Consider the following 113,852-nt stretch of genomic DNA (forward strand, 5'->3'; position numbering starts at 1 on the left):
TTTCAACATTCCTCCTTGAAAAAAAGTACAGAAGGGGCTATTCTACTTATAGAAACAATTTATTTTTATACGCAGGTTCTAAGACCTAATGATTGGTACAAATAAGTAGAATGATCTAGTTTGTCCCTCAAGGTTACTTGGAGAAGAACCTCAATAAGCGATCGACCTACAAGCCACTCCTGTCATCTCTAAGTATGACAGGAAAAAGCCTGCAGGTCGATCACTTTCGTTTTCATTCTGTTTGGTGAGGGTGATAGCCCTCATGGGTGTTTGTCTCAGCCTCCTCGTTTACATACTGAAAGGCAGCTGTTCTGCTGTATAATTTTTAGGTCTAGGAACAACTCCTAATGAAAAATGAATTTCTGCTCCGTCTAGTAAATCCTGATGTTTGAAGAAGAGTGATTCGTACGGTGAATCGTTAAAGTGAATATGATCAACAAATTGATGTTGTTCTTTATTTGGGTCAGCAGTGATCGTTACCGTTTTGCCATTTGATAAATGCATAGTCACTTTGTCAAATAAAGGCATTCCAACAACGTACTCGCCTGATCCAGGACAAACTGGGTAAAATCCTAAGGAGCTAAAGATATACCAACCAGCCATACTTCCGTTATCTTCGTCACCAGGATAGCCGGTAATGCTGTCATTAAAAGTTTGAGTCATTAACTGTTTCAGTAATGGTTGGGCGAACTCTGGCTTACCTAAATAGTTGAACAAGTAAGGTAGATGAAAACTTGGCTGATTTGAGATCGCCAGTTGACCAAAATCAATCGCTGCCATTTCACTCATTTCATGGATTTCAAATCCATAGCCTTTTACATCAAAAGAAGGCTTTTGATTGCACAGGTCGATTAGTTTCTGTAGGAATTTCTCTTGACCGCCGGAGGCTTCGATCAAGCCTTTAAAGTCATGATAGACAGCGAAGCTACTTTGCCAAGCACTGCCTTCTGCGTAATCTTCCCCCCATTGATGACAATTGAAAGGTTCCTTGAACTGTCCATCTAGCTGTTTTGCTCGCATAAATCCTGTTTCTGCATCGAAAATATTCAAATAATTCTTGGCTTGTTTTTGATAATACTCAGCAGTTTGTGTTTCATTTAGTTGTTTTGCTACTTGATGGATACAAAAATCGCTGTAGCAATAATCTAAGGTGTGGTTGACTGATTCATGATATTTCGCCGGAACGTAGCCGTAGGTTAAATAATCGTTTGTTCCCTGTCGGCCGTAGTTTTGATTTTCACTTTGGACAGTAGCCCCTGTGATCATTGCTTCTAAAAATTCAGGCATTAAATCTGGTCGGATATTTTTCACTGCGGCATCGGCGACCACTGCATCGATCAAGGTTCCTGGCATCAAGCCACGTTCATCTGGCGATAACCATTTAGGCAGATAGCCGCTTTCTCGATAGCTGGTCAAAAAACCTTCCAGCATTTCCTCATATTTGTCCTGTGCGATCAAGGAATAAAGAGGATAAACCGTTTTGTACGTATCCCAAAATCCGTTGTTCGTGTATAGAATACCAGGCTTGACTTTCTTAGCTAAGGTATCGTAATGAATGGCTTTTCCTTGTGCATCTTTTTCATAAAAGGTTTGTGGGAATAAAAATGTTCGGTACAGATTATGGTAAAACGTCGAGCACCGCTCTTGATTTCGATCTTGGATGTCGATTTTGTTGAGATACTCCTGCCATTGATTTTCTGAGTGTTTAAGGTAATCTTGTGGTTGCCAGTGCGCTTCACGAGACAGGTTTAAGGCTGCCTGTTCATTACTGATAAAAGAAGTACCAAACTGAACGACTTGCTCTTCAATATCGCCAAAAGAAAAAGTTACACACTCATTTTCACCTGATTTTTCCAAGTTGGCAGCATTTAGTAAAGGCTGTTGAAAATGCAAAGTAAAATAAAATGAAAATTGCGGATCTTCGCAGCCAGCATAATTGATGATCGATCCAGAAACGGTATGATCATCCTCGATAACTAACTGATACTTTCCTGGTAAGGAGAGAAGTAAGCTGGCTGCAGCTTGTGTATAACGCGTTGTCAAAACACCACCATACATGCTTGGAATTAGACGAGTCGTCAGCTGGTAGCGCTGTGCAGTGAGTTCTAAATAACTAGGGTTAAAAACGCTTTCATCCGGTCGGTAAGAAGACTGTGCATGAAAGACTGACTCTTCTTTTAAAGAGCCGTTAAATGGTAAAAGGACTAAGTAACTAAAATCCCCCATCCAAGGGCTTGGCTGATGTGTTAAACGAAATCCTTGAAACACATGGTCTCGCGGATTGAACCACCAGCTGCCGTTATCGCCGTTTGTTTGAGGAGCAAAATAGTTCATCCCAAAAGGTACACCTGTATAAGGCAGGCAATTACCATTGGAAAAAGAGTGTTGATTATCTGTACCATGTCTTGTATCGATTGATCGTGGGTCCATTCATTAAATCTCCTTTGTCGAATGTCGAATGATTTGGTTTACAGGAACTTGTTGGTCAGTTGGAACAATTTGCTGTTCGATCCACTTTATGAGCATTTCGCCAGCTAGTTTCCCCATACCTTTAAAATCTTGTGCGATGGTTGTTAAAGCTGGATCGATCAGTGAAGCCGCTTGAATATTATCAAAGCCTACAACAGAGAGTTGGGAGGGAATAGCGATATTGGCACGTTTTATTTGGTTCATCAATGCAATAGCAACTAAGTCGTTTTCACAAACCACACCAGTAATGGCGTTTTCTAACAAGTAGTTCACGGTTTGCTCACCTAAAATAGCTTGTTTATCTGACAATGCAGTATGGAAAGACAGGTGTTGCTCCTTGGTTGCGTGGATATAGCCTAAGTACCGCTGGCGCACAGATTGAGGCAAGGATGACTCACCAAAAATATAAGCGATCCGCTGATGTCCAAGTGAAGCCAAATAGGTAGTAGCCATTTCACCTCCAGAAAAGTTGTCTGACTGAACGGTTGGATAAGGCAGGTCGTGAATTTTTTTATCTAAAATAATGACTGGGAATTGTTGAATCGATAGTTCAAATAAGGTATCTAAAAAATCCTCGGTATTGTGCGCATAATAAATCATGCCGTCAAAATCTGCCATGATATCCGCAGCTTGCTTATTGATCAAAAATTCTGTTGAAGACATGATGACTTCATAGTGATGCTCACTAGTGATAGGCGCTAAGCCTTCGTTAAAGTTTCCCAAAGAAAGGTCGTTAACAAAGGGAATCAAAAATAGAATCCGTGCGACGTTCTTTTTCTGTGGCTTTCGTGTTTGAACATAGCTGCCTTTCCCTTGAATACGATAAATCAACCCTTGATTTTCTAATTCAGTCAGTGCTCGTTTGGATGTGATTCGGCTGACTTGATACGTTTGAGATAGTTCCTTTTCAGTGGGAAGCTGTGCGTGCTCTTGTAATTGACCAGATTCGATTGCCTGTAATAAATCATCGATGATTTTTTTGTATAAAGGTTTTGTCATAGTCGTTCTCCTAAATGTGAAATGATATATCATTAAAAGTAGTTTAACATAGAGGGAAAAGAACGTCAATTTGCGTTTTTATAAAAAAAACAGTAGACAAAACGCTTTCATTAGCATATACTTTCGTTGTGAAATGATATATCAAATTAACGGAGGGTACTTATGGCTTATACAAAAATTCCTGCTTCAGTTCAACAATTTATGGAAACGATTACTAATTTATGTGGAGAAGAACATGCTGGTTGGGCGGAAAACTTTAATGCGGCATTTGCGAATACCTTGACAACAACGGTTAAAAAACAAAGTGACGGCACGACCTTTTTATTGACTGGAGATATTCCGGCAATGTGGCTACGTGATTCAACAGCACAAGTTCGTCCGTATTTAGTAATTGCAAAAGAAGATCAAGAACTCAAAGAAATGATTGGCGGGCTTGTTCAGCGCCAATTTAGATATATCAACATTGATCCCTATGCAAATGCGTTCAATGAAACAGCAAATAATGCTGGACATCAAACCGATCATACCGAAATGAATCCGTGGATTTGGGAACGGAAATATGAAATTGATTCATTGTGCTATCCTGTTCAGTTAGCCTATTTATTATATAAAAACACTGGCTATACGAAGCAATTTGATCAAAATTTTGTTGAAGGCGTGGAGAAGATTCTGACTGTTTTTGAAACAGAACAAGATCATCAGCAATCACCATACACCTTTGAAAGAGATACTACACGTTTGGAAGATACACTTCCAAATGATGGAAAAGGCGCTGAAGTTGGCGTGACCGGGATGACATGGTCTGGCTTTCGTCCTAGTGATGATGCTTGCCGTTACGGCTATTTAGTGCCTTCCAATATGTTTGCGGTCGTTGTTTTAGGCTATCTAGAAGAAATTTTCTCAACGATTTTAACAGATACGGCTATTGTAGACAGAGCTTCTAAGCTAAAAAAGGAAATCGATGCAGGCATTCAAAAATACGGGCAAACAACAAATCAGCAAGGAGAGCAAGTATTTGCTTATGAAGTCGATGGCTTAGGCAATAGCAGCATCATGGATGATAGTAATATCCCCAATTTACTGGCGGCTCCTTATTTAGGCTATGTAAATGAAACTGATTTGATATATCAAGCGACACGGAAAACAATTTTAAGTAAGGAAAATCCTTATTTTTACGAAGGCAAATATGCCAAAGGGATCGGCAGCTCTCATACGCCGGAAAATTATGTTTGGCCAATTGCGCTGGCGATGGAAGGGATGACTACACAAGACAAAGCAGAAAAAGAACGAATCCTAGATTCCCTAGTTGCAAATGATGGCGGCACTCATTTAATGCACGAGGGTTTTGATGTCGATAATCCGGACAACTATACACGTGAATGGTTTTCTTGGGCGAATATGATGTTTTGTGAGCTAGTGATGGATTACTTTGATATTCGTGTAGCACGTTAAAAAATGATTGAAATAGAGGGAGAAAAAATATGAAGAAAAAAGTTTATATCGTATCACATTCTCATTGGGATCGTGAATGGTACATGCCGTATGAGCAGCACCACATGCGTTTAGTTGAGCTGATGGATGATGTGTTGGAATTGATTGAAACAGATCCGGCATTCGATAGTTTTCATTTAGACGGGCAAACGATTATCTTAGATGATTATTTACAAGTGAGACCTGAGCGTAAAGAAGCTGTTCAACAAGCGATTACAGCTGGAAAATTGAAGATTGGACCGTTTTATATTTTGCAGGATGATTTTTTGATCAGTTCGGAATCAAATGTCCGTAATATGTTGATCGGTAAAAAGGAAAGTGAAAAGTGGGGCGCTTCAGTAGAGCTAGGTTATTTCCCTGATACCTTCGGAAATATGGGACAAACTCCGCAAATGATGAAACAAGCCGGCTTAGAAACAGCGGCTTTTGGCCGAGGTGTGAAACCAGTGGGCTTTAATAACGAAGTCTTAGACGATGAAAATTATACTTCTCAATATTCAGAAATGTGGTGGCAAGGTCCAGACGGAAGCACGATTTTAGGGTTATTATTTGCGAACTGGTACAGCAATGGTAATGAAATTCCAGCAACCAAAGAAGAAGCTGTAGCTTTTTGGACGCAAAAACTGGCAGATGCCGAAAAATTTGCTTCTACGAATCATTTGTTGATGATGAACGGAGTCGATCATCAGCCTGTTCAAAAAGATGTGACCAAAGCAATTGCGTTAGCGAATGAATTATTTCCAGAATACGAGTTTATTCATTCTAATTTTGAAGACTATTTAGAGGCTGTCCGTCAGGAGCTACCTGAACAGGTTGGAACTGTTCAAGGTGAGCTGACCAGTCAAGAAACCGATGGCTGGTTTACTTTGGCAAATACGGCTTCTGCTAGAGTTTATTTGAAACAATGGAATACCAAGGTCCAAAGGCAGCTGGAAAATGTGACAGAACCGCTGGCTGCGATGGCCTATGAGCTGACAGGAAGCTATCCTCATGATCAATTAGATTACGCGTGGAAGTTACTGCTGCAAAATCATCCTCATGATAGTATTTGCGGCTGTTCAGTCGATGAGGTGCATCGTGAAATGATTCCGAGATTTGAAAAAGCTAATGAAGTCGGTCGATATTTAGCATCCGAAGCGTTGGAACAACTGACACGTGAAATCGCAACGGAAGAATTTCCAGAAAATAGCTATCCATTTGTTGTATTCAATACATCCGGCTATGTGAAATCAGAAACGGTCAAAGTCAACGTAACGCTTGAAAGAAAACTTTTCAAAGAAGGTGTGCCTCATGAATTGTGGCAAGTGCTAGATGATAGTCAAACACCTAAATTTGAAGTGATCGATCAACAAGGGAAAGTAATACCAGCAGTTATTTCAGCTCCAGAAGTTCATTTTGGTTATGATTTGCCTAAAGATCGTTTTAGAGTACCGTATATGGCTAAATCTGTCGAAGTAGAGCTTTTGATCAGCGATTTGTCAGCCTTTTCGTGGACAACTTTTGCACTTCAAGAAACAAATGAAGTAAGCCAAGAATCTCAAGCAACAATGATCAAAAGTACAGAACCTTTTGTGCTGGAAAATAGCTGTTTAAACGTTAAAATTAATGGAAATGGCACATTAAAGGTATACGATCAAGCTTCTGAACGTAGTTACGATGAGTTGTTGGTTTTTGAAGATACTGGAGATATCGGGAATGAATACATTTTTAAACAGCCTGAAGCGGCAACGCCGATTTTATCGAAGGAACTTCCTGCAGAAATTAGCGTTGTGAAAGATGAACCGTTTATCGCACAAGTAAAAATCGTTCAGCAGATGATGATTCCTGTGTCCGCAGATGATTTGTTGGAACAAGAGCAACAAGCAGTCGTTGATTTCCGCTATCGCCAAGCCAAACGTTCAGCGACAATGAAGCCATTAACGATCACAACGCTTGTGACAATGGAACAAGACTCTTCTCGTTTAGCCTTTGAAACAACGATCGACAACCAAATGAAAGACCATCGTTTACGTGTGCTGTTCCCGACTGGAATTGAAACGGACACGCATGAAGCGGACAGCATTTATGAAGTGGTGACACGACCAAATCAAGTCAGTAAAAGTTGGGAAAATCCGACGAATCCGCAGCATCAGCATGCGTTTGTCAATCTTCATGATGAAAAAGCTGGGATCACAGTTTCAAACTACGGTTTGAATGAATATGAAATTTTAGCAGAGAAACAAACGATTGCGGTGACCTTATTAAGAGCCGTTGGCGAAATGGGCGATTGGGGCTATTTCCCGACACCAGAAGCACAATGCCAAGGTCAGATTGCGTTCCAATATGGTATCGATTTCCATGGAGCAAGCGCTACTCGTTACGAAACGTATCAAAGAGCTTACAGCGCGCAAATTCCTTTTAGTGTCAAACAAACAGGTCGTCACGAAGGGAAACTGGCAACTAAAGACAGCTACTTAACGGTGGAAGGAAGCACATTTGCTGTTACAGCGATGAAAAATAGTCAAGAGGATCAGCTAGTGGTTCGCGGCTTTAATATGAGTGATCAAACAGAATTAGTGACACTTGAAAAACAATCTGCTAAAGCCCGTCTGTTGAATTTGCTTGAAGAAACACAGGAAGAAGAAATCAGCGAAGCGCTGAAAGCTTATGAAATTCGAACGATCGGTTTTGAACGATAAGAAGAGGAGCAGATGGAATGAGTTATTATGGATCGATTGAAGCTGGCGGAACAAAATTTGTTTGTGCTGTGGCTGACGAGGAGTTAACAATCGTTGAACGAATCAGTTTGCCGACAACATTGCCAGAAGAGACTTTAGCGAACGTATTTGATTTTTTCGATCAGTACGAGTTAAAGGGGTTAGGTGTTGGCTCATTTGGACCGATCGATGTCAACGTACAATCAGCAACCTATGGCTATATCACCTCTACACCAAAAAAAGGCTGGAGAAATGTTGATCTTTTAGGGCTGCTTAAAGAACGATATGCAATTCCTATTGCTTGGACGACGGATGTCAATGCTGCAGCTTATGGAGAAATGCATTTAGGGGCTGGGAAACAGACGCAGAGCTGTTTGTATCTCACTGTTGGAACAGGTGTAGGCGGTGGCGCTGTTGTTCAAGGGGCAGTGCTGCAAGGATTTAGTCATCCAGAAATGGGGCATATATCAGTCGCTCGTTATCCAGGCGATACAATGGAAAGTGTTTGTCCATATCATGAACAATGTTTGGAAGGCTTGGCTGCAGGACCGGCGCTGGAAAAACGGACAGGGATAAAAGGACAGCTATTGCCGGAAGATCATGAGGCGTGGGGAGTCGAGGCATTTTATTTAGCTCAGGCATTGATGAATTATACCTTGATCTTATCGCCAGAAAAAATTATTTTAGGCGGCGGGGTCATGAAACAAGCGCACTTATTAGAAAAAATTCGTCGATCGTTGGAAGTTCAATTAGGCGGTTATGTAAATGTACCGGAAGAGTATATCGTCGGGTGTGGTCTAGGTGATAATAGTGGCACGCTGGGTTGCCTACTTTTAGCCAAAGAAGGTGTTTGAGATGACACAGGAGGTGGAGATTTGTCTCTTTTTGGATAGTCGGTTTTGGCATAAAAAAAGGAGCATTATTTCTTTATATCATCAGCTTTTGCATAAAAAAGTTCGGTTTGTACGTTCTGAAGAGGCAGCGGACATAACGGTTGTCTTTTCTCCTAAATTGAAAACGACTTTTTCTGTGGAAAGAGAGGATCCTTTGCTGATTTTAGCAGGGGATCCCGTTTCTGCTTTTCAAGGGGTGATGTATGCGGCGAGGCACTTTAGAACAGGTAGACGTTTGGCGTTAGGCGAAAAAATTCCACGTCTAGCGGAGCGAATCATTATGTTGGATATTGGCAGAAAATATTTTTCACCGTCATTTTTGCGGCAGTTACTTGATGAAATGGCCTTATTTGGATTTAATTATTTACAGCTTCACTTTTCAGAAAATACAGGATTGAGAATTGAATCCGAAAGCTATCCCGAACTTGTGTCAGAAGAACATTTGACGCGTGAAGAAATTCGGGCGTTGATTCATTATGCTGCTGATCGTTGTATTGAAATCATTCCTGATCTTGATACCCCAGGGCATATGGAGCATTTATTAAAAAATTACCCAGAGTGGCAGTTGGAAGAGCAAACGGATTATGGCCGGCAGTCGGTTCCTGCTGCTTTAGATATAACCAATCAAGACGCAATCGCGTTTGTTTTTTCTTTGTATCGAGAGTATTTTGAGCTGTTTTCTACCAGTCGTTATTTTCATATTGGTGCCGATGAATTTATCGATTTGGATCATTTGGCACGTTATCCAGCTTTAGCAAATAACGGTCAAGAAAAGTTTGAGGCATACGTTAATTCAGTTGCTGCGCTGGTGAGACAAGCAGGTTTTATTCCTAGAATTTGGAACGATGCTTTTTTTAGACGTGGGGAAAACAGCGGGTTAAGTAAAGAGCTGGAGATCACTTATTGGACAAAGTGGCAAAGAGAAATGGCTCCAATTCAAAGATTTTTAGAGGAAGGATATACAGTAATCAACTTCAATGACAACTATCTATACTATGTGTTAGGGGAAAATGCGGGCTATTCTTATCCCACTGCACACAAAATCGAGAAGCAATGGCAACCAGAACTATTTTCATCTGAACAACTGATCGATATAACGAATCACGAGCAATTAAAAGGGGCAGCAGTAGCTGTTTGGTGTGATCAGCCAGAAGCGAAAGAAGAAAAGTCTGTGCTGATAGATCTGATCGAATTGATGGAGGCTTTTTCTGCACATATCTACCTGAATAAAAAATAGAAGCGATTTATCTATAGAAAGAATACCTATACTTTTTGATTAAACTCCTATAATTTATCTATTTATAAATTGGATAGAAAGCGCTAACATTTTGTTGGAGAATGAATAATGCTGAATTAAGGCAACTAACAGAAGGAGGTTCATTCGTTGAAAAGAAAAAAATGGAAAAAGTTGTTTTGTCGCTCGGTCCTGCTACTGGCTATTACTACTGGAATAACCGTTTGGGGAACAAGTATAGCTCGAGCAGAATCACTTGGCACAGGTGGAATTCCGATTGATGAGCAAATTCCGCAAGCCACTGCTTTGTTTCCGGAAGAGCTGTTAAATTGGAATGCAGCAAGCGATCCAGATGCCCCTTTTAACCTTTCAAACGTTCCATTGGCATCACGTGTACAGGGAGCGAAGATGAATGAAGATCAGAGTATAGAAGCGAAGGTTCTCTCGATTGCGATCGTCAATCGTCACACCAAAGGTACGCCTGCGCAAGGTGGAACAGACAAAGCTGTTTATAATTTTACGAACTGGCAATATGTTGATACCTTAGTTGCTTGGGCTGGTTCTTCTGGTGAGGGGATCATCGTTCCACCCAGCGGGGATGTGACAGATTCAGCTCATCGAAATGGTGTACCAGTGATGGGAACGGTTTTCTTTCCACCGGAAGCATATGGCGGGAAAAGTGAATGGGTGGAACAATTTGTGCAAAAGGATCGTAAAGGGCGGTTTCCAATGGCAGATAAACTATTGGAAATGTCTGTAGCTTACGGTTTTGACGGTTGGTTTATCAATCAAGAAACCAACGTCGATGCGCAAACTGCTAGTGCGATGAAAGAATGCTTAAGTTATCTACAAGCTAAAAAGCCGAAAAATCAACAAATTATTTGGTATGATTCGATGATCCCGTCAGGTGCAGTTGCTTGGCAAGGAGCGCTGAACGAAACGAACCAAGGGTATTTTCAAGAAGGAAAAAAACGAGTTTCAGATAATATGTTCATTGACTTTCGCTGGCGTGATTTAGCACCTTCTAAAGCAAAAGCCAAGCAGTTGGGGCGTGATCCCTATGACCTTTTTGCAGGAATCGATGTTCAGGCGAATGGCGTGAATAGCAGTAGAAAGCCAAGCAGCATTTTAGATGAAAAGGGTCAACCAATCGTTTCGCTAGGACTATATTGTCCCGACTGGACATTACGTGACGGCGCTCAATATGACCTGGATCGTTACTGGAAGAATGAGCAGTTGCTTTGGATCAATCCACAAGGTGATCCTCGATCTGTGGACAGTACTAAAAATGAATGGCAGGGTGTTTCTCGCTATTATGTCGAAAAGACGCCAGTCACACAGTTTCCTTTTTTGACAAATTTCAACGTTGGGAATGGCGATGCCTTTTATTTAAACGGAACAAAAGCGAAAGAAGGGACATTTAATAATCGAAGTATTCAAGACGTGCTGCCTACGTATCGTTGGGTCATCGATAATGCTGCAGACAATCAGCTAACGGCAGCTGTTAGTTATGAGGATGCGTATAATGGTGGTTCATCAATCAAATTATCCGGCCAAATGACAGCAGAACAGCCAACCTCCATCAACTTATATGCGGCTAAAGTCAAAGCCTCAGCATCTGAACAAGTGTCCGTTGTGACCAAGGGTGTAGATGAGGTGTCATTAGTTCTGGAAACAAAAGGAAAAAAAGAATCAGTAACCCTTCAAGGGGAACGTAAACAGGTAGAAAATGGCTGGACTCGAACAACCTATTCACTAAAACCAGTTGCAGGTAAGGAAATAACATCTGTTGGGCTGGCTTTAAAAAATGCACAGACTGCTCCGGCAGAAATTTATTTAGGTCAGTTAAAGCTGGGCAAAGAAAAAACAACACCTGTTAGTAAAGTTGAAAAAATGACATTCTCAGGTAAAACGATCGTTGATGATAAAACGGAAAATATCCGTATCACTTGGAAATCGAAAGGGAAAAATACAGCGTCCTATCGCATTTATCGTGAAGATGCTGGACAACTGCAATTTGAAGGAGAAACAGCTAATACGTCATATACTCTGCTAAATCAAGAGCGAGCAGCAGATACGGCTGTCTATCATGTGGTCCCAGTTGATCAGCATGGACGAGAAAATCAAGGGAAAGCCACGAAGGCAGTCTATACTTTTGAAACCTTGAAACGACCAGAAATAACAATCAACGCAAATAAAACATTGGTTTCTGTTGGAGAGCCAGTAACGTTAACTGCAACTGTATCGAAATCAACAGAAAGCATCGATTGGGAAATTATCGGCGGGAATCCGCAAAATATCTCAGGACAAGACGTGACAGTGACCTTTGATGAAGCAGGAAGCTATACTGTGAAAGCGACAGCGAGGAATTCTGCTGGTGAAACAGAGCTCATTCAGGAAGAATATATCTATGTTTACGATCAAACAAGCGGCATTGTTAGTCAAAATCTATCGCTCTTACCGACGACCACAGCAACAGAAGGTTCTGGTTATACAAACGATGGCGAAAGTTACCGTTTTGCTTTGGATGGCGATTTGAGTACAAAATGGTGTGATAACAGTAGCGATAAACCATGGATGATAGTAGATTTAGGTTCGGTAAAAACGATTGCTGGATTTGAACTGTTTCATGCCGGAGCTGGTGGAGAAAGTGCTGAATGGAATACACAAGAGTATGATATTTCGGTCAGTGAGGACGGAAAAAACTGGACAACAGTAGTTCAAAAACGCGGGAATAAGGCCGACACTAGCCAAGATGCTATTCGTCTCGTTGAAGCTCGTTATGTTAAATTAGAACTGAAAAAAGCCGAGCAAAATGGCAAGACAGCGAGAATTTATGATTGGCAGATCATTGGTGTGGATCAAACAGGAATAGTGAAGCGTTAAAACACAAAGGATAACGTGAATTTATGAAATAAAGGATCGATTGATTTTCAAAAAGACACTAAAAAAATAGCGGTCGTTGGGACAAACCCGATGTTTAGTTTGTTCCAACGACCGCTATTTTTAAATAAAAGATGAGACAAAAGCAGGGCCATCAGAGCTAGCAAAAAATTCATGAAAATTGTTCTTCAAATTTCTTGAGCTAAACGAATGACCTCTAGTTTGTCTGTTCAAAATAAGCGGTTGTCAGCCGATCATGAAGCACTTGTTTTTCTTCTTCGGAAATGAATGCACCGGTAACTGCATTGTGGTTCAACAACTCCATATCTTGATACGTGATGCCATACCATTCATGCAGTTTCATAAATTCATCTGTTAAAGTTGTGGTAGAGACCGTTCGATTATCGGTATTGATACAAACTTTGATGCCTGCATCTAAAAATTGTTGAAACGGATAGTCTTCTAAGCGAGTAACGGTTCGTGTTTGAAAATTACTAGTCGGACACATTTCGATCAAGGTTTGCTGATCCCGAAGAAGTGGGAAATAATCGGGGGTATCCTTTAAAGCAATTCCGTGTCCGATTCTTTTAGCACCAAGATAGACAGCATCTGCAACATTTTTACCGCAACCGCATTCGCCAGCATGCAGTGTTAAAGGGATTGCTGACTGTTCCACAAGGGTTAAAATTTCTTCGAATGTATAAGGTGGGAAATCTATCTCATTACCGGCGAGATCAAAACCTGCGACACCGGAATGCTTGTATTCTTTTGCTAAATGGACGATTTTTTCAATGGCAGACAGCTCTTCATGGCGCATACCGCATAATAAGGCATTGCTTTTGACACCAAAGGTTTCTTGTCCTTGATTTAATCCTGTCAGCACAGCAGTTACAATTTTCGGTAAAGAGAGACCTTTTTGTGTATGCAGTGAAGGGGCGAAACGAACTTCAATATATTGAATGTTTTCCTCAGCAGCTTGACTGATTAAATCAAATGCGGCTAATTGTAAGGCTTCTTCCGTTTGTAAGCAAGTCAGTACAAGATCAAATCGCTGTAAATAATCATTTAAGTCATGACAATCTTTAGGCGCCGCCAAACATTCTGTCAGTTCAGCTGTAGAGGCCGGTAACGAGATAGCTTGTTGTTCCGCAATTTTGCGCAATGTTTCAGGTCTGATGGATCCGTCTAAATGGCAGTGTAATTCAATTTTTGGTAGTTTTTTAACAAGTGCACGTTTCACAAGATCATCCTTTCGAGGTACATTTCTGACAAGTATTTTGAAGACTTTAACATGGCGAAGAAGCCGTGTCAACATAATAAAAAAATCTGTTAGACTAAAAAATGGTAGACACTAAACGATAGGCCAATCATCAAAAACAGGCGTTTATAAGGCTTAAGATTGCTGAAAGTCGTTTGGTTGTTCCATTATCTCAAAAATATTTTTGTTGATTAAACTATTCTAACGAGATAATTTCTGATACACTGAACTCATTCAAGAAGTATTTTGAAAACGTTGACATATTTGGTAGGTGTGTCGTTAAAGGGAGAATGAAGGATGAAATTGACCATTAAGGAAATTGCTGATATGGCGGGAGTCTCAGTTACAACCGTATCTCAAATCATCAATAACAAGGGCAGCCGGTTCAGTGAGCAAACAAGGAAAAAGGTTTTAGCAGTGGTAGAAGAATATGACTATAAACCAGATTATTTTGCGTCTAATATTATTACTAGGCATTCAAAAACAATTGGCATGGTAGTGCCAGATGTGACTGATTTTTTCTTTGCCAAAGTGATCGAGGGAGTAGAAACCTATCTTAATTCGCTGGGCTATATGATTTTACTATGTAACTCAAAACACGATGAAGAAAAAGCGGCGCAGTACGTGAGTGAGCTTGTGCATCGATCGGTTGATGGCATCATTTTTGCTACACCGAATATTTTATCTGCGGATCATATTTTAAGAAATAAGAGTAAACGAAAAGTACCGGTGATTCTAGTCGATCGAGGGATCAATCCAAGGGAAAACGGGCGTCTTATCGTAAAGGAATATGAGGGCGCTTACCAAGCAGTTTCTTTACTGATCGAGCAAGGACACAGACATATTGGCATGCTGAAGGAAAATGATGGTTATTACAAATTGACTGAGCGTGTCACTGCGTATAAGCACGCATTGAAAGATCATGGGATACCGATGAGAGAAGAATATATGGCTAATGGCGATCTAAATTTAGGCGGCGGCTACGAAGCGGCGAAAAAAGTGTTGAGCAACGAAAAAATCACAGCGATTTTTTGTGGGAATGATGAAATGGCGATGGGAGCCTATCAAGCGATCGAGGAATGCGGGAAAAAAATTCCAGACGATATTTCTGTCATTGGCTTTGACGGTTTAGAAATTTCTGAATATCTAGTGCCAGGGTTAACGACTGTCTATCAACCAAGCTTTGATATTGGTTTTTACGCAGCACAATTTTTAGTGGAAGCGATCGATCATCCAGAAGGAAAAATACCAAATAAAATTTTTGAAACAACATTTATTTTAAGAAATAGTACGAAATCGATTGACAAGTAAGGATTTTTGATTTAATGTTCGTGTTATAAGCGTTTTCAAAAAATGGAAGCGTTAGTAAACTGTTTTACTAAAAGGTTTTAACCTTAATAATTTTAGTGTATAATACATCCTTGGGGATTAGTTCGGAGGAAAAAGAGCATGAGAATGGTCGATTTGATCGAGAAAAAACGAGATGGACAAGCATTAACAGAAAAGGAAATTCAATTTATTGTTTCTGGATATACCAAAGGGGATATTCCTGATTATCAAATGAGTGCACTTTTGATGGCGATCTTTTATAAAGATATGACTGATGAAGAGATTACCACGCTGACTCTAGCGATGGCTGATTCAGGTGAAATGATTGATTTGTCATCTATTCAAGGAATCAAAGTAGATAAACATTCCACTGGCGGTGTTGGAGATACGACAACATTGATTTTAGCTCCTTTAGTTGCTAGCGTCGGTGTTAGTGTGGCGAAAATGTCTGGTCGCGGTCTCGGCTATACCGGTGGGACAATCGATAAATTAGAAGCAATTCCGGGCTTTCACGTGGAGTTGCCGGATGAAGAATTCATGCGTTTGGTCAATGAAAGCCATGTTGCAGTGATTGGTCAATCGGGCGATTTAGCGCCAGCTGACAAAAAACTGTATGCGCTTCGTGATGTGACTGCAACAGTCGATTCTATTCCGTTGATCGCAAGCTCGATCATGAGTAAAAAAATCGCAGCTGGAGCAGATGCAATCGTTCTTGACGTGACCACTGGCGAAGGTGCCTTTATGAAGAGTATCGATGAAGCTCGTCGTTTAGCTAAAACAATGGTTCGGATCGGACAGTTGGCAAATCGTCAAACAATGGCGGTCATTTCAGACATGTCTCAACCTCTGGGCGAAGCGATCGGCAATAGTCTTGAAGTCGTTGAAGCGATCGAAACCCTTCAAGGGAATGGTCCGGAAGATCTCATGGAAATGTGTTACATCCTAGGCAGCCAAATGGTTGTTCTAGCGAAAAAAGCAGAGACGCTGGATCAAGCAAGAGCTATGCTAGAAGAGGCTTTAGAGTCTGGCAAAGCGTTGGATAAATTCCGTGAAATGATCAAGAATCAAGGCGGCGATGACAGCATTATCGATCAGCCAGAGCGCTTATTGACTGCGAAATATCAAATCGAGTTGCCAGCAAAATCAACTGGAACGATCCAAAAAATCGTCGCAAACGAAATTGGGATCGCGGCTATGTGGTTAGGCGCAGGTCGTGCCACCAAAGAAGATTCGATTGATCACGCAGTAGGCGTTAAGCTGCACAAAAAAGTTGGCATGCCGGTAGAGGAAGGCGAATCGTTACTAACGATTTATGCTAACTCTGATTCGATTGAAAATGTGAAAGAACTTTTATATAAAAATATCGAAATTGGCAGTTTCGGAGCGGAACCTGAGCTGATCCATGATATAATAACAGCATAAAGGATGTGTATAAAAATAATGGAATTAAATCAAATGATTGACCACACTATTTTAAAAGCGGATGCGACAGAAGAGGCAGTATTACGAATTATTGAGGAAGCTAAGAAGTATGAATTTTTCTCGGTTTGTATCAACCCTTGTTGGGTAGCTTATGCAAAAGAACATTTGGCAGAAACGTCAGTTGATGTTTGTACAGTTATCGGTTTTCCACTAGGGGCAAATACGTCAGAAGTAAAAGCCTACGAAGCAACAGATGCAATCAACAACGGTGCTACAGAAGTTGACATGGTTATCAATATCGGTGCACTAAAATCAAAACAATACAAGAAAGTCCTTAAGGATATCCAAGCAGTTGTCGATGCGGCGAAAGGCAAAGCCTTAGTCAAAGTCATTATTGAAACAGCCTTACTAACAGATGAAGAAAAGATCAAAGCTTGTGAGCTTGCGAAAGAAGCTGGCGCTGATTTCGTTAAAACTTCAACAGGCTTCTCCACTGGTGGAGCTACCGTTGCGGATATCAAGTTGATGCGTGAAACGGTTGGACCAGACATGGGCGTGAAAGCTTCAGGCGGTATCCATAATGAAGCCGAAGCAACTGCAATGATCGAGGCTGGAGCTACACGTATCGGTACAAGTGCTGGTGTGGCAATCATGGAAGGCGCAACAGGCGCAGGTTACTAATCTAGAAAAAGAAGGCGGCGGACAAATGACAGCGAAACAAGAATGGTTGGCGATTGCCGATGATGCGTTGACAAAGGCTTATGTACCTTATTCTAACTTTCCAGTTGGAGCATGTCTTGTAACGAAAACAGGACAGACGTATCAAGGTGTCAATATCGAGAATGCTTCTTACGGTTTAACGAATTGTGCCGAGCGAACAGCGATTTTTAAAGCAGTTTCAGAAGGCGCTCGTGATTTTCAACATTTGGTTATTGCTGGACATACACCGGCACCTATTTCGCCATGCGGGGCTTGCCGCCAAGTAATGGCAGAATTTTGTGCGCCTGATATGCCGGTTACGTTAGTTGGCGAACAGGGTGTCATCAAAGAAACGACAGTCGCTGAATTGTTGCCGTATGCATTTACAGAGAAGGATCTATAAGGAAAAAGAAGCCTTCTTTGATTTGACAAGATCCATCGACAAGAATCAACTCACTCGACAAGTGTATAAGCACTTGGTGCACACAAATACAGAGTTGAGGTAATAAAAGTATCTGAGCTGTTGCTCGAGGTCTAAACGGTTTATTCCGTTGTTCAATTGTTTCATTCAGTCGTTCGGCTGTTGAAAATATAAAACTATTATTAGGGGGCTTTACAGAAATGAAAAAAGCGAAATTATTTGGTTTTGGCTTGACTGCGCTAGCATTAACACTTATGTTGGCAGCTTGTGGCGGTGGTAAGAACAGTTCAACAGATTCAACAGGTGGAAAATCTGCTGACGGAGATGCAGCGCACAGCGTAGTTATCGTGACTGATATCGGTGGGGTAGATGACCGCTCATTCAACCAATCAGCTTGGGAAGGGTTACAAGCTTGGGGGAAAGAACATGATCTGAAAAAAGGAGCAGACGGTTTTGATTACATCCAATCAAACGATGCTTCAGAATACGTAACAAACATTGATACAGCTGTTTCTAACGGATTCAAAACAGTATTTGGGATTGGTTATTTATTAGCTGATTCAATCAGTACAGCAGCTGATGCAAATCCAGATACACAATTCGGTATCATTGATAGTGTCATCGAAGGCAAAGACAATGTCGTTTCTGCAACATTCAAAGACCAAGAAGCTTCTTATTTAGCTGGTGTAGCAGCCGCTCATACAACAAAAACAAACACTGTAGGATTCATCGGTGGTGAAGAAGGCGCGGTTATCGACCGTTTTGAAGCTGGCTTCCACCAAGGTGTTATCGATACAGCAAAAGAATTAAACAAAGATATCAAAGTTGAGATCGAATATGCAGCATCATTTGGTGATCCTGCTAAAGGGAAAGCTTTAGCTGCTTCTATGTACCAAAAAGGCGCAGACATCATCTTCCACGCTTCAGGCGGAACAGGACAAGGTGTCTTCCAAGAAGCAAAAGACTTAAACGAAACTGGTTCAAAAGACAAAGTTTGGGTTATCGGTGTTGATAGCGATCAAGACAAAGAAGGTAAATATAAAACAAAAGATGGTAAAGAAGATAACTTCACTTTAACATCAACACTTAAAGGTGTAGGTGCTGCGGTTCAAGATATCTCTAACCGTGCCTTAGAAGACAAATTCCCTGGCGGAGAACATTTAGTTTACGGTTTGAAAGACGGCGGTGTTGATTTAACAGATGGTTACTTATCAGACGATGCAAAAGCGGCTGTTGAAAAAGTAAAAGAAGAAATCATCGATGAAAAAATCACAGTTCCAGAAGTACCAAAAGACGTAAAAGAATAATTATTACTTTGTTGGAAGAGAAGCCTAGGCTTCTCTTCCAACCTCAATTAAGAGTTTGTTAAGCTCTTAAAGAAGGAAAACGAAACAGTTTAATGTTCATTTTCTTTCTTTAAGAGCCTAAAAGCTACTTTATTTTTTAAGCAGTACCGTGTCAAGTAGAGAATGTAAGTGATTAAATCGTTAGGATGTGAAAAATGTGGCTCAAGAAAACTATGTAATTGAGATGCGCAATATTACTAAGCAATTTGGAACATTCAAGGCCAACGACAACATTAATTTGACTGTTCGGCCAGGAGAAATTCATGCTTTGCTTGGTGAAAACGGCGCCGGGAAATCGACCTTGATGAATATTTTATCAGGTTTATTAGAACCTACTTCTGGAGAAATATTCATGAATGGGTCAAAAGTCTCTATCAACGGACCGACTGCAGCCAATCGTTTAGGGATCGGGATGGTCCATCAGCACTTTATGCTGGTAGATGCGTTCACTGTAACTGAAAATATCGTTTTAGGAAGTGAACCGACCAACGCAGGAGTGCTTGATCGTAAAAAAGCTACGGCAGAAATCAAACGTGTATCAGAACAATATGGATTATCTGTTGATCCAGGTGCTTATATTCGTGATATCTCTGTAGGGGCACAGCAACGTGTAGAAATTTTAAAAACGTTATACCGTGGAGCAGATGTACTGATCTTTGATGAACCGACAGCTGTGTTAACACCTCAAGAGATTGATGAGCTGATCGAAATCATGCAAGGGTTAGTTAAAGAAGGAAAATCGATTATTTTGATTACCCATAAACTAGACGAAATCAAAAAAGTAGCAGACCGCTGTACAGTTATCCGTCGTGGTAAAAGTATTGATACGGTCAATGTGAAAGACGTGTCTTCTCAACAACTAGCAGATATGATGGTAGGTCGTGCAGTATCGTTTAAGACAGAGAAAAAAGCGGCTGTTCCTAAAGAAGTAGTCTTATCAGTGAAAGATTTAGTTGTAAAAGAAAGCCGTGGATTAGAGGCTGTCAAAGGACTTAGTTTAGATGTTCGTGCAGGTGAAGTTGTCGGCATCGCAGGGATCGACGGTAATGGTCAAACGGAATTGATCCAAGCATTAACTGGTTTACGCAAAGCAGAGAGCGGTTCAATCGAATTAAAAGGAGAACCAATCACGAATAAGCAGCCACGTTTTATCACTGAAGCGGGTGTGGGACATGTTCCAGAGGATCGTCATAAATATGGTTTAGTTTTGGATATGACCTTAGCTGAAAATATCGCTTTACAAACCTACTATAAAAAGCCATTAAGTCAAAGCGGTGTGTTGAATTACAATCAAATCAATGCATATGCACGTCAGTTGATTGATGAATACGATGTTCGAACAACCAATGAACTTGTTCCAGCTAAAGCATTGTCCGGTGGGAATCAGCAAAAAGCAATCATTGCCCGTGAAGTCGATCGAGATCCAGACTTATTGATCGTTTCACAACCAACGCGTGGACTAGATGTTGGAGCAATCGAATACATCCACAAACGTTTGATCGAACAACGAGACAAAGATAAAGCAGTACTATTAGTTAGTTTTGAACTAGAAGAAATTTTAAATGTTTCTGACCGCATTGCAGTTATTCATGCTGGAGAAATTGTGGGGATCGTTGATCCAAAAGAAACAAGTGAAAACGAATTAGGATTATTGATGGCAGGTTATTCATTAGAAGAAGCCAGAGCAGAATTAAGTCATAAGGCAGGTGAGGCAGTTGAATAATCGGGCAGAACAGTTACGGAATATTTTAGTCCCTATTTTATCAGTTGTAATGGGCTTTATTCTTGGTGCAATTATTATGCTTATGTTTGGATATCAGCCAGTAGCTGGATATCAAGCGATGCTGCAGACGGCTTTTCAAAGCCCTAAAAGTGTCGGTGAAATTTTTGTAACAGCAGGACCGTTGATTTTTACAGCGTTAGGATTTGCAGTAGCAAATTCTGCGGGATTCTTTAATATCGGGCTTTCGGGCCAAGCCTTATGTGGGTGGGTAGCAAGTATTTGGGTGGCTTTATCAATGCCTGATGCCCCACGTTTGGTTGTATTACCAGTAGCGATAATCACTGGAGCTTTGGCTGGTGCTGTTGCGGCAGCGATTCCGGGCTTCCTTCGGGCCTTTTTTGGAACAAGTGAAGTAATCGTAACAATCATGTTGAATTATGTTTTCCTTTATACAAGTACACATATCGTCAACAATGTTATGTCAGAAAAAATTATCAGCAACAAAGGTGTGACTAAAGTCATTGGTGAGAACGCTAGCTTAAGAACCGCATTTTTAAAAGAAATCAGCGGTGGCTCACGTTTGAATATCGGAATCTTTCTTGCGTTGATTTTCTTAGTATTGATTTGGTTTTTAATGAAGAAAACAACTTTGGGCTATGAAATTCGTTCAGTTGGGTTGAACCCATTTGCTTCAGAATATGCTGGGATGAGCAGCAAACGGACGATTGTGATGTCGATGGTCATCTCTGGGGCATTGGCTGGTCTTGGCGGCGTAGTTCAAGGTCTAGGAACATTTGGTAATTTCTTTGTTCAAGGATCATCATTGAGCATCGGATTTGACGGAATGGCGATCTCCTTACTTGGAGCCGGCAGTTCTGTCGGGATTTTGCTCTCTGCGCTATTGTTCAGTGTCTTGAAACTCGGTGGACAAGGGATGCCATTGCGTGCAGGCGTTCCAACAGAATTAGTAGATGTGGTTATTGCTTCGATCATTTTCTTCGTAGGAATCAGCTATCTTATTCGTTTCCTATTAGCGAAAACTTCTGGTAGCAAAAAAGAAGTGGCAATCGTTGAAGAATTAGAAGGCAAAACGGATCCGACTAATCAAGAAGGAGGGAAAATCTAATGGAGATTGCATTAATCGCTGTATTAGCGCCGATTATTACACAAACTTTGGTTTATTCTACTCCTCTGGTCTTTACGGCTTTAGGCGGTACTTTTTCTGAACGTAGCGGGATCGTCAATGTAGGACTTGAAGGAATCATGGTGATGGGGGCATTTAGTTCGGTTGTCTTTAACCTGACTTTTGCTGACACATTAGGAGCGGCAACGCCGTGGATCGCCTGCTTGGTTGGTGGTGCGGTAGGTATGTTGTTTTCAGTTCTGCATGCTGTTGCCACTGTTAATTTACGAGCAGATCATATCATCAGTGGAACGGTAATCAATCTGATGGCACCGGCATTGGGCATTTTTCTGATCAAAGTAATTTATGGAAAAGGCCAGACGGATACGATTACGCGTTCATTCGGTTACTTTTCGTTCCCTATATTAAAAGATATTCCAATCATTGGAGAACTGTTCTTTAAGCAAACGACACTGCCGGCATTTGTGGCAATTTTAGTATCTATTATTGCTTGGTTTGTTTTATTCAAAACTCGTTTTGGGTTACGCCTGCGTTCAGTTGGCGAAAACCCACAAGCGGCAGATACACTGGGCATCAATGTTTATCTGATGCGTTATTCAGGAGTATTGATTTCTGGATTTTTAGGCGGTATTGGTGGTGCGGTCTTTGCCCAATCAATTGCTGGCCGATTTGCGGTAACAACGATTGCCGGACAAGGATTCATTTCAATGGCGGCTATGATCTTTGGTAAATGGAATCCGCTAGGTGCGATGGGAGCAGCATTATTCTTTGGCTTTGCTCAAAATATCAGTATCGCTGGTTCTAATATTCCGGTGATTTCATCGATTCCAGCCGTTTATCTACAAGCTGCACCGTATGTTTTGACCATTATTGTACTGGTTGTATTCTTAGGAAAAGCTTCCGGACCAAAAGCAAATGGGCAGAATTATATCAAATCCAAATAAATAATTTAAGTATAAAAGGGCGGGTTACTGGGGTTGTGAATAAAGCGTTTAGCTTCTAGAAATAAGAAAAATTCACGGAAATTGCTTTTTAAATTTTGTGAAGTTCAGCTTATTTCTGAAGCAACTGCTTTTTTCACACCGTTTTTCCTAGCTCTTTTTATTAATAGTTACTATATCAAAGAAAGAAGGATGGTTATGTTTAAACGTGTGCATTTAATTGTTATGGATTCAGTCGGAATCGGGGAAGCGCCAGATGCTGAAAAATTTGGCGATGTCGGTAGCGATACATTAGGTCATATTGCAAAAGAGGCAGGCTTGACGATTCCTAATTTAGAAAAACTAGGATTAGGCACGATCGCGCCTCTTCACAATGTAGAAGCCGTTGCTGATCATTCAGGCTATGCAACTAAATTAGAAGAAGTTTCAGTGGGGAAAGATACAATGACTGGTCACTGGGAAATTATGGGGCTGAATATTCAAAAACCATTCCGTGTTTTTCCAGACGGCTTTCCAGAAGAATTATTAAAACAGATCGAAGAATTTTCAGGACGTAAAATCGTCTGCAACAAACCATATAGCGGCACAGCAGTTATTGACGATTATGGTAAACATCAAATGGAAACAGGGGACTTGATCGTTTACACGTCTGCTGACCCAGTTCTGCAAATCGCAGCACATGAAGAAATCATTCCATTAGAAGAATTGTACCGCATTTGTGAGTATGTACGTGAAATCACTAAAGATGAACCATATATGATTGGACGAATCATTGCACGTCCTTATCTTGGCGAACCAGGCAACTTCACTAGAACAAGCAATCGCCACGACTACGCTTTAGATCCGTTTGGACATACAGTGTTAGATTCATTAAAAGAAAACGGTAAGGATGTAATCGCAGTTGGGAAAATCAACGATATCTTCAATGGACAAGGGATTACAGAATCAGTTCGTACGAAGAGTAACATGGATGGTGTCGATCAATTATTAAATGTAATGAAAAAAGAGTTTGATGGCTTAAGTTTTACTAACTTAGTTGACTTTGATGCGTTATATGGACATCGTCGGGATGTAGTTGGTTATGCGCATGCAATCGAAGCTTTTGATTTGCGTTTACCTGAAATTATCGATGCGATGACTGATGATGATTTACTAATGATTACAGCCGATCATGGAAATGATCCGACTTTCCCGGGAACAGATCATACAAGAGAATATGTACCGTTATTGGTTTATAGCAAAAAAATGACCGAACAAGGTAGTTTAGCGCAAGGACATTATGCAGATATTTCGGCAACGATCGCTGAAAATTTTGGGGTTGCTCAAACTGAAAATGGCGTAAGCTTTTTGAATAAATTGGTATAGGAGAGAGACGATGACAAAACTAAGTGAAATGTTAAAAGAAACAACTAGTTTTCTAAAAGGCAAAGGAATCGGAGAAGTAGACTTTGGATTGATCCTTGGTTCCGGCTTGGGTGAATTAGCAGATGAAATCGAGGATGCGATTGCTATTCCATTTTCTGAAGTGCCGCATTTTGCAGTTTCTGCCGTTGTGGGTCATGCTGGAAAACTAGTTTATGGTACTCTTTCCGGCAAAAAAGTATTGGCCTTGCAAGGTCGTTTCCACTATTATGAAGGTCATTCAATGCAAACGGTCACTTATCCAGTGCGAATGATGGCGGCAATAGGGGCACATTCAATTATCGTGACCAATGCAGCTGGTGGGGTGAATGAAAGCTTTACACCGGGCAATTTAATGTTGATTACCGATCATATCAATTTCACTGGAGATAATCCGTTGATCGGTGAAAATGAAGAGGATATGGGACCACGCTTCCCTGATATGAGTCGGGCATACACACCAGAGTACGCTGAAATAGCTAGAAAAGTAGCGAAAGAACAAAATGTACTGCTACAAGAAGGTGTCTACATGGGATTCTCTGGACCAACGTATGAAACACCAGCTGAAATTCGGATGTCTCGAGTAATGGGGGCTGATGCAGTGGGAATGTCGACTGTTTCTGAAGTAATCGTTGCGGCTCATAGCGGATTAAAAGTATTGGGTATTTCATGTATCACGAATTTAGCGGCTGGAATGCAAAGCACATTGAATCATGCAGAAGTTGTAGAAACGACAGAACGCGTGAAAGGGCAATTCAAAGAGTTGGTAAAAGCAACATTGGCAGCACTATAAAAATCAATAGAAGGAGCGAAAAAAATGAGTGTGCATATCGAAGCAAAACCAGGTGAAATCGCAGATAAAATTTTACTCCCAGGAGATCCGCTGCGTGCAAAATACATTGCAGAAACTTTTTTAGACAATCCTGTTTGTTACAACCAAGTTCGGGGAATGTTAGGCTATACAGGCACATACAAAGGTGAACGTGTTTCGGTACAGGGAACAGGAATGGGCATGCCTTCGGCAACTATTTATGCCCATGAGCTGATCAATTCATATGATGTAAAAAAACTGATTCGTGTTGGAACATGCGGTTCGATTTCTGAAAAAGTTAAAGTAAGAGATTTAGTGATCGCACAGGCAGCAGCGACACCGTCATCAATGATTCGCAATGATTTTCCTAAATATGATTTTCCGCAGATCGCAAATTTTGATATGCTGTTAAAATCTTATACAGTAGCGAAAGAAAAAGGCTTCACGACTCATGTAGGAAATGTATTATCAGATGATGTATTTTACAAGGAAAGCATGGATGAAGTGTTTAAACTAGGACAATTAGGTGTTTTAGCAATAGAAATGGAAGCTGCCGCATTGTATTATTTGGCTGCTAAATTTGACGTACAGGCTTTGGCGATTATGACTGTTAGTGACAGTCTAGTGACTGGAGAAGAAACAACGGCTGAAGAACGCCAAACAACATTTAATGATATGATCGAAGTAGGGTTGGAGACCGCGCTTCATAGTTAAGATTAAAAGAGATTGAAATGAATTACTTTCAATCTCTTTTTCTTTGATTTATCATAAAGAAAGAGGTTTGAATGGAGGAAAAAAACTATGGATAATTTTCGATTTTATGTACCAACAGATATTCGTTTTGGGCAAGATCGCTTAGCTAGTGAGCTTACAGAGGTTTTAGATACGTATGGAAAAAACGTTCTTTTAGTATATGGCGGCGGCAGTATCAAGAAAAATGGTTTATATGATCAAATCATCAACTTATTAGAAGGCAATCAGCATACGATTGTCGAATTGAGTGGTGTAGAGCCAAATCCACGTATTGAAACGGTTCGCCGCGGTGTGGCATTATGTCGTGAGCATCAAATTGATGTCATTTTAGCAGTAGGCGGAGGTTCAACGATTGATTGTTCGAAAGTCATTGCGGCGGGTGTTTTTAGTGAAGAAGATCCGTGGGAAATCATTTTGGGTAGAAAGGGATATCAGGGAGAAGCGCTACCGATCGTAACGATTTTAACACTAGCAGCTACAGGAAGTGAAATGAATTCCGGTGCGGTTATTTCAAATCTGGAAACCAATCAAAAACTAGGGGTTGGCGGACCAGCTATGATGCCGAAGGTTTCATTTCTTGATCCGGCCAATACCTTTACCGTGCCTGCTTATCAAACAGCAGCGGGCTCAGCGGATATTTTAAGTCATTTATTTGAAAGCTATTTTAATGTAACAGCAGGAACAGATGTACAGGATTTTGTTTCAGAAGGACTAATGCGGTCAGTAATCAAGCATTGTCCAATTGCTCTCAAAGAACCTGATAATTATGACTCTCGTGCTAACTTGATGTGGGCAAGCAGCTTAGCGTTGAATGGCCTGACACGTAACGGCAAACATGGTGTATGGTCGTGTCATGCGATGGAACATGAATTAAGTGCTTTTTATGACATTACTCATGGGATTGGTTTGGCTATCTTAACACCGCGCTGGATGGCGTATGTATTATCGGAGCAAACCGTAAATAAGTTTGCCCAGTTTGCTAAAAATGTGTGGGATATTACAGAAGCAGATAAAATGAAAGCTGCCAAGCAAGGGATTCAAGCAACATATGACTATTTCAAAGCATGCGGCATTCCAATGACCTTACCTGAAGTGGGGATCGATGCAGAGAAATTTACAGAGATGGCAAAACAGGCAGTGGCTCACAGTACGATTAAAACCTCTGCTTTTGTACCATTGAGTGAAACAGATGTTGAAAACATCTATCAAGAATGTTTAACAGAATCTGATTTTATCTAAACGACATGAAAAGAGGCAACGGAGCATGCAACAACTATTTGATGAAACCTACTCTGGTAATCGAACGTTATGGTACGGTTATTTTCCGACGCTCGAACAACAAGAGCTGATCAATGAAATCACGCGTATCGTTCAAAACGATTTGGTTACGTCTAAAGAAGTTCAAGCAACGAGCTGGATTTTTTATAGTGAAGTAAAACAAAGCGATGCCTTAGAAGAGGAGATTCGCTCTTCGATCATGGTCCGGTTTGTAGATGGGCATTATTATGTGCACTATAATATGTCTGATTTTGAATTTGTGACTCAAAGAGAGCAAATTTATGATTGGCTTAGCAAATTGGAAAAACAATTAATGTCAAACATCAAATAACAAAGGAGAAGGAAATCAAACGGGGAAAAACGTTTAGCTTTCTTCTTTACAACTGAATAACAAAAACAGCAGCACCTTCAGAAATAGTCTGAAGGTGCTGCTGTTTTGTTGATCATTTTATAAGTAGTATTTTTTAGCTACTGTTAGGTCATCGTTTAATTCATAAACAAGTGGTTGACCTGTTGGGATTTCAAGATCCATGATATCTTCATCTGAAATACCTTCGATGTGTTTTGCTAACGCACGTAATGAATTACCGTGAGCGGCAACTAGCACAGTTTTATTGTCTAATAAAGCAGGAGCGATTTCGTCTTGCCAGAAAGGTAACGCACGTTCTAGAGTCACTTTCAAGTTTTCACCGCCAGGAACATCGCGTTTGTCTAACATTGCATAACGACGATCGTTAGCTGCTGAACCTGGATCTGTTGTTTCCAATAGTGGAGGAAGAGTGTCGTAAGAACGACGCCAAATGTGTACTTGGTCATCTCCGTATTTTTCAGCAGTTTCTTTTTTATTCAAGCCTTGCAATTTACCATAGTGACGTTCGTTTAAGCGCCAAGATTTTACTTGTGGTACCCATAATTGATCTGAGTTTTCCAAGATTAAGTTACATGTTTTGATTGCACGTGTTAATACAGAAGTGAAAGCAATATCGAATTCGATACCAGCTTCTTTGATTTTGCGTCCGCCTTCTTTGGCTTCTTCAATTCCTTCAGGTGCTAAATCCACATCGACCCAACCTGTAAATTGGTTCAATGCATTCCATTCACTAAGTCCATGACGAGAAAAAACTAATTTTGGCATGTATAGCTCTCCTTTGAGTTGTAGTTTCTGAAACTTTCATTTCTTTTTCTATTGTACACCGTTTTAAAATAGATTTCCATTGTAAATTAGCAAAAGTCAGCGGAAATACTAAGAGAAAGGAGAGACAGCAGAAAAAAATGGAAACGGATCAGAGGATATACTACTCCTTTGCAGAGAGGGGGGACGGAAAATTATATAAATAATAAAAAAGAATCCTTGATTTAATAAGGTTTCTGCTTTATTTTAGAGATAGACAATCTTTTGAACGATTTCAGTCGATCGAAGAATTGCTGTAGTAGGAACTTGAAATAGTAACGAATCGTTTAAAAGCTAGAAAAGGATGGTGTTTATATGGATGAAAAGGAACGTCAAAAAGAACTTGTTCGACAACTAGGTGAAGAAGCAGCTGCTAAGCAAAAACAGATACGATTAGACGTTGAAAAAAAAGCGGATGAAGGAATGGCTCGCATTCTCGAAATCATCAAAGATACGCAGAAATTAGTGGAGCAGTGGTCTGATATTACGATAGAGGAAGAACGCCCTAAAAAGCCTGATCTTCGTTTAGTTCCGCCGATTTCTTCCGAAACACCAGTACAAGATACAAAAAAGGAGGAGCTAGATGAGTGAAAAGCGACCCAAAATAAACATAGAGATGAATCCTACTCAGTACTATCCACACGTACGAGAAGAACTAAAGAAAGAACTGGAAACACAATTCCCTAATGATCCCCAAACGGTCGAACAACATCTAAGCTATGCGGATGCTCTTCACACCCTTGAAAAAGAAATGGAGCAAATAATGGTTTCTCTGGATCAAAAATTGATTGCAGCAGAAAATAATGCATTAACCTTTTTAGAGGCTAGTCCAGAGCGTATTCCACTCTATGTTCGACGTTTAACTGCGCATTATGAACAGTGGAAAAAAGAAAATACATAGCTCAAAAAAACAAACCAAAGGTAGAGACGATACTCGCTCCTTTGGTTTGTTTTTTTGAATGCTTGATTGAGTTTCTCGTGCCTCTGTTATCTAAAAAGACAATTAAAAGCATTTTGGAGATTTGAGCTGCGGATCAATCATGTTATCTTATTAGTATAGCTTCGCTACTTCATTTTCGGGTAAATTAATGTACTTGTAGCAAGTACCGATAGAGACATTGCATTTTGTTGCTATGAGTTGAATTGTTTCACGTTTTTCATGATATAAATGGCGAATACGTTTCACTGTACGTCCATCTATTTTTGGGCGACCGCCGATTTTTCCTTTTTTACGGGCATTATTTAATCCAACCAATGTCCGTTCTTTGATCAAATTACATTCCATCGTTGCCAAGCTGTTCATCATTTTGAAATAAATCTCACCCATGGGCTCACGCGTGTCGATCTCATCATCTAAACTAACTAAATGAATACCGGAACCTTTGAATTCTTGCGTGAGTTCAGTCAATTGGCGAGTAGAACGTCCTAAACGGTTTAAGCTGCAAATCACTAAAATATCTCCAGCCTTCAGCTCATTCAAAACAGTTTCCAACTCAGAAGTCAATTGTTTGTCATCGGTGACATCGAAAGATTCATGATAGATTTCATCACAGCCGAAGTCAGACAATGTATTGATCTGAGTATCTAAATCGTTCTCAGTAATAGTTGTTCGAGCATAACCAATTAATTTCATCATTCGTCCTTTCTTATTCAAAAAGTAAATATAAACTACTAAAAATGTAGCATATAACCGAAGGAAATGATAGGTATATTTTTATCTTTTTTTAATCTTTTTTATTGTTTTCAAATCGGAATCAAAGAATGTCTACTGCGGTACGTGAATTGTTTCCGGCCCATTTTCGCCGCCGATAATCACAGTTGAAACGATATTAAGAAAAAGTCCGTGTTCCACGACACCGACGAGCTGATCCAGATAAGTGCCTAAAGCAATAGGATCTTCAATAACCTCTAAGTGGAGATCGATAATATAATGCCCGCCATCTGTAACCACAAGATCACCAGTAGGGGTTGTTCGTAAAACTGGGGCATAGCCCTTTTCTTCAAATAAATGAACTAGCTGCTGACTACCGTATGGAACGACTTCGATCGGCAGAGGGAACTTTCCTAATTTATTTACCATTTTTGATTTATCAACGATCCAAATACATTGTTTGGAATACGTGGCTACGATTTTTTCAAATAAAAGAGCAGCACCACCGCCTTTGATTCCTTGAAAGTCTGCACTGATCTCATCAGCTCCGTCGATCGTCAGGTCAACATACGGAACCTCATCGATACTCTTTAGAGGAATCCCTAAAGCTTGAGCCTGACGTTCTGTTTCTTTAGAAGTCGTCACACCAGTGATCGTTAATCCTTCTTCTTTTACACGTCGACCGATTTCATCTACCATAAATTTTGCAGTAGAGCCTGTTCCAAGACCTACGATCATACCATCTTCTACATATTTTGCAGCTTCAATGCCTGCCATTTGTTTAAGGTTCATTAGCTGTCTCGCCCCTTTCGGATAATCAAAAACATTGTACCGTTAAACGAAAAAAAAAGATAGAATGATCTGATAATTTCTTGTGTTTCTTCTATTAAAAACGATTAATTTGAATGCAGAAAAGAAAAAGTGATCGTTTTACTAAAAAACTAGGGGAAAAGGTTGACAGAACAAGTGTATCATGCTATCCTAGCAAAGGTGCTTTATCTACAGGTCTCTCAATGGAGACGTGCTGACTGTCTATCAAAGCATATTTGATAAAGAGTGCATAGATTGCATTATTTTTTATCGCTAAAAAAGAACCACCTGGATGTGTGGGACTAGATGCGAAATGAGGAAGGAGGAAACAAGGAATGCCTACAATTAATCAATTAGTACGTAAACCTCGTAAATCAAAGGTGGAAAAATCTAATTCACCAGCGTTGAACAAAGGATATAATAGTTTCAAGAAATCTCAAACGAACGTAAACTCACCACAAAAGCGTGGGGTTTGTACTCGTGTGGGAACAATGACACCTAAAAAACCGAACTCAGCTTTACGTAAATATGCCCGTGTTCGTTTGTCTAACTTAATCGAAGTAACAGCTTATATCCCAGGGATCGGTCACAACTTACAAGAACATAGCGTGGTTTTACTACGTGGTGGACGTGTAAAAGACTTACCAGGGGTACGTTATCATATCGTACGTGGTGCGCTTGATACAGCCGGCGTTACTGCTCGTAAACAAAGCCGCTCTAAATATGGTACTAAAATGCCAAAAGCAGCTAAATAATTCGACAATCACTAAAGGTATTATATAAAATAAAGAATTTTCGGAAGGAGGAGTTACGGATGCCTCGTAAAGGTCCTGTTGCAAAACGTGATGTTTTACCAGATCCAATTTATAACTCAAAATTAGTAACTCGCTTGATCAACCGTGTAATGGTTGACGGTAAACGCGGGATTGCTGCTAATATCATCTATAATTCATTTGATATCATCAAAGAATCTACAGGTAACGATCCATTGGAAGTTTTCGAACAAGCAATGAAAAACGTTATGCCTGTCCTAGAAGTTAAAGCTCGCCGTGTCGGTGGTTCTAACTATCAAGTGCCGGTTGAAGTTCGTCCAGAACGTCGTACAACTTTAGGTCTTCGTTGGGTTGTTAACTACGCTCGTTTGCGTGGAGAGCACACAATGGAACAACGTCTAGCGAAAGAAATCATGGATGCTGCTAATAATACAGGTGCTTCAGTTAAAAAACGTGAAGACACTCATAAAATGGCTGATGCTAACCGTGCGTTCGCACACTATCGTTGGTAAGATCCTCTGTGTTTGCGGTGTAACGCCGCAACATAAAGCTATGTCTATTTGATTTAAATAAAGAGAGGAGAACACCCTAGAATGGCAAGAGAATTTTCGTTAGAAAACACTCGTAATATCGGAATCATGGCCCACGTTGATGCTGGTAAAACAACAACAACTGAGCGTATCCTTTATTACACTGGTAAAATCCATAAAATCGGTGAAACACACGAAGGTGCTTCACAAATGGACTGGATGGAACAAGAACAAGAACGTGGTATCACAATCACATCTGCCGCAACAACTGCGCAATGGAAAGGATACCGAGTAAACATCATCGACACACCAGGACACGTGGATTTCACTATTGAAGTGCAACGTTCACTACGTGTATTAGATGGTGCTGTAACCGTTCTTGATTCACAATCAGGCGTGGAACCTCAAACTGAAACAGTTTGGCGTCAAGCGACTGAATATAAAGTTCCGCGTGTTGTTTTCTGTAACAAAATGGATAAAATCGGTGCGGATTTCTTATACTCTGTAAACTCATTACATGATCGTTTACAAGCAAATGCACATCCAATCCAATTACCAATCGGAGCAGAAGATAGCTTCACTGGGATCATTGACTTGATCACAATGAAAGCTGAAATTTATACAAATGACTTAGGTACAGACATTCAAGAAACTGAAATTCCAGAAGAATACATGGATCAAGCAGTTGAATGGCGTGAAAAATTAGTTGAAGCAGTTGCTGAAACTGATGAAGACCTAATGATGAAATATCTTGAAGGTGAAGAAATCACAATCGAAGAACTTAAAGCGGGTATCCGTAAAGCAACAATCAACGTTGAATTTTTCCCAGTTATGGCTGGTTCTGCCTTTAAAAATAAAGGTGTTCAATTGATGCTTGATGCAGTTCTTGACTACTTACCTTCACCACTTGATATCGAAGCAATCAAAGGTATCGATGTGAAAACAGACGAAGAAACAACTCGTCCTGCTGATGATGAAGCACCGTTTGCATCATTAGCATTTAAAGTTATGACTGACCCATTCGTAGGTCGTCTAACATTCTTCCGTGTATATTCTGGTGTCCTTGAAAGTGGTTCATATGTATTGAACGCTTCTAAAGACAAAAAAGAACGTATCGGACGTATTCTGCAAATGCACGCGAACACTCGTCAAGAAATTGACAAAGTGTATTCAGGTGATATCGCAGCAGCCGTTGGTTTGAAAGATACAACAACAGGGGACACATTGTGTGCAGTTGATGCACCAGTTATCCTTGAATCAATCGAGTTCCCAGAACCGGTTATCCAAGTTGCTGTTGAACCTAAATCAAAAGCTGACCAAGATAAAATGGGTGTGGCTTTGCAAAAACTTGCTGAAGAAGATCCTTCATTCCGCGTTGAAACAAACGTTGAAACTGGTGAAACAGTTATCTCTGGTATGGGTGAGCTTCACTTAGACGTATTAGTAGACCGTATGAAACGTGAGTTCAAGGTTGAAGCAAACGTCGGTGCTCCTCAAGTATCATACCGTGAAACATTCCGTGCACCTCTTACTCAAGCAGAAGGTAAGTTTGTACGTCAGTCTGGTGGTAAAGGACAATACGGTCACGTATGGGTTGAATTTACACCAAATGAAGAAGGTAAAGGCTTCGAATTTGAAAACGCAATTGTCGGTGGTGTGGTTCCTCGTGAATACATCCCAGCAGTTGAAAAAGGCTTATCAGAAGCGATGAACAACGGGGTTCTTGCGGGCTATCCATTAGTGGATATCAAAGCAAAACTTTACGATGGTTCATACCATGATGTCGATTCAAATGAAACAGCCTTCCGTGTAGCGGCTTCTATGGCATTGCGCGCGGCAGCTAAAAAAGCGAACCCTGTGATTTTAGAACCAATGATGAAAGTAACAATCACTGTTCCAGAAGATTACTTAGGTGATATCATGGGACACGTTACAAGTCGTCGTGGACGTGTTGAAGGTATGGAAGCACACGGTAACTCACAAATCGTTAACGCGATGGTACCGTTGGCTGAAATGTTTGGTTATGCCACAACATTACGTTCAGCAACACAAGGTCGTGGAACATTCATGATGGTCTTTGACCACTATGAAGATGTACCAAAATCTGTACAAGAAGAAATCATCAAGAAAAATGGCGGCAACGCTTAATAGAACCTTATTGATTTAAGACTATGCTTTTTTCATGATTTCATGTAAAATAGTTAAAGATGATCAGGTAGTTGTCACTATCTATCAAATAAAATAAAATTCATATATTTTAGGAGGAACATTTAAAATGGCTAAAGAAAAATTTGACCGTTCTAAACCCCATGTAAACATTGGTACTATCGGACACGTTGACCATGGTAAAACTACATTAACTGCTGCAATTGCAACTGTGTTAGCTAAACACGGTGGCGGTGAAGCTCAAAACTATGCTGATATCGATAACGCTCCAGAAGAAAAAGAACGTGGTATCACAATCAACACTTCTCACATCGAGTATGAAACTGATGCTCGTCACTACGCTCACGTGGACTGCCCAGGACACGCGGACTACGTTAAAAACATGATCACTGGTGCTGCACAAATGGACGGAGCTATCTTAGTAGTATCTGCTGCTGATGGTCCTATGCCTCAAACTCGTGAGCACATCTTGTTATCACGTAACGTTGGTGTACCATACATCGTTGTTTTCTTAAACAAAATGGATATGGTTGATGACGAAGAATTATTAGAATTAGTAGAAATGGAAGTTCGTGATTTATTATCTGAATACGACTTCCCAGGTGATGACACTCCTGTTATCGCTGGTTCTGCTTTGAAAGCTTTAGAAGGCGACGCTTCATACGAAGAAAAAATCATGGAATTAATGGCTGCAGTTGATGAGTACATTCCAACTCCAACTCGTGATACTGACAAACCATTCATGATGCCAGTTGAGGATGTATTCTCAATCACTGGTCGTGGTACTGTTGCAACTGGTCGTGTTGAACGTGGAGAAGTTCGCGTTGGTGACGAAGTTGAAATCGTAGGTATCAAAGACGAAACATCTAAAACAACTGTTACAGGTGTTGAAATGTTCCGTAAATTATTGGATTACGCTGAAGCAGGCGACAACATCGGTGCTTTATTACGTGGTGTAGCACGTGAAGATATCGAACGTGGTCAAGTATTATCTAAACCAGCTTCAATCACTCCACATACAAAATTCAAAGCTGAAGTTTACGTGTTATCAAAAGAAGAAGGCGGACGTCACACTCCATTCTTCACAAACTACCGTCCTCAGTTCTACTTCCGTACAACTGACGTAACTGGTGTAGTTGAATTACCAGAAGGTACTGAAATGGTAATGCCTGGTGATAACGTAGCTATGGATGTTGAATTAATCCACCCAATCGCTATCGAAGACGGAACTCGTTTCTCTATTCGTGAAGGCGGACGTACTGTTGGTTCAGGCGTTGTTTCTGAAATCGTTAAATAATTAGACTTAACTATAGCAATAACCAGTGTAAGAAGCTGGGGTACTCGGACGTAAGCCGAAGGGATTTCCCTTCGGCTTTTTTTGTATTTTGTACTAGTTAGCAATTGGATACATAGTTGGACTAAAAGGTCTATTTTCAAAAATTTACAAATTTTCTTGACATATATCGAGGTTCGATATAATATAGTGGTATGATATATCGAACTTCGATATACATTTGAGAGGACGAAGTTAGCCGATGGAAGATAAGTTAAAAAGAATCTACATACCAATGACAGAAACTGGTTTTTATATTTTATTTGCACTAAGAGAAGAACGTCACGGATATAACATCATTCAATACGTGAAAGAGTTGACGAATCAGGAAATCATTATTAGTGCTGGTACAATGTATGGTAGTCTTAGTAAAATGGAAAAGGATGGCTTAATTCAAGTAACAAAAGAAGAAAATCGGCGGAAAAGTTATCAGCTCACAGAATTGGGAGAAGAAATACTAATACTTGAGATCAACAGAATCAATAGATTGTACAAAAATAGTATTGGAGAGAAAAGAGATGGGGAATAAAAAAGTAAGAAAACGGTTTGAGTTGGCAGATTATTTGGAGGAAGAGATATTTCTCCGAGAGTACCATAATAAAGGATGGAAAATGGTGGATCTTAAACTTCCGTTTAGTACGTATATTTTCGAAAAGTGTGAGCCAGAAGATTATGTGTATCAACTAGATTTTAAACAAGAAAATCAGGATGTAGAACAGTATCTACAACTATTTGAAGATTGCGGCTGGGAATATTTTTATAAATTTGGCAACTGGTATTATTTTAGAAAATTAAAATCTGAAATAGATGATGAAAATGTAATCTTTAGTGATGCTTCAACACGCGCTGAAATGGCTAAAAAGGTTGTGAAATTCCAAGGGATGATTTCCTTAATAGCGCTGTTTCCGCTGCTTTATTTCGCGCCTATAATGTTAAGGGGAGTGAGAGGAAGAGGTGGTGTCTTGCTAGGCTTATTAGCGATATATGGAATAATCATCCTTTTTCTGACGGGCATTCAACTGAGAAATTTTTGGAAACTTAAGCAGATTATCAAGCGAGAAGAGCAACTATAAAAACAAGCTGAAAGGACATTTCTTTCAGCTTGTTTTTATAGTTCAAAGTTCTCCTGTCAAAAATTGTGCTTTCCCGAAACCAAAACTCCAATCGGCATCATCATTAATGACAAATGAAACAAGCAAATTTTCAGGTGCAATCCCACATAATTGATCTAGCTGTTGCGCAAGCAGCTGATAAAATTTTTCTTTTTGAGCAGTTGTTCGCTCTCGGCTGATAATGGTTAGTGCAATCATCTGTTGAGGATCTCTTTTGAACCCTAAGCCTGTATCTTCCATCACCATTTCAAATGGTTTATGCTGGGTAACAATTTGATATCTATCACCAGTAGGAACCTCAAAAGCGTTTAAAACAACGGAATGAGCGACATCAAGAATCGCTTGTATTTCTTCTTCGCTACGACCTTCAAGCAGATCGAACTTTAATAAAGGCAAATCGACTCCTCCTTTTTCCAAAACGTTAGTTACTGTATAAAAGCGCAATACCATGCAAATCACAGAAATCGATGTATTCTTGGGGAATCTCTTTTGTTGTGACGATTCCTCTGATACTTTCTAAAGGTGAATAAGTCAATAATGTTGAATGATCAAATTTTGAACGATCTGCTAATAGATAAATCTCCTTCGTTCTTTGCACGATCATCTTTTTTATTCGATATTCCATCAAATCTGAATTGGTCAATCCACTTGTGATCGATACGCCAGTGGCTGCCATAAAGGCTTTATTTATGTTGTATCTGGTGACAACTGCTTCATCTTCAATTCCTACAAAGGAACGCGTGCTTCTCTTATAACTATTTCCGATGAGTATTAGTTGCACATTTTTCATTGCGGCTGCCAAGTTAATGATATCGAGATTGTTTGTTAACAGGGTAAAAGGGAGTTCAGAATCAACGTTCTGTAAAATCTGACTAGTCGTTGTTCCTGAATCGATATAAATTAAATCATTTTCTTCAATCAAAGTGGCTGCTTTTGCACCAATTTCTTCTTTTTCTTTTTGATTATGAATCGTTCGGTTTTCAAAAGAGACGAGATTATTTTCTACATAGACAACTCCGCCATAAACCTTCTTCACCGTTCCACTTTTTTCCAATTCATTGATATCTCGACGAATCGTATTTTTAGAAACGTTGAATACGCGACACAGCTCATCAAGAGAGATACTTCCTTTTTGCTGAATGTGATTTTCAATTTGCTGAATACGTTGTAATTTCATTTGCAGTAACCTTTCCACTTCGTGTATTAAATTCACTATAACATATGACCTTAATGTTATCAAGAAGTGACCAAGAAAGGTGGGTTTTTACTCATGATTTGCATTTTTCAAACTGTTTTTTCATAAAAGTAAATAAGAAATAACCAAAAAAGATCGAAAAATAACCAAAAATAGATTGACTAATTGAAAGTGCAACTGTACAATGTAATCAAAAGTTCACCAAATATAATCAACATATGATCAAAAATGTTCCTAATAAAGCTCGGAGGATGAGTAGATGACAGAAATACGAAAATTGAAGAATTATATTGGCGGAAAATGGCTTGATAGCCGTACAGAAGCGTATGAGAAAGTGTACAATCCCGCTACAACAGAAGTCCTGTGTGAAGTACCGCTTTCTACAAAAGAAGATTTAGATGCGGCTGTGGAAAATGCAAAAGCTGCATTTGAAACATGGAAGCAACTCGCTGTACCGCGTCGTGCTAGAATCTTGTTTAGCTATCAGCAATTGCTCATAAAGCATAAAGAAGAGCTTGCTCGTTTGATTACTATCGAAAATGGAAAAAATCTCAGTGAGGCTTTAGGAGAAGTACAAAGGGGAATTGAGAATGTAGAATTCGCTGCCGGCACGCCAACCCTGATGATGGGCGATTCTTTGGCATCGATAGCAACTGATGTAGAAGCGGTCAATTATCGTTATCCGCTTGGTGTCGTTGCTGGAATCACCCCCTTCAATTTTCCAATGATGGTTCCTTGTTGGATGTTTCCGCTGGCCATTGCATGTGGGAATAGTTTTATATTAAAACCTTCAGAAAGAACGCCTTTATTAACAGAACGATTAGTTGAATTATTTACGGAAGCAGGATTACCACCTGGCGTATTCAACGTTGTTTATGGGGCGCATGATATCGTGAATGGCATTTTAGAGCATCCAGAAATTAAAGCGATTTCATTCGTAGGCTCTAAGCCGGTTGGTGAGTATGTGTACGCTCAAGGTAGTAAGTACTTGAAAAGAGTTCAAGCATTGACTGGAGCAAAAAATCATTCCATCGTTTTAAAAGATGCGGATTTAGATGATGCGGTCACAAACATCGTCTCTGCTGCATTTGGTTCTGCGGGTGAGCGATGTATGGCCTGTGCGGTAGTAACCGTTGAGGACGCAGTAGCAGATGCTTTTATTGAAAAGTTAAAGGTAAAATCAGCCAATATAAAAATTGGCAACGGACTAGAAGATGGCGTATTTTTAGGTCCAGTTATTCGTGAAGAAAATCAAAAGCGAGCAATGGATTATATCGAAAAGGGATTGCAGGAAGGGGCGACTTTGATAGCGGATGGGCGAAAAAATGTGCCTGAAGCTGGCTATTTTATAGGACCGACGATTTTTGATGACGTGACAACCGAAATGACAATTTGGCAAGATGAAATTTTTGCCCCTGTTCTTTCTATCATTAGAGTGAAAAACCTAGAAGAAGCTGTTCATGTAGCGAATCAATCAGAATTTGCTAACGGCGCGTGTTTGTTCACGAATAATGCCTCGGCGATCCGCTATTTTAGAGAAACGATCGATGCAGGAATGCTGGGAATCAATTTAGGCGTACCAGCACCAATGGCGTTTTTCCCGTTTTCGGGTTGGAAATCTTCTTTTTACGGTACTCTTCATGCCAACGGAAAAGATGGTCTAGATTTTTATACACGGAAAAAAGTAGTGACAGCTCGTTATCCCAAAGCAAATATATAAAAGAAAAGAGGAAGTAAAAATGGCTCATTTAAAATACACGCCTGTTCCGCGAATGCTAGCTAAAGGTGTTACTTTGCTTCAACAGATCGACAGCCAGAATACTTCACTTCACTACATTGAATTAAAAGTAATGAAGCTTTCAGCTGAAAGTAGCTATCAAGAATCATTAGGGGAAAAGGAAGTTTGTGTTGTTGCTTTGACCGGAAAAATTACAGTGACAGATGGCGAAAAGCAGTTCAGTGATTTAGGTACGAGAAAAAGTGTATTCGAAAAAATCCCGACAGATAGTGTCTATATATCAATTAAACAAACGTTCAAAATTTCAGCGGTGACCGAAGCAGTGGTTGTTTTGTGTTATGCACCATCTGATAAGAAAAAGACGACAACGTTGATTAAAGCATCAGACAACACGATTGAACATCGAGGAGTCCAACAAAATAAACGACTGGTTCACAACATTCTGCCGGATACTTGTTCGATTGCAGACCGATTATTGGTTGTTGAAGTCTTTACTGATGGAGGAAATTGGTCGAGTTATCCACCTCATAAACATGATCAAGACGATTTGCCTCGTGAATCGCTATTAGAAGAAACCTATTATCACGAAATGAATCCTAGACAAGGGTTTGTTTTTCAACGAGTGTATACAGACGATCGGCTATTAGATGAAACGATGACGGTGGAAAATGGCGATGTAGTTGTTGTACCGAAGGGCTATCATCCGGTAGGTGTTCCTGATGGTTATGATTCGTATTATCTGAATGTCATGGCGGGTCCGTTACGGAAATGGCAATTTCATAATGACCCAGCTCATGAATGGTTATTAGATAGAAAATGAAAAAAGTGGAGGAATAGAGATGGCAAAGAGATTTGATATCATTGCTTTAGGTCGAGCATGCATTGATTTGAATGCTGTGGAATACAACCGTCCGATGGAAGAAACGATAACATTTAAAAAATATGTGGGTGGTTCGCCAGCAAATATCGCCATTGGTAGTGCTAGATTAGGCGCAAAAGTTGGTTTTATTGGAAAAATTTCTAATGACCAACATGGTCGCTTTATTGAAAATTTTATGGCTGATGTTGGGATTGATACCAGTCAAATGATTGTGGATCAACATGAACACAAGTCAGGCTTGGCTTTTACAGAAATTAAAAGTCCGGAGGAATGTAGTATTTTGATGTACAGAGATCAAGTAGCTGATCTCTATTTGAAACCAGAAGAAGTTGACGAGCAGTATCTCAAACAAACGGATCTTTTATTAATTTCTGGAACAGCATTGGCACAAAGCCCGTCTCGAGAAGCTGTTTTAAAAGCTATTTCTTATGCACGGAAAAATCAGATAAAGGTTGCATTTGAACTGGATTATCGACCGTATACATGGCAGACACCTGAAGAAGTGTCTATCTACTATTCGATCATTGCAGAACATGCGGATATCGTGATTGGAACAAGAGATGAATACGATGAAATGGAAGGTAAATCAGGTGGAACCAACCAAGAGACGACCAATTATTTATTCCAACACCGTCCAGAGTTGATTGTCATAAAACATGGAGTAAAAGGTTCTTATGCATATACCAAAGATGGCGCGATCTATCAAGCGGGCTCGTATAAAACAAAAGTACTAAAGACTTTTGGTGCGGGTGATTCTTATGCAGCGGCCTTTTTATATGCATTAAGTAATGGGAAAGATATCGAAACAGCATTGAAATACGGCAGTGCTTCAGCGGCGATAGTGGTAAGTAAGCATAGTTCTTCAGAAGCAATGCCGACCGTACAAGAAATCGAACAATTAATTGCAGCACAATCTTGATAGAAGTAAGGTGAAAAATGAATGGTAAAAACAATTCGATTAACCACAGCACAAGCACTCGTCAAATTTTTAAAGCAACAATATATTCATGTGGATGGAGAGGAATTTCCTTTTGTTGAAGGGATCTTTACTATTTTTGGACACGGAAATGTTTTGGGAATCGGACAAGCTCTTGAAGAAAACCCTGGACATTTAAAGGTCATACAAGGGAAAAACGAGCAAGGAATGACACATGCAGCAGTTGCATACAGTCGGCAAATGTTACGACAGAAAATTTTTGCCGTCACGGCTTCTGCCGGACCAGGCTCGGCGAATATGATCACTGCTGCTGCGACAGCTTTTGCCAATAATATTCCAGTGCTGATATTACCGGCAGATACTTTTGCAACAAGGCAGCCAGATCCCGTTTTGCAACAATTAGAGCACGAGACAAGCGCTGCTGTAACAACAAATGATGCCTTTAAAGCAGTGTCGAAATATTGGGATCGTATTCAGCGGCCAGAGCAGTTGATGAGTAGCTTATTGAGAGCGTTTGAAGTGATGACAAATCCAGCGACAGCAGGGCCGGCAACGATTTGTATTGCTCAAGATACAGAAGCGGAAGCGTACGATTATCCAGAAACATTTTTTGAAAAGAGAATTCACTATTTGAATCGTTTGCTTCCAACGGAACGAGAGTTAAAAGGTGCGGTCGATAGAATCAAAGCAAGTAAAAAGCCTGTGATTATCGTTGGTGGCGGAGCTAAGTATTCTGAAGCGCGCGAAATTTTGATGGCATTATCTAGTCGATGCGGGATTCCATTAGTAGAAACACATGCTGGAAAATCCACAGTGGAAGCTAGTTTCGAAAATAATTTAGGCGGCACAGGTGTTTTGGGTACGTTAGCTGCGAATAAAGCAATCCGACAGGCGGACCTGATTATCGGTATTGGTACACGCTACACAGATTTTACGACGTCTTCAAAAACAGCATTCAATTATGAACAGACGAAGTTTTTAAATATCAACGTAAACCGGATGCAAGCGTATAAGTTTGATGCTTTTCAAGTGATCGGTGATGCTAAAGCAACGATAGAGAAGTTATTTCCTTTGTTAGCGGACTATCAAGCGACATTTGGAAAGACGATCCAGCAGCTAAAGACAGAATGGTATCTTGAAAGAGAACGATTAGGAAAAACTGCGTTCACAAGAGAACATTTTGTACCAGAAATCGCTGGACAATTTACACAAGAAATCTTTAACGAGTATGCGGACGTACTTCATACTGAGTTCACTCAATCAACGGCATTTCTGACCATTAATGAAGTGGTGGCAGACGACAGCATAGCGATCGCATCTGCCGGGTCGCTGCCAGGAGATATGCAGCGCTTGTGGCATGCTGAGGTGCCGAACACGTATCATTTGGAATATGGCTATTCTTGCATGGGCTATGAAATTGGTGGTGCTTTAGGCGTGAAACTAGCGAATCCAACCCAAGAAGTCTATGCGATGGTAGGAGACGGAAGCTTTTTGATGCTGCATTCAGAGTTGGTCACAGCATTACAGTACAATCAAAAAATCAACATTATGCTATTCGATAATTCCGGATTCGGCTGTATCAATAATTTACAGATGTCAAATGGTAGTGGCAGCTATAAATGTGAGTTCAGAAATTACAATAACCAAATTATGACTATTGATTACGCCAAAGTAGCTGAAGCATATGGGGCAAAAGTCTATCGCGCCAATACGACAGAAGAACTGATAGCAGCTTTGGAAGATGCCAAAAAACAAGAAAAGTCCACCTTGATAGAAATGAAGGTTCTGCCAAAGACGATGTCAGATGGCTATGATAGCTGGTGGCATGTAGGTGTTGCGGAAGTATCGAAAAAAACTGAAGTGCATGAAGCGTATCTGAAAAGTCAGGAAATGCTGAAAAAGGCGAAAGAATATTAAAAAAACAATTTAGAAAAGGTTTGAATGAAACCGGATACAAAAAATCGAAGAATAAAAAATGAAAGCGGAGGTACAACGAATGGATTTAAAAGTAGGCGTTATTGGAACGGGTGCGATTGGCATTGAACACATTAAACGGATCAACGAAAAAGTACAAGGGGCTTTTGTAACAGCAGTCTCCGATATAAATATCGAACAAGCTAAAAACTTAGCAAGTGAAATCGATGCAGTCTTTTTTGAAAAAGGAGAAGAACTGATTGCCTCTTCAGATGTGGATATTGTAGTGGTTACATCATGGGATCCTACGCATGAAAAATATGTACTAGAAGCTATCAAACATAAAAAGTATGTCTTCTGTGAAAAACCACTAGCAACGGATAGCGCTGGTTGTAAACGAATTGTTGATGCGGAAATCGCAGCCGGAAAAAAACTAGTTCAGGTTGGCTTTATGCGCAGATATGATCGTGGCTATATCGAGCTGAAACAAGCGATTGAAACGAAAACGTTTGGAGAACCCTTGCTACTACATTGTGCCCATCGGAATCCAACGGCAGATAAAAACTATTTGACACCGATGGCGATCATCAATACAGGGATTCACGAGATTGATGCTTTGCGTTGGCTATTACAGGAAGACTATGTTTCAGCACAAATGATTTTGCCGAAACAAACAAGCTATACTCATGAAAAATTGCATGATCCACAAATACTGATTTTAGAAACAACGTCGGGTATTCATATCGACTTGGAAATTTTTGTCAACTGTCAATTTGGTTATGATATCAAATGTGATGTTGTTTGTGAGACGGGGGAAATTGGCTTAGAGGATCCAGCATATACGCATATGAAAGCCAAAGGCAAAAACTATACGAAGATTTCACCAGATTGGCAGACTCGTTTTGTCGAAGCCTATGATTATGAATTTGAGTTGTGGATTCGTTCGATTCAAGCTGGCGAATTTGCTGGGCCAACTGCTTGGGATGGCTATGTTGCCGCGGTCACGATGGACGCTTGCGGAAAAGCGAGAGAAACCGGAGAAAAAACGAACATCCAATTAGAAGCTTGTCCAGCGTTATACAAATAAATTGATTGGAGGAGGAAATAAATGGAGAAAATCAAGGTTGGGATTGTTGGCTTAGGACGTTTAGGGAAAGTGCATGCGGAAAATTTGGCAGAAAATGTGCAAGGCTGTGAATTAGTTGCTGCTTGCAGTGTTGTTCAAGAAGAACTGGATTATGCGGTAGCAACCTTAGGGGTGAAAGAAACCTACAAAGACTATGCAGAAATGGTCAAAAGTCCAACATTGGACGCGATCTTCATCGTTTCGCCTTCAGGCTTTCACTGTGAACAGATCCAGCTGGCGATGAAACAGGGGAAACATGTTTTTAGTGAGAAACCTATCGGGTTGGATTTAGCTGAAATCGAAGAAACACAAGCAATTGTTGGACGTTATCCAGATCAAGTCTTTATGTTAGGGTTCATGCGCCGTTATGACGACTCATATCTATATGCCAAACAATTGGTTGAAGCAGGAGAACTTGGAGAACTGACCTTGATACGTTGTTATAGCATTGATCCAAGTTCAGGGATGGAAAGCTTTGTAAAATTTGCCGGAGCTAGTGATAGCGGAGGGATATTTATGGATATGTCCATTCATGATATTGATCTGATTCGCTGGTTCACTAAAAAAGAAGTTCATAAAGTTTGGGCTATCGGTAAAAATGCCGCTTATCCAGCCTTGGACAAGGTTGGTGAACTAGAAACGGGAATGGCGATGCTGCAATTGGAAAATCAGGGAATGGCGCTACTAGTTGCTGGAAGAAATTGTCAGCATGGCTATCATGTAGAAACAGAACTAATCGGTACAAAAGGGATGTTGCGGATCGCGGCGATACCTGAGAAAAATTTAGTAAGTGTTATGAACGAGGACGGAGTCGTTCGCGCTTGTTCCCAAGACTTTCCCGAGCGTTTCCGTGAAGCCTTTGTGAATGAAGCGCAAGAGTTTATTTCGTGCATTAAAGAAAAGCGCAAACCTGAAGTTTCTGCCTATGATGGTTTGCAGTCAACAAAAGTTGCATTAGCGTGCAAAGAAGCGTTCGAATCAAATGAACTTATTACTATTGAAGATAAATAAAAAGAAGTGAGGAGAGAACAAATTAATGAGTAATCAAAAAATCCGTCTGGGCATAGCACCCATCGCTTGGACTAATGATGACATGCCTGAATTAGGCAAAGAAAATACCTTTGAACAGTGTATTAGTGAAATGGCATTGGCAGGTTTTGTCGGAACAGAGATTGGCAATAAGTATCCAAAAGATCCAGAAATATTGAGACCGTATCTTGATAGTCGCGGCTTGTCTGTTGCTAGTGCTTGGTTCAGCGCCTTTTTGACAACTAAACCTTATGAGGAAACCGAAACAGCATTTATTACACATATGAATTTTTTACATGCAATGGGCGCTAAGGTGATTGTCGTATCTGAGCAAGGGCATAGTGTGCAAGGACAAATGAAAACCTCGGTTTTTGCCGAAAAGCCTGTATTTTCTGAAGAAGAATGGAAGCTGTTGGCTGACGGGTTAGAACGGTTAGGTGAATTAGCTCAAGCTAAAGGGATGGCAATTGTTTATCACCATCATATGGGGACAGGGGTTCAGACGACGACTGAAATAGATCGCTTGATGACTATGACTGATCCCACAAAAGTGTCATTGTTGTTTGATACCGGACATTTAGTATTCTCTGGAGAAGATCCAATCGAAATCTATCAAAAATACCAAGAACGAATCAAGCATATTCATTTCAAAGACATTCGAGAAGCTGCAGCGAAACAAGTAAAAGAGACAAATCAAAGCTTCTTAAGCGCTGTTAAATCAGGCGTCTTTACGGTTCCTGGAGATGGTATGATCGATTTTGCACCAATTTGGCATGAAATTGAAAAGAGCGGTTATAGTGGTTGGATTGTAGTAGAAGCCGAACAAGATCCAGCAAAAGCCAACCCGTTTAACTATGCAGTGAAGGCGAGAAAATATATTCGTAAAATCACGAACATTTAAAATCTTGAAAAGGAGCGTAAAGAGATGAATATATTTTCTCTCATTAGTTTTATCATCATCGTAGCTTGTGTATGGCTATTCGCATTTAGTCGCTCTAGAGGAGTCGACACTTCTGGTTCGGAAGGCTTTTTCATGGGCGGAAGAAGTCTAACTGCACTGCCGATTGCCGGATCAATCATCATGACCAACCTGTCCACGGAACAAATCGTTGGGCAAAATGGACAAAGCTATCATGCGGGAATGGAAGTGATGGCTTGGGAGGTGACAGCTGCCATTGCAATCGTGGCGTTAGCAGTTATATTTTTACCGAAATATTTTAAATATGGCATCAATACAGTTTCAGATTTTATTGAAATCCGTTATGACACAGTGACAAAAAGAATCATTTCGATCTTATTTATTGTCACGTACATGATTTCCTTTTTACCAGTTGTTTTATATTCAGGATCGTTGGTTTTCAATAAGATTTTTCATATCGATGAATTACTAGACGTTCGTCCGATTGTTGCAATCATCTTAGTTGCTTTCATTATAGGTGTGATCGGTATTCTTTATTTACTTATTGGCGGATTGTCATTGAGTGCCAATAGTGACACTGTTTATGGTGTAGGATTGTTGGCGTGTGGTTTGTTGATTCCCATTTTAGGAGTGATGAAATTAGGGGAAGGAAATTTCATTGGTGGGATTGATTATATTGTTGATCATACACCCTGGCTACTTAATTCTGTGGGTGCAATTGATTCAGCTGTTGTCCCCTGGCCGACATTATTTACAGGAATGCTGTTTAATAATTTATATTTTTGGTGTACGAATCAGATGATCGTTCAAAAAGCTCTGTCGGGAAAAAATTTAGCGGAAGCGCAAAAAGGAACGTTTGTAGTCGGGCTGTTTAAAGTTTTTGGTGCACTGTTCTTAGTTTTCCCAGGTATCGTAGCACGTAATATTTTTGGTGATGCGTTGATGAATAATCCAGATAATGCTTATCCGTATCTCGTAACGGAAGTTTTACCACAGGTTCTGTTTGGTGTTTTTGCCGCAGTGATTTTTGGAGCCATTCTATCGTCTTTTGCAGGGGCTTTAAATGCTACGGCTACCCTGTTTTCTTTAGACTTTTATAAACCAGTGATCAACAAACAGGCAGATGATAAACAGATTGCTCGTGCAGGCAAAGTAATTACGATCATTGTTGGCGTGATTTCAGTTATCGTTGCTCCTTTCATTTCTTTTGCTCCAGCTGGGTTGTATCAATTCGTTCAAGAATTTAATGGCTTATACAATATGCCGCTGTTAGTCATTATCCTGTTTGCGTTCTACTCTAAAACAGCGACAGCGGCTGCAGCGAAGTATACAATTGCTATTCATATATTTTTGTATACGCTATCAAAAATGTTTTTAAGAGATATTCACTTCTTATACGTGTTGAGCCTGTTGTTCTTCCTTGATGTATTGATCATGTTGGCAATCTCTAAATGGAAACCAGATGGCAATTTTGTGTTAGAGTCATTTGATACAAAAGTAGATATCAAACCATGGCGGCATACAAAAGTTGTTTCTATTGCGTTGGTGTTGATTGTCATATTAACGTACGTCGCTTTTTCTCCGATAGGTTTTGCAAGTCTGCAATAAGTATGACGGATAAAGAAGTAGGAGGTTTTGAATGGAAAAGAGGATTCTGATTATTTGTGAGGCAGGGATCAGCGCTTCGCTGCTGGTTTCAAAAATGCTGGAGACACTTAGAGACGAGGGTTTGGACTATGAGGTTGATTATGCTCCGATGAAACGGATACAAGAAAAACTTTCATATACAAACTATGACGTGCTGCTGCTAACCCCACAAGTAGCGCGCTACAAAGAGGAAGTACAGAAAATTATTGAGCAAGAAAAGTGCGTCTCAAAAATTATCTTTATGAAATCAGAAGATTTTCAATACATGAATGTTGAAAAAATAATTAATGAGCTTTAAAAAGTTCGCTAACTTATAAAAAGGAACAAGAAAGGATCTATTAGATTTTCTCTTGTTTCTTTTTCTATGTAGAAAATAGAACAGCCGAAAAATCTTATTGAGTGTCTTTCTTCTATTATAAGCAATAAAATATAGAGAAAAGATTGCCAATTGATTGGATTGAAAAAAATCGTATGAAATGAGCTTTCTTTTACGAAAATGCTTGCAACAAAAAAATGCTTTTTTTCTGAAAAAATCCTTGCTATTGCTGTGTTTCTGTAATATAATTACAAAGGTGCTGTTTACAGAAGTGTGAAAAGCACTGGTAAATCAAGGTTTTGATCTACCGGCTAAGAAACGAGAGGTTGCGACACGCCCGGACGCTTTGCCACGAACGAGCGTGACGGAAAAATTTTCGTGGAGCTATGTCTACTTTCAAAATAGGCGAAGGAGGGAACAAGATGGCAAAACAAAAAATTCGTATCCGTTTAAAAGCGTATGAACACCGTATTTTAGATCAATCAGCGGATAAAATTGTGGAAACAGCAAAAAGAACTGGAGCTGACGTATCAGGTCCGATTCCATTACCAACAGAACGCTCACTTTACACAGTTATTCGTGCGACTCATAAATACAAAGATTCTCGCGAACAATTCGAAATGCGTACTCACAAACGTCTTATTGACATTGTGAACCCAACACCAAAAACAGTTGATGCTTTAATGAAGCTTGACTTACCATCTGGTGTGAATATTGAAATCAAACTATAAAATTAAGATGATGGAGGTGTACTCATGACCAAAGGAATCTTAGGGAAAAAAGTGGGAATGACACAAATCTTTACTGAGTCTGGTGAATTAATTCCAGTAACAGTAGTAGAAGCTACGCCAAACGTAGTTTTACAAGTAAAAACTGTTGAGACTGACGGATACGAAGCTATCCAAGTTGGTTACCAAGACAAACGTGAAGTTTTATCAAACAAACCTGCGAAAGGTCATGTTGCAAAAGCAAACACGGCTCCTAAGCGCTTCATTAAGGAATTCAAAAATGTTGAGCTGGGAGAATACGAAGTAGGAACAGAAATTAAGGTAGATGTTTTCCAAGCAGGAGACATTATTGATGTTACAGGAACAACGAAGGGTAAAGGATTCCAAGGCGTTATCAAACGTCACGGACAAAGCCGCGGACCAATGAGTCACGGTTCTCGTTACCACCGTCGTCCTGGGTCAATGGGTCCAGTAGCACCTAACCGCGTATTTAAAAATAAAAAACTTGCTGGCCGTATGGGTGGCAACCGCGTAACAATTCAAAATCTTGAAATTGTTAAAGTGGACGCTGAAAGAAATGTTATCTTGATCAAAGGAAACATTCCTGGAGCGAAAAAATCATTAATCACAATCAAATCAGCTGTGAAAGCTAAATAAGTGTAGGGAAAGGAGGAACTAAGGAATGCCGAATGTAGCATTATTTAAACAAGATGGAACTCAAAATGGTGAAATCACTTTAAACGAAGAAATTTTCGGAATCGAACCAAATGAATCAGTTGTCTACGATGCAATCATCATGCAACGCGCTTCATTAAGACAAGGAACACACTCAGTAAAACACCGCGGAGAAGTTCGTGGCGGCGGCCGTAAACCATGGCGTCAAAAAGGAACTGGTCGTGCTCGTCAAGGTTCAATCCGTTCACCACAATGGCGTGGAGGTGGCGTAGTTTTCGGACCAACACCACGTTCTTACAGCTACAAACTTCCTAAAAAAGTTCGTCGTTTAGCAATGAAATCTGTATTATCAGATAAAGTTGCTGAAAACAACTTGGTTGCAGTTGACGCATTAAGCTTTGACGCACCAAAAACAAAAGAATTCAAACAAGTTCTTACAAACTTATCTATCGATGCGAAAGTATTAGTAGTTTTAGAAGCAGGGAACGATTTTGCAGCATTATCTGCACGTAATCTTCCGAACGTTTCTGTAGTAACTTCTGATAACGTAAGTGTTCTAGATATCGTTTCTAATACTAAAGTATTGGCAACACAAACTGCTCTTACTCAAATTGAGGAGGTGCTTGCATAATGAACTTACTAGACGTAATCAAACGCCCGGTGATCACTGAAAAATCCATGCTTGCTATGGACGAAAAGAAATACACTTTCGAAGTGGACACTCGCGCAAACAAAACATTAGTAAAACAAGCTGTAGAAGCAGCTTTTGACGGTGTTAAAGTGAAAAACGTAAACATCATCAACGTGCGTCCAAAATTCAAACGCATGGGTAAATATGCAGGATATACTAAAAAACGTCGCAAAGCTGTTGTGACATTAACAAACGATTCAAAAGAAATTCAAATTTTCGATGCTGCTGAATAAGCAGCCCATGTTTAATTATTAAATGGGAGGGAAAAAGACGTGGCGATTAAAAAGTACAAACCTACCACAAATGGCCGTCGTAATATGACAACGTCTGATTTCGCAGAAATCACGACATCAACACCAGAAAAAACGTTGTTGGCGCCATTAAAAAACCATGCCGGTCGTAACAACAACGGTCGTATCACCGTTCGTCATCAAGGTGGCGGTCACAAACGTCAATACCGTTTGATCGATTTCAAACGTAATAAAGACAACGTTGTAGCGGTTGTTAAAACAATCGAGTATGATCCAAACCGTTCTGCTAACATCGCGTTAGTACATTACGAAGATGGAGTAAAAGCATACATCTTAGCACCAAAAGGATTAGAAGTAGGCATGCGCCTAGTTTCAGGTCCAGAAGCAGATATTAAAGTAGGGAACGCATTACCATTGGAAAACATTCCAGTAGGTACTGTTGTTCACAATATTGAAATGAAACCTGGTAAAGGCGGTCAATTGATCCGTTCTGCTGGAACAAGTGCTCAAGTACTTGGTAAAGAAGGCAAATACGTATTGATCCGTTTGAACTCTGGTGAAGTTCGTATGATCTTAGCTACATGCCGTGCAACAATCGGTTCTGTAGGTAACGAACAACACGAATTAATCAATATTGGTAAAGCCGGTCGTTCTCGTTGGATGCGTAAACGCCCAACAGTTCGTGGTAGCGTAATGAACCCGAACGATCACCCACACGGTGGTGGTGAAGGGAAACAACCGATCGGACGTAAAGCTCCAGTATCACCTTGGGGTCAACCAGCTATCGGCTTGAAAACTCGTAATAAAAAAGCTAAATCAGACAAACTTATCGTTCGTCGTCGTACTAAATAATTTTTTTGACCATGTGTCGTACATTTTGAGAGGAGGTTCACCATGGGTCGTAGTTTGAAAAAAGGACCTTTCGCTGATGAGCATTTAATGAAGAAAGTTGAAGCTCAAGAAGGTGCTGAAAAGAAAAAAGTAATTAAAACTTGGTCTCGCCGCTCTACAATTTTTCCACAATTTGTTGGATTTACAATTGCTGTATATGATGGACGTAAACACGTTCCAGTATACATTCAAGAAGATATGGTAGGACATAAATTAGGTGAATTTGCACCGACTAGAACTTATCGTGGCCACGGAGCCGACGATAAAAAAACAAGACGCTAATTTGAGGGGAGGATATCCAAATGGCAGAACAAATCACATCAGCTAAAGCGACTGCTAAAACAGTTCGCGTTTCTCCTCGTAAATCACGTTTAGTAATTGATCTTGTTAGAGGGAAAAGCGTTGCAGACGCAATTTCAATTTTGAAGTTCACACCGAATAAAGCGGCTGGAGTTATTGAAAAAGTTTTAATGTCAGCAGTTGCTAACGCTGAAAACAACTTTGACTTAGATGTTGAGAACTTAGTAGTATCTGAAGCTTTCGTTAACGAAGGACCAACAATGAAACGTTTCCGTCCACGTGCTAAAGGTTCAGCATCACCAATCAACAAACGTACAAGTCATATCACTGTAGTTGTATCAGAAAAATAATCTGTTTCTAAAACAGATGTCACTAGATAAGAGGATGGTCATTATGTTTAGTGCATTAGTACTAAAAGATACCAATCCTCAGGACACACCATATTATCAAGAATAAGTTTGGTGTCAAAAGATAAGAGGAGGGACAATCAGTGGGTCAAAAAGTACATCCAATTGGAATGCGTGTAGGCATCATCCGCGACTGGGATGCAAAATGGTATGCTGAAAAAGAGTATGCTGAATTCTTACACGAAGATTTAAGAATCCGTAAATTTATCGCATCAAAACTTGCTGATGCTGCTGTGTCTACAATTGAGATCGAGCGTGCTGCAAATCGCGTAAACATTTCAATCCACACAGCTAAACCAGGTATGGTTATCGGTAAAGGCGGATCTGAAGTCGAAAACCTAAGAAAAGAATTAAACAAATTAACTGGCAAACGAGTTCATATCAACATCATTGAAATCAAAAAACCAGATTTAGATGCAAAATTAGTAGGCGAAGGAATTGCACGTCAATTAGAAAACCGTGTAGCATTCCGTCGTGCACAAAAACAAGCGATCCAACGTACAATGCGTTCAGGCGCTCAAGGGATCAAAACACAAGTATCAGGTCGTTTAAACGGTGCTGATATCGCTCGTTCAGAAGGTTACTCTGAAGGTACAGTTCCACTTCATACTTTGCGTGCTGATATTGATTACGCATGGGAAGAAGCAGACACAACTTACGGAAAATTAGGAGTTAAAGTGTGGATTTACCGTGGAGAAATTCTTCCAACGAAAAAAAACGCTGAGAAAGGAGGGAAATAATCATGTTAGTACCTAAACGTGTAAAACACCGTCGTGAATTTAGAGGTAAAATGCGCGGTGAAGCCAAAGGCGGAAAAGAAGTAGCATTTGGAGAATGGGGTTTACAAGCAACTGAATCTCACTGGATTACTAACCGTCAAATCGAAGCTGCCCGTATCGCTATGACTCGTTATATGAAACGTGGCGGGAAAGTATGGATTAAAATTTTCCCTCACAAATCATACACAAGTAAAGCTATCGGTGTTCGTATGGGTAAAGGTAAAGGGGCTCCTGAAGGCTGGGTATCTCCAGTTAAACGTGGCAAGATCATGTTTGAAATCGCAGGCGTACCTGAAGAAGTAGCTCGTGAAGCACTTCGTCTTGCATCCCACAAATTACCGGTCAAAACTAAGATTGTAAAACGTGAGGAAATGGGTGGTGAATCGAATGAAGGTTAAAGAAATCAGAGAATTAACCACTGCCGAAATGCTTGAAAAAGAAAAGCAATTCAAAGAAGAATTGTTTAATCTTAGATTCCAACTAGCAACAGGTCAATTAGAAAACACTGCACGTATTAAAGAAGTACGTCAATCGATTGCACGCATCAAAACAGTATTGCGTGAACAAGCTAACTAATAGTGGAAGGAGGCCAAACGCGTATGACTGAAGAAAGAAATCAACGCAAAGTTTACCAAGGTCGTGTTGTTTCAGACAAAATGGATAAAACAATCACTGTTGTCGTAGAAACAAAGAAAAACCACCCTATTTACGGTAAACGTATGAAATATTCTAAAAAATACAAAGCTCATGATGAAAACAACACTGCAAAAGTTGGAGACATCGTAAGAATCATGGAAACTCGTCCATTATCAGCTACAAAACGTTTCCGTTTACTAGAGGTAGTCGAAGAAGCAGTTATTATCTAATAAAACGAGATTTTCCTATATAGATTGAAACATAAAATCTGAAAGGGGGATACACATCGTGATCCAACAAGAAAGCCGATTAAAAGTTGCAGACAACTCAGGTGCTCGTGAAATCTTAACGATTAAAGTACTAGGTGGTTCTGGACGTAAAACTGCTAATATTGGTGACGTGATTGTTGCTACGGTCAAACAAGCAACGCCAGGTGGAGTTGTTAAAAAAGGCGAAGTAGTAAAAGCCGTTATCGTTCGTACAAAATCAGGAGCTCGTCGTACAGACGGTTCTTACATTAAATTTGATGAAAATGCTGCGGTGATTATCCGTGACGATAAGAGCCCACGTGGAACTCGTATCTTCGGTCCTGTTGCACGTGAATTGCGTGAAAACAACTTCATGAAGATCGTTTCTCTAGCACCAGAAGTATTATAATCAGGACGCGTATCAAAGGAGGTGCGAAACTATAATGTTTGTTAAAAAAGGCGATAAAGTAAAAGTTATCACTGGTAAAGACAAAAATAAAGAAGGCGTTGTATTAGCAGCGTTTCCTAAAAAAGACAAAGTCATCGTTGAAGGTGTTAACATCATGAAAAAACACCAAAAACCTAACCAAGCAGCACCGCAAGGCGGTATCTTGGAAGTCGAAGCGCCGATTCATGTTTCTAACGTGATGGTGATTGACGGCACAGGAGTAGCTGGTCGTGTAGGTTATAAAGAAGTCGATGGTAAAAAAGTCCGTGTTTCTAAAAAAACCGGTGAAGTCTTAGATAAATAGATTAAAAGGAAGGAGGGGCTTACTAAATGAACCGCCTGAAAGAAAAATATATTAAAGAAATTACTCCAGCATTAGTGGAAAAATTTAATTATAGTTCAGTTATGCAAACACCAAAAGTTGATAAGATCGTTATCAACATGGGTGTGGGTGATGCTGTATCAAACGCAAAAAACTTAGACAAAGCTGTTGAAGAATTAGCCTTGATCACAGGTCAAAAACCATTGATCACTAAAGCTAAGAAATCAATCGCTGGTTTCCGTCTTCGTGAAGGTATGCCAATCGGTGCGAAAGTTACATTACGTGGTGAAAGAATGTACGAATTTTTAGATAAATTAGTATCTGTTTCTCTACCTCGTGTACGTGACTTCCACGGTGTTAGCAAAAAAGCCTTTGATGGACGTGGTAACTACACTTTAGGTATTAAAGAACAATTGATCTTCCCAGAAGTTGATTATGATTTAGTAGATAAAGTACGCGGCATGGACATCGTTATTGTAACAACAGCAAACACAGATGAAGAATCTCGTGAGTTGTTGGCACAATTAGGTATGCCATTCCAAAAATAAAATAAGGAGGCGAACTACGTGGCTAAAAAATCAATGATTGCTAAAAACAAACGCCCTGCCAAACATTCAACACAAGCTTATACTCGTTGTGAACGTTGCGGACGTCCACATTCAGTTTATCGTAAATTTCATCTTTGCCGTATTTGCTTCCGCGAACTTGCCTATAAAGGTCAAATTCCCGGCGTGAAGAAAGCTAGCTGGTAAACAAGTAAACTCGCATAAAGGAGGTAAATAGTTCAATGGTCATGACAGATCCAATTGCAGATTTTCTAACGCGCATTCGTAATGCAAACATGGTTAAACATGAAAGTTTAGAAGTGCCTGCTTCAAAAATCAAACGTGATATCGCTGAGATCTTGAAACGTGAAGGTTTCGTACGCGATGTAGAATATATCGAAGATGACAAACAAGGCGTGATCCGTGTTTTCCTTAAATACGGTAAAAACGAAGAGCGTGTTATCACTAACTTAAAACGTATCTCTAAACCAGGTTTACGTGCTTATGTCAAATCTGACGAAGTACCTAAAGTGTTAAATGGTCTAGGAATCGCGATCATCTCAACTTCTGAAGGTGTTATCACTGATAAAGAAGCAAGAGCTAAAAACATCGGCGGCGAAGTAATCGCCTACGTATGGTAATTTAAAAAAACACACAAGGAGGTGTCTCTAAGTGAGCCGTATTGGTAATAAAATCGTTGTACTTCCTGCTGGCGTTGAAGTCAAACAAGAAGGAAACAACATTACTGTAAAAGGACCTAAAGGTGAATTAACACGTGAATTTTCTTCTGATATCACAATGAACATCGAAGGAAATGAAGTAACATTCACTCGTCCAAATGATAGCAAAGACATGAAAACAATCCACGGAACAACTCGTGCCAACTTCAACAACATGGTCGTTGGTGTAAGTACAGGTTTTGAAAAAGGACTTGAACTTATCGGGGTTGGGTACCGTGCTCAAATGCAAGGGACTAAATTAGTTCTTAACGTTGGGTACTCTCATCCAGTAGAAATCACACCACCAGCTGGTGTAACTGTAGAAGTACCTTCGAACACACAAGTAGTTGTTAAAGGCGCTAACAAAGAACACGTTGGTGAATTAGCAGCAAACATCCGTGGCGTTCGTCCTCCAGAACCTTATAAAGGCAAAGGAATCCGCTATGCTGGTGAATTCGTACGCCGTAAAGAAGGTAAAACTGGTAAATAATAAGAGATGTGTAGGAAAATCGCTTAGAAGCGAGCAACAAGAAAAAGCTGTTTTGATGAAGCTTGTCTTTATTAAAAGAGATTTTACTTGTGTCACAGCTTCTATTTTCCGCAACTCGTTGATTGCCTGAAATGGTAGTCCTATAAAATTAAAGAGGTGACAATTGTGATTACAAAACCAGATAAAAATAAAACACGTCAAAAGAGACACCGTCGTGTACGTAACAAAATCTCTGGTACTGCTGAGTGCCCACGTTTGAACGTATTTCGTTCTAACAAAAACATCTACGCGCAAATCATTGATGACGTAGCGGGTGTAACGCTAGCAAGTGCCTCTGCCTTAGATAAAGATATTTCAGGTGGAAACAAAACAGAAACAGCTGCAGCTGTTGGTAAATTAATTGCTGAACGTGCCGCTGAAAAAGGCATTAAAGTAGTAGTCTTTGACCGTGGTGGATACCTTTACCATGGCCGCGTGCAAGCTTTAGCTGAAGCTGCTCGTGAAAATGGACTAGAATTTTAGGAGAAGGAGGAACACCATTCATGGTTTATATTGATCCAAAACACTTGGAATTAGAAGACCGCGTAGTTGCAATCAACCGTGTAACAAAAGTTGTTAAAGGTGGACGTCGTCTACGTTTCGCTGCTTTAGTTGTCGTGGGAGATAAAAACGGACACGTTGGTTTTGGTACTGGTAAAGCACAAGAAGTACCAGAAGCGATCCGTAAAGCAATCGAAGACGCGAAGAAAAACTTAGTTGAAGTGCCTATGGTTGGTTCTACTATCCCTCACGAAGTGATCGGAGTATTTGGTGGTGGCCGTATCCTTATGAAACCTGCAGTAGAAGGTTCTGGGGTAGCCGCTGGTGGACCAGTTCGTGCCGTATTGGAATTAGCTGGTGTAGCAGATATTACATCAAAATCATTAGGTTCAAACACACCAATCAACGTTGTTCGCGCAACAGTTGAAGGGTTAAAACAATTAAAACGTGCCGAAGAAGTGGCAGCACTTCGCGGTAAATCTGTAGAAGAAATCTTAGGATAAGGAGGACATAAGAATGGCTGAATTAAAAGTTACATTAAAACGCAGCGTGATCGGACGTCCTCAAAACCAAAAAGATACAGTTAAAGCATTGGGTTTAGGAAAAGTAAACAGCTCTGTTGTGAAACCTGCGAATGAAGCAATCAAAGGTATGATCAACACTGTGTCACATTTAGTGGACGTTGAAGAAGTTTAATTTACAATAGTACATTGTTAAGGAGGTGCCAAACCAATGAAACTTCATGAATTGAAACCTGCTGAAGGTTCACGCCAAGTACGTAACCGTGTTGGACGTGGTACTTCATCTGGTAATGGTAAAACAGCCGGTCGCGGACAAAAAGGGCAAAAAGCTCGTTCAGGCGGCGGTGTACGTTTAGGATTTGAAGGGGGTCAAACTCCATTATTCCGTCGTTTACCAAAACGCGGCTTCACGAACATCAACCGTAAAGATTATGCAGTCATCAACTTAGATGTCTTAAATCGTTTCGAAGATGGAACTGAAGTTACACCTGCAGGACTAATCGAAGCTGGAATCGTTAAAAACGAAAAAGCTGGGATCAAAGTTCTTGCCAATGGTGAATTAACTAAAAAATTAACTGTGAAAGCAGCTAAATTCTCTAAAGCAGCAGAGGAAGCAATTGTTGCAGCTGGTGGATCAATCGAGGTGATCTAATGTTTAAACTGTTAAAAGATGCTTTTAAAGTCAAAGACATTAGATCAAAAATTTTGTTTACTGTATTCATTCTTTTTGTATTTCGTTTAGGTGCTCATATTACAGTACCTGGCGTAAATGCAAAAGGATTGCAAGACTTAAGCAATTTACCATTTTTAAACATGTTGAATATGGTCAGTGGTAGTGCGATGCAAAACTTCTCTATCTTTTCGATGGGGGTTTCACCATACATTACAGCATCCATCATTATTCAACTGTTGCAAATGGACATCATTCCAAAATTTGTAGAATGGTCAAAACAAGGTGAAGTTGGACGTAAGAAATTGAATCAGGCAACAAGATATCTAACGATTGTCTTGGGGATCGCTCAGTCAATGGGGATCACTGCAGGGTTTCAACAATTAAGTTCAGTTGGGGTTGTAAAAAATCCTAGTATTAGTACCTTTGTAATGATCGCTGTGATTTTAACTGGTGGTACGATGTTTGTTACTTGGTTAGGAGAACAAATTACTGAAAAAGGAATCGGTAACGGTGTTTCGATGATTATCTTTGCTGGGATCATTTCAAGAGTACCAGCAGGAATCAAAGAAATCGTTGAAGATTACTTTGTCAATATTGAGTCTTCTAGAATTTGGCAATCTGTTATTTTCATTGCAATATTACTTATTGCAATTTTAGTGGTTGTTACATTAGTAACGTTTTTCCAACAAGCAGAACGCAAAATTCCGATCCAATACACAAAACGTGTCTCTGGTGCACCAACAAGTAGTTACTTACCGTTAAAAGTAAATGCTGCAGGTGTAATCCCAGTTATCTTTGCAAGCTCACTGATTGCTACACCGAATGCTGTTTTACAAGCTTTCTCTAAGAATTATGCCGGTGAAGGCTGGTATGATATCATGACACAAATTTTTAGTTACAATACCGTTCCAGGTGCAATTATTTATACTGTACTGATCGTGGCTTTCACTTTCTTCTATGCCTTTGTTCAAGTGAACCCTGAGAAATTAGCGGAAAACTTACAAAAGCAAGGAAGTTATATTCCAAGCGTACGACCAGGTAAAGGGACAGAAGAATATATTTCTGGAATGTTAATGAGACTAAGTGTTGTCGGTTCTATATTCCTAGGTTTAGTTGCATTATTACCGATCATTGCTCAAATGATTTGGCAATTACCGCAATCTATCGGCCTTGGAGGAACTAGCTTACTGATTGTGATTGGTGTTGCATTAGAAACAGCTAAGCAATTGGAAGGTTTAATGTTGAAACGTCAATATGTTGGCTTTATCAATAAGTAAGAATCATGTAAAAAGGTAAAACATTTGTTTTTCTTTATACGTTAAGCGGCGTGACAGAAGTAGCCCTCTGTGAAGCAAGAGAGTCTCTTATTTCTTGGAGCTAAGCACTTCCGTCTCGACCATGATTCTCACTATGGGCTAGCTTCATAAGCCAGCCTTTAAAATTAGGAGGAAAAGAAATGAACCTCATTTTAATGGGATTGCCTGGAGCAGGCAAAGGAACTCAAGCAGAAAAAATCGTTGATACTTACGGTATTCCGCATATTTCTACTGGAGATATGTTCCGTGCAGCAATGAAAAATGAAACTGCTCTTGGCTTAGAAGCGAAATCTTATATCGATAAAGGTGCTTTGGTTCCAGACGATGTAACAAACGGAATCGTCAAAGAACGTTTGGCTGAACCAGATACTGATAAAGGCTTTTTATTAGATGGTTTTCCACGGACGCTGGATCAAGCAGAAGCATTAAATAAAATGTTACAAGAATTAAATAAAAAAATCGATGCTGTCATCGACATTCATGTAGAAGAAGATGTATTAGTTGATCGCTTGGCTGGCCGTTTTATCTGCCGTACATGTGGAGCAACTTACCACAAAATTTTCAATCCTCCAGCAGTGGAAGGAACATGTGATCGTTGCGGCGGACATGATTTTTATCAAAGAGAAGATGATAAGCCCGAAACGGTCAAAAACCGTCTGGCTGTCAACATCAAAAGCAGTGCACCGATTTTAGAGTTCTATAAAGCTGAAAACGTGCTGCACACAATAGATGGGAATCGCGAGATCGATACTGTTTTTTCTGAAGTGAAAGAAATCATTGAAAAAAGATAGTACTTGAATTGCCACAAGCTTACCATTTTGTGTATGATTCAGATTCTCTTGCCAAATAGAATAAATTATGATAGAATGTATCAGTCCGACTTCTACCTTTTTGTGGAAGTTTAATTGAAAATTCTAGGTGGGAGCTGAAGTTTCCGCCATTTTATCGTGTGAAAATGCGAAACAAGTACAAGGAGGTACTGTGCGTGGCTAAAGAAGATATGATTGAAGTCGAAGGTACAGTCGTCGAAACTTTGCCGAATGCAATGTTTAAAGTTGAACTAGAAAATGGACACCAAGTTCTTGCTACTGTTTCCGGTAAGATCCGTATGCACTATATTCGAATTTTACCTGGAGATAAAGTGACTGTAGAGTTATCTCCTTATGATTTAACTCGTGGTCGAATCACTTATCGCTTTAAATAATTGTACTCCGTAAAATTCAGGGAGGTATTATCATGAAAGTAAGACCATCAGTAAAACCAATGTGTGAACATTGTAAAGTAATTCGCCGTAAAGGACGTGTTATGGTCATTTGCCCAGCAAATCCAAAACATAAACAACGTCAAGGATAATAGGAGGTGTAACGTAGAATGGCTCGTATTGCAGGAGTAGACATCCCTCGTGATAAACGTGTAGTAATTTCACTTACTTATATTTATGGTATTGGAAACACTACAGCTAAACAAGTATTAGCAAACGTTGGCGTATCTGAAGATATTCGCGTTCGTGACTTAACAAACGAACAAACAGATGCGATCCGTGCGGAAATTGATAAGTTAAAAGTTGAAGGGGATCTTCGTCGTGAAGTGAACTTGAACATCAAACGTTTGATGGAAATCGGTTCTTACCGTGGAATTCGTCATCGTCGTGGATTACCAACTCGTGGACAAAACACGAAAAATAATGCACGTACTCGTAAAGGCCCAGCTCGTACTGTAGCAGGCAAGAAAAAATAATTCCTAAGTGAAGGAGGTTAGATCTTCATGGCAGCAAAAAAAGTTAGTCGTAAACGCCGTGTGAAAAAGAATATAGAAGCTGGAGTTGCACATATCCATTCTACATTCAATAATACAATTGTAATGATTACTGATACTCATGGAAATGCTTTAGCATGGTCATCAGCAGGATCATTAGGTTTCAAAGGAAGCAAAAAATCAACACCGTTTGCAGCTCAAATGGCCGCAGAAGCTGCAACTAAAGCAGCACAAGAACACGGACTTAAAACTGTTGATGTAACAGTTAAAGGACCAGGTTCTGGACGTGAAGCAGCGATTCGTTCATTGCAAGCAACAGGTTTAGAAGTGACTGCAATTCGTGACGTGACTCCAGTTCCTCATAATGGATGCCGCCCTCCAAAACGCCGTCGTGTTTAATGAGTGCCACTCATTCTGAGTTTGAATCAAGAACGTCATTGAACAAGACACTTTTCGTTTTGAAAGGGGTATAGATAAGAATGATTGAATTTGAAAAACCAAGAATCGAAAAAATTGATGAGAATAGAGATTATGGCAAGTTCGTCGTTGAACCACTGGAAAGAGGTTACGGGACTACTTTAGGTAATTCTCTACGTCGTATTTTATTATCTTCTTTACCAGGAGCCGCTATTACTAATATTCAGATCGATGGTGTGCTACATGAATTCTCTACTATCAAAGGTGTTAGAGAAGACGTAACGCAAATCATTTTGAATATCAAAGGTCTAGCTTTAAAGCTTTATGCAGAAGAAGAAAAAACCCTTGAGATCGATATTACAGGACCTGCTACAGTAACTGCTGGCGATATTATCGTTGACAGCGATGTTGAGATCTTGAATAAAGATTTAGTTATCTGTAGTGTCTCTGAAGGAGCTACTTTCCATGCTCGCTTAACAGTGAAACCTGGTCGTGGCTATGTTCAAGCAGACGAAAACAAAAAGGAAGATATGCCGATTGGTGTTCTCCCTGTTGATTCCATCTATACACCAGTTCGCCGTGTGAACTACCAAGTAGAAAACACTCGTGTTGGTCGTCGTGATGATTTCGACAAATTAACAATGGAAATATGGACTGATGGTTCAATCATTCCTCAAGAAGCTCTTAGCTTAGCTGCTAAGATCATGACGGAGCATTTAGACATCTTTGTAAATCTTACTGATGAAGCGAAAAACGCTGAAATCATGGTTGAAAAAGAAGAAACACAAAAAGAAAAAATGTTAGAAATGACCATCGAAGAACTAGACTTGTCTGTTCGTTCATACAACTGTTTAAAACGTGCAGGAATTAACACTGTACAGGAACTTACAAATAAATCTGAACCAGAAATGATCAAAGTACGTAATTTAGGTCGTAAATCTCTTGAAGAGGTTAAACTAAAACTACATGATTTAGGTTTAGGCTTACGTAAAGACGATTAATACTTTTTACGAAGGAGGAAAACCAACGTGGGTTATCGTAAATTAGGACGTACATCAAGCCAACGTAAGGCTATGTTACGTGACTTAACTACTGATTTAATTATCAACGAACGTATCGTTACAACTGAAGCTCGTGCGAAGGAAATTCGTTCAACTACAGAAAAAATGATTACTTTAGGCAAACGTGGAGATCTTCATGCTCGTCGTCAAGCAGCTACATTTGTACGAAATGAAGTTGCAAGCGTACGTGAAGAAAACGAAGCTATTGTTGTTGAATCTGCTTTACAAAAATTATTCAATGATTTAGCACCTCGTTATGCTGAACGTCAAGGTGGTTACACTCGTATCTTGAAGACAGAACCAAGACGCGGAGATGCAGCACCAATGGTAATTATCGAATTTGTTAAATAATCAAACTATACCGTCACTTTATAGATGATTCTTTTAGAGTGTTATGATGTTGGAGGCGACTCCTAGTCTAGCTCAACGCTTTCTCTGCTGAATTACTGATTCAGCAGAGAAGCACTCATCATAGTATAAGGTGTATTTTTTTGCCCTGGGAATATTCTTAGGGTTTTTTTGTTATTAAAATGCATAAAAATTTGTCTTGTTATGTTATTGCATCTGTGTGTAATCTTTAGTATACTTTTATTAGTCGGAATTTTCTGACAAAATAAAAAGGAGCTTAAAGGGGGAAGATTATGGCACAGATGACGGCATTTACTTTATTAATGGGAATTTTATACATAGGAGACGTTGTATCAAGTAAAACAAAAGCCTGGGTTTCATCTGTTTTTGTTTGTGCAGTACTGTTTGTTATTGGTTATTGGACTTTTTTTCCAGAAAATATTGTTGAGATCGCGGGAATTCCAGCAGTAGTTGCGACATTATTGATGTATTTATTGATTACGAATATGGGAACGCTGTTATCGATCAAAGAATTAGCGAACCAATGGAAAACGATCGTTATCACTCTTTCTGGTATTTTAGGTATTGTTGTCGTATTGCTGACGGTGGGATCATTCGTTTTCGATCTAAAAACAGTTTTGGTGGCTGTTCCGCCGTTAGTTGGTGGAGTGGTATCTTCATTGATCATGTCTGAAGCAGCTCAGACAGCCGGTTTGACTTCGTTATCAGTATTAGCCATTTTGATTTATGTCATGCAGGGATTTGCAGGCTATCCACTAACGTCGATCATGCTAAAAAAAGAAGGAAAACGAATGCTTGAAAAGTATCGTAGTGGCGAATGGACCCCTGTTCATGAACAAGAAAATGATCAAAGTAAGTTACGTGACGAAGAGATACCCAGCTTGTTTAAGACTGTTCCTAAAAAATACCACACTGATTTTTCAAGAATCTTTCGTTTAGCCATCGTAGCATTGGTTGCCTATTATGTTTCTGTTTGGTGTGCACCATTTGTATCGATTAGTCCATTTGTACTTTGTTTATTTTTCGGAGTTGTTGCATCTTCACTAGGTCTTTTAGAAAAGCAGCCGTTAAAAAAAGCGAATAGTTTTGGATTTGCAATTTTAGGATTGATGCTGTTTATCTTTGATGGTTTAAAGAAAGCAACACCGGAAATGCTTGAAGAATTACTATTACCGATGGTCGGTATTATTCTTATTGGTGTGATTGGCATGTATGTCTTTTCAGCAGTTGTTGGAAGAATTCTAGGTGTCAGTAAAGAAATGGCATTTGCGGTCTCTTTAACGGCCTTATATGGCTTTCCAGCGGATTATATCATTACCAACGAAGTCATTCAGTCATTGACTGAAGATGAAAAGGAAAAAGAAGCCCTGACAAGTCATATGATGCCACCTATGTTAGTAGCTGGTTTTATAACAGTTACGATTGTATCAGTCGTATTGGCTGGAGTATTTTCAAGTATCTTATTAAGCTTATAGAAATGAGGATCTAAAATGAACGAATTAAAAGAGTTGATTCAAAAGCATAAAAACGAAATGATCGCTTTTAGAAGAGATTTACATCAACATCCGGAGCTACAATTTGAAGAGTTTAGAACAACAGAAAAAGTTGCAGAAGCGTTAGATAAAATTGGGATTCCTTACCGTAAGACAGAACCTACAGGCATTATTGCAGAACTGGTTGGTGGACAAGCTGGTAAGACAGTTGCTTTGCGGGCAGATATGGATGCACTCCCAGTTCAAGAATTGACGGAGGGTCTTTCATATAAATCATTAGAAGACGGCAAAATGCATGCATGTGGCCATGATGCACATACCGCAATGCTGTTGACAGCAGCGAAAGCATTGAAGGAAGTTCAATCACAAATCAAAGGAAGGGTTCGATTTATTTTCCAGCCATCAGAGGAAAATGCACAAGGAGCTAAAGCAATGGTCGCACAAGGAGCAGTAGACGGTGTAAACGATGTTTTCGGCATCCATATTTGGTCTCAGATGCTTTCTGGAACAGCCTCTTGTGTGGTGGGTTCGTCATTTGCATCGGCAGATATTTTTTCGATCGATTTTAAAGGTCGCGGGGGTCATGGTGCAATGCCAGATGCCTGTGTAGATGCAGCTGTGATTGCTTCGTCATTTGTAATGAATGTTCAAAACGTGGTTTCAAGAGAGACAAATCCATTAGATCCTGTTGTTGTGACTGTTGGTAAAATGAATGTGGGAACACGATTTAATGTGATTGCTGAAAATGCCCGTTTAGAAGGAACAGTACGTTGTTTTAGCATCGAGACACGTGATCGAGTAGAGAAGGCGTTAAAACGTTATGCTGAGCAAACTGCTGCGATGTATGGCGGAACGGCGGATGTAGTGTATGATTATGGTACGGTTCCTGTGATCAATGATGAAGCAGATGCCTTGTTTGCCCAAGCAATCATCAAAGAGAACTTTGGCGAATCTGCACTTATTCAAGAACCACCAACCACTGGCGGCGAAGATTTTAGCTACTTTACAGAAAATACACCTGGTTGTTTTGCGCTAGTTGGCTGCGGTAATCCCGAAAAAGATACGCAGTGGGCACATCATCATGGTAGATTCAATGTTGATGAAGAAGCGATGGAAATCGGAGCAGAATTATATGCACAATATGCATTTGAATATTTGAATAAATGAGAACAAGGTTTCAAAGAAAGTGAAATCTATAAAGTAGAAAAAGAGCAACAGTGATATAGTACATTAGATTGTAGGGTATAAAAGTCATGGATAATCGTTAGAAGTAATCTGATGATTATCTATGACTTTTATATATTAGTAAAGTGATTAAAAAAACTTCCTGTCTTGACAGATTAGAATACCCATAGTGCTCCTTATTTTGTTATAATAGAGAATAGTGCAGAGGAAAGAATAGATAATTGAAAAAGCACTGATTTTTTGTTAGTGTTAGTAAGACTAAATAATCGAGGGAGTACGCGATGCAACCGATAATTGAATTAAAAAATATCAAGTTTAGCTATCAGCCCGAAGATGCCTCTCCCGCTTTGAACGATGTATCTTTTTCCATCCAACAAGGTGAGTGGATAGCAATTATTGGGCATAATGGCTCAGGAAAATCAACGTTGGCTAAAACGATCAATGGATTATTGCTACCGGAAGCTGGTAGTATTTCTGTTGGCGGAAAAGTATTAAACGAAGAGAATGTGTGGGAGATCAGACGAATGGTTGGAATGGTTTTTCAAAATCCAGATAATCAATTTGTTGGATCGACTGTAGAAGACGATGTGGCATTTGGCTTGGAGAATCAAGGAATTCCTCGTGAAGAAATGCTTGTTAGAGTGAAAGATGCATTAGAGAAGGTACGGATGGATTCATTTGCGACACGTGAGCCTGCACGACTGTCTGGTGGACAAAAACAACGAGTGGCGATTGCTGGTGTTGTAGCGCTGCGCCCGGACATTATTATTTTAGATGAGGCCACAAGTATGCTGGACCCGGAAGGTAGAGAAGAAGTAATCTCGACAATCAAAAAAATCAAAGAAGAAAGCAATTTGACTGTGATCTCGATCACACATGATATTGACGAAGCGGCAAATGCGAATAAGATATTAGTCATGAAACAAGGAGAATTGGTGAAAGAAGGCACACCTGCCGAAATTTTTTCTGCTGGGACAGAATTAGTGCAAATGGGGCTGGATCTACCATTTCCAGAAAAATTAAAAATTGCTTTAAAAGAACGTGGGATTGTTGTGCCTGATGAATATTTGACCGAAGAAAGGATGGTGGATTGGTTATGGACATCCGTTTTGAACAAGTAGATTTTACGTACCAGCCGAATACACCATTTGAACAACGGGCTTTATTCGATTTGAATTTAACGATAGAAGATGGTTCGTATACGGCGATCGTTGGACATACAGGAAGCGGCAAATCGACATTGCTTCAGCACTTAAATGCGTTAGTTAAACCGACAAAGGGAAAAGTGATGATCGGTGATCGAACAATCATTCCTGAAACCAATAATAAAAATTTAAAACCGATTCGAAAAAAAGTTGGTATCGTTTTTCAGTTTCCAGAAGCTCAATTATTTGAAGAAACAGTTGAAAAAGATATTGCTTTTGGACCTAAAAATTTCGGTATTACGGATGAAGAAGGGAAACGTTTGGCCAAAGAGATGTTGAATCTTGTTGGTCTTGATGATAGCTATTTAGAGCGTTCACCGTTTGAATTATCTGGAGGACAGATGCGCCGAGTTGCTATTGCCGGTGCTTTAGCAATGGAGCCAGAAGTTTTAGTTTTAGATGAGCCTACAGCAGGACTAGATCCACAAGGGCGCAAGGAAATGATGGAGATGTTCCAACAACTTCATGAACAGCGTGGAATGACGATCGTCTTAGTGACTCATTTAATGGACGATGTGGCTAATTATGCTAATCATGTGATCGTGCTGGAAAAGGGGAGAATCGTTAAAGCTGGAACACCGCAAGTCGTTTTTTCAGATATCGATTGGTTGAAGGAAAAGCAGCTGGGAGTACCAACAGCCGCAGACTTTGCTGAAAAGCTGATAGCTAAGGGAATGTCATTTGAACAATTGCCTTTAACAGCTGAAGCATTAGCAGATGATTTATTAAAGGACTTAAAGGCAGGTGTTGACCTGTGATGAATAAATTGATTTTTGGGCGATATATTCCGGGAGAATCGTTTATCCACACGATGGACCCACGAGCAAAGCTGATTGCTAGTTTTTATTTCATTGGCATTATATTCTTGGCAAATAACTGGCAGACATACGCTGTTTTAGCTCTATTTACGTTATTTGCGATTTTTTTATCGAAAGTCAATATTCGTTTCTTTATTCGCGGAATCAAACCGCTGATTTGGTTGATACTCTTTACTGTTGCATTGCAGATGCTGTTTACCCAAGGTGGAGAAGTCTATTTCAAGTGGGGGATTTTCACGATCACGGAATTTGGTGTAATCAATGGCTTGTTTATTTTTTGCCGATTTGTGTTGATTATCTTTATGTCTACCTTATTGACATTAACTACACCGCCTCTTGATTTATCAGATGCAATCGAGTATCTGCTGCGCCCGTTGAAAGTGATTCGTTTTCCTGTACATGAAGTATCATTGATGCTGTCGATCGCGTTGCGTTTTGTACCGACCTTGATGGATGAGACAGAAAAAATCATGAACGCGCAACGTGCTAGAGGGGTGGATTTCGGTGAAGGAAACTTGATTCAAAAAATGAAGGCAGTTGTTCCTTTACTGATTCCCTTGTTTGTCAGCAGTTTTAACCGAGCTGAGGATCTAGCGACTGCCATGGAAGCTAGAGGATACCAAGGCGGAGATGGACGGACAAAATACCGGATCTTACATTGGCATTTAAAAGATACTATTGTGATGCTGGCATTTGTGATCCTGACGGTTGTCTTGATTTTTATAAGAAGTTAGAAGTAAAGGTGGAAAAAGAAATGCCGCGTTATAAAGCAGTGATTGCTTATGATGGAACAAATTTTAATGGTTTTCAAGTTCAACCAGATAAACGAACGGTTCAAGGAGAATTTGAAAACACGTTACGAAAAATCAATAATGGCAAAACGATCACTATTTTTGGTTCAGGCCGAACAGATGCAGGCGTTCACGCTGAAGGACAAGTGATTCATTTTGATTATAGCCAAACGAGAGACTTAGAAAAAATGCGTTATGCATTAGATACACAAACGCCAAAGGATATTGCAGTAAAAAGTGTAGAGATTGTACAAGAGGATTTTCATGCTCGTTACCATGTGGTTGAAAAAACGTACTGTTTCCGTGTGGATATCGGTAAACCAAGAAGTCCGTTTAAACGATTTTATGCCACTCATTTTCCTTATCCAATCGATACAGCTAAGATTCAGCGAGCATTGCCTGATTTATTGGGAACTCATGATTTTACCTCGTTTTGTGCATCAGGTACAGAAATCGAGGATAAGGTTCGAACGATTTATGAGGCGAAGCTTGAGGTAAATGATGCAGAAAATGAATTGATTTTTACCTTTCGCGGAGATGGTTTTTTATACAAGATGATTCGAATTTTAGTAGGTACGTTACTTAAAATGGGTGCGGGGCGGATCGATGAAACAACGATCCCTCAGATTCTTGCTGCTAAAGACCGGAAGTTTGCTGGTCCAACGGCAAATCCGGAAGGCTTATACTTAGTTGAAGTAAAATATGAATAAACGAAAATCAGGTCGGATACTTCATTCGTACTCCAAATGTCAAGGATATGAATAAATGAAGCCTGCGACAAATAGAACAAAAACCGCACAATGCATTGTGCGGTTTTTGTTAAGTTAACAAGAAACACCATAAGTAGTAGCTTTTAAAATATATTGAAAGCATTGTTTAATCTTGTACGATATTTTTCTTCTCAAAAAGTTTCTGTAGGACTCGATACAAATCAGATAATTCGTCTTCCTTATACGATAGATCCCAAAAATAGAGCGGCAGATCAGGCGTTTTTCTCCTAGGCAGTAAGGAAGAGCTGATGACTAGATCGTATTCATCGTTCATTTCTTCTTTATATGGTGCAGCATCAACAAAGCCTAGATCATTTAAGAATTGATAAATTCTACTGACAAGAAGAAAACTGTGCTCAAAGGCAACTCCGACTTTCAAATGTTCAGAATACTTCGGCTTATCATAAATAGGCAATAAAACATTTTTAAATGAATGGACAAGCGGTTTTTTGATTGTATAGATGAACTTGCGACCAGTGTGCTGCGCTTGCTCATCAAAAAATTGTTGAATCTTTGTTTCTAAAAATTTATTTGCTTTACTTCGAGTTTTAGGTGCTTCAACAAGTCTTTCTAAACTAGGGAATGGCTGACGCAACGCATAAAAAGTAAACATGACATTCAGCAAATTACCGACAATGATTGGATTATCAAGGGATTCGGTATCTTCAATAAATATATTGGATTTGGCATATTCTAAAAATTCTTGAACCAACTCATACACTAGATTTGGTCGAGTCGTAAAATCATGAAGCGTTTGAAACAATGAAGGATCATCATCCAGCGTATAAAAAGGTGCGTAGTGAGCGAGGAAAAATATAAAGCTACTTTCCCCCTTGCTGTGTTCTTCTGAAAGAGCTTGTGCTGGTCCTAATTCTTTATTCAAACGTTCGAAGTCATAATAGGGATTATCCATCATCAGAAAATCATAACAATCATCATAAGGAACGAAAAATTTCTTGCGGGTCCGGCAAAGAAAAATCGCAGCAAAATACGTTAATTCCTTTGCGCCAAGATACGTTCTCGATAACGGAAAATACTCAGCAAACGCTAACGCTAATCGTTCTGCATCTTCAAAAGCGACACTTTCAAAAGGCCAGGAAGTTCCTCTAGTTCCTAACCAAAGGGCATTGAAAAGGGCTACTCTAACAGAGCGCTCATCACCAATTAGATTTGCTTCAGTATAACCAAAACGTAAATTAAATTGTTTGACATGCTTCTTTAAAGGCAGCATCTTTCTGGAAACGGTGGATCGACTAACAAAATAACGTTCACAGAAATCATCTACACTAGGCGTTTCATGGTTTAAAAGATACAAAATAAATTGAAAAGGTACAGATTTTTTTAGTAAGAAATAGCGATATTCATCAATGGTGACAAGCAATTTAGTGCTATCGATCTTGCCTGCTTTCTTCAAAATTGAAGGATGTGTTTTCATTATTTTTTTTAAATCATTATTAATGTCGTTTAATATTATAAATGTTTGTTGATAATTTAAAGATTTTTCTTCGGATAATTGTGTAATTGATAGATCAGATTGATTGATCTGTGTGATTCGTTTGAACAAGTTAAACTTGGTTAATACTCCAGAATCCATCATCAATTGTTCGTAAAGCATGTTCATCACTTCCTTGCCCCTATTCTACTGTATTTATAGTGAACTTGTCAGCTAAGACGATAAGATGAAAACAGTTAGTGATGCATCTTTAACAAAAAGCTGAGCTTCTATAGAAGATTGAACAAAAGATTAAAATTACTGAACATTATTTCTTAATAAGAAAGCTAAAATAAATCTATTTGGTAAATAAGCATCTATAAAAAAGAAGCATACGCCCAAACGAATAAAAAATTTGAGCATATACCTCGAAAATACGAAAGCTATTCTGTTGCAGTCAGAAAATCTTTTTTAAATGTTATCCAAATAATCCCGATAATAAAACCGATAAATGCTGGAACGACCCAGCCCATCCCGATGGTGAATAGTGGAAGATACGCTTTGGCTGTATCTAAAATAGCCGCTACAAAACCAATATTTTTAAAAGAATCAGGGGTACTATTCAAGGCATCAAGTAAAGCCGCAAGTACTGTGACATACGTCGTCATCTGATACACTTCTGTACGATGACGAAATACGGGACTGATAATGACCAGAATAATCAAGGTCATCGCTAAAGGATAAATGAACATCAATACAGGAATTGAGAATTGAATAATATTTGTTAAACCAACATTTGCAAATAAACAGGGCAAAATACTCGCTGCTGCAATATAAAAGGAATAAGAACCCTTTGGAAAAAGTTCACTAAAGGTTTCAGAGCAGGCAGTAATCAAGCCAATTGCTGTTTTCAAACAAGCTAAGATAACAATGAAGGCAAGAAGAATACTGCCAAGATTGCCTAAATAATGGTTAGCGATTTGTGCCAAAGCGATCCCGCCGTTTTCACTAAGCGGATAGCCTCCTAAGCTCATTGTTCCCATGTAAGAAAGCAACGTGTAAATAATCCCCATTAAAATAATACTGACAGCACCAGACTTGATCGTATCTTTCGCAATGTCATTTGGCTTTTCAACACCCATTCCTTTAATCGTTGAAACAATGATGATTCCAAAAGCTAAAGAAGCTAGCGCATCTAACGTATTATAGCCTTCTGTGAAGCCTTTGAAGAAAGGATTGTCTGTGTAGGCGCTCCCGACAGGCGCAGATGAAACAGTTCCTAACGGTTTCAAAAAGGCCAATAGAAGCAAAATTGCCAATAAAAATAAGAATAATGGATTTAAAAACTTACCTACATAATCTAATAGTTTTGATGGTTTACGCGAAAACGCCCAAGCGATTAAAAAGAAAACGACTGAAAAAAGTGCTAAAAATAGCTTTTGCTGTCCATCAGAAATAAAAGGAACCAAACCAATCTCAAAAGATGTAGTTGCTAGTCGAGGCAACGCGAAAAAGGGTCCGATCGTCATATATAATAGCACAGTGAAAGCCACTGCGTAACGCCTATTGACACGCCCAGCTAAATCAAAGACGCCGTTGCTTTTTGAAATACCAATTGCAATAACACCTAAAAAAGGCAGTCCAATCCCAGTAACTAAAAAGCCCAGATTAGCTAAAAAGATACTTGATCCTGCTTCTTGCCCCATATGAACAGGGAAAATCAAATTTCCAGCTCCGAAAAACAAGCCAAACAGCATGGACCCAACATAAAGGTACTCACGCCATGATAATTTCTTTGTCACACTTTCACACTCCTTAAATTTTGTTCTTAATAAAAATAACAGAATAAGAAGAGTACAGCAAGTGAATCTAAAGAAATGCTTTAAAATAGCGGTAGCAAAATGAGAAAATGCTGTGATCAATCGATAAAAAATGCAAATTGATAATCGTCACAAAACTGTCCATTGATGAAAAATTCATCTTTGAAAAAACCTTCTTGAATAAAGCCATTTTTTCGATAGAATTGAATCGCTTTTGTATTCGCTCCCATGACTCGCAGGGATAATTTATGGATGTGCTGCTCCTTTGCAGCTTGTTTTAAGTAATCTAACAATTTTTTACCGATTCCTAAAGACTGACTTTGCGGATGAACACCGATACCAAGCATCCATTGTTTTTTATGGGAAAGCAGAGGTGTGGGATAATGAACATCAACGAAACCATGGACTTTTTGCTCATCTGCCGCAACAAAGATTACTCGGTCAGCAACTTTTTCTTGGTATTCCTCAACGGATGCATAGTGATGTACCACAGGTGAGTTTTCATTGGTCCAAATAAGATGTTCTATTTCAAGTAATGAGGGAAAATCTGCTTCTTTAATAGGTCGAATAACGATGTCTTTTTCCATATCGAACCTTCCTTTATTCTATGATTTATTTAAAACGCTCTTCTAATTTTTTCTTATGAGAAGCTAGAATGTCTTCTAAACGAATATCATACTTGTCTGCTAAGATAAATAAATTATCTAGCACATCTCCCAGTTCCTCAGTTAATTCTTGGATATGCTCTTCTGATGTTTTTTCAGTTTCATCAGGTCGATCTCGCCCAATTTCTAATGCGCGGACAGCACGAGCAACTTCGCCTGTTTCTTCAGCTAAAAAGCTGACACGAACAAACGGATCCAGTGCATACCAACCCCGTTTTTTATAAAAGTCACTAATCCATTGCTGATAAATTTTAATTTCCATATTAAACCTCCATTTGTTTCTATGGTAGCATACCATAAGCAGAAAATGAAAAGAAGAAAACACCTTCGCTTAACAAAATCGCTAAGCAAGGTGTTTGGTCAACTTATTCAGATCGTAACGCTTCTACCGGATCTTTTTTCGCAGCCATTTTTGCTGGAATCGATCCGCCGATCAACGTCAAAATGATACTGATCACTACTAACAGCAATGCGTGGAGTGGGTTTAACTGTGCAACATTTGTTAGACTAGTCATATTTTCAATGACTTGATTGACAGGGAACGTCAACGCGTAAGCAATGATGATTCCCAAGAAGCCAGAGCAGGCGCCGATAATCAAGGTTTCAGCGTTGAACACGCGCGTGATATCTTTCTTTCTAGCACCTAAAGCTCGTAAAACACCAATTTCTTTTGTCCGTTCCAAAACAGAAATATAAGTGATGATTCCAACCATGATCAATGAAACAACCAATGAAATCGAAGCAAAAGCAATCAAAACAAGAGTAATCCCGTCCATGATCCCACCGGTCATTTCAGTAACTGTACTGGCTAAATCAGTATAAACGATCTTGTCTTTATTTTCTTTTCCATCATTGTATTCGTCTAGATAGTCCACGATCTTATCTTTTGTTTCAAAGTCTTTCGGATAAATGTAAACCATCATCGGTGAAGCATCGCCGCCAAGATAGGCAAGTAGACTTTGTTTTGCATCAGCGTCTAAATTTTCCATCGTCATGACATTCATATCGGCATCTTTTTGTGCTTTAACAATATCAGAATCCTTTTCTCTGGCAATGATGTCTTCGACAAGGTTGTCACTATAGGCAATACCTTGCCCCAACATTGCAACTTGTACATCTTCTTTTTGACGTACAACTGCTGAGATTTTTAAGCTCATTTCTGAAGTATCGTACATTTCAGCATAATTGTTTTTAGGAACAAAATTGCCTAGATTGGTTTTTTCATAGTATTGATCGTTGTCGATCAGCTTTAATTCAGTTCCTACGATATCATTGAATTTGATTTTGTCGATGTTTTCTATATCAAAGCCAAGATTTTTCATAGTATTTTCATCGATACGATTTTTATTATCAACGACAAGGACCATTTCCGTATCTGATTTAGGATAGTCGCCAGCTAAAACATCGTAGTATTTTTCAAGATAAGTCTCTTTTTCATCTTTAAATGCAGCTGGATAAGAAGCTAAACCAACGCCGTTCATACTGGTCATACCAGCCCCTGCATTGCTGCTTTGACTGTTGCCAGTTCCGTTCATACCGGCAGAAACAGAAACTGGTACAACGTCGTTATCTGTTTTACGAAGCAAATTCATCCCAACGACGCGTGTAAAACCGATACTGCGTACCCAATCTGAATCAATGTCATTTAAGTAATCTAAATAGTTCTGATTAATGTCATTTTTGTGGGTAACACTGCTTTCTTCCGGATTATATAAGTAAACTTCATCTGATTTAACGAATTCCTTTTTATTGAGTGGACCTTGGGCGCGCAGTTCGTTTAGTGACTCTTCATCCATATTAACAGCTTGCTGAGAGATGATCACTGGAAATTCTGCTAAGGCATCACTTTGAAAGGCATCGATCTGCTTTTGAAAGCCATTGGATAAACTTAAAATCAAGGCGATACCAATGATTCCGATACTTGCTGCAAAAGCGGTCAGACCTGTGCGCCATTTTTTAGTAGCAATATTTTTTCCAGAAAGCTTTAATGCCGTAAAGAAGCTCATGCTGGTTTTTTTCAGTTGATAATGGCTACTGTCCTCGGCCTCTGAATAGGGATTTGAATCATGTAAAACATGTCCATCTCTAAAATTAACGATTCGATCTGCATATTGTTCTGCAAGTTCTGGGTTATGAGTCACCATGATCACTAATTTGTCGTCGGCGATTTCTTTGATCAAGTCCATGATCTGTTCACTTGTAGTTGTATCTAAAGCACCAGTTGGTTCATCTGCTAGAATAATATCCGGATCATTCGCAAGGGCACGAGCGATCGCTACCCGCTGCATTTGACCGCCGGATAACTGGTTCGGTTTTTTATGCAGATGCTCTTTTAAACCAACTCTTTCCAATACTTCAACTGCACGTTTCTTTTTCTCATCAGAAGAAACGCCGCTAAGCGTCATACCCATTTCGACATTATCTAAAATACTTAGATGGGTAATCAGGTTATAGCTTTGAAAGACAAAACCAACGCTATTATTTCGATAGGCATCCCAGTCACCATCTTTAAAATTGGTGGTGGATTTCCCATTGATGATCAGATCTCCGCTGTCATATTGATCCAGACCGCCGATGATATTCAATAAGGTTGTCTTACCAGAGCCGCTTTGTCCAAGAATCGCAACAAATTCGTTTTCTCTAAAATTGATATTGACTCCATCCAAGGCAACTTGAGTAAACTCTCCAGTAGTATAGCTTTTTTTTACATTTTTTACTTGTAACATGAACGTTTCTCCCTCCCATTTCACTTTAGTGTATCAAAGGAATATGTACTCAATATGAACAAATGAAAAGCTTCCAAAGTACTTCTGATTTATGCTATAGTTTAATGACAAAAAGAAATGAAAGAAGCTAAAAAATGATGACGATCTTAGTTGTAGAAGATGATAATAATATACGAAAATTACTGGTGACGATTTTACATCAAAGCGGTTATCGAACGTTACAAGCTCAAAATGGAATTGAAGCGCTACAGATGTTAAAAGAGCACACAATCGATCTGCTCGTATTGGACGTGATGATGCCTCAAATAGATGGCTATCAAACTGCTGAAGAAATTCGGAAAATCAACACACAGCTGCCGATTATTATGGTCACTGCCAAAGGCTTACCGGTTGATCGCCGAAAAGGATTTATTTCTGGAACGGATGATTATTTGGTCAAACCGATTGATGAAGAAGAGTTTTTGTTGCGAATCAAAGCCTTATTGAGACGAACACAGAACGCAGTAGAAGCGAAGCTTCATCTGGGGGATACGGTGTTGGATATGGATAGTTTATCTATTCGATCAGAGCAGCAGTATTTAGAGCTGCCCAAAAAAGAGTTTCAGTTATTATACAAGTTATTGTCTTATCCCAATAAAATTTTTACTCGGCAGCAATTGTTGGATGATATCTGGGGGATCGATAGTGTGGCAGAAGAACGGACGATCGATGTTCATATCAAACGTTTACGAGAAAAAACAACTGAAAATAAAGATTTCTCTCTCGTAACAATCAGAGGACTTGGCTATAAGGCGGTGAAGCATGAGAAGAACTAAATCCCTTAAAATTCAGTTTGTCTGGACGATTTTTTTGATTTTAGTCTCAACAGGTTTTATATCTGGGGCGATGTTGCTCTTGCTAATGAAACTCGGCTTGATCGATTCATTGTCCGGTTACCCAATAGTACGCTTAGTCATCACGCTGTTTTCGTGTGTAATTATTGGAACGATCATTTCAATGGTTGTTAGTAAACGGATTTTGAAGCCGATCAATGATCTTGTTGAAGGAACCAAAGAAATAGCAAAAGGTAATTTCGATATTCAGGTGGAGAATGCTGCGATGAACAACGAATTGAGTGCTTTGATTGATAGCTTTAATATGATGGCTTCAGAATTAAAAAATGTTGATATGGTCCACAATGATTTTATCACTAATTTTTCCCATGAGTTTAACACGCCGATGGTTTCGATCCGAGGATTTGCCAAGCAACTTGATAAACCTGGTTTATCTGACATACAAAGGCAAGAAAGTATTGCAATCATTTTAGAGGAAACAGAGCGGTTAAGCCATTTATCTGCGAATATTTTGTTGTTATCAAAGCTAGAGAATCAACAACAGCTTACTTTGAAAAAAACCTCCTTTTATTTAGATGAACAATTACGAATGTGTTTATTACTTTTGCAGCGGTTATGGGAAGAAAAGAATATTGAGTGGTCATTGGAATTGACTCATCTATTGATCGTTGCCGATGAAGAATTATTGACACAGCTCTGGCTGAATCTAATAAAAAATGCGATAAAATACTCTCATCATAGTGGAACGATTTCAATCAGTTGCTATATGTTCGGTAGTGATGTCAAAGTGATTGTTCAAGATAAAGGAATAGGCATGTCTGATTATGAGCGAAGCCACGTGTTTGAAAAATTTTATCAAGGAGATGCGTCTCATCAAACGATGGGAAATGGCTTGGGACTAACGATCGCTGCTCGGATCGTTCAGCTTCATAATGGCAAGATCAATGTGAAATCTAAGGAACAGGAAGGCGCGACCTTTATTACGATTTTACCTACCGCATAGAATAATTTAATAGAAGTAAGGGTCTTAGATTGGAAAGTATCTGACTATGAAACATTTATAGTATGATGAAGAAGTAGCATGGAAAGATGGAGGAGAAAGCATGACAACTTTTTATTTGGTAAGACATGGAAAAACAGAACTTAATTTAAGCTTGCGGTTTCAAGGTGGAGAGATCGATTCACCATTATTGCCGATTGGAATCGAACAGGCGATTCAAGCTGGTCGCTATCTAAGCGATGTCCGCTTTGATGCTGTCGCCGTTAGTACGCAAAAACGGGCAATGGATACGGCAAATTATATTTTAAAAGAAAATAATCACCTAGACGGCTTGACCGTTCGTTATCAAGATAAACTCAGAGAAATCAAATTTGGCAAACGTGAAGGAGCAGAAATCGATCATACGGATGAACAGACAGCCTATTTACGTCAACGGCCAGATTTGTATGATCCGACCGCTTTTGGTGGTGAAACGATCGATTCTTTGGTTAGCCGTTCGACAGAAACAATTGAAAAGCTCAGTGAAGAATTTCCTGAAGGAACGATTCTGATCGTGGCACACGGTGTTTTACTGATTACGCTGATCAATTCACTGATAGGAAAAGAAAAGGCCAAGTGGCGCGAAGGTGGACCATTAGCTAATACCAGTGTGACGATTGTTGAAAAAGCAGATGACTATAAGCTAATAAGCTTTAATGACATCTCCTATCAAACAACAACAGAAGAAGCTTAAAGTAGTAGATATAATCAAAAAATAGATGAGCAAATGCGCTGATTCGATTGGAGCGGGAATGAAAGTATGAAAAAGATGGCTGTTTATTGCGGGGCTAGTGTGGGAAATGATCCTGTGTATCAAGAAAGTGCGAAACAATTAGGACAATGGATGGGAAAACAGGGCTATGATCTTGTATACGGCGGCGGTAAAGTCGGATTGATGGGGATTTTAGCTGATGAGGTGCTTACTGCCGGCAGAGAAGCGATTGGTGTAATGCCAACCTTTTTATTAGAGCGCGAGCTGGCGCATCAAAACCTTAGTAAGATGCATATTGTCCATGATATGCATGAACGTAAACGAAAGATGATCGATTTAGCAGATTGTTATTTGGCTTTGCCGGGAGGTCCAGGTACGTTAGAGGAGATTTCTGAAGTTGTATCGTGGGGCAGAGTGGGCGAGCATCAAAACCCATGTATTTTTTTCAACATGAATGGGTATTATGATCTGTTGCTTGAATTCTTTGATAAAATGGTCGATGAAGGCTTTTTGACCAAAGCTGATCGAGAGAAAATTTTCTTTTCAAGTGATCTGGAAGCAATCGGGCAATTTATTGAGCAGTATACACCACCTGTTATTCGTTCGTATAAATAAGAAAAAAAGATTCTCACGTATACCGCTATCAGCAGTGTACGTGAGAATCCTTTTTATTTTTTAGTATAAATATGAAGTGACAGCTCTTGAATAGGCTCGACAATTTTTTAAAGGCTGCTGCGTTTATTTTTATAATATAAAATGCTTACGACAAAAATAAGGAGTACACCAACGATCAGCAGCCAGGATTGAACATGCTCTCCAGCTTTAGGGATTTGTCCAGTCGTTGTTGGTTTGTTTTTACTAGACACAGTTGTTTGCTTATTCCCGCTAGAAGAAGTTGATGTTGAATTGTTTTCACTAGAACTTGATGATTGCTCTGTTATTTTCTTATTGACAACTTTATGGGACCAGTTTGTTGGATTTGTTACAACAAATTCGCCATCTGAATTTTGCTCAATTGTTAATTGAATTGGATCAATCGCTTGGTAACCTGCTAAGGGCTCGATTTCAACCAATTGATAGTTCCCTTCTCTTAATTGAGGAAACGTAACTAGACCTGCTTCGTTTGAAATTTGTTCTTCACCAATCTGCTTCCCTTGTTCATCTAAAAGCTTAAATCGAACCCCATTTAACGGCTGGTCGTGTTCATCTACTTTTGTAAAGGTTAGATCAGTAGAACTGAGCGTATTCGTTAGGGTTATTTTATTATCTGTTACTTGAGTTGCTGATGTATAGTTTGGATCGATCGCGGTTTCTTCTGCTGAATAAATAAAGTTTTCTCCCTGATTATTGAAGGCAGCTAAAGAAACTGGGGTTGTTTCTCCTTCTGGAATGATCGAATCAAGAACCATTTGCCATTGATTACTTGCTTGTTCTGGAGCAGCCAATTGAATGATTTGACTCTTCTGCCATGCAGAACTGGTAACTGTTGTCCGTTTTAAGACAAAAGAGATAGAATCTGGTCGTAACCCAAAACTGTTGTTATTATCCACCCAATTTTTTTCAATCGTTACTTGTGTTCCAGGTGCTTTAACAGAAGGAATCGGAAAGTCTAATAAGACACCTGTATTGATTGGGTCCAGGGTTGTTCTGCCATTGGCTAAATACCAGTATTCCGGAATAAAGTTAGTGGATTCCGTATCAATTCTGATTTGATAGGTCATCGTTAAACGTTCATCTGTGCCAAGATATAACCCAGTCAGAGATAGCTGATTATTTTCTTCGCTGACACTCACTTTTTCTAAAAGCTCAGGCGAATCGATCCAGTTACCAGAAGCATCTTTTTTATATCCTTTTAAGGAATAGTCAGCAGTTGTAAGCTCTGATCCGCTTTTTTGTAAAAGAATTTGTTCCCCCATTGGGTCGTGGATCGTTCCATTTGTAATTGTTCGGTCCACTTTTGTTGCGACATTTCCTAAGGCCTCACCTAGTTGAGCTAAATCAGCATCAATTGGCACGTATTTAGCTTCACTGCTGGCAATGTTTTTATCTACATATTCTCCTCGACCACTAGGCGCTACACCTATAGAATACAGGTCGTAATTTTTCAATTTTAAGTCAACGGCAGTTCCTAATGTTAAATTAGCAATATCTTTAGGCGTTGTTAAAGTAGCATTGTCAGGATCTTCTTCTGCTGTTGTAGAACTGCTTGTAAAGTAAGAAGGTGAATTGTCAGCAAAGTCACGATAATAAGTCGCTGCGTCAAAACCATTATAAGGGGTGATATTACCACCATTTGCGTATTCTGTTGCGTCTATTTCTGGATGATACGCGCGATTGGCACTACCATCTCCAATATGAACAATGATTTGTTTTTGTACATTTGGTGTTGATGACGTTTTAAATAAATTTTCAGCAGCTATCAAGCCTTTTTGAATAAAGGTTCCAGAGTGGCTTTTGCTGGTATCTTCTAAAAAGTCGATCAATGTTTCTTTATCAGATGTAAACGGCTGTGTATACGCTTCACGATTATATGCGATGATCCCTACATGAACTTTTTGAGTATCCAGCGCGTGATCGATCTGATCTAAAAATTCTTTTATACCCGCAATAGTATTTTCTAATTTTTGCCCCTTCATGGTAGAAGAATAATCGATGACTAAAACTAGATCGATCGGGTTAGGGTATTCATTCCCTTTAACATCTAAAGTAACATCGAATAAACCTTGTTTGCCAGCCACTTCTTTTACTGTTTTTTTTACATAAGCTTCGTCGGCATAATTCACATAATTTTCATCATCGAAGGAAGCCTCTGTTGTGCTACCATAGGCATAATTTAGGGTGTTTTTTCCACTTTGACCTTGGTCGTTATTTGTAAGATAGTTTCCTGAACCATCTGTATTATAGCTAAAGTCGATTGTTTCAGGTTGAGGGAAGGCCAAGTAAGGAATCGGCGTATCAGTTTTGGGCTGAACGAGCGATTCTGATTCATTCTGTGTAACCGACTCTTCGGTTTGGAGAGTCCGTGTTGGCAATAAGATTTTTTTAGAGAAATTACTACTGCTTACAGTCAAAAATGTGTTCGGTAAAATTGTTTCTGAAGGGGCAGATAATGAAAGTGAAAAGTCTCCTTGATAGCTGGGAGAGATGTCTAATTGTAGTTTATTATTTGTAAGTATAGCTGAACCAATCGTTTGAGTATTTGGATCTTTTATTATGAGAGCATCATTATCAGGCAACGTTAGATCATCTGAAACTGTAATGATTTGGTTAGAAACATCTCCTACCGTTTTTGAAAAGATTAAATGAGTATCAAGCTGATTAGTCGTTTCATCAATAGTAGCATGGACATCTTTTAATTCAACTTCGGTTTCTTGTCCATCGATTTCTTGAGCGAAAGCGAAGAAAGGTGTAAATAATTGTAAGAGTATAAATAAAAATGTACCAATAAATGTAAATGATTTGAAATAGTTCTTTCTCATGATAAACTCCTTACTGTATCTGTCATAGAATCCCGTATAATCATTGTATAAGGATTCCACAAAGAAGTAAAAAAATAAGGATTGCTAATATATCTTTTTTAGACAAATCTTCATGGCTATCTAAAAAATACAGAATAAAGCAGCTAATTCATTTTATTGGCGCTATCCCAGTCCTGTAGATATACTCTTTTGACCAAATAAAAAAGCGTAGAAAAATTTTTCTACGCTTTAATCTATTCCATTTAAGTTTAAGAAGTTATTTTGCCAGTATCAGTGGCAAAAAGTGAAGCTGTTTTTTGTTTATTTTTTAATAAATGGTGTTCGGTTTTTAACAGGAAGTGCGGTATTTTTTGGTACGATTTTGATTTGGATGGCTTCCAATCGTTTAGAAAAGCCTTGTGTACCAGATGACTGCTCATTTTTTGCCCAGCCTAACCAGCCATAATCTTGGCTGTGCACACGATAATGAATATCGTAATAGCTGGAAAGAGCACCACTCAATCGAATTTGAATAGCTTCTAACCGCTTGGATTTCCCTGTTGTTCCACTTAATGCATTATTTTCTCTCCAAGATTGCCAGCCGTAGTCCAGAATATGGGTTTTGTATTGGATACTTCCAGCAATCGAAGAATTTAGCTTAATTTGAATAGCTTCTAGCCGTTTAGACTTACCCGTCGTTCCACTGGATTTGCCAGTGGTAACGTAAGATTGCCAACCGTAGTCCTGGACATGAGTTCGGTAACTAAAATCGGTTGCTGGCTTGAAGGGTGTGTAGTTTTTTCTTTTATCTATTTTAGCATTGATCGGTAGCTTTGCATCCTTTTGATCTTTAAGATATTGGATAAAAGCATCGGTATCATTCGCTTGTAAACTATCTAAAAGCTTTCCTTGATTAAATATTGGAGCAAAAACAGCGCTTGTATAAACGTATTCATTCACAACAACGGTAACAGTTTGATTGGCAGCTATGTTGGTTTTATTTTTTCGCATAAGTTTGGTCAGGATATACGGCTGATTTGTTCCATAATAATTTGTATATTGGTACGAAATCCCGCCAATTTGAAGAGGATTTTTTTGGTTATTTTGATATTGCTTATTTAAAATCTCTGTCAATTGCTTTCCGGAGAGTTGGACAACATACAACGAGTTGCCAAATGGCTGGACACGATGTGCTGCACCGTAGCTGATCGATTTATCAGAGCCAACTGCAAGGTCTGCTCGTAAACTACCAGAATTGATCAAAGCACCATCCACAGAAAAGCCTTCTTTAGAAGCAATAGCTACCTGTGCATCAGCAACCAAATTCCCTAGAGCCGATTCTTTCCATTGATTATCTTTCTTTGAGATGGTTGAACGAGAGGCAGCGTAGCTGATTGTTTGACTAGCTAAGCCGTCGATTCGCTGATCTGCGTCTATTGTAATAGCTTCAACTGTAAGATCTTTTGGAAAAGATTTATTTACTAGTTTAACGTTTGCTTGGGGCGTGCTGCTGAAATCATTGGTTTGTGGATCGATAACCCCTGTGATTGCACTAAACGCCTGGCCGCTGGATAGACTTTGAACGATTCTCGTTTTTCCTCTAACCGTATTGATGTTTTTGTGACTGTGACCATCAATAAAAACATCTACACTATGGTCTGGAGCGATCCTATTCAGCTGATCCATGATTGCCTCGCCATTGCCAGTATGTGCAAGGACAACGATTGCATTAACGCCTAAGCTTTGCAATTCATGACTGTAGGTAGCAATGGTTTCTGCTTCATCTAAGAAAGAGTAAGCATCGTAGTATTTTTTTGAAACCAGATTTGGAATAGTCTTGGTAACAATACCTATAAAGCCGATAGAAACTTTTTGCTGCTCAACTATCATTTCTTTGACGGCATATGGCTTCCAATTATGTGGAATTGACTGATCAGCCTTTTGACGAACATTGGCGATCAAGATTTGTTGAGTACTTGCTTCTCTAGGATAGTGTTCAGTTTCGCTATTAAAAATCCCTGTTTCAGGAGCCGTACCTGTAATGATTCGGTTGAATTCGTCTAGCCCTTCATCAAATTCGTGATTACCTAAGGTTCCATACTCAAATAGCATTCGATTCATAGCTTTGATAGTGGGCTCGTCTTGAAGCAAGCTTGAATTGACAGGACTACTGCCGACCATATCACCAGCTTGTACTCTTATAGATGAACCATGTGGTTGTTTCTCTTTAAATAATTCCGTTTCCTGATTTAGATTGCTCGAAAGAAAAGCAGCATCGGATAAAGCACCATGAAAGTCATTGATGCCTAAAATTTGTATTGGTAACGCAGAAGGCGCTTCTTCTGCTAATGTGACGTTGGGGGCAACGATGATAGTGAAAAAACAAGCGAGGAAACACAACCAGATTTTTTTCTTTTTATTCATTAATAACATCTCCTTGGCAGTAATATAACATACGTTTTTTAATTTTACTACTGTATTAAAGGAAATTTTAGGGATAAAAAATGAGATAGAATTGAATGATTTTAATTTAGAGACGGATTTTCTTTTAACGATCGTTTCTTATGATAGAAATTGACGCTTGAAAAATCAAATGCTTAATCCTTTTTATCTTGAAATGAGTGATTAAATAAGATTTTTTTGGCTTTTTAGCAGAGCTAGCTAGAGGATAATAATGTATTTTTACTCCGTTTTAATAGAGTTGTTGCTATAGAATATTTTATTCCGTTTTTATGCAGAATAGCTTATTTGACCTTATGATTTTACCTGCAGTAGAAAGAGAATAAATGACAAAAAAAACGCAAAAAAGAAATATAGAATTTCTTTTTGCGTTTTTTGATAAGCAATCAGTAGAGAGAGCTATTGATTTTGCGATAGAATACGGTGTAAAAATTCTTTCGTCCGTTCTTCTTTTGGGTGAACGAAAATGTCTTCAGCTGTTCCTTCTTCTGCAATAACACCTTTATCCATGAAAATGACACGGTCAGAAACTTCCTTAGCAAAAGCCATTTCGTGTGTCACAATGATCATCGTTAGTCCTGTATGAGCGAGATCTTTCATTGTTTTAAGCACTTCGCCAACCATTTCTGGATCGAGAGCTGATGTTGGTTCATCAAACAGCATTACATCAGGGTTCATGGATAAAGCACGAGCAATGGCGATCCGTTGTTTTTGACCGCCGGAAAGTTGTGCTGGTTTAGCATCGATAAAACGACTCATGCCCACTTTTTCAAGATTTTCCATCGCAATTTTCCGTGCTTCTTCTTTGCTGCGTTTTAGTACAGTGATTTGACCTGTTGTACAGTTTTCTAAAACATTCATATTGTTGAATAAGTTGAAGGATTGGAAAACCATGCCTAAGTGTGTTCGATATTTTGGTAAATTATAGCCGCGTTCTAGGACATTTTCACCATTATAGATGATCTTGCCTCCTGTGGGTTTCTCTAACAAATTGATACAGCGTAACAGAGTTGATTTACCAGAACCGGACGAGCCGATGATCGTTACAACTTCTCCTTTGTTTACTGTCACATTGATATCTTTTAAGACTTCATTTTCACCGAAACTTTTTCGTAAATGTTCGACTTCAATAATAGCGCTCATTATATATTCCTCCTAAATTTTCCAGTCAAGCCTGACTTGAACAACTAGCTTTCTTTGATATTTTCTACCTCTTCAAGTTTTACATAGGCAGAGGGACCATCCATTTTTTTCTCAACAAAACGTAATAAACGTGTAATTGCATACGTCATGATCAAGTACATGATACCAACGATCGTAAATGTTTGGAAGAACTGGAAGTTTGCTCCGGAAGCAGAATTTCCCTGGAAGAATAGATCTGCTACACCGATAACACTTAAAACAGCTGTATCTTTGATATTGATAACAAATTCATTCCCTGTTGCTGGTAAAATATTGCGCAGCACTTGAGGAATAACAACTTTGCGCATCGTTTGGCCGTGCGTCATACCGATTGCTTGTGCTGCTTCAAACTGTCCGTTATCAACTGCAAAAATCCCTCCACGAACAATCTCAGACATATAAGCACCAGTATTGATGGAAACAATAAACAAAGCAGCAATCGTTCGATCTAAAGAAATCCCGAAGGCTAACGCTAGTCCATAAAAGATGACCATTGCCTGTACCATCATCGGTGTACCACGGAAAACTTCTATATATATAGAAAGCAATGCATTTCCAATTTTTTGTAAGACGCGGAGAATTGGATTTTCAGATTCTGGAATTGTTCGAACAACCCCAATCAACAACCCTAATGATGTACCCACAACAGTTCCGATTAATGCGATAAATAAGGTTAAGCCTGCGCCGCGTAAAAACATACTGCCATATTGGCTCCAGATGGTTTTAAAATCTGACCAAATACCTGTTTTTTCGCTGTCACTTGCTTCAGCAGCTGGTTGATCTTTGACTGCTTGGTCCATGATGTCTGTTCGTTCATCAGAAGAAATGCCGGAAAGGATTTGATTGACTTTGGTGATTTCAGGATCTTGTTTACGCATACCGACGGCAATTTGGACATCCTCAGCATTGGTTTGGAAGCCATTTTCTTTTGAAAATTCAAGCATTTCTAAGTCTTTATTTACACTTGTTGCAGTTACTCCTTCAGGTCGTTCACTGACATAGCCATCGATCATACCGGAAGCCAAAGCTGTTCTCATTGCTGAAAAGTTATCCATCGCTTGTTGCTTATTTACTCCGGGAATTTGATCGACCACACTATAATGGAAGGTATTCAGCTGAGCAGTGATTTTAGCGCCGCTTAAATCTTTCAGACTTTGTGCATCGGCGTAGGCTCCTTTTTTCTGAACTACGACGACTAGTTGAGATTCATAATAAGGATCTGTAAAATCGATTTCTTTTCGACGTTCAGCAGTCGGACTCATTCCGGCAATAATAGCATCGATTTTGCCTGATTGCAGTGCAGGAGCTAGACCATCCCATTTTGTTTGAACAATCACTAATTTTTTATCTAACCCATCTGCAATTTTTTTTGCGATTTGGACATCGTAACCGCCAGCAAACGAAGAGTTTCCTTGAATTGGAACAGCACCGTTTGCATCTGTTTTTTGTGACCAGTTAAATGGAGCATAGCCAGCCTCCATCCCAACGCGGAATTCGCCGTTTGCCTCTCCTTGGGCATGTGACATTACTGGTGCAAGGAAAAAGCTTAGTATAAGTGCTAAAAATAGCCCCAGTGAAAATGATTTTTTGTTCATGTAATTCTTCCTTTCTGTTACCATGATGTATTTTTCTTGTCTTCATTTCAAGTTGAAAAGTAAGGGAAGAACAGCAATTGCACTTTAGTTAGGCAAAAAGTATGTTCTCGATCAAAACAAAAAAGACGACCCTGCAAATGCACGGTCGCCTACTATCGTCAGGTACTCTCAACAAAAACATAGCGCAACTTAGCATCACTACTAAGACAGTCCGTAAGTTATTCGCTTACGTCCCAACATATAACAGGGAGGCTGTTATACATTTCGGCGATTTTTCCTAGACTTGCTTCGACGTGTCCTCTCACTCCACAAGCTTAATAAAAAACGCAACCTCTACCTCAATTTGAGGCACTATTAAATTATCAGATTCAAGTTTAAAGTGTACGTTATTTTAATAAAAAAGTCAATATTTAGACAAATGGCTAATAATCCATTGTCAAGCTTACTTTATAGAGAAGTACAAATAAGGTAGGAAAAAATGACTAGTAGTTTGTGTTTGATGTGTGCTATTCATTTATTAAATAGTAGTTTTAAAAAAATATTTTCTATTTTTATCGAAATAAATATGTTTTTTGAAAAAAATAGGTGTATTTTTTTTGTATACTTATTAGAGAAAAAGAATATTAATAAGAGAGATCTGTATGTGAAAGCAAACAGATAAGGAAGGAGAATGTCGACGTGACACGACTATTTGCCGTGAATTCAACTGAAGAGGTTAATCAAAAATTTTTTCAAAAAATTCCGGAAACGATTGAAGGTACTGTTCACATCGATTTAGATGTACATGAACTTGAACAAATAATAAAAGATGATGATTATATATTTATTTACTATGATGGAAGTTTGGAGAAACTAATAGAAATCGTTCTGTTTATTACAGATGTACACGAAATTTGTCATCCCATCTTAGGTGTGATAACAGAAACGTATCAACAATCAGAAAAAGAGCTATTATTACGTCATGAAGTAACCGGAGTTATTCCAGCAAGTTTTTCATCAGAAGAATTCGAATTGATGTTGACGAATAATGAAAAGAAACGAGCGAAAAAAACGCAAGTAGATAATTCAATCAGATTAGAATCGACAAACCGCTTACTAAAATTAGGAAATGGTAAGGAAATCCACTTAACCAAGCTTGAATATCAAGTGATGAAACTTTTACTTGAAAATGAAACTGTCACTTATGAACAAATCATACAAGCGCTTTGGACAGATGACGGAGAAGATAAGCTGCCCCAAGTCTCAAATATAATTTTTCATTTGAGACAAAAATTTACTAAAGTAGGCGAAATAGGTACGGTCATCCAAACGAATCGTAGTGTCGGATACGAACTTAGACGATAAAAAATACTTACGTAAAGCACCGATCAAGTTGAACAAAACAGCCAGCTAAAAAAATGGCTGTTTTTTTTGCTGTAAAAAAAGGAGGCTGAGACAAAAGCGTTTATTCGCGTTTAGAGAGCGAAACAAAACGGATTTTCAGTTTTGTCCCGCTCTCTCTTCATAAATGAATGCTAGGGTTTTGTTGCAAAAGAAACAAAGTTCTCCTATACTAATGGTAGCATTGAAAGGAGCTATCATGGACAAACGACAACTGTTAATGAGTGAGCTGATGGATTTATGTAATGAGATCATTTGGCTCAACAAACCAGAATTAGAAGCAGCTTTAAAAGGCGTTACTTTGAGTGAAATTGAACTGATCGAACATATCGCGATGATCCCAAATGCAAATGTGACAAAACTTGCAGCAGCAAGCTATATGACACGTGGTGCTATCAGTAAGTTGACAAAAAAGCTCGTTGCGAAAGATATGATAGAAAGCTATCAAAGTGAGCACAACAAAAAGGAAATCTATTTCCGGTTGACTGAAAATGGTCAAGAAATAAATACAATTCATCAAGACTTGCATCGTTCCTTTTTAAAACGTGACCAAGAAGTGTTTCAGCAAATGACGGACGAGGAATTTGACACAATTTTTCGATTCATTGGACGTTATAGACAGCATCTGAAAAATAGATAAAGAACTTTCTACTCTGAGTGTTGAGCATAGGGGTGAAAAGGACTGTTTTGTTTCCTATTCAGCACTTTGCTCCTCATAAGTAGACGCTAAAAAAAGAAATACAAAAAAGCCCTTGAGACACTCTGCTGTTAAGTCAGCGTTGTCCCAAAGGCTTTTTCATACTCCCTTTTCCTAGTTGGAGAGGAAATTTATGCTTTTGCTGCTTCTTTTGGTTCGCGGCCCAAAATTGCTTGTAAGACCGTTAAGACACCATATGAAGCTAAAATTGTATAAATCAAGCTTGAATAAGTTGTAATCTCGAAATCCCATGTTTTGTAGATAACTAAAACAATTGCTAAAACAATTCCTGCAAGAACATTAAAGAATGCAAACGCCCAAAGGTTTCCATTTTCTTTACGTGAAAGATAATAAATCGAAAACCATAAACTTAATACGCCCCAAGCGATGCAGACTAAAATAGCTGCCCAATAAATAATAAATGCTACCACGAAGTTTCACCTCACTTTTATACATTAAGTATTCTATCACGTTCTCCTTTGTTTGTCATGAAAAGACAGTGAAAAACAAGCCGTTTTCACTGATTATTTCAAAGTTTCCAATGAAAAAAATCAAATCAGAAGCAATAGAACTTTTTGATTATTTTCTATTTACGAAAGATTTACGTTATAATAGACTAACTAGGAGATGAGCATGTGAAAATCATTGACAGAAAACAGGCAGTACAGTTGATCGAAGGCAGCCGAAAAATTACATTTTTGACAGGCGCGGGTGTTTCAACCGCATCGGGTGTACCAGATTATCGTTCTTTGTCTGGTGTCTATCAAGGAATAGAGCGTTCCGAGTATTTATTAAGTGCCACTTGCCTGGCAAGTGAGCCGCAAAAATTTTATACGTTCATTCAGTCGTTGTATCATCCAGAGGCTCAGCCCAATGTGATTCATTTGAAATTAGCTGAGCTGGAAAAAACAAAGGTGACCTGGGTTGTTTCTCAAAATATAGATGGACTGCATGCAGCGGCAGGGAGTCAAAATCTGATTAATTTTCATGGCAGTTTATATGACTGCTATTGTCAAAAGTGCGGAGAAAATGTTTCTGTTGCAGCCTATTTAGCCTCTGATCAACATGCTGATTGCGGAGGGCAGATCCGTCCAGCTATTGTTTTATATGAAGAAGCATTAGATCAAACAGCTGTCGCTGGAGCAATTAGAGCGGTCGAAGCAGCCGAGCTGATCGTGATTATCGGAACAAGTTTTCAAGTGCATCCATTTTGTGATTTGATCCATTATGCAGCAGAAGACGCAGAAGTTTTAGTTATCAATCAGAGTGCCGTACAATTAAATAGAACCGCTTATTTTTTAAAAGAAGATGCAGTAAATGTCTTTGAAAATATCTAAATAAAGGAGTTTTAACATGGAAGAAATCAAATCAGAACGCCAAAAGATGATCGATGGAGAGCTTTATTTTTCAGCAGATCCGGAATTGATCACAGCTAGAAAATTTGCTAGAGAGCAGATGAAATTGATCAATAAGGAAGAAGACCAAGTGATTCGCCGGCAATTAGTCGAAGAAACCTTTGGAACAACTGGAACAGGCAGTTATATTGAGCCGTCGATCAGCTTTGACTATGGCTTTAATATTCATGTGGGAAAAAATTTTTATGTCAATTTTAATAGTATCTTTTTAGATACTTGTCCGATTACGATTGGTGATAATTGTATGTTTGGTCCAAATGCACAACTTTATACTGCGACTCATCCTTTGCATCCTGTTAAAAGAAACAGCGGCTTAGAGTATGGCAAACCAATTACAATCGGTGATAATGTTTGGTTTGGCGGCGGTGTAGTCATTACACCAGGCGTAACGTTGGGGGATAATGTGGTTGTAGCAGCAGGTGCTGTTGTAACAAAATCTTTCCCAGATAATTGCGTGATCGGAGGGAATCCTGCAAAACTCATCAAAGAAATCGATTTGGAAGAACAACGCGCACCATTGACGAGCCAAAGAGAGAAAATAAACGAGCTTGATAAAAAAATCGTGGCTCTATTAGAGGAACGAATGGACGCTGTTTCATCAATTGCGGCAATCAAAAAGACATCTGATAAAGAAATTCTTGATACTGCAAGAGAACAAGAAGTTTTAGCAAAAATCGACAGCTATGTTGTCAATGCAGAGTACAAAGAAGTATTAAAAGAAACCTACCAAGGAATCATGGATGCCTCAAAACATTTTCAGCAACAAAAAATGGATTAAGCATTAGGAGGTGGATAAATGGACGGAACGAAAAGACGAGAGTCGATTTTACTTACGTTGAGGACGACAAATAAACCAGTTAGTGCTAGTTGGTTTGCAAAGGAATTCACTGTTAGCCGCCAAATTATTGTGGGGGATGTAGCCCTTTTAAGAGCTGCCGGGCATGAAATCATTGCCACTGCCCGTGGGTATTTACTTGAAACAAATCAAGAGAAACAAGGAATACTTAGGAAAATCGCCTGTCAGCATGCTCCGGAAAAAACAGAAGAAGAATTGGCGATTATTGTTTCAATGGGCGGCGAAATCATTGATGTCATTGTTGAGCATCCGATTTATGGAGAATTAACAGGCGGACTGCATATTTGTAGGGAAAAGGATGTGCGTACATTTATAAAAATGTACGAAAAAAGTAATGCTTCTTTGTTATCAGAATTGACCTCAGGGATTCATTTACACACGCTACGTTGTGAGAATGAAGAGCAGTTAGTGCAAATCAAAGCAGCTTTGGCAGAAGAAGGAATTTTATATGAAGGATAAAAAAGGCGGATTTTTTAAAATCTCCCTTTTTTTTAGCTGTACCAATTATTTTTTTGGTATTAAGAGTAAAAATGACGAAAGTCTATTTACTTTTAATAAATTAAGGATATAATGGTTTGTAAGCGCTATCTAAAGAAGGGGTGGTTTTTAAATTGAACAGAAAAATTGATATTCATAACACAGTGGACGATGTTTACCAATTATACATCGATGGAAAATGGACAAATGGTTCTGGTGGTCGACGGATTACAAGTTATAATCCAAGTAATGGTGAAAAGTTAGCTGATTTTATTGATGCGACACATGAAGACGTTGATCAGGCAATTGCAGCGGCACAAGAGGCATTCACCTCATGGAAAGATATCGATGTGGTTACACGTAGTCAGTTATTGTTGGAGATTGCCGATTTAATCGATGCGAATAAAGAGCATTTAGCTTTAGTTGAAACGCTAGATAATGGTAAGCCTCTTCGTGAAACGCTCACGATCGATGTGCCGGCGACGGCTGATCATTTTCGTTATTTTGCTGGGGTGATTCGTGCAGAAGAAGGGACTGTAAAAGAGTTTGATTCAGATACCCTATCCATCGTACTTAAAGAGCCCATCGGTGTCGTAGGTCAGATCATTCCCTGGAACTTCCCATTATTGATGGGTGCATGGAAAATAGCTCCTGCACTTGCAGCGGGAAATACAGTTGTCATTCATCCTTCGTCAACTACTTCTTTGAGCTTGTTGGAATTATTCAAACTATTCGATCAAGTTCTGCCTAAAGGAGTTGTCAACTTGATTACGGGACGTGGATCAGATTCTGGAAACTATATGCTTGAGCATGACGGTTTTGATAAGCTGGCATTCACAGGATCAACAGAGGTCGGCTATACTGTAGCAAAAGCTGCTGCTGACAAATTGATCCCAGCTACGTTAGAACTCGGCGGCAAATCTGCAAATATCATTTTTGACGATGCAAATTGGGAACGGGCATTAGAAGGTGTTCAATTAGGAATATTATTCAATCAAGGGCAAGTTTGCTGTGCAGGTTCCCGCGTGTTTGTGCAAGAAGGAATCTATGATGATTTTGTAGAAGCATTAAAAGAAAAATTTGAGAAAATAAACGTAGGCTTCCCATGGGAAGAAGGCGTACAAATGGGTGCGCAGATCAATGAAAAACAATTAAAAGATATTTTGAAATATGTTGAAATCGGTACAAAAGAAGGGGCATCCTTAATTACTGGAGGACATAAAATAACTGAAAATGGCTTGGATAAAGGAGCCTTCTTAGAACCAACTTTGCTGGCAGATGCCAACAATGCGATGTGTATTGCGCAGGAAGAAATATTCGGCCCGGTAGCGACAGTGATGAAATTCAAAACAGAAGAAGAAGTAATTGCTTTAGCAAACCAATCTGATTATGGACTAGGCGGTGCAGTTTTTTCTCAAAATATCAACACAGCAATGCGCGTAGCCCGTAAAGTCCGGACGGGGCGGATGTGGGTCAATACGTATAATCAGTTGCCGGCAGGAGCTCCGTTTGGCGGATACAAGAAATCTGGAATCGGAAGAGAAACCCATAAGTCGATGCTGGATGCTTATACACAGATGAAAAATATCTATATTGTGACAAAAGAAGAGCCGGATGGCTTGTATAATTAAAAAAAGAAACATCGCAACCTTTGCTTAGGCTGCGATGTTTTATATTAGTTAGTTTCGTCTTCGAATTTTTCGAAAGCAGATTTGATTACTTCTTTAAGTGCATTGGCTGATGCATTCATTCGGTCTTTTTCAGAGTCAGTTAAAGGAATTTCAATTACCTGTTTGATCCCTTGACGGTTGATGACCGCTGGTGCTCCGATGTAAATATCATTTTGACCATATTCACCATCTAAATAAACAGAAAGTGGGAAGACAGAATCTTCGTCATCTAGGATTGCTTTAGTGATACGTGCAAGAGCAGCGGCGATTCCATAGAAGGTTGCTCCTTTTTTCTCGATGATCGAATAAGCAGCATCTCTTACATTGAAGAATAAGTTGACCATTGCTTCTTCATCGACTTCAGGGTTATTTTTGACCCATTCATAGATTTGTAGTCCAGCAACGTTAGCATGTGACCAAACCGGAAATTCTGTATCACCATGTTCACCTAAAATATACGCATGGACATTACGTGCATCAACGTCGACTAATTCAGCAATCGCTTGACGGAAACGAGCAGAGTCAAGTGACGTACCAGAACCAATAACGCGTTCTTTTGGAAATCCTGAGAATTTCCATGTAGAATAAGTTAAAATATCAACTGGGTTTGCTGCGACTAAGAAGATTCCGCTGAATCCAGAATCAACGATCGATGTTACGATTTGTTTGTTGATTTTTAAGTTTTTGTGAACCAAATCGATTCTAGTTTCTCCAGGTTTTTGTGCAGCTCCGGCGGTTAATACAACCAAATCAGCGTCATGGCAGTCATCATAGGTAGCGGCATAAATTTTCTTAGGAGAGGTAAACGCTAATGCATGAGATAAATCTGCAGCGTCGCCTTCCGTTTTCTTTGTATCTATATCTATAATTCCAACTTCTTGAGCAATGTTTTGTGTGACTAAGGCAAATGCGTAACTAGATCCGACAGCGCCATCTCCAACTAAAATTACTTTTTGATGATCTTTATTTCCTGCTGCTGCAGTCATGTGTACCATTCCTTTCTGTTAATTGTTTTAACACGTTGATAATACCACTGTTTGTGATTTTTGTCACGTTTTTTGTTTTATTTAATAATACAGTTTTTAGGGGTGTTTCATAAGAAAACTCTTTCATGTGCGATATTTCACTAGTTATGTTTTTAAAAGTTTCTTTCGTGTTAAAAGAAAAAATAGAGCTTAAGGCTTTTTTATCATTTAAAAGATTAGGCTAGGGATTGTTTTGTGGTATAATTGTAAAAAACTGGGCAGAGGATTCTCCTGCTCGGGTATTTTGTGTTGAACAATAAAAAAGAGGACAAATGAACATAAAGGTTTCATTTTGCCTTAACTTTTTACATAAGGAGAAACGAGCAATGAAAATGATTGTCGGGTTAGGCAACCCAGGAAGTAAATACCAAGAAACAAAACACAACATCGGTTTTATTACGGTGGATGAAATCGCTTATCGCTATAATGCAACCTTCAACAAAAGTCAATTTGAAGCAGATATAGCCCAATTCTTTATCGGTACAGAAAAAATCATGCTGGTCAAACCGCTCACATTCATGAATGAATCTGGTCGGTCTGTTGGTCCATTGATGACGTATTATGGAGTAACTGAAGAAGAATTGATTGTCATTTATGATGATCTTGATTTGGAAGTCGGAAAAATCCGTTTGCGCGAAAAAGGCGGAGCCGGCGGACATAATGGTATGAAAAGTTTGATTGCTCACCTTGGAACAAATGTGTTTCCAAGAATCAAAATAGGTATCGGCCGTCCAATTGGCAGCAATACAGTTGTTCATCATGTATTAAGTGGTTTTCCTAAAGAGCAGCATGAAGAGATCTTGCTAGCAGTAAAAAGCGCAGCAGATGCAGCGGTTTATGCGAGTGAAGGGCATACGTTTATTGATACGATGAATCATTTTAATGGAAAATAAGCAAGAGGAAAACAAATAGAGGAGGAACCTGACGTGAATATCATTGAACGAATTGGTTCAAGTGAGCTGGCTCGAGAATGGCAGCAACAGTTAGCGGGAAATACCCGTCAATTGATCACTGGGTTAGCTGGTTCTGCCAAGACATTGGTCATGACTAGCGCATTTAAACAAAAAAATAAAAAAATCGTGATAGCTGTTCCTAACCTTTATTACGGCAACCAGTTAGTAGAAGATTTTCGCAATATTCTATCGGATGAGGAAGTCTATTTGTTTCCTGTAGACGAGGTACTATCAGCGGAAATGGCTTTTTCTTCTCCAGAAGCTAGAGCAGAAAGAGTGGCAGCACTTAATTTTTTATTGACAGAACAGGCAGGAGTCGTCGTAGTTCCTGTGGCAGGTTTAAGAAAATATTTACCTAGCAAGCAGACGTGGGAACAAGCACAGCTGCATTGGACACTTGGCAGCGAAATCGAGCTGGATGCTTTGGCGCAGCAGCTTGTTTTGATGGGCTATGAACGACAATCGTTAGTAGGAAAGCCAGGAGATTTTAGTATTCGCGGCAGCATTGTAGATGTGTATCCGTTGAATTCGGAATACCCCGTTCGTGCAGAGCTTTTCGATGTGGAAATTGATTCATTGCGTTACTTTGAAGCAGATACACAGCGTTCTGTTCAGACGATCGAATCCGTGACCTTGTCGCCTATGACAGATGTGGTTTTTTCAAAAGCAGATTTGATTCACGGAGAAAAAAGGCTGAATAAAGCGCTGGAAAAAAGAATTGCGGTAGCTAAGGAAGCGACTGAAAGAGGCTTTTTGACGGATTATTTCGGTCAGTTAGCAACATCGTGGAGTCAGGGCATTCCCACTGAAACAGCTCATTATTATACAGACTTTTTATATGAAGAAAAAACCACCTTACTTGATTATCTACCAGATGATAGTCTCGTTTTTGTGGATGACTATGCTCGGATTTTAGAAGCAGAACGTGAGATCATTCGAGAAGAAAATGAATGGCAGGTTCTTAAATTAGAAGAAATGCGTGTGTTTCCAGAACAAAACTTTGGACTGGATTTCCACGAACAAGTTCGTAAAATTAGCTTTTCGACTACTTTCTTCTCTCTATTTCAAAAAGGAATGGGCAATCTACGTTTTCATGCAGTGCACAATTTTCAGTATCGGTCGATGCAGCAATTTTTTGGTCAAATGCCTTTATTAAAAACAGAGATGGATCGGTGGCAAAAGCAAGAACAGACAGTCGTTGTGTTTGTTCCAACGAAAGAGCGAAGTCAAAAGGTTGAGGAGCTCTTTCGTGATTTTGATATCTCAAGTGTGACTGCTTCACCTAACAAATTGCTTGACGGAAAAATCCAGATCGTTGAAGGTGCACTACAGACGGGATTTGAACTGCCTGTTGAAAAAATTGTCGCTATTACTGAAAAAGAAATCTTTCATACGACAACGAAAAAAAGAGCGAGACGCCAAACAGTCTCTAATGCAGAACGTTTAAAAAGCTATAGTGATTTAAAGAATGGTGATTACGTTGTGCATGCCAATCATGGTATTGGTAAATACATTGGGATGCAGACGTTAGAAGTTGATGGCGTTCATCAAGATTATATTACGATCTTATACCAAAATGACGATAAATTATTTATCCCGGTCACCCAATTAAACCTGATTCAAAAATTTGTCGCATCGGAAGCTAAATCACCGAAAGTAAATAAATTAGGCGGCAGTGAGTGGAGTAAGACGAAACGAAAAGTTTCATCTAAAATCGAAGATATCGCGGATGATTTGATTCAGCTTTATGCATCCAGAGAATCTGAAAAAGGCTATGCGTTTCCGCCAGATGATGCTTATCAAAAAGAATTTGAAGATGCGTTTCCTTACAGTGAAACAGATGACCAACTTCGTAGTACAGCGGAAATCAAACACGATATGGAAAAGACACGTCCTATGGATCGCTTGTTAGTCGGTGACGTTGGCTACGGAAAAACAGAAGTGGCTTTACGTGCCGCTTTTAAAGCCATCAATAATAATAAACAAGTGGCTTTTTTAGTGCCAACGACAATTTTAGCACAGCAGCACTATGAAACGATGTTGGATCGGTTTGAAGGATTTCCTGTTGAAGTAGGCTTGTTGAGCCGTTTTAGAACGAAAAAGCAACAAAATGAAACCATCGAAAAAATCAAGCATGGGCAAGTGGACATCGTAGTAGGAACCCATCGTTTGCTGTCTCAAGATGTGAATTTTAGCGATTTAGGTTTATTGGTGATCGATGAAGAACAGCGCTTTGGAGTTAAACATAAAGAACGTTTGAAGCAGTTGCGGGCGCAAGTTGATGTGTTGACGCTTACTGCAACGCCGATTCCTCGTACACTGCACATGTCGATGCTCGGGGTGCGTGACCTTTCTGTGATTGAGACGCCACCGGAAAATCGTTACCCGATTCAAACATATGTGATGGAAAGTAATCCTGGAGCGATCAGAGAAGCAATCGAACGAGAAATGGCCAGAGACGGTCAGGTGTTTTACCTATATAACCGAGTTGATACGATCGAACAAAAGGTAGAAGAAATAAAAGCGCTGGTTCCAGAAGCAAGGATTGCCTATGCTCATGGACAAATGACAGAGGTTCAGCTGGAGAATACCTTGTTTGATTTTATCGAACGGCAATATGATGTGCTGGTCACAACAACGATTATTGAAACAGGTGTTGATATTCCCAATGCCAATACTCTCTTTGTAGAAAATGCCGATTATATGGGCTTGTCTACCTTGTATCAATTGAGAGGTAGGGTCGGTCGTAGTAACCGAGTCGCATACGCCTATTTTATGTATGAACAACAAAAAATCTTGAATGAAGTCAGCGAAAAACGGTTAGAAGCGATCAAAGATTTCACCGAGCTGGGGTCTGGCTTTAAAATAGCGATGCGGGATTTATCGATCCGTGGCGCTGGAAATCTGCTGGGAGCGCAGCAGCATGGCTTTATCGATTCTGTTGGATTTGATATGTATTCTCAAATGCTTTCAGAAGCTGTTGCCCGTAAACAAGGGAAAAATATTCAAGACCAAAAGACATCGGTTGAAATCGATCTTGGTATTGATGCCTACTTGCCAACGAGCTACATTACGGATGAACGTCAAAAGATTGAGATTTATAAACGGATTCGTCAACTAGAAAACATGGAGATGTACGATGAGTTGGAAGCAGATTTACTTGATCGTTTCGGTGAATATCCTGATGAAGTCGCACATCTATTGACTACTGGACAAATCAAGATGGATGGTGATCGGGCATTGCTTGAAACAATCCGCAAACGACAACAAGAAATCACCTTTACTTTAAGTAAGGTCGGAACCAAGACATACAGCGTAGAGCAAATCTTTGAAGCGTTATCTGAAACACAATTAAAAGCAGATCTTGCTGTGGACAATGAAAAGATGACTATTCGTTTGAAAGTACCAAAAGACATGAAAGAAGCTGCGTGGCTGCAGGAAGTCGCCTCCTTTACGACTGCTTTGAGACAAGAGAAGTATAAGACAGCGGCTGTTGAAGCGGAGTGAGGTCTTGATTGTCAAGTCGTTGTTTAGTAAGGTATTTTATGAGCAGGCTTTTCTTAAAAGACAAAAATCTATGATAGAAAAACCTTATTCTGTTTACCTTATAGAGATATCTAGCTTCACAGATCAGTCTTTTGGAAAAGAGATAAAAACGGAAAGAGACGAAGAGCATCTCAGTCAGTTTTTCCTATTTTCCATTCGAGCCTAAGCAGGTCTGTTCAGCTTTTAGATGTATCTAGCATCACAGATCAGCTCTAGAAACAAATAGATAAATTCTCCCAAAGATAGAAAGCATCTTTGGTAGAATTTCCTAATTTGTTCGAGAGCTTAACGATCTGTTTACCTTTTAGAGATATCCAGCTTCACAGACCAGTCTTTCGGGAAAAAGATAAAAACGGAAAGAGACGAAGAGCGTCTCAGTCAGTTTTTCCTATTTTCCATTCGAGCCTAAATGGGTCTGTTCAGCTTTTAGATGTATCTAGCATCAAAGATCAGCTCTAGAAACAAATAGATAAATTCTCCCAAAGATAGAAAGCATCTTTGGTGGAATTTCCTAATTTGTTCGAGAGCTTAACGATCTGTTTAGCTTTTAGATTGGAGGTCAAGTAATGGCGCATAAGGAGATGCGTACGATGATGCAAGGAGCTGTTGTTTTGACGCTGGCATCGTTTATCGCTAAGGTGCTTAGCGCGATTTATCGTGTGCCTTTTCAAAACTTAGTTGGGGATGAAGGGTTTTATGTGTACCAGCAGGTTTATCCTATTTATGGAATAGCAATGACGCTAGCTTTGTCTGGCTTACCGCAGTTTATTTCAAAAGTCGTAGCGGAGCAAACAGAGATCAGCGGACAAAAAAAGGTGTTACAGCAGCTTTTTCCTTTTGTGACTGCTGTAGCAGGACTGTGCTGGGGATTTTTCTTTTTCGGCAGTGATGAAATTGCGTATATGATGGGAGATCCTAAGCTGGCTTCCTTGATTAGAGTTGTTTCTTTTACCTTTTTATTAGTACCGATACTGTCTTTTTATCGTGGTAATTTTCAAGGTCATTTATTGATGATTCCAAGTGCGGTTTCTCAGGTAATGGAGCAACTTGTTCGAGTAGGTGTTATCTTAGTCGCTGCGTATTCATTTAGCAGTTTTGGATGGTCTATTTATCAGACTGGAACAATTGCTATGGGCGGTGCACTGCTTGGCGGGATCGTCGCAGCTTTCGTTCTCTATTATTATGATCGTAAAATTCGCGTCGGTAGTTCAGCTTATTTGACGCAGTGGTCGTTTTCAAAAGGGGCGAAAAAGCTGTATGGGCGATTGTTACTTGAAGGCGGAATCGTTTCTCTTTACAGTGCTTTTTTGATCCTGTTTCAGCTGATCGATTCATTTGTTGTGAAAAATGCCCTAGTTGGATCAGGAATCAGTGATTCTGCAGCGAAAATCGATAAAGGTGTTTATGATCGAGGACAACCGTTAGTCCAACTGGGCTTAGTCGTTGCCCTTGCATTGAGCTCTAGTTTCTTGCCGGCGCTGACAAAATATTTTATCAGCCGAAAGCATGGTCGTTTTTTACAGGCAGCCAAAATCTTTTTACGGTTGACGACAGCGATTGCTGCGGCAGCCTCCGTAGGTTTGGCGCTGTTGTTGCCATATATGAATTATGCACTATTCAAAGATTATCAAGGAAATGGTGTTTTAGGGATTTATGTATGTTCGATTGCATTTATGGCAGTGATTCAAGCCTACCAAAGTATTTTTCAAAGTCAGAATCAATTTAGAACAGCGATGCTCGCAGCTTTTGCGGGTCTGGTAGTCAAAGCTTTTTCTGCAAATCCATTGATTTACTTATGGGGAACTGCTGGTGCAAGTCTTTCGACGATTATTGGTCTACTTACAACCTTGTTCTTGTTGATCTTTTTCTCGAAAAAGGAAATCAATCAATTTGCTAGAGAAGGATATTTTCTTAGAAAATTGTGTGTTAGTTTAGGCGCAATGAGCATTGTGTTATTATGTTATCAAGCAGTGATTGCGCTTTTTTTAGGCACGATCGCACATCGAAGCCAAGCGTTGTTAGTGACAATCGTCGGTGTTTTGCTTGGCGGAGGTACATTTATTTTGATCATTATTAAAATAAAATTATTCACGATTCGTGAATGGTTGACCTTGCCATTTGGGGCAAAAATATTAAGAATGAAGAGGTAACAATTATGCGTTTGGATAAATTTTTAAAAGTTTCACGTATTATCAAAAGAAGACCTGTAGCAAAAGAAGTTGCGGATAAAGGACGGATCCAAGTCAATGGAATCCTGGCAAAATCGTCCAGCAACGTTAAAATAGGGGATCAAATCAAGATTCAATTCGGCAACAAAATATTAGAAGTAGAAGTGCTGGAACTCCGTGATTCAACGAAAAAAGAAGATGCCGAAAAGATGTATCAGATTATTTCTGAAAAAAGAGTCGAAAATAGTGATAATTTAGATTAGACAAGCCTCTTAGATGTTGGTATAATAAAGCAGACAAACCAAAAAACGAGTGGAGCGGAAATCATGGGAAAGAAGAAAAAAGACACGGAGAAAGTTGCTGCGTTAGACAATGAGTATACAAAAGAACAGTACGCAGAGTTTCAAAAGCAGCATAAACAGTTGATTTTCAGACGCCGACGTTTAGCGGTAGTTTTTCTCGTGGCGTTTGTGATTTTTCTCGTTTCAGGGTTTCAGCTGATGAAAGATTACCAGCAGCTAAATGCATTTAAGAAAGAACATGTTGAAGCTGTAGCTGAATCGAAAGAAGCGGACAAAAAGCTTGAGCGTTTAGAACAAGATGTGGCTCTTTTGAGAGATGAAGACTACGTGGCTAAGTTAGCCCGCAGCCGATTTTATGTGTCAAAAGACGGTGAACAGATCTACAATATTCCAGAGTTAGGCGGAACAACTAGCTCGAGCACAGAACAAAAGCAATCAGCAGAAGAAAGTCAATCACAGTCTCATTCCTCTGATAAACAATCAGGCGAATAACTGCAGATATTATAGGGTAAATAATAGGAGGAACATTTTTTTTATGTCAATTGAAGTAGGAGCTAAGTTGCCAGGGAAAGTGTCAGGTATCACAAATTTTGGTGCCTTTATCGATTTAGGTGAAGGGAAAACAGGGTTGGTTCACATCAGTGAAGTATCAAATGGGTTTGTTAAAGATATTCATGATGTATTGACTGTCGGAGATGAAGTAACAGTAAAGGTTACCTCAGTTGGCGATGACGGCAAAGTTGGACTATCGATTCGTAAAGCACAAGAACAGCCAGCAGAACAAAAGCGTGAATTTCAACGTCGTGATAACCATGAACAGCAAGGAAATCGTGACCGCGGGCAGCGCCCAGCACCTAAAAAACAATTTACACGAGCACAGCCAACGAATTCAAAACAAGATTTTGATTCATTGATGAGTTCATTTTTGAAAGATAGTGATGATCGTTTATCATCGTTAAAACGCAACACAGAAGGTAAGCGCGGCGGACGTGGTGGACGTCGTAATTAATAAACAATAGAAGCTGAGCGGGAGCTCGGCTTTTCTGTTTTAGACATCTTTAAAGAGCGGAACAAGAGGTGAGTGGATGTTTCATGAATTTTACCGCCATTGCAAAAACAATCATTACTGGGAACCAAATGATCGGATTCTTTTAGCTGTTTCTGGCGGGGTGGATTCTATGGTGCTGCTTCATTTGTTTCAACTAGCAGCAGTCAAAGACAATCTAAAACTAGCGGTAGCACATATTGATCATCAAATACGTCCAGAATCTGTTGAAGAAGCAAAGTACTTAAAAAAATACTGCCAAGAGTATAAACTGCCCTTCTATAGTCGAAAATGGGAAGCGGCAAATAAAACAAAAAATATGGAAGCGCGAGCGCGTCAGTTCCGTTATCATTTTTTTGACGAGATCATGGCAGAAAAAAATTACTCAAAGCTAGTGACAGCACATCATAGCGATGATCAGGCAGAAACGATTTTAATGAAACTTACCAGAGGCAGCACATTGACAAATCTCGTAGGAATCCGTTCTGCACAAGTATTTGGAAACGGCAAGTTACTTCGGCCATTATTGATTTTTTCTAAAGAACAGCTTACAGCGTTTGCGGAACAAGAAGCAATCAGGTACTTTGAAGATAGCTCCAATCTAAGTGATGATTATATGCGTAATCGTATTAGACATCATGTGATTCCTATATTGAAAAAAGAAAACCAGCAATTTTTACAGCATATCACTGACTTTGGCGAGCAAATCAGTTATGTTGAAGAAGTGATCCAATCTGTTGTTATACCAAAGTATCAGCAGTGGGTCACAAAAAATCATAGCGGTTGGCACATTCAATTACGAGGATTAAAACAGGAACCTAAAAGCGTCCAAGTCTTTTTTATTCAGCATCTCCTGCAGCAAACAATAGTGCCAGAAGGTATCGCAATCAGCCGAAAACACATTCATCAATGTCTGACATTGTTAAACGATGAAGCGCCGCAGATGACGATGGATCTAGAGCAGGGGTGGCAAATAGTAAAAGAATACGAATGCGGCTACCTAAAGAAAAGAACGCCGTTTATAAGAAAATCTACTTTTTCGCTCCAGCTAGGCGAACAGTTATTTCTTTCGGAAAAGGAATGGTTGGGACTAGAAAAAAGTGATGAGCCGATCGAGCAACCTGAAACAATCAAAAACTGGCAGAAGTCATCATTATTAATAAATAGTAATACGCCGTTGCCGCTAATGATCCGACATAGACAAAATGGTGATCGAATCGCATTGACACCGGTGTTGACCAAACGACTAAACCGTCTATTCATTGATCAAAAAACGCCGAACTCGATTCGAGAAAAAACATGGGTGATCCTCTCAGATGATAAAGAGATTATTTGGGTGCCTGATTTTGCAAATTCGCATTTGAGTATTCCTAAAGAAACTGATAAAATACTCTACAGGCTCCTTTATAAAATAAAAGAGTAAAATTAAGTACGAATTAAATAAGGGACAACAACCTGTGAAGAAAAGGAGAGCATTATGCTAGAGAATGATATTAAGCACATTTTGATTTCACAAGAACAAATCCTTGAAAAATCAGCTGAACTTGGAAAACAGCTAACTGAAGATTACAAAGATAAAAATCCTTTGGTCATCGGTATTTTGAAAGGTGCGATTCCTTTTATGGCTGATATTACACGCTGTATGGATACTCGTTTAGAAATGGATTTTATGGATGTATCCAGCTACGGCAATGCTACTGTATCATCTGGCGAGGTAAAAATCGTCAAAGATTTAGACACGAATGTCGAAGGACGCGATATACTGATTGTAGAGGATATCATTGACAGCGGCCGTACACTAGCCTATTTAGTGGATTTATTTAAATATAGAAAAGCTGCATCTGTAAAAATCGTTACGCTATTAGACAAACCAGAAGGTCGTGTCGTAGATATCGTTGCAGATTATGTAGGGTTCGATGTGCCGAATGAATTTGTTGTCGGCTATGGATTAGACTATGCTGAAGCCTATCGAAATTTACCGTATGTCGGGGTTTTGAAACCTGAGATCTATGAATCAAATTAATATCTCTCTCGGAAATAGTTATGTTACAATGTAAAGGTCAGAATTGATAAAAAATAAACCGTAAAATCAAATTACGAGCAGTTGTTCAAAGGAGGACAGGCATGAATAAAAAGAATAGCGGCATGAAAAATGGCCTATATTATGTATTGCTTATTTTAGCGATGGTCATGGTTGTATATTTCATCTTTGGAAATAACAATCCACAGTCGCCGGATATTGAATACTCAACTTTTAATACCCAATTAGAAAAAGGGAAAATAAAAGAAATGACGATCCAGCCAACCAATGGAGTGTATAAAATCGTTGGTCAGTATAAAGACAAGCAAGAAATCAAAAACACTGGCGGTCTATCTTTATGGGGATCGACAGAAGTTTCAACAAAATCATTTACTACAGTTGTCTTGCCTAGTGATATCACCTTATCAGGGATTCAAGAGATGGCAAAAGACAATAATGTAAAACTAACAGTAAAAGAACAATCAACAAGCGGTGCCTGGTTATCTATCCTATTTAGCTTCTTGCCGATCGTATTATTCATCTTCTTGTTCTACATGATGATGGGTCAACAAGGCGGCGGTGGCGGTGGTGGCGGCCGTGTCATGAACTTTGGTAAATCAAAAGCCAAAGAAGCTGACAAAAAAGCCAACCGTGTACGCTTCTCAGATGTAGCAGGAGCAGAAGAAGAAAAACAAGAACTAGTCGAAGTGGTTGAATTCTTAAAAGATCCTCGCCGTTTCGTTGAGCTAGGTGCAAGAATCCCAGCAGGTGTGCTATTAGAAGGACCTCCCGGAACTGGTAAAACGTTACTTGCTAAAGCTGTTGCCGGTGAAGCAGGCGTACCGTTCTACTCAATCTCAGGTTCAGACTTCGTTGAAATGTTTGTCGGTGTCGGTGCAAGCCGTGTTCGTGACTTATTTGAAACAGCGAAGAAAAATGCACCAGCGATCATCTTCATTGATGAAATCGATGCAGTAGGTCGTCAACGTGGTGCTGGTATGGGCGGCGGACACGATGAACGTGAACAAACCCTAAACCAATTACTTGTTGAAATGGATGGATTTGATGGAAACGAAGGCGTAATCGTCGTTGCCGCAACAAACCGTTCAGACGTGTTAGACCCAGCGTTATTACGTCCAGGTCGTTTTGACCGTCAAATTTTAGTTGGTCGTCCAGATGTGAAAGGCCGTGAAGCAATCCTTAAAGTTCACGCCCGTAACAAACCGTTGGCTGACGATGTAGACTTAAAAGTCGTGGCACAACAAACACCAGGTTTTGCTGGTGCTGATTTAGAAAACGTCTTAAACGAAGCAGCCCTAGTTGCCGCTCGTCGTAATAAGAAGAAAATCGATGCATCCGATGTGGATGAAGCAGAAGACCGCGTCATTGCAGGACCTGCTAAAAAAGATCGTGTAATCAATAAAAAAGAACGCGAAATGGTTGCTTACCACGAAGCTGGGCATACAATTGTCGGTTTAGTCCTAAGCCGTGCGCGTATTGTTCATAAAGTGACGATCATCCCTCGTGGCCGCGCTGGCGGTTACATGATCGCATTACCAAAAGAAGATCAATTCTTGATGACCAAAGAAGATATGTTTGAGCAAATCGTTGGCTTGCTTGGTGGACGTACAGCGGAAGAAATTATTTTCGGCGTTCAATCAACAGGTGCTTCAAATGACTTTGAGCAAGCAACAGGTATTGCCCGCAGCATGGTGACTGAATATGGTATGAGTGACAAATTAGGTCCTGTTCAATATGAAGGGAACCATCAAGTCTTTGTTGGCCGCGATTATGGTCAAACAAAAGCTTATTCTGAACAAGTAGCTTTTGAAATAGATCAAGAAGTACGCCGTATCTTAATGGAAGCACATGATAAAGCCAATGAAATCATTGAGTCACATCGTGCGCAGCACAAATTGATTGCTGAAAAACTGTTAGAGTATGAAACATTGGATGCTCGCAGTATCAAATCATTGTTTGAAGACGGTGTTATGCCTCAAGATGTTATTGATAGCCAGTTCCCAAGTGAAAAGGCCCAAACATTCGAAGAAGCAAAACGTGCCTTAGAAGAAAAAGATGCACAAAAACAAGCCGAAGAAAAACAAGACTTTGAAGATGCAAAAAAAGAATTAAATGACGAAGCAGAAGAAGTAAAAGCGGATAGCGAAAAAACAGAAGAAACCGTTCAGTCTGACTCTAAAAATGACGAAGATAAATCTGAAAGTAATTCTGAATACGACCGCGACAACTTTGAAGATCGTTATAAATAATCATTCATAGAAATAAAGAAACAGTGTAGTCTGAAAACTACACTGTTTCAGACTGTAGACAAAGTCCCAAAAAGAGGGATGATGTCTACAGTTTTTCTTTTTTGTCTAGTCTAAAATACAGACAGAATTCTATCTGTATTTTTTTATAAAGCGTACTATTTGAACTAGTTATGATATGTGCTTAATATGGGGGTATAACATTGGAAAGAAGGTAGCAGTATGGTAAAAAGAATTTCTTTAGAACAATCAGCACTTGAATTCAGTGAGGCAAATGCAAAAGAACCATTTATCTATCAGCTCCCAGTTAATGATGCCCGAGATTTACTTGAAGAGGTACAAAGTTCACCGGTGGAAAAACTTGAAGCTGACATCAACGATCAGCAATGGGATTTAGGTGATCATGGTACGATCAATGTACGTACCGTAAAACCAAAAGAAGCAACAGGAAAACTCCCAGTGATCCTTTATGTTCATGGTGCAGGATGGGTATTAGGTAGTGCGCATACACATGATAAGTTAGTTCGAGAATTAGCTGTTAGAACAAATTCTATTGTGTTCGTTCCAGAATATGATCGTTCGCCAGAAGCAAAATATCCAGTAGCGATCGAACAATGTTATGCAACGTTATTAAAACTAGTTGATGATGCTAATGACGAATACGATACTAGTCGCTTGATGATTGCAGGGGACAGTGTCGGCGGAAATATGGCGACTGTCTTAACGATGTTGGCAAAAGATCGTAAAGGTCCTAAAATCAGCCAACAATTATTGTACTACCCAGTGACAAATCATTCTTTTGATTCAGAATCATACAATCAATTTGCTGAAAATTATTTCTTGGCAAAAGATGGAATGAAATGGTTCTGGGACAACTATCTTCCAGAAGGACAAGACACTACAATCAAAACGATTTCTCCATTGCAAGCTACAAAAGAGGATCTTGAAGGATTGCCTGCTGCAATGATTTTAAATGGTGAAGCAGACGTATTGAGAGATGAAGGAGAAGAGTATGCCCGTCATTTACGTGATGCAGGCGTTGATGTCACACAAATTAGATTCCAAGGAATGATTCATGACTTTGTTATGGTCAATTCGATGGATCAAAGCAATGCGACTCGGGCAGCGATGGATGTATCGACGGATTGGATCAATAAACGTAATTCAAAATAGAAGCCTAATAATATAAAAAAGAGAGGCTGAGACGAAAGTGATGTGCCCCCCTAAAGTTAGTTTACTCTAACTTTAGGGGGGCACATTTATCATGACTAAGTATAAGCGTCCATCAAAAAAACATAGCATAAAAGAATATCTTCAAGGTAAATTAGGTTGTTACTCTTTAAAGAAGGGGTTCTTCTGCTCCCACCGTTTATTCGGATTACAAGTGAGTGGGATATGACTAGAAGAATTATGTCCCACTCACCAGACTGTAAATAGTGAAGCCTGAAAACTACACTGTTTTTTTCTTATGCAAATTCGATCCGTGTTCTATTTTCTTGAACGAGGTGTAAGAATGGCATTAGCAATCAAACCGCAGCCGGTTCCAATCAATACTCCAGCTAGAATACCGATCAACGTATAGATCCAACCAGTATGTGTAAATGCTGGAACCCCTCCGCTAGCTAAAAATCCAACTAAAGCACCGATTGTCATACCTAATACAGCAAATCCACCATAAAACAGTCCTATTATTTCATAGTCGGCAGGATCCATCGTTGCATAGTATTGTGCAAAGCGTTCCTGCAATTCGTCCGATTGATCTGTTTGGCTGGCAAATCGAAGCTCTGTACTCGCTTTTTCAAAGGCCTCTTGTTCCTGCATTCCGCCAGCAATCAAATCAGTGATGTAATCATTCATGTACAAAATCATATCATCTTGGATCTCTTGCCCTTTATCAGAAGTATTTTTGAATCTAGCCAGCTTTTGACCGACCTTTTCCCGATTTTTGCCAGCTTTGCGACGTAATTTTTCCATATAGGTCATTTCTGCATCATTTAAATAAAGCTCAGCTTGTTCTTTTGAAAACTGTTTGATCTTTTGTTGTGTATCAGAATTGATTGTCATGATTAGTATTCCCTTCAGATTTTAGCTGCATTACTCGGTTAGATAAAAATGCCCATCTTTCCCAAAAATCAGCCAGTTCCTGTTTTCCGTTGTCGTTTAATGTATAGAATTTTCTAGGAGGACCTAGTTCAGATGGCTTTTTGGTGATGTTGACCATTTTATTTCGTTCTAATCGTAAGAGGATCGTGTAGACTGTTCCTTCTGTCATGCCGGAAAAGCCCATTGCCGTTAACCTTCGCACGATTTCATAGCCGTAAACTTCACTTTCGCTGATGATTTGAAGCATCATTCCCTCCAAAACACCTTTTAGCATTTCACTCAATTTATCCACTTGCTCACTTCCATTCGTTTTTATGCTTATGGTACATCGCAATGTTGAGTACTGGTACATAATAACGCAGAGTAGCTGAAGTTGTCAAACATTAAACAAGGGATTAAAATTCTTTAGTTGAAAAAAAGGCGAAACCCTAGTATTATCTGATAATGAGTCAGAAAAAGTCCCAAGTGAGAAGAGGAAAATAAAAATGGAAGATTACTTAGTAAAAGCATTATGTTATGAAGGATCAATTCGCGCTTACGCTGTTTGCGCAACAAATACAATTTCAGAAGCACAAGAACGTCACGATACATGGAGTTCGTCAACAGCAGCTTTAGGCAGAACAATGGTTGGTGCGCTATTGTTGGGTGCAACATTAAAAGGTGAAGATAAATTAACCGTAAAAGTCCAAGGAAACGGACCAGCAGGAAGTATTGTTGTTGATAGTGACGGCAGCGGGAACACAAAAGGCTATATCAAAAATCCTCATGTCAGTTTAACATTGAATGAAAGTGGTAAAATCGATGTTCGCGGCGCTGTTGGAACTGAAGGGATTTTTACAGTGATCAAAGATTTGGGCTTAAAAGAAACCTTTTCAGGGCAAACACCAATTGTTTCCGGAGAAATCGGTGAAGATTTCACTTATTTTATGGCAGTCTCAGAACAAATTCCATCTGCTATTGGCTTAAGTGTATTAGTTGATACAGATGAACACGTTAAAGCAGCCGGAGGATTTATGATTCAAGTGATGCCTGGAGCAGATGAAAAAACAATCGACTTTATTGAGCAGAGATTACAAGAAGTACCGATGATTTCTCGCTTGATCGATGAAGGGGAATCACCAGAAGGAATTTTGGAGCGACTCTTAGGTAAAGATGAAATCGAAATTCTGGAAAAAATGCCAGTACAGTTCAAATGTAACTGCTCAAAGGAAAAATTTGGCACAGCAATCATCGCTGTCGGTCTTGATGAAATCAATGCAATGATAGAAGAGGATCATGGTGCAGAGGCAGTTTGTCAATTTTGCGGCAATAAATATCAGTACAGTGAAGCAGATTTAATCGAATTAAGAGATGAAGCAATCAACAATACTCAAAATAAATAGGAGGAATGCTTTGTGTGGAAAATAGGGAATATCGAAATTCCTAATCGAGTCGTCGTTGCGCCGATGGCTGGTATCAGTAATGCGGCATTCCGGGTCACAGTGAAAGAGTTTGGTGCAGGATTAGTTGTTTGTGAAATGATCAGCGACAAAGGCATTCAGCATAGAAATAAAAAAACACTGGAAATGCTGTATATAGATGACAGAGAATATCCATTAAGCGTTCAAATTTTTGGCGGAAATAAAGAAAATCTTGTGGAAGCAGCAAAGTTTGTTGAAGAAAATACAAAAGCTGCAATCATCGATATCAACATGGGGTGTCCTGTCAATAAAGTCATTAAAGCAGAAGCGGGTGCAAAATGGTTGTTAGATCCGAATAAAGTGTATGAGATGGTCGAAGCGGTATCTTCAGCTGTTTCATTACCAGTTACTGTGAAGATGCGAACGGGCTGGGATGATGATCACTTGTTTGCCGTAGAGAATGCTTTAGCTGCAGAAAAAGCAGGTGCTTCAGCCATTGCGATGCATGGTCGAACACGGGTCCAAATGTATGAAGGAAAAGCGAATTGGGAAATCTTAAAGGAAGTAAAACGCCATTTAACCATTCCTTTTATAGGTAATGGAGATGTAAAAACACCAGAAGATGCCAAACGAATGCTGGACTACGTGGGTGTGGATGGTGTGATGATTGGAAGAGCTGCTTTAGGTAATCCATGGATGATCCAACGAACAAAAGAATATTTAGAGACAGGCGTGCTGATGCCGGAGCCAACACCCTATGAAAAAATTGAAACAGCTAAGCTTCATTTGAAACGATTGGTTGATTTAAAAGGGGAAAGCATTGCAACGAGAGAATTCCGTCAACATGCTTCTTACTACTTGAAAGGCATTCCGCGTGCAGCTAAAGTGAAGGTCACTATCAATCAGGCTGAAACACAACAAGCAATGGTAGACATACTAGATGCATTTGTAGAAAAAGCGGAAAAATATGCAGAAAAAGAGACCTTAGAAACGATCTAACAAAAAAAGCAGGCAGAATCTAAAGTTCAGCTTGCTTTTTTTTGTTTTAGTGTGGCATTATAGTGGTATGTGATTTCAGAATGGAGGAAATAAAGTGGCAGATGAACAACAAGCGCACCTAGATGATCTAAATGATCAAATGCTTGTGCGTCGTGAAAAGATGGAAAACTTACGTGAAGAAGGGGTTGATCCCTTTGGAAAACGTTTTGACCGTACACATAATTCAAGCGAATTACATGAACAATTTGACCAAAATACAAAAGAAGAATTAAACGAAAAAGAGCTATCCGCTAGCGTTGCTGGACGTATGATGACTAAGCGCGGTAAAGGAAAAGCAGGCTTTGCGCATTTACAAGACCGCGAAGGACAAATTCAAATCTATGTACGTAAAGACCAGGTAGGCGATGAAGCATATGAACTATTTAAACATGCGGATCTTGGAGATTTCTTTGGCGTAACTGGTCAAATCATGAAAACTGATACTGGTGAAGTGACTGTTAAAGCCAAAACAATTGTTTTACTAACAAAAGCATTACGCCCGTTACCAGATAAATATCATGGCTTAACGAATATCGAACAACGTTATCGTCAACGCTACCTTGATTTGATTAGTAATAAAGACAGCTTTGACCGTTTTATGAAACGTAGCCAAATCATCAGTGAAATTCGTCGTTATCTAGACAATAATGGATATGTAGAAGTTGAAACACCTGTCTTGCATAATGATGCTGGCGGTGCTGCTGCACGACCGTTCATCACTCATCATAATGCACTAGACATGGATTTATATCTACGAATTGCATTAGAATTGCACTTAAAACGATTGATCGTAGGCGGAATGGAAAAAGTGTATGAAATTGGTAGAGTATTCCGAAATGAAGGGATCGATACCACCCACAATCCTGAATTTACGATGCTGGAAGCTTACACAGCGTACACAGATTATAAAGATGTAATGGATTTAACAGAAGGAATCATCCGCAATGCTGCTGAAAAAGTTTTAGGAACAACAACGATTACGTATGATGGTCAAGAAGTCGACTTAGGCTCTGAATTCAAACGAGTGCATATGGTAGATGCAATCAAAGAACAAACAGGTGTGGATTTCTGGCAAGAAATGTCTATTGAAGAGGCACGCGAACTTGCCAAAAAACATCACGTGGAGATCAATGATAATATGACAGTTGGTCATATCTTAAATGAATTTTTCGAAACATTCGTAGAGGAAACCTTACAACAACCAACATTTGTGTATGGTCATCCAGTTGAAGTGTCTCCATTGGCGAAGAAAAATCCGGAAGACGGTCGTTTTACAGATCGCTTTGAACTATTTATAGTAGGAAAAGAATTTGCGAATGCATTTACCGAATTGAATGATCCGATTGATCAGCGAGAACGTTTTGAAGATCAAGAAAAAGAGCGTGAACAAGGAAATGATGAAGCGCATGGTGTAGATGAAGACTTTATCGAAGCTTTAGAATATGGCTTACCGCCAACCGGTGGTTTAGGTATCGGAATTGATCGTCTCGTAATGCTTCTTACTGATGCACAATCGATTCGAGATGTGTTGTTATTCCCAACAATGAGATAAAAGAAAAAGCGTCTATCTACTAGTGATAGACGCTTTTTTTATTTTCTGAAAAAAAGCTGAAAAAGTTAACTGATTTCATTACAAATGGACTTAAAAACGAACGATAAAGAACAAAAGTAATAAAACAATCGGTAACGAAAAAAACTTCAAAAAAATTGTAATTTTTGATTGACCTACGCGATGAAACTTGGTATATTATTACTTGTCGCAAGGCACCAAACAAAATAGCCGAAACGACCAAAATAGAATAACATTTCAAGTTTTAAAAAAACTTGAAAAATCAGGAAGAAAGTTGTTGACAAATAACAATCAACCTGGTAAACTAATGAAGTTGTCGCTGAAACAAACGACAACGCTAAGCAGAAAAAACTTTGAAACTTTTTAAAAAAAGTGTTGACATCAAATCGAAGATTTGATATGATATAAAAGTTGCTGCAAGGTAACAACGTAGACCTTTGAAAACTGAACAAAGTAAGACGAACCAAATGTGTAGGTTGTTTTTACAACGGTAAAAACAAACAACAATTTTTAACA

Annotated in this window: 114 protein-coding genes and 1 riboswitch; of the genes, 93 read left to right on the forward strand and 21 right to left on the reverse strand. The window is 39.3% G+C overall.

What is annotated here, in order from left to right; all coding sequences use genetic code 11:
• Positions 1-288: 288 nt before the first annotated feature.
• Both BCR25_RS04210 and BCR25_RS04215 read right to left on the reverse strand, forming a co-directional pair.
• Complete coding sequence (locus tag BCR25_RS04210; protein WP_069662378.1) at positions 289-2,430, reverse strand: GH92 family glycosyl hydrolase; 2,142 nt, start codon at positions 2,428-2,430, stop codon at positions 289-291.
• 3 nt (positions 2,431-2,433) lie between these two features.
• Positions 2,434-3,468, reverse strand: a complete 1,035-nt coding sequence (locus tag BCR25_RS04215; protein ID WP_069662379.1) for a GntR family transcriptional regulator — start codon at positions 3,466-3,468, stop codon at positions 2,434-2,436.
• Positions 3,469-3,630: 162 nt separating this feature from the next.
• Here BCR25_RS04215 and BCR25_RS04220 point away from each other — a divergent pair, with 162 nt between their 5' ends.
• The 5 genes from BCR25_RS04220 (at position 3,631) to BCR25_RS04240 (ending at position 12,668) form a co-directional block, all read left to right on the forward strand.
• Entirely contained in the window at positions 3,631-4,920 is a 1,290-nt protein-coding gene (locus tag BCR25_RS04220) for a glycoside hydrolase family 125 protein (RefSeq protein ID WP_069662380.1), read from the forward strand.
• A gap of 29 nt (positions 4,921-4,949) precedes the next feature.
• On the forward strand, positions 4,950-7,637 hold the full coding sequence (locus tag BCR25_RS04225) for an alpha-mannosidase (protein ID WP_069662381.1): 2,688 nt from the start codon (positions 4,950-4,952) through the stop codon (positions 7,635-7,637).
• A gap of 17 nt (positions 7,638-7,654) precedes the next feature.
• Positions 7,655-8,509: an ROK family protein gene (locus BCR25_RS04230; protein ID WP_069662382.1), complete on the forward strand. Its 855-nt coding sequence runs from the start codon at positions 7,655-7,657 to the stop codon at positions 8,507-8,509.
• A 1-nt stretch (position 8,510) separates the two neighbouring features.
• Positions 8,511-9,785, forward strand: coding sequence for a family 20 glycosylhydrolase (locus tag BCR25_RS04235; protein WP_069662383.1), 1,275 nt, complete (start codon positions 8,511-8,513; stop codon positions 9,783-9,785).
• Positions 9,786-9,932: 147 nt separating this feature from the next.
• On the forward strand, positions 9,933-12,668 hold the full coding sequence (locus tag BCR25_RS04240; RefSeq protein WP_069662384.1) for an endo-beta-N-acetylglucosaminidase: 2,736 nt from the start codon (positions 9,933-9,935) through the stop codon (positions 12,666-12,668).
• A gap of 214 nt (positions 12,669-12,882) precedes the next feature.
• Here the strand turns inward: BCR25_RS04240 and add are convergent, their stop codons facing one another.
• Positions 12,883-13,905 (reverse strand): adenosine deaminase, encoded by a 1,023-nt coding sequence (add, locus tag BCR25_RS04245; RefSeq protein ID WP_069662385.1) that lies wholly within the window; start codon positions 13,903-13,905, stop codon positions 12,883-12,885.
• Positions 13,906-14,220: 315 nt separating this feature from the next.
• On the opposite strand from add, the gene BCR25_RS04250 reads away from it, so the two are divergent.
• The 13 genes from BCR25_RS04250 to BCR25_RS04310 all read left to right on the forward strand — a co-directional run bounded on the left by BCR25_RS04250 (position 14,221) and on the right by BCR25_RS04310 (position 27,522).
• Positions 14,221-15,234 carry a LacI family DNA-binding transcriptional regulator gene (locus tag BCR25_RS04250; protein WP_069662386.1) on the forward strand — a complete coding sequence of 338 codons (1,014 nt, stop codon included), beginning with the start codon at positions 14,221-14,223 and terminating at the stop codon, positions 15,232-15,234.
• 138 nt (positions 15,235-15,372) lie between these two features.
• Positions 15,373-16,674 (forward strand): pyrimidine-nucleoside phosphorylase, encoded by a 1,302-nt coding sequence (locus BCR25_RS04255; RefSeq protein WP_069662387.1) that lies wholly within the window; start codon positions 15,373-15,375, stop codon positions 16,672-16,674.
• Positions 16,675-16,692: 18 nt separating this feature from the next.
• Positions 16,693-17,355, forward strand: a complete 663-nt coding sequence (gene deoC, locus BCR25_RS04260; RefSeq protein ID WP_069662388.1) for a deoxyribose-phosphate aldolase — start codon at positions 16,693-16,695, stop codon at positions 17,353-17,355.
• Positions 17,356-17,380: 25 nt separating this feature from the next.
• Positions 17,381-17,776, forward strand: coding sequence for a cytidine deaminase (cdd, locus tag BCR25_RS04265; protein ID WP_069662389.1), 396 nt, complete (start codon positions 17,381-17,383; stop codon positions 17,774-17,776).
• Between the two features lie 218 nt (positions 17,777-17,994).
• Positions 17,995-19,101: a BMP family lipoprotein gene (locus BCR25_RS04270; RefSeq protein ID WP_069662390.1), complete on the forward strand. Its 1,107-nt coding sequence runs from the start codon at positions 17,995-17,997 to the stop codon at positions 19,099-19,101.
• A gap of 196 nt (positions 19,102-19,297) precedes the next feature.
• A complete protein-coding gene (locus tag BCR25_RS04275) occupies positions 19,298-20,863 on the forward strand; it encodes an ABC transporter ATP-binding protein (RefSeq protein ID WP_069662391.1) in 1,566 nt (521 codons plus the stop codon).
• Complete coding sequence (locus BCR25_RS04280) at positions 20,856-21,989, forward strand: ABC transporter permease (protein WP_069662392.1); 1,134 nt, start codon at positions 20,856-20,858, stop codon at positions 21,987-21,989. Before BCR25_RS04275 ends, BCR25_RS04280 begins: the two co-directional genes overlap by 8 nt.
• The gene (locus BCR25_RS04285) at positions 21,989-22,951 is read left to right on the forward strand and encodes an ABC transporter permease (protein ID WP_069662393.1); all 963 of its coding nucleotides are present in this window, start codon (positions 21,989-21,991) and stop codon (positions 22,949-22,951) included. Before BCR25_RS04280 ends, BCR25_RS04285 begins: the two co-directional genes overlap by 1 nt.
• A 195-nt stretch (positions 22,952-23,146) precedes the next feature.
• Positions 23,147-24,313, forward strand: a complete 1,167-nt coding sequence (gene deoB / locus BCR25_RS04290; protein ID WP_069662394.1) for a phosphopentomutase — start codon at positions 23,147-23,149, stop codon at positions 24,311-24,313.
• A 10-nt stretch (positions 24,314-24,323) separates the two neighbouring features.
• On the forward strand, positions 24,324-25,142 hold the full coding sequence (locus BCR25_RS04295; protein ID WP_069662395.1) for a purine-nucleoside phosphorylase: 819 nt from the start codon (positions 24,324-24,326) through the stop codon (positions 25,140-25,142).
• Positions 25,143-25,166: 24 nt separating this feature from the next.
• Complete coding sequence (gene deoD, locus BCR25_RS04300; RefSeq protein ID WP_069662396.1) at positions 25,167-25,874, forward strand: purine-nucleoside phosphorylase; 708 nt, start codon at positions 25,167-25,169, stop codon at positions 25,872-25,874.
• An 87-nt stretch (positions 25,875-25,961) separates the two neighbouring features.
• Entirely contained in the window at positions 25,962-27,152 is a 1,191-nt protein-coding gene (locus tag BCR25_RS04305; RefSeq protein WP_069662397.1) for an iron-containing alcohol dehydrogenase, read from the forward strand.
• Positions 27,153-27,177: 25 nt separating this feature from the next.
• A complete protein-coding gene (locus BCR25_RS04310; protein ID WP_069662398.1) occupies positions 27,178-27,522 on the forward strand; it encodes a hypothetical protein in 345 nt (114 codons plus the stop codon).
• A gap of 117 nt (positions 27,523-27,639) precedes the next feature.
• Here the strand turns inward: BCR25_RS04310 and BCR25_RS04315 are convergent, their stop codons facing one another.
• Positions 27,640-28,326 (reverse strand): 2,3-diphosphoglycerate-dependent phosphoglycerate mutase, encoded by a 687-nt coding sequence (locus BCR25_RS04315; RefSeq protein ID WP_069662399.1) that lies wholly within the window; start codon positions 28,324-28,326, stop codon positions 27,640-27,642.
• Between the two features lie 351 nt (positions 28,327-28,677).
• Here BCR25_RS04315 and BCR25_RS04320 point away from each other — a divergent pair, with 351 nt between their 5' ends.
• Both BCR25_RS04320 and BCR25_RS04325 read left to right on the forward strand, forming a co-directional pair.
• The gene (locus BCR25_RS04320; protein WP_069662400.1) at positions 28,678-28,953 is read left to right on the forward strand and encodes a hypothetical protein; all 276 of its coding nucleotides are present in this window, start codon (positions 28,678-28,680) and stop codon (positions 28,951-28,953) included.
• Complete coding sequence (locus BCR25_RS04325; protein WP_069662401.1) at positions 28,946-29,263, forward strand: hypothetical protein; 318 nt, start codon at positions 28,946-28,948, stop codon at positions 29,261-29,263. The genes BCR25_RS04320 and BCR25_RS04325 overlap by 8 nt, the downstream gene beginning before the upstream one ends.
• A 150-nt stretch (positions 29,264-29,413) precedes the next feature.
• Here the strand turns inward: BCR25_RS04325 and BCR25_RS04330 are convergent, their stop codons facing one another.
• Both BCR25_RS04330 and rpiA read right to left on the reverse strand, forming a co-directional pair.
• Complete coding sequence (locus tag BCR25_RS04330; RefSeq protein WP_069662402.1) at positions 29,414-29,995, reverse strand: recombinase family protein; 582 nt, start codon at positions 29,993-29,995, stop codon at positions 29,414-29,416.
• Between the two features lie 132 nt (positions 29,996-30,127).
• The gene (gene rpiA, locus BCR25_RS04335; RefSeq protein WP_069662403.1) at positions 30,128-30,805 is read right to left on the reverse strand and encodes a ribose-5-phosphate isomerase RpiA; all 678 of its coding nucleotides are present in this window, start codon (positions 30,803-30,805) and stop codon (positions 30,128-30,130) included.
• A gap of 353 nt (positions 30,806-31,158) precedes the next feature.
• On the opposite strand from rpiA, the gene rpsL reads away from it, so the two are divergent.
• The 6 genes from rpsL to BCR25_RS04365 all read left to right on the forward strand — a co-directional run bounded on the left by rpsL (position 31,159) and on the right by BCR25_RS04365 (position 36,698).
• Positions 31,159-31,578, forward strand: a complete 420-nt coding sequence (gene rpsL / locus BCR25_RS04340; protein ID WP_069662404.1) for a 30S ribosomal protein S12 — start codon at positions 31,159-31,161, stop codon at positions 31,576-31,578.
• Between the two features lie 59 nt (positions 31,579-31,637).
• Complete coding sequence (gene rpsG, locus BCR25_RS04345) at positions 31,638-32,108, forward strand: 30S ribosomal protein S7 (RefSeq protein WP_069662405.1); 471 nt, start codon at positions 31,638-31,640, stop codon at positions 32,106-32,108.
• 81 nt (positions 32,109-32,189) lie between these two features.
• Positions 32,190-34,274 carry an elongation factor G gene (gene fusA, locus BCR25_RS04350; protein ID WP_069662406.1) on the forward strand — a complete coding sequence of 695 codons (2,085 nt, stop codon included), beginning with the start codon at positions 32,190-32,192 and terminating at the stop codon, positions 34,272-34,274.
• 127 nt (positions 34,275-34,401) lie between these two features.
• Complete coding sequence (gene tuf / locus BCR25_RS04355; protein WP_069662407.1) at positions 34,402-35,589, forward strand: elongation factor Tu; 1,188 nt, start codon at positions 34,402-34,404, stop codon at positions 35,587-35,589.
• A gap of 238 nt (positions 35,590-35,827) precedes the next feature.
• Positions 35,828-36,154: a PadR family transcriptional regulator gene (locus tag BCR25_RS04360; protein ID WP_069662408.1), complete on the forward strand. Its 327-nt coding sequence runs from the start codon at positions 35,828-35,830 to the stop codon at positions 36,152-36,154.
• Positions 36,144-36,698, forward strand: a complete 555-nt coding sequence (locus BCR25_RS04365) for a DUF2812 domain-containing protein (protein WP_069662409.1) — start codon at positions 36,144-36,146, stop codon at positions 36,696-36,698. The genes BCR25_RS04360 and BCR25_RS04365 overlap by 11 nt, the downstream gene beginning before the upstream one ends.
• Before the next feature lie 42 nt (positions 36,699-36,740).
• Here the strand turns inward: BCR25_RS04365 and BCR25_RS04370 are convergent, their stop codons facing one another.
• Positions 36,741-37,133, reverse strand: coding sequence for a tautomerase family protein (locus tag BCR25_RS04370; RefSeq protein ID WP_069662410.1), 393 nt, complete (start codon positions 37,131-37,133; stop codon positions 36,741-36,743).
• Positions 37,134-37,158: 25 nt separating this feature from the next.
• Positions 37,159-37,914, reverse strand: coding sequence for a DeoR/GlpR family DNA-binding transcription regulator (locus BCR25_RS04375; RefSeq protein WP_069662411.1), 756 nt, complete (start codon positions 37,912-37,914; stop codon positions 37,159-37,161).
• Positions 37,915-38,191: 277 nt separating this feature from the next.
• Between BCR25_RS04375 and BCR25_RS04380 the strand changes: the two genes are divergently transcribed.
• The 44 genes from BCR25_RS04380 (at position 38,192) to truA (ending at position 69,422) form a co-directional block, all read left to right on the forward strand.
• Complete coding sequence (locus tag BCR25_RS04380) at positions 38,192-39,652, forward strand: CoA-acylating methylmalonate-semialdehyde dehydrogenase (protein WP_069662412.1); 1,461 nt, start codon at positions 38,192-38,194, stop codon at positions 39,650-39,652.
• 19 nt (positions 39,653-39,671) lie between these two features.
• Positions 39,672-40,490: a 5-deoxy-glucuronate isomerase gene (gene iolB, locus BCR25_RS04385; RefSeq protein ID WP_069662413.1), complete on the forward strand. Its 819-nt coding sequence runs from the start codon at positions 39,672-39,674 to the stop codon at positions 40,488-40,490.
• Positions 40,491-40,509: 19 nt separating this feature from the next.
• Positions 40,510-41,469: a 5-dehydro-2-deoxygluconokinase gene (gene iolC / locus BCR25_RS04390; RefSeq protein WP_069662414.1), complete on the forward strand. Its 960-nt coding sequence runs from the start codon at positions 40,510-40,512 to the stop codon at positions 41,467-41,469.
• A 21-nt stretch (positions 41,470-41,490) separates the two neighbouring features.
• Positions 41,491-43,404, forward strand: coding sequence for a 3D-(3,5/4)-trihydroxycyclohexane-1,2-dione acylhydrolase (decyclizing) (iolD, locus tag BCR25_RS04395; protein WP_069662415.1), 1,914 nt, complete (start codon positions 41,491-41,493; stop codon positions 43,402-43,404).
• A 79-nt stretch (positions 43,405-43,483) separates the two neighbouring features.
• Positions 43,484-44,488: a Gfo/Idh/MocA family protein gene (locus tag BCR25_RS04400; protein WP_069662416.1), complete on the forward strand. Its 1,005-nt coding sequence runs from the start codon at positions 43,484-43,486 to the stop codon at positions 44,486-44,488.
• Between the two features lie 21 nt (positions 44,489-44,509).
• Positions 44,510-45,538, forward strand: coding sequence for an inositol 2-dehydrogenase (gene iolG, locus BCR25_RS04405; protein ID WP_069662417.1), 1,029 nt, complete (start codon positions 44,510-44,512; stop codon positions 45,536-45,538).
• Positions 45,539-45,563: 25 nt separating this feature from the next.
• A complete protein-coding gene (iolE, locus tag BCR25_RS04410; protein WP_069662418.1) occupies positions 45,564-46,457 on the forward strand; it encodes a myo-inosose-2 dehydratase in 894 nt (297 codons plus the stop codon).
• Positions 46,458-46,481: 24 nt separating this feature from the next.
• Entirely contained in the window at positions 46,482-48,083 is a 1,602-nt protein-coding gene (locus BCR25_RS04415) for a solute:sodium symporter family transporter (RefSeq protein WP_071879563.1), read from the forward strand.
• A 31-nt stretch (positions 48,084-48,114) separates the two neighbouring features.
• Positions 48,115-48,420, forward strand: coding sequence for a PTS sugar transporter subunit IIB (locus BCR25_RS04420; protein ID WP_069662419.1), 306 nt, complete (start codon positions 48,115-48,117; stop codon positions 48,418-48,420).
• 440 nt (positions 48,421-48,860) lie between these two features.
• A complete protein-coding gene (rpsJ, locus tag BCR25_RS04425; RefSeq protein ID WP_002389727.1) occupies positions 48,861-49,169 on the forward strand; it encodes a 30S ribosomal protein S10 in 309 nt (102 codons plus the stop codon).
• 24 nt (positions 49,170-49,193) lie between these two features.
• Positions 49,194-49,823, forward strand: a complete 630-nt coding sequence (rplC, locus tag BCR25_RS04430; RefSeq protein ID WP_069662420.1) for a 50S ribosomal protein L3 — start codon at positions 49,194-49,196, stop codon at positions 49,821-49,823.
• Between the two features lie 25 nt (positions 49,824-49,848).
• A complete protein-coding gene (rplD, locus tag BCR25_RS04435) occupies positions 49,849-50,472 on the forward strand; it encodes a 50S ribosomal protein L4 (RefSeq protein WP_069662421.1) in 624 nt (207 codons plus the stop codon).
• A complete protein-coding gene (locus BCR25_RS04440; RefSeq protein ID WP_069662422.1) occupies positions 50,472-50,765 on the forward strand; it encodes a 50S ribosomal protein L23 in 294 nt (97 codons plus the stop codon). The genes rplD and BCR25_RS04440 overlap by 1 nt, the downstream gene beginning before the upstream one ends.
• Before the next feature lie 39 nt (positions 50,766-50,804).
• Complete coding sequence (gene rplB / locus BCR25_RS04445; RefSeq protein ID WP_069662423.1) at positions 50,805-51,635, forward strand: 50S ribosomal protein L2; 831 nt, start codon at positions 50,805-50,807, stop codon at positions 51,633-51,635.
• A 42-nt stretch (positions 51,636-51,677) separates the two neighbouring features.
• Positions 51,678-51,956 (forward strand): 30S ribosomal protein S19, encoded by a 279-nt coding sequence (rpsS, locus tag BCR25_RS04450; RefSeq protein WP_069662424.1) that lies wholly within the window; start codon positions 51,678-51,680, stop codon positions 51,954-51,956.
• 20 nt (positions 51,957-51,976) lie between these two features.
• A complete protein-coding gene (rplV, locus tag BCR25_RS04455; protein WP_069662425.1) occupies positions 51,977-52,324 on the forward strand; it encodes a 50S ribosomal protein L22 in 348 nt (115 codons plus the stop codon).
• Between the two features lie 140 nt (positions 52,325-52,464).
• Entirely contained in the window at positions 52,465-53,121 is a 657-nt protein-coding gene (rpsC, locus tag BCR25_RS04460; RefSeq protein ID WP_069662426.1) for a 30S ribosomal protein S3, read from the forward strand.
• A 2-nt stretch (positions 53,122-53,123) separates the two neighbouring features.
• On the forward strand, positions 53,124-53,558 hold the full coding sequence (gene rplP, locus BCR25_RS04465) for a 50S ribosomal protein L16 (protein WP_002356208.1): 435 nt from the start codon (positions 53,124-53,126) through the stop codon (positions 53,556-53,558).
• On the forward strand, positions 53,548-53,736 hold the full coding sequence (rpmC, locus tag BCR25_RS04470; protein ID WP_010766220.1) for a 50S ribosomal protein L29: 189 nt from the start codon (positions 53,548-53,550) through the stop codon (positions 53,734-53,736). Before rplP ends, rpmC begins: the two co-directional genes overlap by 11 nt.
• Positions 53,737-53,759: 23 nt before the next feature.
• The gene (gene rpsQ, locus BCR25_RS04475) at positions 53,760-54,026 is read left to right on the forward strand and encodes a 30S ribosomal protein S17 (RefSeq protein WP_010761681.1); all 267 of its coding nucleotides are present in this window, start codon (positions 53,760-53,762) and stop codon (positions 54,024-54,026) included.
• A gap of 58 nt (positions 54,027-54,084) precedes the next feature.
• Positions 54,085-54,453, forward strand: coding sequence for a 50S ribosomal protein L14 (gene rplN / locus BCR25_RS04480; RefSeq protein ID WP_010766218.1), 369 nt, complete (start codon positions 54,085-54,087; stop codon positions 54,451-54,453).
• 34 nt (positions 54,454-54,487) lie between these two features.
• A complete protein-coding gene (gene rplX, locus BCR25_RS04485; RefSeq protein ID WP_069635457.1) occupies positions 54,488-54,796 on the forward strand; it encodes a 50S ribosomal protein L24 in 309 nt (102 codons plus the stop codon).
• Positions 54,797-54,822: 26 nt separating this feature from the next.
• Positions 54,823-55,362 carry a 50S ribosomal protein L5 gene (gene rplE, locus BCR25_RS04490; protein ID WP_069635456.1) on the forward strand — a complete coding sequence of 180 codons (540 nt, stop codon included), beginning with the start codon at positions 54,823-54,825 and terminating at the stop codon, positions 55,360-55,362.
• A gap of 18 nt (positions 55,363-55,380) precedes the next feature.
• Positions 55,381-55,566 (forward strand): type Z 30S ribosomal protein S14, encoded by a 186-nt coding sequence (locus BCR25_RS04495; RefSeq protein ID WP_002356214.1) that lies wholly within the window; start codon positions 55,381-55,383, stop codon positions 55,564-55,566.
• 35 nt (positions 55,567-55,601) lie between these two features.
• On the forward strand, positions 55,602-56,000 hold the full coding sequence (gene rpsH / locus BCR25_RS04500) for a 30S ribosomal protein S8 (RefSeq protein ID WP_010770626.1): 399 nt from the start codon (positions 55,602-55,604) through the stop codon (positions 55,998-56,000).
• A gap of 31 nt (positions 56,001-56,031) precedes the next feature.
• Positions 56,032-56,568 (forward strand): 50S ribosomal protein L6, encoded by a 537-nt coding sequence (rplF, locus tag BCR25_RS04505; protein ID WP_069662427.1) that lies wholly within the window; start codon positions 56,032-56,034, stop codon positions 56,566-56,568.
• Between the two features lie 165 nt (positions 56,569-56,733).
• Positions 56,734-57,090, forward strand: a complete 357-nt coding sequence (rplR, locus tag BCR25_RS04510) for a 50S ribosomal protein L18 (protein WP_083242581.1) — start codon at positions 56,734-56,736, stop codon at positions 57,088-57,090.
• Between the two features lie 20 nt (positions 57,091-57,110).
• The gene (gene rpsE, locus BCR25_RS04515; RefSeq protein ID WP_069635454.1) at positions 57,111-57,611 is read left to right on the forward strand and encodes a 30S ribosomal protein S5; all 501 of its coding nucleotides are present in this window, start codon (positions 57,111-57,113) and stop codon (positions 57,609-57,611) included.
• Positions 57,612-57,624: 13 nt separating this feature from the next.
• On the forward strand, positions 57,625-57,804 hold the full coding sequence (rpmD, locus tag BCR25_RS04520) for a 50S ribosomal protein L30 (RefSeq protein ID WP_069635453.1): 180 nt from the start codon (positions 57,625-57,627) through the stop codon (positions 57,802-57,804).
• Positions 57,805-57,840: 36 nt separating this feature from the next.
• Positions 57,841-58,281: a 50S ribosomal protein L15 gene (gene rplO, locus BCR25_RS04525; protein ID WP_069662429.1), complete on the forward strand. Its 441-nt coding sequence runs from the start codon at positions 57,841-57,843 to the stop codon at positions 58,279-58,281.
• Positions 58,281-59,579 carry a preprotein translocase subunit SecY gene (gene secY / locus BCR25_RS04530; protein ID WP_069662430.1) on the forward strand — a complete coding sequence of 433 codons (1,299 nt, stop codon included), beginning with the start codon at positions 58,281-58,283 and terminating at the stop codon, positions 59,577-59,579. The genes rplO and secY overlap by 1 nt, the downstream gene beginning before the upstream one ends.
• A gap of 179 nt (positions 59,580-59,758) precedes the next feature.
• A complete protein-coding gene (locus tag BCR25_RS04535) occupies positions 59,759-60,409 on the forward strand; it encodes an adenylate kinase (protein WP_069662431.1) in 651 nt (216 codons plus the stop codon).
• A 194-nt stretch (positions 60,410-60,603) separates the two neighbouring features.
• Entirely contained in the window at positions 60,604-60,822 is a 219-nt protein-coding gene (gene infA, locus BCR25_RS04540; protein ID WP_002356224.1) for a translation initiation factor IF-1, read from the forward strand.
• A gap of 32 nt (positions 60,823-60,854) precedes the next feature.
• Entirely contained in the window at positions 60,855-60,971 is a 117-nt protein-coding gene (gene rpmJ / locus BCR25_RS04545; RefSeq protein WP_002288710.1) for a 50S ribosomal protein L36, read from the forward strand.
• 18 nt (positions 60,972-60,989) lie between these two features.
• Positions 60,990-61,355: a 30S ribosomal protein S13 gene (gene rpsM, locus BCR25_RS04550; protein ID WP_069662432.1), complete on the forward strand. Its 366-nt coding sequence runs from the start codon at positions 60,990-60,992 to the stop codon at positions 61,353-61,355.
• Positions 61,356-61,382: 27 nt separating this feature from the next.
• Entirely contained in the window at positions 61,383-61,772 is a 390-nt protein-coding gene (gene rpsK, locus BCR25_RS04555) for a 30S ribosomal protein S11 (protein ID WP_069662433.1), read from the forward strand.
• Positions 61,773-61,852: 80 nt separating this feature from the next.
• Positions 61,853-62,791 (forward strand): DNA-directed RNA polymerase subunit alpha, encoded by a 939-nt coding sequence (locus BCR25_RS04560; protein ID WP_069662434.1) that lies wholly within the window; start codon positions 61,853-61,855, stop codon positions 62,789-62,791.
• 27 nt (positions 62,792-62,818) lie between these two features.
• Positions 62,819-63,202, forward strand: coding sequence for a 50S ribosomal protein L17 (gene rplQ, locus BCR25_RS04565; RefSeq protein WP_069662435.1), 384 nt, complete (start codon positions 62,819-62,821; stop codon positions 63,200-63,202).
• 290 nt (positions 63,203-63,492) lie between these two features.
• Entirely contained in the window at positions 63,493-64,695 is a 1,203-nt protein-coding gene (locus BCR25_RS04570; protein WP_069662436.1) for a hypothetical protein, read from the forward strand.
• Between the two features lie 15 nt (positions 64,696-64,710).
• A complete protein-coding gene (locus BCR25_RS04575) occupies positions 64,711-65,880 on the forward strand; it encodes a M20 family metallopeptidase (RefSeq protein ID WP_069662437.1) in 1,170 nt (389 codons plus the stop codon).
• 299 nt (positions 65,881-66,179) lie between these two features.
• Positions 66,180-67,019, forward strand: coding sequence for an energy-coupling factor ABC transporter ATP-binding protein (locus BCR25_RS04580; protein WP_069662438.1), 840 nt, complete (start codon positions 66,180-66,182; stop codon positions 67,017-67,019).
• On the forward strand, positions 66,995-67,861 hold the full coding sequence (locus BCR25_RS04585) for an energy-coupling factor ABC transporter ATP-binding protein (protein WP_069662439.1): 867 nt from the start codon (positions 66,995-66,997) through the stop codon (positions 67,859-67,861). The genes BCR25_RS04580 and BCR25_RS04585 overlap by 25 nt, the downstream gene beginning before the upstream one ends.
• Positions 67,858-68,655: an energy-coupling factor transporter transmembrane component T family protein gene (locus tag BCR25_RS04590; protein ID WP_069662440.1), complete on the forward strand. Its 798-nt coding sequence runs from the start codon at positions 67,858-67,860 to the stop codon at positions 68,653-68,655. Before BCR25_RS04585 ends, BCR25_RS04590 begins: the two co-directional genes overlap by 4 nt.
• A gap of 20 nt (positions 68,656-68,675) precedes the next feature.
• Positions 68,676-69,422, forward strand: a complete 747-nt coding sequence (gene truA, locus BCR25_RS04595; RefSeq protein ID WP_069662441.1) for a tRNA pseudouridine(38-40) synthase TruA — start codon at positions 68,676-68,678, stop codon at positions 69,420-69,422.
• A 166-nt stretch (positions 69,423-69,588) separates the two neighbouring features.
• Here the strand turns inward: truA and BCR25_RS04600 are convergent, their stop codons facing one another.
• From BCR25_RS04600 to BCR25_RS04620, 5 genes are all read right to left on the reverse strand, one after another.
• Entirely contained in the window at positions 69,589-71,097 is a 1,509-nt protein-coding gene (locus BCR25_RS04600) for a helix-turn-helix domain-containing protein (protein WP_069662442.1), read from the reverse strand.
• A 260-nt stretch (positions 71,098-71,357) separates the two neighbouring features.
• Positions 71,358-72,716 carry a branched-chain amino acid transport system II carrier protein gene (gene brnQ, locus BCR25_RS04605; RefSeq protein WP_069662443.1) on the reverse strand — a complete coding sequence of 453 codons (1,359 nt, stop codon included), beginning with the start codon at positions 72,714-72,716 and terminating at the stop codon, positions 71,358-71,360.
• A 116-nt stretch (positions 72,717-72,832) separates the two neighbouring features.
• The gene (locus BCR25_RS04610; protein WP_069662444.1) at positions 72,833-73,321 is read right to left on the reverse strand and encodes a GNAT family N-acetyltransferase; all 489 of its coding nucleotides are present in this window, start codon (positions 73,319-73,321) and stop codon (positions 72,833-72,835) included.
• A 25-nt stretch (positions 73,322-73,346) separates the two neighbouring features.
• Positions 73,347-73,661: a MazG nucleotide pyrophosphohydrolase domain-containing protein gene (locus BCR25_RS04615; protein WP_069662445.1), complete on the reverse strand. Its 315-nt coding sequence runs from the start codon at positions 73,659-73,661 to the stop codon at positions 73,347-73,349.
• Positions 73,662-73,764: 103 nt separating this feature from the next.
• Positions 73,765-76,125, reverse strand: coding sequence for an ABC transporter ATP-binding protein/permease (locus tag BCR25_RS04620; protein WP_069662446.1), 2,361 nt, complete (start codon positions 76,123-76,125; stop codon positions 73,765-73,767).
• A 134-nt stretch (positions 76,126-76,259) separates the two neighbouring features.
• Here BCR25_RS04620 and BCR25_RS04625 point away from each other — a divergent pair, with 134 nt between their 5' ends.
• From BCR25_RS04625 to BCR25_RS04640, 4 genes are all read left to right on the forward strand, one after another.
• Positions 76,260-76,940, forward strand: coding sequence for a response regulator transcription factor (locus BCR25_RS04625; protein WP_069662447.1), 681 nt, complete (start codon positions 76,260-76,262; stop codon positions 76,938-76,940).
• Positions 76,927-77,961 carry a HAMP domain-containing sensor histidine kinase gene (locus tag BCR25_RS04630; RefSeq protein WP_069662448.1) on the forward strand — a complete coding sequence of 345 codons (1,035 nt, stop codon included), beginning with the start codon at positions 76,927-76,929 and terminating at the stop codon, positions 77,959-77,961. The genes BCR25_RS04625 and BCR25_RS04630 overlap by 14 nt, the downstream gene beginning before the upstream one ends.
• Positions 77,962-78,061: 100 nt before the next feature.
• On the forward strand, positions 78,062-78,691 hold the full coding sequence (locus BCR25_RS04635) for a histidine phosphatase family protein (protein WP_069662449.1): 630 nt from the start codon (positions 78,062-78,064) through the stop codon (positions 78,689-78,691).
• A gap of 66 nt (positions 78,692-78,757) precedes the next feature.
• A complete protein-coding gene (locus tag BCR25_RS04640; protein WP_069662450.1) occupies positions 78,758-79,324 on the forward strand; it encodes an LOG family protein in 567 nt (188 codons plus the stop codon).
• 107 nt (positions 79,325-79,431) lie between these two features.
• On the opposite strand, the gene BCR25_RS04645 is transcribed toward BCR25_RS04640, so the two are convergent.
• From BCR25_RS04645 to BCR25_RS04660, 4 genes are all read right to left on the reverse strand, one after another.
• Positions 79,432-82,188, reverse strand: coding sequence for a SpaA isopeptide-forming pilin-related protein (locus BCR25_RS04645; RefSeq protein ID WP_069662451.1), 2,757 nt, complete (start codon positions 82,186-82,188; stop codon positions 79,432-79,434).
• Between the two features lie 300 nt (positions 82,189-82,488).
• On the reverse strand, positions 82,489-84,591 hold the full coding sequence (locus BCR25_RS04650) for a 5'-nucleotidase C-terminal domain-containing protein (protein WP_069662452.1): 2,103 nt from the start codon (positions 84,589-84,591) through the stop codon (positions 82,489-82,491).
• Positions 84,592-85,026: 435 nt separating this feature from the next.
• Positions 85,027-85,770 (reverse strand): amino acid ABC transporter ATP-binding protein, encoded by a 744-nt coding sequence (locus BCR25_RS04655; protein WP_069662453.1) that lies wholly within the window; start codon positions 85,768-85,770, stop codon positions 85,027-85,029.
• A gap of 44 nt (positions 85,771-85,814) precedes the next feature.
• Complete coding sequence (locus tag BCR25_RS04660; protein WP_245792237.1) at positions 85,815-87,335, reverse strand: ABC transporter permease subunit; 1,521 nt, start codon at positions 87,333-87,335, stop codon at positions 85,815-85,817.
• 241 nt (positions 87,336-87,576) lie between these two features.
• Positions 87,577-87,748, reverse strand: a riboswitch (Lysine riboswitch).
• Between the two features lie 334 nt (positions 87,749-88,082).
• Here BCR25_RS04660 and BCR25_RS04665 point away from each other — a divergent pair.
• A complete protein-coding gene (locus BCR25_RS04665) occupies positions 88,083-88,748 on the forward strand; it encodes a winged helix-turn-helix domain-containing protein (RefSeq protein ID WP_069662455.1) in 666 nt (221 codons plus the stop codon).
• Positions 88,749-88,983: 235 nt separating this feature from the next.
• A complete protein-coding gene (locus tag BCR25_RS04670; RefSeq protein ID WP_069662456.1) occupies positions 88,984-89,424 on the forward strand; it encodes a MarR family transcriptional regulator in 441 nt (146 codons plus the stop codon).
• A 188-nt stretch (positions 89,425-89,612) separates the two neighbouring features.
• Here the strand turns inward: BCR25_RS04670 and BCR25_RS04675 are convergent, their stop codons facing one another.
• Positions 89,613-89,912 carry a hypothetical protein gene (locus tag BCR25_RS04675; RefSeq protein WP_069662457.1) on the reverse strand — a complete coding sequence of 100 codons (300 nt, stop codon included), beginning with the start codon at positions 89,910-89,912 and terminating at the stop codon, positions 89,613-89,615.
• 204 nt (positions 89,913-90,116) lie between these two features.
• Here BCR25_RS04675 and BCR25_RS04680 point away from each other — a divergent pair, with 204 nt between their 5' ends.
• From BCR25_RS04680 to BCR25_RS04695, 4 genes are all read left to right on the forward strand, one after another.
• Entirely contained in the window at positions 90,117-90,818 is a 702-nt protein-coding gene (locus tag BCR25_RS04680; RefSeq protein WP_069662458.1) for an NAD-dependent protein deacylase, read from the forward strand.
• 16 nt (positions 90,819-90,834) lie between these two features.
• Positions 90,835-91,674: a chorismate mutase gene (locus BCR25_RS04685; protein ID WP_069662459.1), complete on the forward strand. Its 840-nt coding sequence runs from the start codon at positions 90,835-90,837 to the stop codon at positions 91,672-91,674.
• An 18-nt stretch (positions 91,675-91,692) separates the two neighbouring features.
• On the forward strand, positions 91,693-92,211 hold the full coding sequence (locus BCR25_RS04690; protein ID WP_069662460.1) for a transcription repressor NadR: 519 nt from the start codon (positions 91,693-91,695) through the stop codon (positions 92,209-92,211).
• Between the two features lie 152 nt (positions 92,212-92,363).
• Entirely contained in the window at positions 92,364-93,860 is a 1,497-nt protein-coding gene (locus BCR25_RS04695) for an aldehyde dehydrogenase family protein (protein WP_069662461.1), read from the forward strand.
• Between the two features lie 44 nt (positions 93,861-93,904).
• Here the strand turns inward: BCR25_RS04695 and BCR25_RS04700 are convergent, their stop codons facing one another.
• Positions 93,905-94,885 carry an L-lactate dehydrogenase gene (locus BCR25_RS04700; protein ID WP_069662462.1) on the reverse strand — a complete coding sequence of 327 codons (981 nt, stop codon included), beginning with the start codon at positions 94,883-94,885 and terminating at the stop codon, positions 93,905-93,907.
• Positions 94,886-95,250: 365 nt separating this feature from the next.
• Between BCR25_RS04700 and pth the strand changes: the two genes are divergently transcribed.
• From pth to BCR25_RS04755, 10 genes are all read left to right on the forward strand, one after another.
• Entirely contained in the window at positions 95,251-95,817 is a 567-nt protein-coding gene (gene pth, locus BCR25_RS04705; protein ID WP_069662463.1) for an aminoacyl-tRNA hydrolase, read from the forward strand.
• Positions 95,818-95,850: 33 nt separating this feature from the next.
• Positions 95,851-99,384 (forward strand): transcription-repair coupling factor, encoded by a 3,534-nt coding sequence (gene mfd, locus BCR25_RS04710; RefSeq protein WP_069662464.1) that lies wholly within the window; start codon positions 95,851-95,853, stop codon positions 99,382-99,384.
• Positions 99,385-99,989: 605 nt separating this feature from the next.
• Positions 99,990-101,573: a putative polysaccharide biosynthesis protein gene (locus tag BCR25_RS04720; protein WP_069662466.1), complete on the forward strand. Its 1,584-nt coding sequence runs from the start codon at positions 99,990-99,992 to the stop codon at positions 101,571-101,573.
• Between the two features lie 5 nt (positions 101,574-101,578).
• Entirely contained in the window at positions 101,579-101,854 is a 276-nt protein-coding gene (locus tag BCR25_RS04725) for an RNA-binding S4 domain-containing protein (protein WP_069662467.1), read from the forward strand.
• A gap of 63 nt (positions 101,855-101,917) precedes the next feature.
• Entirely contained in the window at positions 101,918-102,385 is a 468-nt protein-coding gene (locus tag BCR25_RS04730) for an FtsB family cell division protein (RefSeq protein WP_069662468.1), read from the forward strand.
• Positions 102,386-102,428: 43 nt separating this feature from the next.
• Positions 102,429-102,902 (forward strand): S1 domain-containing RNA-binding protein, encoded by a 474-nt coding sequence (locus BCR25_RS04735; RefSeq protein WP_069662469.1) that lies wholly within the window; start codon positions 102,429-102,431, stop codon positions 102,900-102,902.
• A 76-nt stretch (positions 102,903-102,978) separates the two neighbouring features.
• Positions 102,979-104,361 carry a tRNA lysidine(34) synthetase TilS gene (tilS, locus tag BCR25_RS04740; protein ID WP_069662470.1) on the forward strand — a complete coding sequence of 461 codons (1,383 nt, stop codon included), beginning with the start codon at positions 102,979-102,981 and terminating at the stop codon, positions 104,359-104,361.
• A gap of 54 nt (positions 104,362-104,415) precedes the next feature.
• The gene (gene hpt, locus BCR25_RS04745) at positions 104,416-104,961 is read left to right on the forward strand and encodes a hypoxanthine phosphoribosyltransferase (RefSeq protein ID WP_069662471.1); all 546 of its coding nucleotides are present in this window, start codon (positions 104,416-104,418) and stop codon (positions 104,959-104,961) included.
• 101 nt (positions 104,962-105,062) lie between these two features.
• Entirely contained in the window at positions 105,063-107,228 is a 2,166-nt protein-coding gene (gene ftsH / locus BCR25_RS04750; protein ID WP_069662472.1) for an ATP-dependent zinc metalloprotease FtsH, read from the forward strand.
• A 219-nt stretch (positions 107,229-107,447) separates the two neighbouring features.
• Positions 107,448-108,398, forward strand: coding sequence for an alpha/beta hydrolase (locus tag BCR25_RS04755; protein WP_069662473.1), 951 nt, complete (start codon positions 107,448-107,450; stop codon positions 108,396-108,398).
• Between the two features lie 315 nt (positions 108,399-108,713).
• Here BCR25_RS04755 and BCR25_RS04760 read toward each other — a convergent pair whose 3' ends face one another.
• Together BCR25_RS04760 and BCR25_RS04765 are read right to left on the reverse strand one after the other, a co-directional pair.
• On the reverse strand, positions 108,714-109,289 hold the full coding sequence (locus tag BCR25_RS04760) for a hypothetical protein (RefSeq protein WP_069662474.1): 576 nt from the start codon (positions 109,287-109,289) through the stop codon (positions 108,714-108,716).
• The gene (locus BCR25_RS04765; protein WP_281247218.1) at positions 109,273-109,602 is read right to left on the reverse strand and encodes a PadR family transcriptional regulator; all 330 of its coding nucleotides are present in this window, start codon (positions 109,600-109,602) and stop codon (positions 109,273-109,275) included. The genes BCR25_RS04760 and BCR25_RS04765 overlap by 17 nt, the downstream gene beginning before the upstream one ends.
• 211 nt (positions 109,603-109,813) lie before the next feature.
• Between BCR25_RS04765 and hslO the strand changes: the two genes are divergently transcribed.
• From hslO to lysS, 3 genes are all read left to right on the forward strand, one after another.
• On the forward strand, positions 109,814-110,710 hold the full coding sequence (gene hslO, locus BCR25_RS04770) for an Hsp33 family molecular chaperone HslO (RefSeq protein ID WP_069662476.1): 897 nt from the start codon (positions 109,814-109,816) through the stop codon (positions 110,708-110,710).
• A 12-nt stretch (positions 110,711-110,722) separates the two neighbouring features.
• On the forward strand, positions 110,723-111,727 hold the full coding sequence (gene dusB / locus BCR25_RS04775) for a tRNA dihydrouridine synthase DusB (RefSeq protein WP_069662477.1): 1,005 nt from the start codon (positions 110,723-110,725) through the stop codon (positions 111,725-111,727).
• A 94-nt stretch (positions 111,728-111,821) separates the two neighbouring features.
• On the forward strand, positions 111,822-113,318 hold the full coding sequence (gene lysS, locus BCR25_RS04780; protein ID WP_069662478.1) for a lysine--tRNA ligase: 1,497 nt from the start codon (positions 111,822-111,824) through the stop codon (positions 113,316-113,318).
• Positions 113,319-113,852 lie beyond the last annotated feature (534 nt).

The organism is Enterococcus termitis (assembly GCF_001730305.1).
Classification (GTDB): Bacteria; Bacillota; Bacilli; order Lactobacillales; family Enterococcaceae; genus Enterococcus_L; species Enterococcus_L termitis.

Coding starts and splice junctions, on each gene's coding strand:
- BCR25_RS04210 (WP_069662378.1), bottom strand. CDS start 2,430: ATGGACCCACGATCAATCGATACAAGACATGGTACAGATAATCAACAC.
- BCR25_RS04215 (WP_069662379.1), bottom strand. CDS start 3,468: ATGACAAAACCTTTATACAAAAAAATCATCGATGATTTATTACAGGCA.
- BCR25_RS04220 (WP_069662380.1), top strand. CDS start 3,631: ATGGCTTATACAAAAATTCCTGCTTCAGTTCAACAATTTATGGAAACG.
- BCR25_RS04225 (WP_069662381.1), top strand. CDS start 4,950: ATGAAGAAAAAAGTTTATATCGTATCACATTCTCATTGGGATCGTGAA.
- BCR25_RS04230 (WP_069662382.1), top strand. CDS start 7,655: ATGAGTTATTATGGATCGATTGAAGCTGGCGGAACAAAATTTGTTTGT.
- BCR25_RS04235 (WP_069662383.1), top strand. CDS start 8,511: ATGACACAGGAGGTGGAGATTTGTCTCTTTTTGGATAGTCGGTTTTGG.
- BCR25_RS04250 (WP_069662386.1), top strand. CDS start 14,221: ATGAAATTGACCATTAAGGAAATTGCTGATATGGCGGGAGTCTCAGTT.
- BCR25_RS04255 (WP_069662387.1), top strand. CDS start 15,373: ATGAGAATGGTCGATTTGATCGAGAAAAAACGAGATGGACAAGCATTA.
- deoC (WP_069662388.1), top strand. CDS start 16,693: ATGGAATTAAATCAAATGATTGACCACACTATTTTAAAAGCGGATGCG.
- cdd (WP_069662389.1), top strand. CDS start 17,381: ATGACAGCGAAACAAGAATGGTTGGCGATTGCCGATGATGCGTTGACA.
- BCR25_RS04270 (WP_069662390.1), top strand. CDS start 17,995: ATGAAAAAAGCGAAATTATTTGGTTTTGGCTTGACTGCGCTAGCATTA.
- BCR25_RS04285 (WP_069662393.1), top strand. CDS start 21,989: ATGGAGATTGCATTAATCGCTGTATTAGCGCCGATTATTACACAAACT.
- deoB (WP_069662394.1), top strand. CDS start 23,147: ATGTTTAAACGTGTGCATTTAATTGTTATGGATTCAGTCGGAATCGGG.
- BCR25_RS04295 (WP_069662395.1), top strand. CDS start 24,324: ATGACAAAACTAAGTGAAATGTTAAAAGAAACAACTAGTTTTCTAAAA.
- deoD (WP_069662396.1), top strand. CDS start 25,167: ATGAGTGTGCATATCGAAGCAAAACCAGGTGAAATCGCAGATAAAATT.
- BCR25_RS04305 (WP_069662397.1), top strand. CDS start 25,962: ATGGATAATTTTCGATTTTATGTACCAACAGATATTCGTTTTGGGCAA.
- BCR25_RS04310 (WP_069662398.1), top strand. CDS start 27,178: ATGCAACAACTATTTGATGAAACCTACTCTGGTAATCGAACGTTATGG.
- BCR25_RS04315 (WP_069662399.1), bottom strand. CDS start 28,326: ATGCCAAAATTAGTTTTTTCTCGTCATGGACTTAGTGAATGGAATGCA.
- BCR25_RS04320 (WP_069662400.1), top strand. CDS start 28,678: ATGGATGAAAAGGAACGTCAAAAAGAACTTGTTCGACAACTAGGTGAA.
- BCR25_RS04325 (WP_069662401.1), top strand. CDS start 28,946: ATGAGTGAAAAGCGACCCAAAATAAACATAGAGATGAATCCTACTCAG.
- BCR25_RS04330 (WP_069662402.1), bottom strand. CDS start 29,995: ATGAAATTAATTGGTTATGCTCGAACAACTATTACTGAGAACGATTTA.
- rpiA (WP_069662403.1), bottom strand. CDS start 30,805: ATGAACCTTAAACAAATGGCAGGCATTGAAGCTGCAAAATATGTAGAA.
- rpsL (WP_069662404.1), top strand. CDS start 31,159: ATGCCTACAATTAATCAATTAGTACGTAAACCTCGTAAATCAAAGGTG.
- rpsG (WP_069662405.1), top strand. CDS start 31,638: ATGCCTCGTAAAGGTCCTGTTGCAAAACGTGATGTTTTACCAGATCCA.
- fusA (WP_069662406.1), top strand. CDS start 32,190: ATGGCAAGAGAATTTTCGTTAGAAAACACTCGTAATATCGGAATCATG.
- tuf (WP_069662407.1), top strand. CDS start 34,402: ATGGCTAAAGAAAAATTTGACCGTTCTAAACCCCATGTAAACATTGGT.
- BCR25_RS04360 (WP_069662408.1), top strand. CDS start 35,828: ATGGAAGATAAGTTAAAAAGAATCTACATACCAATGACAGAAACTGGT.
- BCR25_RS04365 (WP_069662409.1), top strand. CDS start 36,144: ATGGGGAATAAAAAAGTAAGAAAACGGTTTGAGTTGGCAGATTATTTG.
- BCR25_RS04375 (WP_069662411.1), bottom strand. CDS start 37,914: ATGAAATTACAACGTATTCAGCAAATTGAAAATCACATTCAGCAAAAA.
- BCR25_RS04380 (WP_069662412.1), top strand. CDS start 38,192: ATGACAGAAATACGAAAATTGAAGAATTATATTGGCGGAAAATGGCTT.
- iolB (WP_069662413.1), top strand. CDS start 39,672: ATGGCTCATTTAAAATACACGCCTGTTCCGCGAATGCTAGCTAAAGGT.
- iolC (WP_069662414.1), top strand. CDS start 40,510: ATGGCAAAGAGATTTGATATCATTGCTTTAGGTCGAGCATGCATTGAT.
- iolD (WP_069662415.1), top strand. CDS start 41,491: ATGGTAAAAACAATTCGATTAACCACAGCACAAGCACTCGTCAAATTT.
- BCR25_RS04400 (WP_069662416.1), top strand. CDS start 43,484: ATGGATTTAAAAGTAGGCGTTATTGGAACGGGTGCGATTGGCATTGAA.
- iolG (WP_069662417.1), top strand. CDS start 44,510: ATGGAGAAAATCAAGGTTGGGATTGTTGGCTTAGGACGTTTAGGGAAA.
- iolE (WP_069662418.1), top strand. CDS start 45,564: ATGAGTAATCAAAAAATCCGTCTGGGCATAGCACCCATCGCTTGGACT.
- BCR25_RS04415 (WP_071879563.1), top strand. CDS start 46,482: ATGAATATATTTTCTCTCATTAGTTTTATCATCATCGTAGCTTGTGTA.
- BCR25_RS04420 (WP_069662419.1), top strand. CDS start 48,115: ATGGAAAAGAGGATTCTGATTATTTGTGAGGCAGGGATCAGCGCTTCG.
- rpsJ (WP_002389727.1), top strand. CDS start 48,861: ATGGCAAAACAAAAAATTCGTATCCGTTTAAAAGCGTATGAACACCGT.
- rplC (WP_069662420.1), top strand. CDS start 49,194: ATGACCAAAGGAATCTTAGGGAAAAAAGTGGGAATGACACAAATCTTT.
- rplD (WP_069662421.1), top strand. CDS start 49,849: ATGCCGAATGTAGCATTATTTAAACAAGATGGAACTCAAAATGGTGAA.
- BCR25_RS04440 (WP_069662422.1), top strand. CDS start 50,472: ATGAACTTACTAGACGTAATCAAACGCCCGGTGATCACTGAAAAATCC.
- rpsS (WP_069662424.1), top strand. CDS start 51,678: ATGGGTCGTAGTTTGAAAAAAGGACCTTTCGCTGATGAGCATTTAATG.
- rplV (WP_069662425.1), top strand. CDS start 51,977: ATGGCAGAACAAATCACATCAGCTAAAGCGACTGCTAAAACAGTTCGC.
- rplP (WP_002356208.1), top strand. CDS start 53,124: ATGTTAGTACCTAAACGTGTAAAACACCGTCGTGAATTTAGAGGTAAA.
- rpmC (WP_010766220.1), top strand. CDS start 53,548: ATGAAGGTTAAAGAAATCAGAGAATTAACCACTGCCGAAATGCTTGAA.
- rpsQ (WP_010761681.1), top strand. CDS start 53,760: ATGACTGAAGAAAGAAATCAACGCAAAGTTTACCAAGGTCGTGTTGTT.
- rplX (WP_069635457.1), top strand. CDS start 54,488: ATGTTTGTTAAAAAAGGCGATAAAGTAAAAGTTATCACTGGTAAAGAC.
- rplE (WP_069635456.1), top strand. CDS start 54,823: ATGAACCGCCTGAAAGAAAAATATATTAAAGAAATTACTCCAGCATTA.
- rpsH (WP_010770626.1), top strand. CDS start 55,602: ATGGTCATGACAGATCCAATTGCAGATTTTCTAACGCGCATTCGTAAT.
- rpsE (WP_069635454.1), top strand. CDS start 57,111: ATGGTTTATATTGATCCAAAACACTTGGAATTAGAAGACCGCGTAGTT.
- rpmD (WP_069635453.1), top strand. CDS start 57,625: ATGGCTGAATTAAAAGTTACATTAAAACGCAGCGTGATCGGACGTCCT.
- rplO (WP_069662429.1), top strand. CDS start 57,841: ATGAAACTTCATGAATTGAAACCTGCTGAAGGTTCACGCCAAGTACGT.
- secY (WP_069662430.1), top strand. CDS start 58,281: ATGTTTAAACTGTTAAAAGATGCTTTTAAAGTCAAAGACATTAGATCA.
- BCR25_RS04535 (WP_069662431.1), top strand. CDS start 59,759: ATGAACCTCATTTTAATGGGATTGCCTGGAGCAGGCAAAGGAACTCAA.
- rpmJ (WP_002288710.1), top strand. CDS start 60,855: ATGAAAGTAAGACCATCAGTAAAACCAATGTGTGAACATTGTAAAGTA.
- rpsM (WP_069662432.1), top strand. CDS start 60,990: ATGGCTCGTATTGCAGGAGTAGACATCCCTCGTGATAAACGTGTAGTA.
- rpsK (WP_069662433.1), top strand. CDS start 61,383: ATGGCAGCAAAAAAAGTTAGTCGTAAACGCCGTGTGAAAAAGAATATA.
- BCR25_RS04560 (WP_069662434.1), top strand. CDS start 61,853: ATGATTGAATTTGAAAAACCAAGAATCGAAAAAATTGATGAGAATAGA.
- BCR25_RS04570 (WP_069662436.1), top strand. CDS start 63,493: ATGGCACAGATGACGGCATTTACTTTATTAATGGGAATTTTATACATA.
- BCR25_RS04575 (WP_069662437.1), top strand. CDS start 64,711: ATGAACGAATTAAAAGAGTTGATTCAAAAGCATAAAAACGAAATGATC.
- BCR25_RS04580 (WP_069662438.1), top strand. CDS start 66,180: ATGCAACCGATAATTGAATTAAAAAATATCAAGTTTAGCTATCAGCCC.
- BCR25_RS04585 (WP_069662439.1), top strand. CDS start 66,995: ATGGACATCCGTTTTGAACAAGTAGATTTTACGTACCAGCCGAATACA.
- truA (WP_069662441.1), top strand. CDS start 68,676: ATGCCGCGTTATAAAGCAGTGATTGCTTATGATGGAACAAATTTTAAT.
- BCR25_RS04600 (WP_069662442.1), bottom strand. CDS start 71,097: ATGCTTTACGAACAATTGATGATGGATTCTGGAGTATTAACCAAGTTT.
- BCR25_RS04610 (WP_069662444.1), bottom strand. CDS start 73,321: ATGGAAAAAGACATCGTTATTCGACCTATTAAAGAAGCAGATTTTCCC.
- BCR25_RS04615 (WP_069662445.1), bottom strand. CDS start 73,661: ATGGAAATTAAAATTTATCAGCAATGGATTAGTGACTTTTATAAAAAA.
- BCR25_RS04620 (WP_069662446.1), bottom strand. CDS start 76,125: ATGTTACAAGTAAAAAATGTAAAAAAAAGCTATACTACTGGAGAGTTT.
- BCR25_RS04625 (WP_069662447.1), top strand. CDS start 76,260: ATGATGACGATCTTAGTTGTAGAAGATGATAATAATATACGAAAATTA.
- BCR25_RS04630 (WP_069662448.1), top strand. CDS start 76,927: ATGAGAAGAACTAAATCCCTTAAAATTCAGTTTGTCTGGACGATTTTT.
- BCR25_RS04635 (WP_069662449.1), top strand. CDS start 78,062: ATGACAACTTTTTATTTGGTAAGACATGGAAAAACAGAACTTAATTTA.
- BCR25_RS04640 (WP_069662450.1), top strand. CDS start 78,758: ATGAAAAAGATGGCTGTTTATTGCGGGGCTAGTGTGGGAAATGATCCT.
- BCR25_RS04645 (WP_069662451.1), bottom strand. CDS start 82,188: ATGAGAAAGAACTATTTCAAATCATTTACATTTATTGGTACATTTTTA.
- BCR25_RS04650 (WP_069662452.1), bottom strand. CDS start 84,591: ATGAATAAAAAGAAAAAAATCTGGTTGTGTTTCCTCGCTTGTTTTTTC.
- BCR25_RS04655 (WP_069662453.1), bottom strand. CDS start 85,770: ATGAGCGCTATTATTGAAGTCGAACATTTACGAAAAAGTTTCGGTGAA.
- BCR25_RS04660 (WP_245792237.1), bottom strand. CDS start 87,335: ATGTCACATGCCCAAGGAGAGGCAAACGGCGAATTCCGCGTTGGGATG.
- BCR25_RS04670 (WP_069662456.1), top strand. CDS start 88,984: ATGGACAAACGACAACTGTTAATGAGTGAGCTGATGGATTTATGTAAT.
- BCR25_RS04685 (WP_069662459.1), top strand. CDS start 90,835: ATGGAAGAAATCAAATCAGAACGCCAAAAGATGATCGATGGAGAGCTT.
- BCR25_RS04690 (WP_069662460.1), top strand. CDS start 91,693: ATGGACGGAACGAAAAGACGAGAGTCGATTTTACTTACGTTGAGGACG.
- BCR25_RS04700 (WP_069662462.1), bottom strand. CDS start 94,885: ATGACTGCAGCAGCAGGAAATAAAGATCATCAAAAAGTAATTTTAGTT.
- pth (WP_069662463.1), top strand. CDS start 95,251: ATGAAAATGATTGTCGGGTTAGGCAACCCAGGAAGTAAATACCAAGAA.
- BCR25_RS04720 (WP_069662466.1), top strand. CDS start 99,990: ATGGCGCATAAGGAGATGCGTACGATGATGCAAGGAGCTGTTGTTTTG.
- BCR25_RS04725 (WP_069662467.1), top strand. CDS start 101,579: ATGCGTTTGGATAAATTTTTAAAAGTTTCACGTATTATCAAAAGAAGA.
- BCR25_RS04730 (WP_069662468.1), top strand. CDS start 101,918: ATGGGAAAGAAGAAAAAAGACACGGAGAAAGTTGCTGCGTTAGACAAT.
- BCR25_RS04735 (WP_069662469.1), top strand. CDS start 102,429: ATGTCAATTGAAGTAGGAGCTAAGTTGCCAGGGAAAGTGTCAGGTATC.
- tilS (WP_069662470.1), top strand. CDS start 102,979: ATGTTTCATGAATTTTACCGCCATTGCAAAAACAATCATTACTGGGAA.
- hpt (WP_069662471.1), top strand. CDS start 104,416: ATGCTAGAGAATGATATTAAGCACATTTTGATTTCACAAGAACAAATC.
- ftsH (WP_069662472.1), top strand. CDS start 105,063: ATGAATAAAAAGAATAGCGGCATGAAAAATGGCCTATATTATGTATTG.
- BCR25_RS04755 (WP_069662473.1), top strand. CDS start 107,448: ATGGTAAAAAGAATTTCTTTAGAACAATCAGCACTTGAATTCAGTGAG.
- BCR25_RS04760 (WP_069662474.1), bottom strand. CDS start 109,289: ATGACAATCAATTCTGATACACAACAAAAGATCAAACAGTTTTCAAAA.
- BCR25_RS04765 (WP_281247218.1), bottom strand. CDS start 109,602: ATGCTAAAAGGTGTTTTGGAGGGAATGATGCTTCAAATCATCAGCGAA.
- hslO (WP_069662476.1), top strand. CDS start 109,814: ATGGAAGATTACTTAGTAAAAGCATTATGTTATGAAGGATCAATTCGC.